Annotated in this window: 81 protein-coding genes (1 of these 81 running past the window's edge); 37 read left to right on the plus strand and 44 right to left on the minus strand. The window is 54.4% G+C overall.

Annotated elements, in window-relative coordinates:
* Positions 1–353: 353 nt before the first annotated feature.
* From FRY97_RS08445 to FRY97_RS08465, 5 genes are all read right to left on the minus strand, one after another.
* Positions 354–2,810, minus strand: coding sequence for an outer membrane beta-barrel family protein (locus FRY97_RS08445; RefSeq protein WP_147167014.1), 2,457 nt, complete (start codon positions 2,808–2,810; stop codon positions 354–356).
* A 157-nt stretch (positions 2,811–2,967) separates the two neighbouring features.
* A complete protein-coding gene (locus FRY97_RS08450; protein WP_147167015.1) occupies positions 2,968–4,242 on the minus strand; it encodes a sensor histidine kinase in 1,275 nt (424 codons plus the stop codon).
* Positions 4,239–4,916, minus strand: coding sequence for a response regulator transcription factor (locus tag FRY97_RS08455; RefSeq protein WP_147167016.1), 678 nt, complete (start codon positions 4,914–4,916; stop codon positions 4,239–4,241). Before FRY97_RS08455 ends, FRY97_RS08450 begins: the two co-directional genes overlap by 4 nt.
* Before the next feature lie 100 nt (positions 4,917–5,016).
* Positions 5,017–6,507: a PH domain-containing protein gene (locus tag FRY97_RS08460; protein ID WP_147167017.1), complete on the minus strand. Its 1,491-nt coding sequence runs from the start codon at positions 6,505–6,507 to the stop codon at positions 5,017–5,019.
* Positions 6,500–7,048 (minus strand): PH domain-containing protein, encoded by a 549-nt coding sequence (locus FRY97_RS08465; RefSeq protein WP_147167018.1) that lies wholly within the window; start codon positions 7,046–7,048, stop codon positions 6,500–6,502. The genes FRY97_RS08460 and FRY97_RS08465 overlap by 8 nt, the downstream gene beginning before the upstream one ends.
* 330 nt (positions 7,049–7,378) lie before the next feature.
* On the opposite strand from FRY97_RS08465, the gene FRY97_RS08470 reads away from it, so the two are divergent.
* Positions 7,379–8,821: a T9SS type A sorting domain-containing protein gene (locus tag FRY97_RS08470; protein ID WP_147167019.1), complete on the plus strand. Its 1,443-nt coding sequence runs from the start codon at positions 7,379–7,381 to the stop codon at positions 8,819–8,821.
* Between the two features lie 478 nt (positions 8,822–9,299).
* Here FRY97_RS08470 and FRY97_RS08475 read toward each other — a convergent pair whose 3' ends face one another.
* Positions 9,300–10,091 (minus strand): SDR family oxidoreductase, encoded by a 792-nt coding sequence (locus tag FRY97_RS08475; protein WP_147167020.1) that lies wholly within the window; start codon positions 10,089–10,091, stop codon positions 9,300–9,302.
* A gap of 117 nt (positions 10,092–10,208) precedes the next feature.
* Here FRY97_RS08475 and FRY97_RS08480 point away from each other — a divergent pair, with 117 nt between their 5' ends.
* Together FRY97_RS08480 and FRY97_RS08485 are read left to right on the plus strand one after the other, a co-directional pair.
* Positions 10,209–10,706: a SixA phosphatase family protein gene (locus tag FRY97_RS08480; protein WP_147167021.1), complete on the plus strand. Its 498-nt coding sequence runs from the start codon at positions 10,209–10,211 to the stop codon at positions 10,704–10,706.
* Positions 10,707–11,060: a DUF4296 domain-containing protein gene (locus FRY97_RS08485; protein WP_147167022.1), complete on the plus strand. Its 354-nt coding sequence runs from the start codon at positions 10,707–10,709 to the stop codon at positions 11,058–11,060.
* Between the two features lie 14 nt (positions 11,061–11,074).
* Here the strand turns inward: FRY97_RS08485 and FRY97_RS08490 are convergent, their stop codons facing one another.
* A complete protein-coding gene (locus tag FRY97_RS08490; protein ID WP_147167023.1) occupies positions 11,075–12,490 on the minus strand; it encodes an exonuclease domain-containing protein in 1,416 nt (471 codons plus the stop codon).
* 19 nt (positions 12,491–12,509) lie between these two features.
* On the opposite strand from FRY97_RS08490, the gene FRY97_RS08495 reads away from it, so the two are divergent.
* Genes FRY97_RS08495 through ruvB form a run of 4 tightly spaced genes read left to right on the plus strand, consistent with a single transcriptional unit; the run spans position 12,510 to position 19,737 of the window.
* Entirely contained in the window at positions 12,510–13,715 is a 1,206-nt protein-coding gene (locus tag FRY97_RS08495; protein WP_147167024.1) for an exo-beta-N-acetylmuramidase NamZ family protein, read from the plus strand.
* A gap of 53 nt (positions 13,716–13,768) precedes the next feature.
* Positions 13,769–14,989 (plus strand): exonuclease SbcCD subunit D C-terminal domain-containing protein, encoded by a 1,221-nt coding sequence (locus FRY97_RS08500; protein WP_147167025.1) that lies wholly within the window; start codon positions 13,769–13,771, stop codon positions 14,987–14,989.
* A 14-nt stretch (positions 14,990–15,003) separates the two neighbouring features.
* Positions 15,004–18,663: an AAA family ATPase gene (locus FRY97_RS08505; protein WP_147167026.1), complete on the plus strand. Its 3,660-nt coding sequence runs from the start codon at positions 15,004–15,006 to the stop codon at positions 18,661–18,663.
* A gap of 45 nt (positions 18,664–18,708) precedes the next feature.
* On the plus strand, positions 18,709–19,737 hold the full coding sequence (gene ruvB, locus FRY97_RS08510; RefSeq protein ID WP_147167027.1) for a Holliday junction branch migration DNA helicase RuvB: 1,029 nt from the start codon (positions 18,709–18,711) through the stop codon (positions 19,735–19,737).
* Between the two features lie 8 nt (positions 19,738–19,745).
* On the opposite strand, the gene FRY97_RS08515 is transcribed toward ruvB, so the two are convergent.
* From FRY97_RS08515 to FRY97_RS08540, 6 genes are all read right to left on the minus strand, one after another.
* Positions 19,746–21,140, minus strand: a complete 1,395-nt coding sequence (locus FRY97_RS08515) for an NmrA family NAD(P)-binding protein (protein WP_147167028.1) — start codon at positions 21,138–21,140, stop codon at positions 19,746–19,748.
* A gap of 37 nt (positions 21,141–21,177) precedes the next feature.
* Positions 21,178–21,666 (minus strand): 2-amino-4-hydroxy-6-hydroxymethyldihydropteridine diphosphokinase, encoded by a 489-nt coding sequence (gene folK / locus FRY97_RS08520; protein WP_147167029.1) that lies wholly within the window; start codon positions 21,664–21,666, stop codon positions 21,178–21,180.
* 2 nt (positions 21,667–21,668) lie between these two features.
* Complete coding sequence (locus FRY97_RS08525; protein WP_147167030.1) at positions 21,669–24,041, minus strand: TonB-dependent receptor; 2,373 nt, start codon at positions 24,039–24,041, stop codon at positions 21,669–21,671.
* Positions 24,042–24,195: 154 nt separating this feature from the next.
* Complete coding sequence (gene yidC / locus FRY97_RS08530) at positions 24,196–26,088, minus strand: membrane protein insertase YidC (RefSeq protein ID WP_147167031.1); 1,893 nt, start codon at positions 26,086–26,088, stop codon at positions 24,196–24,198.
* Positions 26,089–26,278: 190 nt separating this feature from the next.
* A complete protein-coding gene (locus FRY97_RS08535) occupies positions 26,279–27,502 on the minus strand; it encodes a pyridoxal phosphate-dependent aminotransferase (RefSeq protein WP_147167032.1) in 1,224 nt (407 codons plus the stop codon).
* Between the two features lie 141 nt (positions 27,503–27,643).
* Complete coding sequence (locus FRY97_RS08540) at positions 27,644–28,426, minus strand: hypothetical protein (protein WP_211356833.1); 783 nt, start codon at positions 28,424–28,426, stop codon at positions 27,644–27,646.
* A gap of 442 nt (positions 28,427–28,868) precedes the next feature.
* On the opposite strand from FRY97_RS08540, the gene ffh reads away from it, so the two are divergent.
* Positions 28,869–30,245 (plus strand): signal recognition particle protein, encoded by a 1,377-nt coding sequence (gene ffh, locus FRY97_RS08545; RefSeq protein ID WP_147167033.1) that lies wholly within the window; start codon positions 28,869–28,871, stop codon positions 30,243–30,245.
* A 261-nt stretch (positions 30,246–30,506) separates the two neighbouring features.
* Here ffh and FRY97_RS08550 read toward each other — a convergent pair whose 3' ends face one another.
* Positions 30,507–30,749 (minus strand): hypothetical protein, encoded by a 243-nt coding sequence (locus FRY97_RS08550; protein ID WP_147167034.1) that lies wholly within the window; start codon positions 30,747–30,749, stop codon positions 30,507–30,509.
* 509 nt (positions 30,750–31,258) lie between these two features.
* On the opposite strand from FRY97_RS08550, the gene purL reads away from it, so the two are divergent.
* A complete protein-coding gene (gene purL / locus FRY97_RS08555; protein ID WP_147167035.1) occupies positions 31,259–34,921 on the plus strand; it encodes a phosphoribosylformylglycinamidine synthase in 3,663 nt (1,220 codons plus the stop codon).
* A 196-nt stretch (positions 34,922–35,117) separates the two neighbouring features.
* Here purL and FRY97_RS08560 read toward each other — a convergent pair whose 3' ends face one another.
* The 3 genes from FRY97_RS08560 to FRY97_RS08565 form a co-directional block, all read right to left on the minus strand.
* Positions 35,118–35,537 (minus strand): RNA polymerase sigma factor, encoded by a 420-nt coding sequence (locus FRY97_RS08560; protein WP_262712231.1) that lies wholly within the window; start codon positions 35,535–35,537, stop codon positions 35,118–35,120.
* 6 nt (positions 35,538–35,543) lie between these two features.
* Positions 35,544–35,672 (minus strand): hypothetical protein, encoded by a 129-nt coding sequence (locus FRY97_RS23200; RefSeq protein ID WP_262712232.1) that lies wholly within the window; start codon positions 35,670–35,672, stop codon positions 35,544–35,546.
* Between the two features lie 731 nt (positions 35,673–36,403).
* On the minus strand, positions 36,404–36,646 hold the full coding sequence (locus tag FRY97_RS08565; protein WP_147167037.1) for a hypothetical protein: 243 nt from the start codon (positions 36,644–36,646) through the stop codon (positions 36,404–36,406).
* A 797-nt stretch (positions 36,647–37,443) separates the two neighbouring features.
* Between FRY97_RS08565 and FRY97_RS08570 the strand changes: the two genes are divergently transcribed.
* Positions 37,444–38,145, plus strand: coding sequence for a helix-turn-helix transcriptional regulator (locus tag FRY97_RS08570; protein ID WP_147167038.1), 702 nt, complete (start codon positions 37,444–37,446; stop codon positions 38,143–38,145).
* Between the two features lie 248 nt (positions 38,146–38,393).
* Positions 38,394–40,382: a sensor histidine kinase gene (locus FRY97_RS08575; protein ID WP_147167039.1), complete on the plus strand. Its 1,989-nt coding sequence runs from the start codon at positions 38,394–38,396 to the stop codon at positions 40,380–40,382.
* A gap of 883 nt (positions 40,383–41,265) precedes the next feature.
* On the opposite strand, the gene FRY97_RS23205 is transcribed toward FRY97_RS08575, so the two are convergent.
* From FRY97_RS23205 to folE, 3 genes are all read right to left on the minus strand, one after another.
* Positions 41,266–41,391, minus strand: a complete 126-nt coding sequence (locus tag FRY97_RS23205) for a hypothetical protein (protein ID WP_262712233.1) — start codon at positions 41,389–41,391, stop codon at positions 41,266–41,268.
* Between the two features lie 358 nt (positions 41,392–41,749).
* Positions 41,750–42,472, minus strand: coding sequence for an SDR family oxidoreductase (locus FRY97_RS08580; RefSeq protein ID WP_147167040.1), 723 nt, complete (start codon positions 42,470–42,472; stop codon positions 41,750–41,752).
* A 55-nt stretch (positions 42,473–42,527) separates the two neighbouring features.
* Complete coding sequence (folE, locus tag FRY97_RS08585; RefSeq protein WP_147167041.1) at positions 42,528–43,253, minus strand: GTP cyclohydrolase I FolE; 726 nt, start codon at positions 43,251–43,253, stop codon at positions 42,528–42,530.
* A 119-nt stretch (positions 43,254–43,372) separates the two neighbouring features.
* Between folE and FRY97_RS08590 the strand changes: the two genes are divergently transcribed.
* On the plus strand, positions 43,373–43,924 hold the full coding sequence (locus tag FRY97_RS08590) for a hypothetical protein (protein ID WP_147167042.1): 552 nt from the start codon (positions 43,373–43,375) through the stop codon (positions 43,922–43,924).
* A gap of 511 nt (positions 43,925–44,435) precedes the next feature.
* Positions 44,436–45,836, plus strand: a complete 1,401-nt coding sequence (lpdA, locus tag FRY97_RS08595) for a dihydrolipoyl dehydrogenase (RefSeq protein WP_147167043.1) — start codon at positions 44,436–44,438, stop codon at positions 45,834–45,836.
* Between the two features lie 217 nt (positions 45,837–46,053).
* Here lpdA and FRY97_RS08600 read toward each other — a convergent pair whose 3' ends face one another.
* The 4 genes from FRY97_RS08600 to FRY97_RS08615 form a co-directional block, all read right to left on the minus strand.
* Positions 46,054–47,349 (minus strand): hypothetical protein, encoded by a 1,296-nt coding sequence (locus FRY97_RS08600; RefSeq protein WP_147167044.1) that lies wholly within the window; start codon positions 47,347–47,349, stop codon positions 46,054–46,056.
* Positions 47,350–47,968: 619 nt separating this feature from the next.
* A complete protein-coding gene (locus FRY97_RS08605; RefSeq protein ID WP_147167045.1) occupies positions 47,969–50,089 on the minus strand; it encodes a matrixin family metalloprotease in 2,121 nt (706 codons plus the stop codon).
* Between the two features lie 294 nt (positions 50,090–50,383).
* Complete coding sequence (locus FRY97_RS08610) at positions 50,384–51,667, minus strand: HlyD family efflux transporter periplasmic adaptor subunit (protein ID WP_147167046.1); 1,284 nt, start codon at positions 51,665–51,667, stop codon at positions 50,384–50,386.
* A 120-nt stretch (positions 51,668–51,787) separates the two neighbouring features.
* The gene (locus FRY97_RS08615) at positions 51,788–53,977 is read right to left on the minus strand and encodes a peptidase domain-containing ABC transporter (RefSeq protein WP_147167047.1); all 2,190 of its coding nucleotides are present in this window, start codon (positions 53,975–53,977) and stop codon (positions 51,788–51,790) included.
* A 317-nt stretch (positions 53,978–54,294) separates the two neighbouring features.
* On the opposite strand from FRY97_RS08615, the gene FRY97_RS08620 reads away from it, so the two are divergent.
* Positions 54,295–55,269 (plus strand): glycosyltransferase, encoded by a 975-nt coding sequence (locus tag FRY97_RS08620; RefSeq protein WP_147167048.1) that lies wholly within the window; start codon positions 54,295–54,297, stop codon positions 55,267–55,269.
* A 32-nt stretch (positions 55,270–55,301) separates the two neighbouring features.
* Here the strand turns inward: FRY97_RS08620 and FRY97_RS08625 are convergent, their stop codons facing one another.
* Both FRY97_RS08625 and FRY97_RS08630 read right to left on the minus strand, forming a co-directional pair.
* The gene (locus FRY97_RS08625) at positions 55,302–56,135 is read right to left on the minus strand and encodes an alpha/beta hydrolase (protein ID WP_147167049.1); all 834 of its coding nucleotides are present in this window, start codon (positions 56,133–56,135) and stop codon (positions 55,302–55,304) included.
* Positions 56,136–56,144: 9 nt separating this feature from the next.
* Positions 56,145–56,648: a hypothetical protein gene (locus FRY97_RS08630; RefSeq protein WP_147167050.1), complete on the minus strand. Its 504-nt coding sequence runs from the start codon at positions 56,646–56,648 to the stop codon at positions 56,145–56,147.
* Between the two features lie 133 nt (positions 56,649–56,781).
* Between FRY97_RS08630 and fmt the strand changes: the two genes are divergently transcribed.
* Both fmt and ggt read left to right on the plus strand, forming a co-directional pair.
* Positions 56,782–57,699: a methionyl-tRNA formyltransferase gene (gene fmt / locus FRY97_RS08635; protein ID WP_246141633.1), complete on the plus strand. Its 918-nt coding sequence runs from the start codon at positions 56,782–56,784 to the stop codon at positions 57,697–57,699.
* Positions 57,700–57,953: 254 nt separating this feature from the next.
* Positions 57,954–59,654, plus strand: a complete 1,701-nt coding sequence (gene ggt, locus FRY97_RS08640) for a gamma-glutamyltransferase (RefSeq protein WP_147167051.1) — start codon at positions 57,954–57,956, stop codon at positions 59,652–59,654.
* Positions 59,655–60,050: 396 nt separating this feature from the next.
* Here ggt and FRY97_RS08645 read toward each other — a convergent pair whose 3' ends face one another.
* Together FRY97_RS08645 and FRY97_RS08650 are read right to left on the minus strand one after the other, a co-directional pair.
* Complete coding sequence (locus FRY97_RS08645) at positions 60,051–61,379, minus strand: lipopolysaccharide biosynthesis protein (RefSeq protein ID WP_147167052.1); 1,329 nt, start codon at positions 61,377–61,379, stop codon at positions 60,051–60,053.
* On the minus strand, positions 61,380–62,717 hold the full coding sequence (locus FRY97_RS08650) for a saccharopine dehydrogenase C-terminal domain-containing protein (RefSeq protein ID WP_147167053.1): 1,338 nt from the start codon (positions 62,715–62,717) through the stop codon (positions 61,380–61,382). It lies immediately after the preceding gene.
* A gap of 401 nt (positions 62,718–63,118) precedes the next feature.
* On the opposite strand from FRY97_RS08650, the gene FRY97_RS08655 reads away from it, so the two are divergent.
* Positions 63,119–63,601 carry a cytidine deaminase gene (locus tag FRY97_RS08655; protein WP_147167054.1) on the plus strand — a complete coding sequence of 161 codons (483 nt, stop codon included), beginning with the start codon at positions 63,119–63,121 and terminating at the stop codon, positions 63,599–63,601.
* Here the strand turns inward: FRY97_RS08655 and FRY97_RS08660 are convergent.
* Both FRY97_RS08660 and FRY97_RS08665 read right to left on the minus strand, forming a co-directional pair.
* A complete protein-coding gene (locus tag FRY97_RS08660) occupies positions 63,592–64,140 on the minus strand; it encodes an NUDIX hydrolase (protein WP_147167055.1) in 549 nt (182 codons plus the stop codon). The genes FRY97_RS08655 and FRY97_RS08660 overlap by 10 nt on opposite strands.
* Complete coding sequence (locus FRY97_RS08665) at positions 64,137–64,391, minus strand: hypothetical protein (protein ID WP_147167056.1); 255 nt, start codon at positions 64,389–64,391, stop codon at positions 64,137–64,139. Before FRY97_RS08665 ends, FRY97_RS08660 begins: the two co-directional genes overlap by 4 nt.
* 567 nt (positions 64,392–64,958) lie before the next feature.
* Between FRY97_RS08665 and FRY97_RS08670 the strand changes: the two genes are divergently transcribed.
* Positions 64,959–70,718, plus strand: a complete 5,760-nt coding sequence (locus tag FRY97_RS08670; protein ID WP_170254552.1) for a GEVED domain-containing protein — start codon at positions 64,959–64,961, stop codon at positions 70,716–70,718.
* A gap of 336 nt (positions 70,719–71,054) precedes the next feature.
* On the opposite strand, the gene hemH is transcribed toward FRY97_RS08670, so the two are convergent.
* Positions 71,055–72,083: a ferrochelatase gene (gene hemH, locus FRY97_RS08675; protein ID WP_147167058.1), complete on the minus strand. Its 1,029-nt coding sequence runs from the start codon at positions 72,081–72,083 to the stop codon at positions 71,055–71,057.
* A 251-nt stretch (positions 72,084–72,334) separates the two neighbouring features.
* Here hemH and surE point away from each other — a divergent pair, with 251 nt between their 5' ends.
* From surE to lpxB, 3 genes are read left to right on the plus strand one after another with little or no spacing between them, the layout of a single operon-like run.
* Positions 72,335–73,108, plus strand: a complete 774-nt coding sequence (gene surE, locus FRY97_RS08680) for a 5'/3'-nucleotidase SurE (RefSeq protein WP_147167059.1) — start codon at positions 72,335–72,337, stop codon at positions 73,106–73,108.
* A 6-nt stretch (positions 73,109–73,114) separates the two neighbouring features.
* Positions 73,115–73,414: a hypothetical protein gene (locus FRY97_RS08685; RefSeq protein WP_147167060.1), complete on the plus strand. Its 300-nt coding sequence runs from the start codon at positions 73,115–73,117 to the stop codon at positions 73,412–73,414.
* Positions 73,411–74,550: a lipid-A-disaccharide synthase gene (lpxB, locus tag FRY97_RS08690; protein ID WP_147167061.1), complete on the plus strand. Its 1,140-nt coding sequence runs from the start codon at positions 73,411–73,413 to the stop codon at positions 74,548–74,550. The genes FRY97_RS08685 and lpxB overlap by 4 nt, the downstream gene beginning before the upstream one ends.
* Here lpxB and selD read toward each other — a convergent pair.
* A complete protein-coding gene (gene selD, locus FRY97_RS08695; protein WP_211356834.1) occupies positions 74,547–75,581 on the minus strand; it encodes a selenide, water dikinase SelD in 1,035 nt (344 codons plus the stop codon). The genes lpxB and selD overlap by 4 nt on opposite strands.
* Positions 75,582–75,585: 4 nt before the next feature.
* Entirely contained in the window at positions 75,586–76,629 is a 1,044-nt protein-coding gene (gene mnmH / locus FRY97_RS08700) for a tRNA 2-selenouridine(34) synthase MnmH (protein WP_147167062.1), read from the minus strand.
* Positions 76,630–76,805: 176 nt separating this feature from the next.
* Here mnmH and bshC point away from each other — a divergent pair, with 176 nt between their 5' ends.
* Positions 76,806–78,419 carry a bacillithiol biosynthesis cysteine-adding enzyme BshC gene (gene bshC, locus FRY97_RS08705; protein WP_147167063.1) on the plus strand — a complete coding sequence of 538 codons (1,614 nt, stop codon included), beginning with the start codon at positions 76,806–76,808 and terminating at the stop codon, positions 78,417–78,419.
* Here the strand turns inward: bshC and FRY97_RS22315 are convergent.
* A complete protein-coding gene (locus FRY97_RS22315; RefSeq protein ID WP_170254553.1) occupies positions 78,416–78,556 on the minus strand; it encodes a hypothetical protein in 141 nt (46 codons plus the stop codon). The genes bshC and FRY97_RS22315 overlap by 4 nt on opposite strands.
* A 1,346-nt stretch (positions 78,557–79,902) precedes the next feature.
* On the opposite strand from FRY97_RS22315, the gene FRY97_RS08710 reads away from it, so the two are divergent.
* From FRY97_RS08710 to FRY97_RS08735, 6 genes are all read left to right on the plus strand, one after another.
* Positions 79,903–86,727, plus strand: a complete 6,825-nt coding sequence (locus tag FRY97_RS08710) for an SdrD B-like domain-containing protein (protein ID WP_147167064.1) — start codon at positions 79,903–79,905, stop codon at positions 86,725–86,727.
* Positions 86,728–87,065: 338 nt separating this feature from the next.
* Positions 87,066–89,207, plus strand: a complete 2,142-nt coding sequence (locus FRY97_RS08715) for a HEPN domain-containing protein (RefSeq protein WP_147167065.1) — start codon at positions 87,066–87,068, stop codon at positions 89,205–89,207.
* A gap of 3 nt (positions 89,208–89,210) precedes the next feature.
* Complete coding sequence (gene cobA / locus FRY97_RS08720; protein ID WP_147167066.1) at positions 89,211–89,981, plus strand: uroporphyrinogen-III C-methyltransferase; 771 nt, start codon at positions 89,211–89,213, stop codon at positions 89,979–89,981.
* Positions 89,981–90,586: a precorrin-2 dehydrogenase/sirohydrochlorin ferrochelatase family protein gene (locus FRY97_RS08725; protein ID WP_147167067.1), complete on the plus strand. Its 606-nt coding sequence runs from the start codon at positions 89,981–89,983 to the stop codon at positions 90,584–90,586. Before cobA ends, FRY97_RS08725 begins: the two co-directional genes overlap by 1 nt.
* Positions 90,587–90,600: 14 nt before the next feature.
* Positions 90,601–91,305: a phosphoadenylyl-sulfate reductase gene (locus FRY97_RS08730; RefSeq protein ID WP_147167068.1), complete on the plus strand. Its 705-nt coding sequence runs from the start codon at positions 90,601–90,603 to the stop codon at positions 91,303–91,305.
* Positions 91,306–91,399: 94 nt separating this feature from the next.
* A complete protein-coding gene (locus FRY97_RS08735; RefSeq protein WP_147167069.1) occupies positions 91,400–92,404 on the plus strand; it encodes an NAD(P)/FAD-dependent oxidoreductase in 1,005 nt (334 codons plus the stop codon).
* A 241-nt stretch (positions 92,405–92,645) separates the two neighbouring features.
* Here the strand turns inward: FRY97_RS08735 and FRY97_RS08740 are convergent, their stop codons facing one another.
* Entirely contained in the window at positions 92,646–93,662 is a 1,017-nt protein-coding gene (locus FRY97_RS08740) for a DUF4249 family protein (protein WP_147167070.1), read from the minus strand.
* A gap of 212 nt (positions 93,663–93,874) precedes the next feature.
* Between FRY97_RS08740 and panB the strand changes: the two genes are divergently transcribed.
* Together panB and mltG are read left to right on the plus strand one after the other, a co-directional pair.
* Positions 93,875–94,690, plus strand: coding sequence for a 3-methyl-2-oxobutanoate hydroxymethyltransferase (gene panB / locus FRY97_RS08745; protein ID WP_147167071.1), 816 nt, complete (start codon positions 93,875–93,877; stop codon positions 94,688–94,690).
* Between the two features lie 24 nt (positions 94,691–94,714).
* A complete protein-coding gene (gene mltG, locus FRY97_RS08750; protein WP_147167072.1) occupies positions 94,715–95,749 on the plus strand; it encodes an endolytic transglycosylase MltG in 1,035 nt (344 codons plus the stop codon).
* A 122-nt stretch (positions 95,750–95,871) separates the two neighbouring features.
* Here the strand turns inward: mltG and FRY97_RS08755 are convergent, their stop codons facing one another.
* Complete coding sequence (locus tag FRY97_RS08755; protein ID WP_147167073.1) at positions 95,872–96,945, minus strand: hypothetical protein; 1,074 nt, start codon at positions 96,943–96,945, stop codon at positions 95,872–95,874.
* A 174-nt stretch (positions 96,946–97,119) separates the two neighbouring features.
* On the opposite strand from FRY97_RS08755, the gene FRY97_RS08760 reads away from it, so the two are divergent.
* A complete protein-coding gene (locus FRY97_RS08760; protein ID WP_246141635.1) occupies positions 97,120–98,271 on the plus strand; it encodes an alkaline phosphatase in 1,152 nt (383 codons plus the stop codon).
* 94 nt (positions 98,272–98,365) lie between these two features.
* The gene (locus FRY97_RS08765; RefSeq protein ID WP_147167074.1) at positions 98,366–99,514 is read left to right on the plus strand and encodes an acyl-CoA dehydrogenase family protein; all 1,149 of its coding nucleotides are present in this window, start codon (positions 98,366–98,368) and stop codon (positions 99,512–99,514) included.
* A gap of 48 nt (positions 99,515–99,562) precedes the next feature.
* Here the strand turns inward: FRY97_RS08765 and FRY97_RS08770 are convergent, their stop codons facing one another.
* From FRY97_RS08770 to FRY97_RS08785, 4 genes are all read right to left on the minus strand, one after another.
* Complete coding sequence (locus FRY97_RS08770) at positions 99,563–100,321, minus strand: LytR/AlgR family response regulator transcription factor (protein WP_147167075.1); 759 nt, start codon at positions 100,319–100,321, stop codon at positions 99,563–99,565.
* Positions 100,318–101,400: a sensor histidine kinase gene (locus FRY97_RS08775; RefSeq protein ID WP_170254554.1), complete on the minus strand. Its 1,083-nt coding sequence runs from the start codon at positions 101,398–101,400 to the stop codon at positions 100,318–100,320. Before FRY97_RS08775 ends, FRY97_RS08770 begins: the two co-directional genes overlap by 4 nt.
* A 105-nt stretch (positions 101,401–101,505) precedes the next feature.
* The gene (locus FRY97_RS08780) at positions 101,506–102,165 is read right to left on the minus strand and encodes a hypothetical protein (RefSeq protein ID WP_147167077.1); all 660 of its coding nucleotides are present in this window, start codon (positions 102,163–102,165) and stop codon (positions 101,506–101,508) included.
* Positions 102,166–102,202: 37 nt separating this feature from the next.
* On the minus strand, positions 102,203–104,344 hold the full coding sequence (locus FRY97_RS08785) for a TonB-dependent receptor (protein WP_147167078.1): 2,142 nt from the start codon (positions 104,342–104,344) through the stop codon (positions 102,203–102,205).
* 415 nt (positions 104,345–104,759) lie between these two features.
* Here FRY97_RS08785 and FRY97_RS08790 point away from each other — a divergent pair, with 415 nt between their 5' ends.
* The 5 genes from FRY97_RS08790 (at position 104,760) to FRY97_RS08810 (ending at position 111,543) form a co-directional block, all read left to right on the plus strand.
* On the plus strand, positions 104,760–105,857 hold the full coding sequence (locus FRY97_RS08790; protein ID WP_147167079.1) for a sensor histidine kinase: 1,098 nt from the start codon (positions 104,760–104,762) through the stop codon (positions 105,855–105,857).
* A 4-nt stretch (positions 105,858–105,861) separates the two neighbouring features.
* Positions 105,862–106,638, plus strand: coding sequence for a LytR/AlgR family response regulator transcription factor (locus FRY97_RS08795; RefSeq protein ID WP_147167080.1), 777 nt, complete (start codon positions 105,862–105,864; stop codon positions 106,636–106,638).
* A 288-nt stretch (positions 106,639–106,926) separates the two neighbouring features.
* Positions 106,927–107,799, plus strand: a complete 873-nt coding sequence (locus tag FRY97_RS08800) for an FRG domain-containing protein (protein WP_147167081.1) — start codon at positions 106,927–106,929, stop codon at positions 107,797–107,799.
* 201 nt (positions 107,800–108,000) lie between these two features.
* Entirely contained in the window at positions 108,001–111,126 is a 3,126-nt protein-coding gene (locus FRY97_RS08805) for a WD40/YVTN/BNR-like repeat-containing protein (protein WP_147167082.1), read from the plus strand.
* Between the two features lie 168 nt (positions 111,127–111,294).
* The gene (locus tag FRY97_RS08810; protein WP_147167083.1) at positions 111,295–111,543 is read left to right on the plus strand and encodes a DNA-binding protein; all 249 of its coding nucleotides are present in this window, start codon (positions 111,295–111,297) and stop codon (positions 111,541–111,543) included.
* A 72-nt stretch (positions 111,544–111,615) separates the two neighbouring features.
* Here FRY97_RS08810 and FRY97_RS08815 read toward each other — a convergent pair whose 3' ends face one another.
* The 4 genes from FRY97_RS08815 to FRY97_RS08830 all read right to left on the minus strand — a co-directional run.
* Positions 111,616–112,110 carry a YciI family protein gene (locus FRY97_RS08815; RefSeq protein WP_147167084.1) on the minus strand — a complete coding sequence of 165 codons (495 nt, stop codon included), beginning with the start codon at positions 112,108–112,110 and terminating at the stop codon, positions 111,616–111,618.
* Positions 112,111–112,144: 34 nt separating this feature from the next.
* A complete protein-coding gene (locus FRY97_RS08820) occupies positions 112,145–112,576 on the minus strand; it encodes a hypothetical protein (protein ID WP_147167085.1) in 432 nt (143 codons plus the stop codon).
* Positions 112,577–112,666: 90 nt separating this feature from the next.
* Positions 112,667–114,322, minus strand: coding sequence for a glucose-6-phosphate isomerase (pgi, locus tag FRY97_RS08825; RefSeq protein ID WP_147167086.1), 1,656 nt, complete (start codon positions 114,320–114,322; stop codon positions 112,667–112,669).
* Between the two features lie 500 nt (positions 114,323–114,822).
* Positions 114,823–115,343, minus strand: partial view of an AAA family ATPase gene (locus FRY97_RS08830; RefSeq protein WP_147167087.1) — the final stretch only. 2,116 nt of this gene lie beyond the right edge of the window; only the last 521 of its 2,637 coding nucleotides appear in the window; its start codon lies off the right edge, out of view; it ends in the stop codon at positions 114,823–114,825.

Raw genomic sequence — 115,343 nt, forward strand, 5'->3', positions numbered from 1 at the left:
TGCCTTAAGCCATAAATCTCTGATACTTAAGTTGAAGTTGTTTTCCGGCTAATCAAGGCGAAGGTTCGCGACTTTAGCCCGAGCTAAAGTCGCGGTTCTTTAACGAGGAGTAGGCGGAAAAGAACGAAACTTGGGGTGGCAAGGATTTATGGCTTGAGGCACTAGCCTCCACGCTTAGGAAATACTTTGCCAGCAAGGCGCTACAGCCCAAACGAACCTCAATTTTTGACAACCAAATCGTTGTCCCCAGCTAGTACCATAAATAAAAACCGGGCGTCCTGGAATCCAGGCGCCCGGTGCATTAATAAAACTAAACCCCATCTGTTTAATTCTTGAAAGCTTCGGAAAGCAGGCTAGAATTCGCCCCCTCCCCCGCCATCGTAGCCGCCTTCACGGCCACCGCCACGGCGGTTTTTCTGTTGGTTGATCCGGTAGTTGAACGTGAGCAGCACCTGACGGGCACGCCACTGAAACTCCCCGTCGCTGTAAAAACCTTCATCTTCAAAGACAGTACGCCATTTCCGGGAATTGAGCAAGTCCCGGACAGATAGGGTGAGCGTACCCTTTTTCTCCAAGACGTCCTTGCTCATAGATAAATCAATGACATACAGAGACTTGGTTCGCCCTTGTGGTGTAACACGAGGGGCACGGTAATTCGCCCTGAGTTGCGTCTCCAGCTCTTTCCAAAGCGTGACCCGGGAAGTCAGGCGGGTGAACATGGTCACCGCGTCGGCGCTAAGGTCCCGCCCATTGGCATTGCCGCTGATGAGGGATCGGAAAAAGTTGAAGTTCCCGTCGAGGTCCCACCACTTAAATGGCGAGTAAGAGTAGGTAATGTCAATACCATAAGCATCCTCCGTCGCCAGGTTCTCAGGCTGGGTGAAAGTCACACCAGATTCATCAATCCGGCGGATGCGCTGTACCACCCCGTCGGTATGACGATAAAAAACGCCTGCCGTAAGAGAAGCACTGTCCCAATACTTCAGGTAGTTCGTTTCCACGGAGTGGGTAAACTCTGGATCAAGGTTCGGGTTTCCGGAATAAATGTTGCGCGCATCAGAGAAACTAAAGAAGGGGTTAAGGCTCCAGAAGTTCGGCCGGTTGATCCGGCGGCTGTAGCTAAGTTGGACGGAGTTTTGGCCTGCCATTTCGTATCCCAGGAAAACACTAGGGAAAAGGCTGAGGTAATCCCGAGGGTTCACCTCTTGAGTCTGTAACAGCTCCGTGGTCATATCGGTATATTCAGCCCGGAGCCCTGCTTGTAGGGAGACCGGCCCGAAATTGTTACCGATGCTTGAATAAGCGGCGTAAACACTTTCATTAAAAACAAAATCATTGGTAAAGGCTTCTACTGGCACCAAAACCCCATTCTCTAGTTCGCTTACGCTAAAGTTGGTTTCTATATCCCGGATGCCAGCCCTTAAGCCGGCTTCAAATTTACCTTCTTCCCCTATCGGCCGCACATAGTCAGACTGAAGAACGGTCTGTATGCGCTTTTCACGATTGTAAGCGTTCTGCTGAAGCCCGGGCAGCCCGGTCTCTATGAACTCTGGCGTGAAGTAAGCCTCACGGATTACGGACTCTTCAACCTCCGCATTATCCTGGTAGCGCGCATCTATGGTAAGGCGATGGTCTTTGCCAGGGAAATCCTTGCGGAAAGCAACCGTATATTCCAGGTTATCTTCTATCTCCCGCTCATCGTCCACCCGCGTGGTAATGCCTGTAGGCGTATCCAAGTTGAACAGATAGTCCCGATAGGTCAGTTCTGATGTATTGTTGCCATCTTCGGTACGGTAGGTCACGCTGCCGGTCAGAGAAGCCGACTCAGAGATGGCATAGTCCAGCCCTCCGCGCAGCGTATGGCCCCAGCCACCACGGCTGCGGTCGCGGGTCTGCTGTTGTATGAAGACCGTGTCCGGGCCTATACCATTGCGGTCATATACTTCTTGGTAAAGGTTGCCGCTGCCAGGGCTGTCCCGGTAAGAAAGGCCATAGTTGGCAAAGAAATTCCATTTATTGAGGCGGTAATTGCCATTGACAGCCAGGCCGTAATTGTCCGGGTAGCCAGCTGTGAGGTCTACTGCCCCGTTAAGGCCGTTGCGCTTCTCTTTCTTCAGGATGATATTGATGATGCCAGCCATGCCCTCCGCTTCGTAACGGGCAGAAGGGTTGGTGATGACTTCGATGCGGTCGATCAGATTGGCCGGTATTTGGCGGAGGCCGCTGTTGTCGCTCCCGCCGAGCAAGCCCGATGGGCGCCCATCGATAAGGATGCGGACACCACCGCTGCCCCTGAGGCTTACCGCCCCTTCTGCATCAACAGTAACAGAGGGGACGTTGTCCAGCACATCTGTGGCTGAGCCACCTAGGTTGGCCAGGTCTTTCCCTACGTTAAAAACCCTTTTATCGAGCGACATCTGCATGCGGCTCTTTTCAGCCCGCACCTCTACCTCCGCCAGAGTCTGTGCATCTGGCAACATCTCGATCTTGCCCAAATCCACACTCTGGCTCCCGGGCTTGAGCTCGAAAGGTGGCGTGGACAAACGCTGAAAAGAGATGTAATCTATGACCAGATAATACTTGCCGTTCTTCAGCTCTATGGTGAAGGTGCCATCAGGCTCTGTCACAGCCCCGGTAACCAAGCTGCTATCGGCGAATTGGTAGGCAGAAATGGTAGCATATTCTAAAGGGCTGCCAGTAGCAGCATCCAATACCTGCCCTTTCACCGTCCCCTTGTACTCAGCAGGATTTGATGCCAGGGCGAAAGCCACAATCGCAATAGAAAAAAAGGTAGTCAAATAGGTCTTCATGCAGTCAGGTTTGTGTTTCGTAAGTCATCTGGCTCAATAGCAAGCCAAAATATCAGCGCGCTTTACGAATCACGAGATGCTTTTTATTGTTTGCTGGGGCAAATATAGGGCCCGAATTTGTAGCCGCTTTGTAGCAATCTTGAAGCAATTTTGAAGTTTAAACATTTTTAGGGAATCCGATCCAGACTTCGTGCCAGCCTTCCTGATAGTTGTAGTCTACGGTCAGGTCGTTGGTCTGGCAAATCTCACGGACAATGGACAGCCCCAGGCCCAGTGAGCGCTCAGACTGCCTGCTCTTCTGAAACCGCTGGAACAGCTGCTCTGCCGGTACGCTGAGCGGCTGGCCAGTGTTGCGCACCCGCAGCCCCGCCTGATTGAGCACGACTTCAATCTCCCCACCTTTGATATTGTGCCGTATGGCATTGCTAATGACATTGGAGACCAGTATCTCAGCCAGAGAGAGATCAAGGCGCAGGTAGACCGCCTCGCCGGTTTCCTGTTTGAGGGACAACCCCTTAAAGCCCGCAAGATCCCGGAAGTTGTCCAAGCTACTGCGGACCACCTTCGAAAAATCGAGCGGTGCGCTCTCGCGGAACTCCTCATTCTCTATCTTGGTCAGCAGAAGCAGGGCATTATTGAGCTTAGAAAGCCGGCGCAGCGCTTGCTGCGCGCCGGAGATGAGCTCCAACTGCTCCTGGCCAAGGTCTTCAGATTCCTGCAGCAAGTCCAGCTTGCCCCTTGCAATCGAGAGAGGGGTCTGCATCTCGTGGGAGGCGTTTTCAGAAAATTCTTTCACTGATTTAAAATCCTGCCGCGCCCGTAGCGTCATAGCCTGTATGAAAGCGTTCAGCTGCCGGAACTCCCGGGTGGAAGTGCGCTGTGGCAGGTCAAGGGGGGACTCATCGCGGAGGCTGAACTGCTGAATGCTCCGCAGGATGCGGCGGAAGGGGCGCAATAGCCAGCGCGTGACCAAAAAACTGCTGACCAGCATGCTGAGCCCTAGGATAAGGAACAGCTGCCACATGATTTTCACCACCACATCGTATATGTCGTCCGACTCAATAAAGATATCCGTGATGCTGAATCGGTAATAGCCGTCGCCCACCTTTCGCACCGCATCCAATTTCCGGTAAGGCTCCATTTTCTCATCCAGGTAGGGGTGCAGCGCCAAGGTATCAGAAAATACAAAAAACGTATCAGGAGGAGGGGCAGCCGGAAGCTTTTGAATACCTACCCGCTCGCGCATGAGCAACTCCAATGGAAGCCCTTCGAGTATTTCTTCCTCTATCTCACGCATGTGCTCATAAAGCGCGAAGTCCGTCTCTTTGGTCACTTCACTCCGGACAATCTGATAGGTCAGCACACCGCCTGCGCCGAATACCAGCACCGAAAGCAGCAGATAGAACAAGGTGGTCTTGATAATCAGGTTCATCGGCTATTGAATTTGTACCCCAGCCCATAAATCGTTTTGATCTGATCCCCACAACTGCCCACAGCGAGCTTTTTCCGAAGATTTTTGATGTGCTGATAGACGAAATCGAAAGAGTCCAGCAGATCGGCATCATCCCCCCAAAGGTGCTCCGCAATCGCCTGCTTGGTCAGCACTCGGTTTTTATTGGAAATGAAAAACAGGAGCAGCTCATACTCTTTCACCGTTAGCTCCACCCCCCGCCCGTCTACGCTCACCTCCCGGGTATCGGTATCTACCGTAAGGCAATCGAAGGTGAGCTGCCGGTGCCCCTGAAACTTTCGCCTCCTATAAATCGCATTCAGCCGGGCGTTCAGCTCCGAAAGGTGAAAAGGTTTGGTCAGGTAATCGTCGGCCCCCAGCTCCAGCCCTTCCACCCGGTCTTCGATAGCATTTTTAGCAGAGATAATGAGCACGCCCGTCTCCGGGTTGATCTTTTTGAGCATGCGCAAAAGGTTCAGCCCGCTTCCATCGGGCAGCATCAGGTCCAACAAGACGATATCGTACGCAAAGGAGAGCAGGCGGTCTTGTGCCTCTGAAAAGGAAGACGCTGCCTCGCACACTACATCCCCCCGGTTGAGATAGGACTGAATATTGGCAAGCAGCTCTTTTTCGTCTTCTACAATTAATAGCTTCATATTGATTCAAAGGTCCAACTGTCCAGTTTGGGCCGGCAAACCCTTTGCCGAAAACCTGCCACAAAACTACAACCCGATTTTGAACCAATTTTGAAGCCGGTCACATCCAGGCTGTCTTGCTCCGCTCCGCCTGATAAAGCAGCACGTCTTGCACCTGCATGCCTATGGCCAAGGGGAGGAATGGCAATACTACCGCTCCGCCAGCCGTATGAACGATGAGGCTAGCAAGGCCCCTACTGCGTTGGAACCAGCTCTCCCTGAGCACGGCTGCCTGCACTTTGTACAACGGGAGCAGCTCATACGTATGGGCAAAAACGCCGTGCCGAACGTAAAGATAGCCGTCCGAAAGTTGCCACTTGAATTTTCGTTGGTAGGCATAAGCGTAAGCCAAGCCCAACACCCCAACCCCCGCACTGACAGCGCTCAGCATGGGCTGCCCTACCCCCAACCAGAGCCCGGCGGCAGCAGCCCCGCCTATCAACAGGCCATACCTGCCGTTGGCCCACCCCATTGCAGCATGCGCACGCCCGCTAAGGGCAGGCTCATGCTCAGCATCGGGGAAAACAGCAGCACATACTTCCCGTACATCTGTTGCCCGGCATCCCGGCACCCCTACATTCCTAGACAGCCCTGCCTCGCCCGGCGTTGCCTGGCTAAAGGTGAGCCGGAACAGCCCCAGCATCCGGCGGAGGGGGTTGTCGCGCCAAGCTAGTTTCTGTACTTTAGAGCGCTGCAGGTGTACCTCCTTCCGGTTCAGCAGCCCTTCTGTCAAAGACAGCCCCCGCTCGTTTTCCCAAAGCGCCAAGCCAAAATGACGGAGCACTACCTGGGCCACGGTCAAAACGACCGATAGCGCCAGCAATCCTACGCCAAGGGCAAGGAGCAACAGCAGGCCTGGCTCGTAAAATGGGGTCCCCTCCAATAAGGGGGCTATATCCTTCCAGCCCATTGCGCTGCTCAAGGTGAAGAAAAAGCCCGAGACCGTCCCTACGATAAGTACAGCGGTTGCGAGGTGGTTTTGGGTAAGCCCAACCAGGAACAAATCCTTAGTGCTGAGCTGCAGTATCCTATGCCCTTTTGGCTCGAGCGCTACTTCAACCCCTTCTGCACGCCGCCCAGGCTCCAGGATGCCATCCCTCATGGCCACCGCCACCTCCCGCTCCAATGCCTGTATAGAGACTTCCTGCCCCTTGCTGCCGGCAGTCTCAATCTCCAGGCTGACCACCCCCAATAGCTGATGTACAGGCCCTTGAGCAATGCGCACATTCTGTATGCGCTCAAACGGCAGCCGGGTCAGAGAGCGGTTGAGCACCCCCTGCCGGATGACCAGCGTGTGGCCGTCTTCGATATGGAAAAAATAGCGGAAATAGGCCAGAATTGAAAACAATAAAGAAACGCCGCCTGCCATCAGCACGGCAGCATTGGTCAGCAATTCTTGCTTAGACTGCTCATTGCCAGCTCGGAAAAGAAATACCAAGATGATCGGCCAAGCTCCTTTCAGCAAGCGCTTCACAAAATTCAGCACAAACAGGATAATAGCCGACCGGGGCTGACGGCGCGGCACATCAGGGATCAGTCCATGCTTATTCATCGGCTACTTTTTCTCCCAAAAACTCCCGCATACGGTAGGCTTGCTCAGCCTCAAGCCCGGGAATGACCAGGTCGCTGCTGCTCCCACCTGCCGTAAAAACAGCTAGGCGGGCCAGCCCAAATTGCCGGTCTATAACCCCCTGCAGCACCTCACTGTGCTGCATCCGGTTGAAGGGGATGGCCACCGTGCGCCGGTAGAGCAGGCCAGAACGGTAAAGCAGGTCGTGCTCCCGTACCGCATACCCCATCGCCCGGTGCCGGTACTTGAGGTAGGCCATAGTGGCCAGGGCCAATATCAACCATCCTGCAGAAACCCACAATATCAGCGTCAGCGGGATGGCAGGGCTCAACAGGGCGGCCACGGCAAAGGCGGCCAAAACCGATAGCCTGAACAGCCACATCCTGAGCACCAAGGCCTGCAGATAAGCACCCGACAGCGGCCGCCATTCCACCGTAGCTATAGCAGGCAGCTGCTCCGGCTGTATGCTCAGGTTCTGGAATACTTGCCCACTTGAAACGCCCTGTTCTTCCATGTTCTTCATTTTTGCTGACCCTACTTGAGGGCCCCCTCTGCCCCTATCGGCACAAACAAAATGACCTTTTTTCAAGCTTGCCCCTACATATTAGATGGGGCCTCCCCTTGCCTATCGGCGCGGGTCGCTATGCTCCGGGGCTCGCTATCCGCTCGGCCCTACCGGGCTTGCCACCCCTGCGCAGCGCTAGTCCGCCCACCTGATGCTCAAAACGGGCAATACCTTTTTAGGCTGCCCCTTTTCTATCTAAGGAAAAGTTAAATCTATCTAAGATTGTTCAGCTAGCCTGCCCGGTTTGGTAAATTACCCCTTATTTCCCACCAAAACCTAAAAAGGATTATGATGAAGTATGTATACGCGCTGATTTTGCTCGCTGGCCTATCTGTCTCTGCCCAAGCACAGGTGCAGCCCGGCGATTGGGCTACCCCCTTCACCCTAACTGACATCAACGGCAACGAACAACGGCTTTACGACTTCCTCTCGGAGGGCAAACCTGTGATCATGGTCATGTCCGCTGCTTGGTGTCTCCCCTGCTGGAACCTGCACAACAGCGGGGTCCTGGAGGAGATCTATGCCACCTACGGGCCTGATGGCACAGACGAGATTATGGTACTGTTCATTGAGGCAGACCCCAACACCAGCTTCGAACAGCTGACCGGGATGGAAGGCCCCTCTCAAGGCAACTGGGTGAGCGGCACGCCTTATCCTATCATCGATGTTCAAGACTTTGGGCTGCCCGCTGCTTATGGGCTGCAGGCGTATCCTACCGTAGCCATGATCTGCCCGGATATGCGCATCAAAATCCCGCAGATGTGGTCTGGCCTGAGCAATTGGACCGTCGAAAATGTACTGAACGAAGCCTTCAGCTGCAATAATGAGCCGCTTCCTAATGATGCTGCCATCCACGAATTCTCGTCCCGACCTACCCTTTGCGGCACGGCAGATGTAGCAGCCAAACTCTATAATTCAGGGGCATCTGTAGTCAACAGCGCTGAGGTCTCTTTGCTGCGCGAGGGGCAGGTATTAGCCACTACCACTTGGGCGGGCGAGCTGCCGACGGGTGCAGAAGCCCCTATCGTTTTTGAAGGGGTACCGCTTGCCCCTGGCTTTAACGCATTCCGCTTGGAGCTTTCCGGCATGGACGACGACCCCGGCAACAATTCCGTCAACCTCGGCATTTACAATGCTCCCAACACTACCTTGACGCTCAACTTCTACGCACAGGGCGATGAAGATGCGGCAGAAGATCAGACGCGATGGCTCATCATCAATGAGCTGCAGGATACCGTTGCTTCCGGCCTTATTGGCTTAGACTACCAGGAAACGAGCATCAGCCTTCCTGCCGAAGGCTGCTATGAGTTCGTAGTGGCGGACGACGGGGAAAACGGGCTGTCTGGCGGGGGGTTCATCCTCGCCACCGATCTCAATGGCAACCCAATCATGGATGCTAGCGATAATTTCGCTTCCGAAAGGCGGCAACGTTTTTTTGCCAGCACCGTCGTCAACACCCAACACTACGCCCGCTCAAATGCGGAGCTCGAACTTTTCCCCAACCCGGCAAGCCATGAAGTGCAGCTCAGGTTTGGCCTTCCCTCCGAAGGGGCCGCCCGGCTAAGCCTTTTTAATGCAAACGGGCAGGAAGTCTTTTCCCGGACTTATACAAAGCTGCCCTCCGGTACACAGCAGCTGTCTGCCCCATGCGGAGCCTTGCCTAACGGGTGGTATACTGCACGGCTGCAGACAACAGCAGGCACCCTCCACGGGCGCTTCATCAAGCAGTGACACAACAGCCAAGAGAACCAGCAGCCCTTCGGCTCTTGCTGAAGGGCTGCCCTCCTCTGCCCACGCTTGCGGGCATGAACCCAAATGCCACAGGCGTTTGTAGCCTGGCATTGGCCTAGCGCTGCGAAGGGGGGTACGCCCGACAGGGCCGAGCGAAGAGCGAGCCCCGTAGCATAGCGGCACCTGCCCTTGCGGCAGGGGCAGGCCCCCTCACATGGTGCAGGGGCAGGCCAAAAAACGACAATCTGGTTGGCGCCCATACTTGCAGCAAAGCTTCCATCCAACAAGCATGAATCATTGGCCCCTCAGGCCGGCTGTTAAGGGCGTGTTGGGATTTTGGCCTTCTAGTCGAAAACCGGAGTTTAGCCAAGGCCCGCTTTTGATGCAAAAAAGCGGGAAGGATTTTGGGGCGAAGTACGAGCGAAAAAGTGCCCCGCTGTCTAGCGGGATAGACCGATTACTAAAGTCCCAACACCCTCTAAGTCACCTTCATGCCGCGCACCACCCGTGAAAGGACCCAAGGAGCATAGCGCTTTAGGTAGATGCCTAAGATCTCCCGCTTGCCGATGTACACCTCTTCCTTTTTCTTGTAAATGGCCTTCAGCGCTTTTACAGCGAACTCCTCCGGCTGCAGCCCAGACTTAGAGTCATCAGACATTTGGTTGTTGGGGCTGCCATCCGCGGTCAGGGCATTGATGCTTACATTGGTGTGCACATAGCCGGGGCAGATGATAGTGACCTGTATGTTCTGTTCAGCCACTTCCGCCCTGAGGCAGTCAAAAAAACCATGCAGTGCATGCTTGGAAGCAGCATAGGCCGAACGGCGGGGCGTGCCGATCTTGCCCATAACACTGCTGATGGCGATGATATGGCCGTTCTTTTGCCGGATCATATAGGGCAGCACTGCTTTGGTCACCGCAACGGTCCCAATAAAGTTGACGTCCATGATCTTCCGGTCCACAGCAAGGGCCGTGTCTTTGACTAGTGCGCGCTGGGAGATCCCGGCGTTATTCACCAAGACGTTGATTTTCCCAAAGTGGTTGACGGCACGGGCAGCCAGCCCGGACATAGCGTCAAAGTCGGTCACATCCATAGGCAAGACCAGAGTGCGGGTATGCTTCGGGCAATTCTGCTGTACCCGGCTCAGCTCCTTCTCATTCCGAGCAGAAAGGATGAGGTCTGCCCCCTGCTCAGCAAAAGCATAGGCCATAGCCTCTCCTATGCCTGAAGAGGCCCCCGTTATCCAGATCACTTTATCTTTAAAGTTCATTCGTCGTTTTTAACCTTTGTTTTGCATTTTGTCCAGCAAATTTGGGGTAATTTCGGCAACAATAAAAATGCGCGGCCGATTTTGGATGCCGCGCTAAACACAAGGCTAGTACCCAATATGAAAACAGTATTTTTCGCCCGGCATGCCAAATCCAGCTGGGACCATGCCGAGCTTAGCGACTTTCAGCGCCCACTAAACAACAGGGGGCTAAGAGATGCCCCCTTCATGGGCAAACTGCTGCATGCCAAAGGGGCACAGCCAGACCTGATCATCTCGAGCCCGGCTGTGCGTGCCTTGACCACAGCCGAGTATTTTGCGAAAGCGCTGGGCATTGCGCCGAGCGAAATCCGCCAGGAAAAATCGGTTTACGAAGCTTTCCCGGAAGATATTATGGAGCTGATCCAGGCCCTTCCTGATACGCTCAGCACCATTTTCTTATTTGGGCACAACCCTTCCATGACTGCCCTGGCCAACCAATTCTCCCCGGGCTTCATCGCCAACATCCCAACCTGCGGTGTCTTCCAAGTCGATGCTGAAGTAGCCGAATGGGGGGCTTTCACCTCCGAAACCGGCCTGCTTACTGCTTATCATTACCCAAAACAATACTTTTCTTAGATGCACCCTATTCTCCGCTGCCTGCTCGCCTGCTGCTTGCTGCCCTTTCTTTTTGGCGCCTGCCAAAAGCCCCAATCCGCTGATGGCATCATCGTCCCAGAAGAAAAGCTCATTGCCACGCTTGCGGACATCCATATTGCAGAAGCTGCCCTGCAGACCTTGCGCGGCGGCACTAAGGACAGCATGGCCGCCCTTTATTACGAGCAGATCTATGAAATGCACCAAGTGGAAGCCCAAGAGGTAGAAGAATCCCTACAGGCGCTGCGCAAACAGCCCGAAAAAATGGATGCCCTTTATCAGAAAGTAATGGAAAAAATCGAAACGCTTGAAGCAGAGTCGAAATCCCAGCAATAGCCATAGACGGAGCCTCAGTCTATGGCTTCAGCTTTGCGGAGCTGTATTTTCTTCACCTGCTGTTTGGCCATATAACGCTGAATGAGGCGGGTCGTTTCTGGGTTTCCGGGGTAGGGCTTTATGCAATCCCGCAAAACTTGCTCCCCGCCCCCGATCACTTCTTCCTCCAGATAACCAAACCCTCTGTAGCTTCCGCCCTCTACCAAAACGACAGACCGTTCGCCGGGAGACCTGCCCTCGTCCAGCAACAAAAAGTCTTCTTCGAAAACGGTAGTGAGCACGTCTCTGGCCTTTGAGGCCCTTTCATTGTATGCCTCTGCTTCCTCTAGCCCAGCACAAGCGCCATGGCACTGCTTGATGTGGTAATTGAAGCAAGCGCCAGCACCGCCAGGCTGCAGCCGGCAAAGGCGGGCGCAGAGCTCAAACCGCTCTCTTACCCGCCCAAGGTGGTTGCGGGCATGGGCCAGCTTGGGGTATTCAGAAATGACCTGCAACTGCTTCCGGGCAGCGGCGGTGACCTGCGCGGCTTCAAAGCAGATATAGCCTGCCTCGTCCTCATAGGTATGTATGATATAAGGGAACTTGCGGACCCGCTGAGCCCGGTTGACAGGGGGCCGCAGCCGTTTGATCTCGTGGCTCTCCAGCAATAATGCGACCAGCTCGCTGCCGGTCAGTTCATAGCTGACATCGTGTACATGCCGCTGCAGCTTGCCTGCTTTTTCGGTCTTGTCCGCAAAATGCTCAGCAATCCGCTTTTTGATGTTGATGCTCTTGCCCACATAGAGGACCTCCCCTTTGGCATTATGCAAATAATACACCCCGCAAGCCTCCGGCAGGGCGTGCATTTTCTCCAGGTCAAAGCTCTTGGGCAAAAGCGACTCTTTTATCCCCAGGTTGATCATTTGATCGGCTTCCGCCTGATTTTCCTCCTGCCCCAATATCATCCCCAGTAATTCAGCGGTGGCCAGGGCATCGTCAAGGGCCCGGTGCCGGTCATTGACCGCTATGCCAAAGTGCTGTATCAGTTTACCTAGGCTGTAAGAAGGCAGGCCCGGGAAAGCTTTCCTGCTCAAACGCACTGTGCACAGGTTTTTACGGGAGTAGGTATACCCCAAACGGGCAAATTCAGCCCGCAAAAAGCTGTAATCGAAACGCACATTGTGCGCCACGAATACCGCACCCTCAGTCATTTCTACTATCTTTCGGGCTACCTCATAAAACTTTGGCGCGCCCTCGACCATCTCCTGTGTAATGCCCGTCAATTGGGTAATCCCATAAGGGACATAACACTCCGGGTCAATCAGGCTGCTGTAGGTATCAAGTATCCGCTGCCCGTCGTGGACCACAATCCCAACCTCAATGATGCGGTTGCGGTCGGCCCGGCCGCCGGTGGTCTCAAGGTCAACTATCGCGTAACGTTTCTGTTTCATTCTCTCAAAGTAAAACAATATGATTACAAAATCGAAGTCTTTGTTTGCTTTTTTATGGGCAGCCCTATTGGGCAGCTCGCCAAACCTGGGCGCACAGCAGGATACCGCGCCCGCCCTGCTCACTGGAGCAGAACAGCCGGCCCTCTACCTTCCCCTCTTGCAGGAAGCCGGGCCGGTCGCCCTTGTTGTCAATCAGACTTCTACCGTGGGCCACGCTCATCTCGTAGATACCCTCCTGGCTATGCAGGTTGACATCCAAACCATCTTTGCGCCCGAGCATGGTTTCAGAGGGGACGCGGACGCGGGCGAAAAAATTGCCGATGGAAAGGACCCCAAAACCGGCCTGCCCATTATCTCCCTCTATGGCAGCAATAAAAAACCCAAACCGGAACAGCTCCAAGGCTTGGGCATGGTTATTTTTGACATTCAGGACGTTGGCGCCCGCTTCTATACTTATATTTCTACCATGCACTATGTGATGGAAGCCTGTGCCGAGGCCGGCATCCCAGTTTTGGTACTCGACCGCCCCAACCCTAACGGGCATTTTGTAGACGGGCCGCTGCTTGACCCCAGCTTCCAGTCTTTTGTGGGTATGCACCCCGTGCCGGTCGTACACGGCATGACCATAGCAGAGTACGCACAAATGATCAACGGCGAGGGCTGGCTTGCAGGTGGGGCCACCTGCAAGCTCCATATTGTCCCCTGTGCTGGCTACACCCATCAAACGGCCTATGAGCTGCCGGTGCCCCCTAGCCCCAACCTGCCTAATGCCCGTTCTATCTACCTCTACCCTTCCCTTTGCTTCTTTGAAGGCACCAACGTCAGTGTTGGCCGGGGCACGCCCAATCAGTTTCAGGTCATTGGCCACCCCGATAGCCGGATTGGAGATTACCACTTCACTCCACAGCCCAGGTATGGCGCCCGCAGCCCGAAGCACAACGGAGCTTCCTGCCGGGGGTACTCCTTTGTGGAGGTGCCACCGGCTGAGATACGGGAAGAAGGGCAGCTCAACCTCAGCTACCTGATCGCTTTTTTTGAAGACTGGAAGGGCAGCCCGGAAAGCTTTTTCCTCAAAACGCTGTTTATTGACAAACTCGCCGGGAGCGACCTGCTGCGCAAACAAATCCTGGCGGGCATGTCAGCCAGGGAAATCCGTAAAACCTGGGCCCCGGGGCTTGAGCAATTCAAACCGGTCAGAAAAAAATACCTCCTGTACCCCGAATAGGCACAGCCTACAGCAATACTGCCATAAACGGTAACAACCAAGGCATCCGAAATATGAAAATCATACATACATCAGACTGGCACCTGGGGCAGAAATTCCTTTCTCATAGCCGGGAGGAAGAACATGAGGCCGCCCTGAATTGGCTGTTGGAGCTTGTGCAGTCCGAAGCCCCGGACGCCCTGCTCGTAGCCGGGGACATCTTCGATATTGGCAACCCGCCCAATAGTGCCCGGAAAAGCTATTACCGTTTTTTGCGCCAAATGATGGACACCCCCTGCCGGCATGTCATCATTACCGGAGGCAACCACGATTCTCCCGCTATGCTCAATGCGCCCCGTGAGCTATTGGCGGCTATGCAGGTGCATGTAGTAGGCAATGCAGGCGCTGACCCTGCAGAGGAGGTTATACCATTATACAATGCCCAAAAAGAGCTGGAAGCTGTCATTGCAGCCGTCCCTTTCTTACGCGACCGGGATATCAGCGAGGGCGTGAGCGGAGAAACCGGGCTGGACAGGATCGCCAAAATCAAGCAGGGCATCAGAGGGCATTACGAACGGGTCGCAGCGCATATCTCATCCCATTTCCCCGTAAACGAAGTACCGGTTATTGCCATGGGGCACCTGTATGCCTCTGGGGCAACAGCCTCTGGCAAACAAGACAACATCTACATCGGCAATACCGAGAACATTGACGCTACCCACTTCCCTGAAGTTTTTGACTATGTCGCCCTAGGGCATATCCACCGGGCACAGCGAGTAGGCCGCCTAGAGCATGTGCGCTACTCCGGCTCCCTCATCCCGCTAAGCTTTTCCGAAGTAAGGGACACCAAATCCGTCTGGGTCTTGGAATGGGAAGGGAAAAACTTCAATAGCAGAGCGGCAGAGCTCCCCGTCTTCCGACAGCTGCGCACCATAGCGGGCAGCCTGGAAGAAGTCAAAGCCAAAATAGAAGGGCTTGCACAAAAAGCTGCGGAAGCCCAGTTTCCACCCTGGGCAGATATCAGGGTGCACCTTGATGCCCTCCTGCCCGACCTCAATGAATCCCTTAGGGAATTCGCGAGCGGGCTGCCCCTCGAAATCCTAAAAATACAAGCCGTTTACCCCAACCGGAAAAACCTGCAGGAACAGCAATTGCCAATGCTCGAGGACCTTTCTCCCATTGAGGTGTTCCGCATGAAGTGCGAGCGTATGGGAGAAAGCCCTAAACAGATGGAGGAGCTCCTTGAGCAATTCCGGGAGCTGCAAGACTGGCACCGGGAATCAGAGCAGGCCTGAACAGACTATGCCCTATGAAAATCTTACAAATCAGCCTTCAGAATATCAACTCCTTGAGAGGGGCCACGCAAATCAACTTCGAGGAACCGCCCCTGCAAGGGGCTGGTCTGTTTGCCATAACCGGCGATACGGGCTCAGGCAAGACTACCCTGCTCGATGCACTGACCCTCGCCCTTTACGGGCAAGTGGCAAGAGGGACAGAGGCAGAGCAGCTCCTGTCCTATGGCACAGGCGATAGTTTTTGCGAGGTTTTGTTCGAAGCCAACGGGAAGCGGTACAAGAGCAGCTGGGCTGCCTGGCGGGCCAACCGGTCAGCTACTGGCAACCTGCAGCCGGTAAAAAGGGAGCTGAGCGTTTGGGAGCCCGAAGCACAAGCCTATCGGATACTCGCTGAGAAAATACGAGAAGTGGATGCGGCTTTGCCAGAAGTCACAGGGCTTAATTTTGAGCAGTTCTGCCGCTCTGTGATGCTCGCTCAGGGCGAGTTCGCTGCCTTCTTGAATGCCAAGCCGAGCAACCGGAGCGACCTGCTCGAGCTCATCACCGGTACCCAAATTTACTCTGACCTCTCCAAGGCGGCCTTCGAGCGCAGCAAACAGGAAAAACAGCAACTGGAAAATCTGAAGGAACAAGCCAGTCAAGTGCAGCTGCTTTCCACGGAAGCTTTCCAAGCTTTACAGGAAAAATTGGGCAACGCATCAGCTGAGCGCAGTGCCATAGCCGGCAAACTGAAACGCCTGCAAGAGCATAGTATCTGGCTTCAGCACCTCAACCGCCTGGCACTGCAGATCAGCTCTCTACAGGGCAAACTCGAAGAGCAGGAAGCAGCATTCCTAGCTTTCGCCCCCAGCCAAGAACAGCTCGACCTCCACCGGCAGGCCGCCCCGCTTCACCCCCTTATCACCAAATACCAGGAACAGTACCAGCAGCAACAAAACTTAAGGGAAAGGATAAAGGGCTACCGAGCGGCTATGCCCGGGCTGCAGGAAGGCGCCCAAAAAGCCGACAGCCAGCTGAGAGCGGCAGGCCAGGCGTTTAGCTCAGCTAAAGCAAAACTCCAGGAGGAAGCACCTAAGATAAAGGAAGCCAGCGTTTTAGATGTTACCATCAATGCATTGGGCAAGCAAATCCACCTCCAAAAGGCAAAACAGGAAAAAGGAGAAGCAGCACTCGCCCAGCTTGAGCAACAAGCTGCAGCGCTGAACGCCAGTATCCACAACAACCGGCAGTTAGCGGATGCTGCTCGCCAATGGCTCGATGCCCATCCGCAGTTCGCTGCCCTCCCCACCCTCTTGCCCAAGCTGAAAAGCCAGCGGGAAAACCTCAGGGACCGCTACCGGGGCAGACAGGATGCTCAAAAGGCCCTTGACAAGCTCAACCAACAAATCAAAACCACAGCAGCACAGTTGGAAACCGCCACTGCCAAACATCAGCAGCTGAAAAGGCAACAGGCAGAAGTCCGGTCGGCCCTGGAGGCTTTCTTCCCGGGCATTTCCTGGGAGCAGTCCCAACAAATCCTGCAACGACAGGAGCAAGCCAAGCATCAGCTTGAAAAAGAAGTCTTGCAGTATCATAAAATCATGGAACTGGCAGCCGAGTACAAAGAAAGTGTACAGGAACTGCACCATATAGAAGATGTACTGGCTTCCCTCCACGCCCAAGATGATGCCCTAAGCCTGCAAATTCAAAACCAGCTGGAAGTGCTTGATGAGCTGGACCAACATTACCGCTACAAAGAAACCATCTACCTTGACCAGCAGAAAGTAGCCAACTACGAAAAAGACCGCGCCAACTTGGCGGAGGGCGCACCCTGCCCGCTCTGCTTTTCTACCGACCACCCTTTCCGGCAAAGCCAGCCGGCCGCCTTCTTCGTCGACCGCGCCAAAAAGGAATGGGAAGACGCTGCTCAGCGGCTGCAAGCTGCCCGAGACGATATGCAGCAGCTCTACCAGGAGCACCGCGATATCGGGCGGGAGATACAAGCCATCTTGGGCGGAAAAGAGCAGGGCCAGGAAGGCAGCTTCCAGCAGGCCAACCGGCAATTGGGCAAACTGGAGGAGCAGCTCAAAGCCCTATGGGCACCGGACTTGCAGGGCGACTGGCTGGCGCCAGCCTATATCGGCAGCCGCCTGCAACAAGCCCAGGCAAAACTAGCGCAAACCCAAGGCAATGAGCAAAAGGTGCAACGCTTGTCAATGCAGCTGGCAGAGGCAGACAAACAGTACATCGAGACTTCCCACCAATTGGAGCACCTCCGCAGGCAGCTGGCCCAATATGAGGAAGAGCTGCCCACTGTGAAGCAGAAAATGGCGGATACCGTGCAGTATTACCAAGAGCTGGCCGGCGAGATAGCCGCTGCGCTTGCCCAACTTGGCTTCTCCTTCTCAGAACAGACTTTTAAAAACACCTTTGATGCCCTCAAGAAGTACGAAGCGGCTTGGGCCGAAAAGGAACTGCAGGCACGGGAAACGGAGCTGAAGCTTAAAGGCCAGGAAGGCGACCTTAAGGCTCTACAGCAGCAGCTCCTTGCTGCCCAGTCTTTGCGAAGCGAACAAGCGGCTCAGCTGAGCCAAGATCAGCAAGAGCTGGAAACCCTCACCGCCAAACGCCATAGCCTCATCGGCACTAAGGACGCCGACCGCTACCAGGAGCTATTGGAAGCTGGGTTGGAACAAGCAGAGACGGAGCGGGAAGCGGCACGGGAAAGCCTGCGCAAGGCCGAACAAGAGCTCAGTGCAGCAAGCTCCGCGCTAAAAGTGGCCGTTCAAGACTTGGAAGGGGCACAAAAACAATACCAGCAAACCGCCCAATCACTGAAAACAGCAGCAGAGCAGACCGGGTTCAAAGGGCCTGAAGAGGCCTTGGAGGCCCTCCTCCCACCTGACGAGCTCCAAGAGCTGGAGAGGACTGAGAAACAACTGCAGCAAGAACGGTACAATACCCAGGAAGCTTTAGGCAACGCGAGGCTAGAACTGGAACTCGAACAGAAAAAAGCCCTCACTCAAGAAAGCCTTCAGCAGATACAACAGCAGGCTGAAGACCTCATGCAAGCACAAAAAGAGCTCGATGTAGAACGCGGCGCATTGCTGCAACAAATCAAAACACAAGAAGCAGCCCGGGAGACTGCGGCCGCTTACCTGCGGCAGATCGAGCTGCAGCAGCAGGCCTGCAGGAGATGGGCGCGGCTCAACGACATCATCGGTTCGGCAGACGGCCAGAAGTTCCGGAAATTCGCTCAGAGCCTTACCCTTCAGCGGCTGGCCCAGCTGGCCAATCATCATCTGCAAGATCTTCACGGGCGCTACCTCGTACAGCTACAGGACGAAGACAACCTTGAGCTAGAAATCATTGATACCTACCAGGCTGACAACCGCCGGTCGGTCAAAACCCTGTCGGGAGGAGAAAGCTTCTTGGTCAGCCTGGCCCTTGCCCTGGGCCTGAGCGACTTGGCCGGCAGGAGGTCCCAAATTCAATCGCTCTTCATTGATGAAGGGTTCGGGACTTTGGACGAGAGCACCCTGGACACCGCCATCAGTACGCTTGAAAACCTACAAAGCAAGGGGAAGGCCATTGGCATCATCTCCCATGTGGGAGCCCTTAAAGAGCGCATTGGGGTACAGATACAGGTCCAAAAACTAGGCAATGGGTTCAGCCGCATCGAAGGCATGAATTAATGTATATTTGGCGCAGGGCAACGCCAGCCCACTAAATTCTGCAATATGTCAAACCCTCATCTTGACCCCAACGGGGAGCACCTTGGACCGGAAGAACAAAATGCGGAAGTGCAGCTGCGCCCGCAAGCCTTAGGCGACTTCAGTGGGCAGCCTAAAATTGTGGAGAACCTACAAATATTTATTCAGGCCGCCCTGCAACGGGGCGAAGCGCTTGACCACGTCCTCCTTCACGGCCCTCCGGGCCTTGGGAAAACAACCCTATCCCACATCATTGCCAATGAGCTCGGCGCAGAGCTCAAAATGACTTCCGGGCCTGTCTTGGAGAAACCCGGTGACCTGGCTGGCCTGCTGACCAACCTGGAGGAGGGCGATGTCTTATTCATAGACGAGATCCACCGGCTCAATACGGTCGTGGAAGAGTACCTCTACTCTGCTATGGAAGATTACCGCATAGATATTATGATCGACAGCGGGCCCAATGCGCGCAGTATTCAGATTGCCCTCAACCCTTTCACTTTAGTGGGGGCCACTACTCGTATGGGGCTGCTGACAGCACCGATGCGGGCTCGCTTTGGCATCAATTGCCACCTGGATTACTACGACGCCAAAACCCTCCGGCGCATCATCAAGCGCTCAGCCGGTATCCTGAACGTACCGATAACAGAAGATGGTGCCGTGGAGATCTCTAGGCGCAGCCGGGGCACTCCCCGTATCGCAAATGCCCTACTGAGGCGCATCCGGGATTTTGCACAGATCAAGGGCGATGGCACCATCAATCAGGACATCGCCAATTATGGGCTCTCGGCCCTAAATGTAGATGAAGGCGGGCTAGATGAGATGGACAATAAAATCCTGTCTACCATCATACACAAATTCAAGGGCGGCCCGGTCGGCATCACGACCATCGCCACAGCTGTTGGAGAAGAAGCGGGCACTATCGAGGAAGTACATGAGCCTTTCCTGATCATGGAGGGCTATATCCAACGGACTCCAAGAGGGCGGGAGGTGACAGAAAAAGCTTACAAGCATCTGGGCATTGTACCCCCGGGGCGGGCAGGCACCTTGTTTGAATAGGCAGGCCTTTATGCGCCGGCCTCCTTTTCCTTCCCAAGGCGGCCCAGGTATTTGCTGAAACGGTGCATGACCCAAAGGTGGGCAATCGCTTGTGTGCTCATGTACACATACCATGGCAGCGTGGGCACAAACTCATGTATGGCGGCCATCGTATAACGCCCGCTCAGTACAGTCCTGAACTCCAGCCAGCCATAATCCCTCCTTTTTACCAATTGCCCGCCCACGATGTAAAACAATTGCCGCCCGGCGTGGCTCCTCCCCCCGATCAGCTGAAGGTGCAACAGCTCAAACGGGCCGATGCGGAACACAGAAGTGTCCCCTCTTTGCTCTACCCGGATCAGATAGCGGAACAGGACGGGCAGCCAAGTCTGATAACGCCTAGCCACCCAAGCTGCAGTCCACCCCCCGGGGTTGGGGAGCCGCTGTACGCTCCTGACCGTATTGCGCTCATTTTCTCCTTCTCGGAAAACAGGAAGGGGCGGCACTTCCCCTTCCAGCCGCAACGCCTCGTCCATAGCCATGCTCACGGTCTGTTTTGGCGGCCATTGGCGCTGTAGCCAATTGGGCTGCCCAAGCAGGTCCTTCTCCAAGCTTTCCACCAACGGCAATGCCAGGTCGCGGTTGAGCCCGGCAAACCAGGCTATCCACAAACGGGAAAAGCCGGGCATCCCGGCTGGCACGCTGAACACCCAACGCCTACGGCCCATTTTCTTGGAAAGGAGGCGCAGCATATCTAAGTAAGTGGTACGCCCGGGGCCGCGGATATCAAAGGTTGAACCGTAAGCATCTGCATTGCCAAGCACATGGTGCAAGTAGGACAAAACATCCCTCCACCCTACCGGCTCCTGCAGAGAAGAGGCCCACTGTGGGCAAGCCATGACAGGCAGCCGTTCGACCAGCCTTTTTAGCGTCAGGAAAGTCGTCCCGCCCGGCCCGAGGATAAGGCCTGCCCGCAGTACGGTCAGCGGGGTACTGTATTGTGCAAGGGTCTGCTCTACCTCATGCCGGCTTTGCAAATGCCCCCGGCCGGAAGGCTGTCCTCCGTCAGGCTGCAGCCCGCTCAGAAAAACAATCTGCTGCAATTTTTTGGCCGCTGCTGCCCGGGCAAAGTTGTCTGCAAGCAGGATATCTGTATCGCGGAACGATCCCTGATTGAGCCTTGTGGACGGGCGCATGGAATGGACCAGGTAGAGGGCGAAGTCAGCTCCTTCCACTGCCCGTTCGGCCTCAGACAGAGAGTACAACTCTGCCTGCCGCCACTCGACACCCGATCCCCCCTGCTCGGGCCAAAGGGGCAAGCTTTTTCGCGTCAACGCAATAAAATGGTAGCGATCACGGAAAGTATGCATAAACCACCGGCCAAGGAATCCTGTGGCCCCGGCAATGACGACAGTTGGCTTCATGACAACCAAACGGTAAAGGTGGAGGAAGGTTCGTAAACTAAGCGCCAGCCCAAGGCTCGGCCGGTAAGCGGTCGGGGCATTGAGCAAACAAAGCTCGGATGGGCACCCCACGTTTAGGGTCTTCCCAATCAGGGGCAATGTCCATCATGGGGGCAAGCACAAAGTTGCGCTGATGCAAAAACGGATGGGGGAGCGTCAACTGCTCCGTCTCCATGACCAGCCTGCCGTAGTACAATAAGTCCAAGTCAATCAGCCGGCTGCCCCATTTCTGTACCCTCACCCTGCCCATTTTTTGCTCTATGCCAAGCAGCAGCTCGAGCAGCCCCAACGGAGGCCTCTCCGTGTAGGCTTCCAACGCCTGATTCAAGAAATCAGCCTGATCGGGCAAGCCCCAGGCGGCCGTTTCATAAACCCTGGAAGATTGGGCTATCACCACCCCTGATGCTTCCAGCAGCGCTGCTGCCCGGGCAAGGTTGGCAGCCCGGTCGCCAAGATTGGTGCCTGTATGAATGTAAACCTTAGGCATGCTTAATATTGCTTTTGCTGTTTTTCACGCCCACTGCTCCAGCTGAAATTCCAGGTAACGGCAGGGATGACCGGAAAGAGAGAAACCTGAAGCGCAGAAGCCGATGCGGTCCCGGCTGCGGGGTCTGACTCGAAGGCGTAATAAATGAAAAATGGGTTTTGGCGGCTGTAGGTGTTGTAAACCGAAAAATTCCAGCTCGAGCGGAAACGCTTCTGAGCATCAGGCTTAGGGGTGAAAGTAGCTGAAAGGTCAAGCCGGTGGTAATCCGGGAGGCGGGCGCTATTGCGGGCCCCGTATTGCTGCACCGGGAACTGATCGATAAAGTAGAGGCGCTCTACCGGGGTATAGGCATTGCCAGAGCCGAAGATGAAGGCCCCGCCCAGCTCCCATTTCGGGCTCAGCTGATAGTTGGCTACAATGGACAAATCGTGGCGGCGGTCGTACACCGCAGGGAAAGGGCGCCCTTGGTTGATCTCTGGGAAGGTGCGTTCTGTCCTAGACCAAGTGTAACCGACCCATCCGGTGAAATCACCTTGTTTTTTTTGTACGAACAACTCCATGCCGTAGGCTCTGCCTGTTCCAAAAACGAACTCCTCCTCCAGGTCATTCGCTACATTATCGACATAGTTTTCGCGGTAGTCGACCTGATTGTCCAGCCAACGGTAGTACCCTTCGATAGAAGCCTCCCAACTATTGCCGCCAAAGTTCCGGAAATACCCCAGCGCCAGCTGATCCCCTATCTGCGGGCGGATGAGCTCGCTGCTCGGCACCCATACATCGGCAGGCAAAGTGCTAGTGGAATTGCTCACCAAATGGAGGTACTGGTACGTCCGGGTGTAGCCTGTTTTCAAAGCAGAAGTGCTCCCCAGCTTTATATTGGCAGACAGCCTTGGCTCCAGCCCAAAGTAAGTGGCGACCTCCTCTCCGGGCCCGTACAACCGCCCATCGATTTTGGACACATAAGAACCTACCTGGGAAAAGGAAGACAGCCGAAGCCCGGCATTGACCTTTAGCCACGAGCTGACCTGCACCTCATCGAGCAGATAAGCTGCACTTTCATGCGCGTACCTGATCTTGGCGTTGTTAGAAAAGACAGCTTCCCCATTGGTAGCGGTTGCGAGGCTTGGCGTAAGCTGATGATAAGTATACACCAGGCCTGCTTTGAGCCGGTGCCCGCTTGCCGGGTAGTACTCCAAGTCTATTTTCCCATTCCAATCTTTCACGCCAGAATCTAGCCGGATGCGGAAGTCGCCCTGCCCACCGCGAAAGCCAAAATCATAGTCGTTGTAGACGGTCGTCACATTCATAAACAGCTTATCGCTAAAGAGGTGGTTCCAGCGTAGGGTAGCAGTGGCATTGCCATAGGGCAAGTCGAAGGCAAAGTCCCGCCCGTTGCTGCGGAAGTTGAGCACATCCCTGCCAAAATAGGCGCTAAAAAACAGGCGGTCTTTGTCGCTGAAACGGTAGTTGGCTTTAGCATTGATGTCGTAGAAATAATAGTTGGTGCCGGCAAAAGCAGTATTGTCCAAAAAAGGCTGGGCAAGGTCAAGGGCATAAGTACGGCGGGCAGAGAGCATAAACGCGCTTTTGCCCCGCTGAATTGGCCCCTCCAGGAGGATACGGGAAGCCACTAGCCCTATCCCCCCTTCTACTGCATAGTGCTGATCGTTGCCTTCCTTCATTTGAATGTCTACCACCGAGGACAAGCGCCCCCCGTAATTTGCAGGCATCCCGCCTTTGATAAGGGTAGTATTCCGGATGGCGTCAGCATTGAAGACAGAGAAGAACCCCAACAGATGGCCAGGATTGTAGACCAACGCCTCGTCCAGCAAGACCAGGTTTTGGTCGGGCCCGCCGCCACGCACATAAAAGCCTGCATTGCCTTCCCCTGCCGACAAGACGCCGGGCAGCAGCTGAATAGCCTTGAGCACGTCTACCTCCCCCATTAGGGCCGGCAGTTTTTTCACCTTGGCCATCTGCAGGCCAATAGTGCCCATCTCTGTGCTCCTCACATTTTCATCTTCTGCCCGGGCTTTTACCACAACTTCCTGCAAGGCGATGCCCGACTCCGCAAGCTGCACATTTAAGCGCAATGGAGCATCGAGGTTGACCTCAAAGACCTGAGGGTCGTAGCCCAGGTAGGTAAACTGTACTGTTTGCTGGCCTGCAGGAAGGTTGAGGGCATAGAAACCGTAGGTATTGGCTACGGTGCCCCGCCCAGCAGAATCACGGCTGGCCACTGCCGCCCCAATGAGGGCCTCTCCTGTACCGCCATCTGTAATATAGCCGCTGAGCGTAAACGTTTCCTGAGCGGCCAGCTGAAGCAAGAAAAAGGACAGGTACAGGGCCAGGGGCCAGCGCTTGAAATCGGTCATGCGTTCGGGTTGTTGTTCGTTTCCAAGACACAACAGCGAAGTCAGGCTTGGGTTGCAGCCGCGAGCCGTTCTTTGGCTAAGGCCAAAATAAAGCCGGGGCAGTTGCACATATCGTGCAGCTGCCCCGGACGACGCTGAAGCGGAGGGCAACCCTTTACTTCTTTTTGCCCTTGCCCTGCGCTTTTTGTTCCTGTATGCGCTGCTGCTCTTTGAGCGCATTCTCAAGCCGTTGCTGAAACCCGCCCTTCTTCTTGGGCTTGCTGCGGTAAGCTTCCAGCTCATTCTCGATTTTCGCATGATCGATAATGAAATTTTTGGTCACTATCGTCTGCGTGATGTTGATCAGGTTGCTGAACAGCAAATAAGCCGTAAGCCCAGCTGCGAAGCTGTTGAAAAAGCCCAGGAAGAGCAAGGGCATAAAGTACTGCATGTACTTCATAGCCGGGTTGGCGCTCATATCCATATGGCGGGTGTTGTAATAGGTGTAGATCAGGGTAGTCACCGCCCACAGCAGGGTGAACAGGCTGATGTGGGCACCAAAACCGAAGGGGATCTCAAATGGCAGCCGCCAAAAAATATCGTAGGAAGACAAGTCGGTCGCCCAAAGGAAGCTGGCCTGCCGGAACTCGATAGAAGCGGGGAAGAAACGGTAGAGGGCAAACCAAATGGGCATTTGCAGTACCATAGGCATACAACCGCCAAGGGGGTTGACGCCAAATTCACGGTACATCTTCATGGTCTCCATCTGCTGAGCCTGCTGGTCATCCTTAAATTTGTCTTTGAGCCCTTCCATGCGGGGCTTAAGAGCAGCCATCTTGCTCTGGGAGTACAGCATCTTGTAAGTAAGCGGATAAAGGGCCAACTTGACGATGAAAGTCAGCACTAAAATAACGATGCCCGCGCTGCCGATAAAACCAGAAAGGAAATCGAAGATGGGCCGGATGACCCATCGGTTGATCGTGCCAAAGATGCTCCAGCCAAAGGGGATGATGTTCTGCAGGCCATCGCCCATTGCGTACAGCCGGTCAAACTCATTAGGGCCAACGTACATGTGCATGGCAAAGGACTCGCTGCTGCCCCGATTGTAGGGCACCCCGATTTCAGAAACCAGCAGTTTAAGGTCTGCAGCTTCTTCGGGGAGCATGCGGGTTTCCACAGTAGCGCCCAAGAACCCTTCTTCTGCGATGAGGGTGCTGTTGAAGAACTGGTTGGCATTGGATATCCACTTGATCTGCTCATCGCCGAGCTCTTCTGTATCATCAGAAGTGCAAGAGCAGTAGTCGGGGTCTTCTCCTATGGGCTTGTAATAAACAGAAGAATAGCGCCGCTCGTAGGTCTCGTTGTGCTCCAGCTTATCCAGATAATTGACCCAGCTGAGCTGAATGACGTCTGTATTGGCAGCCAGCACGGAGTTCAGGTTTTCGAAGCGGACGTCGTAATCCACGTTGTAGGTGCCGTCTTCTATTTGGTAAGATTGTTCGAAGTAGCCACCGTTGGAAGCTTTGGCGCGGAGCACTACCTTTTGGGGGGCAGCCTCTGCAACTTCAAAGTAGAGGTCGCCTGTGCTCACTCCTCCGGAAGGGAGGTTGGCTATGGGCAGGAAGTAGTCAAATTTATTTTTCTCATCTTCCAGCAGATACAGGGGCACTTCTTCCTCTGTGCCATCCTCTTTGTACTCCAGCTTGAAGTGATTTTTCATCAGTGCCCCTTTGATGCGCCCTCCTTTTGTGGAAATGGAGAGTTTCATCAGGTCGTTCTCGAGGGTGACGGTCTCGCTCTTGCCTGCGGCTGCGGGAGCGAAGGGGCCGAAGCCAGCTTGCCGCTGTACGAGCTTGAGGGAATCATCAGCCCCGGTAGCCAGCTGTATTTCTTCCGGTGTGGTTTCTTCAATGCTAGCCAGGCTGTCGGCCCGCTGCTGAGCCTGTGCAATGGAATCCTGAAGCCTTTCCTGTTGCTCAATTTCTTCTGCCGTAGGCGCCAGGAACTGCTGCCAAGCGACTAGCAGGACAAAGATGAGCGTTAATCCAATAATGGTATTCCTATCCATTCGATGTGAATCTTTGCGCAGCAGCCATTTCACTTCAAACTGCTGGTATTCAAATATTTAAACTTTTGCTCTGCCCCGGCAAACTTCCGGGCATAAATTTGCAGGGCAAAGGTACAACTTTGGCTACGCAAACCGCAACGCACAAGCGGGTTTATTCGATAAAGGGTGGCGCAGCTACGGCCAAGCCTGCTCAACCAGCAGACAGGGCCTGCGCCTTATGTGTGGCCCCTTCGTATACCTGCAGGGCCTGCTCCAGGCAGTCCATCGCAGCGTTCAGGTCATTGGCATTCAGCACATAGGCGATGCGCACTTCGTCGACGCCCAGGCCGGGGGTAGCGTAGAAGCCTTCGCCGGGCGAAAGCATTACCGTAGCCCCCTTGTATTCGAAGGACTCGAGCAGCCACTTACAGAAATGCTCGGCGCTTTGGACCGGGAAACGTGCAAAACAGTAGAAGGCTCCTCCCGGCAGATAGCTCACCACACCGGGCATGGCTTGCAAACGCTCGTAGACTACCCGGCGGCGCAAGTCGTAAGCGGCCTGCACTTCCTGCATGTATTCAGGCTCCATATCGAGGGTGGCTTCCGCCAATATCTGGCCGAGCCCGGGAGGGCTGAGGCGCAGCTTGGCGTAGCGGGTGACGGTTTCCAAAACGGCTGTATTGCGGGTGGCCAGAGTGCCGATGCGTGCCCCGCAGGCGCTGTAGCGCTTGGATATAGAGTCGAACACCACCACATGGTCTTCTGCCCCATCGATGAGCAGGGAGCTGAAAAAGGCATTGCCGTCATAGCAGAACTCCCGGTAGACCTCATCAACAAAGAGGTAGAGGTCGTGCTTGATCGCCAGCTGCCCCAGGGCGCGCAAGTCTTCCTCAGCGTAGAAGCAGCCGGTCGGGTTATTAGGGTTGGTGATGAAGATGCCTTTGGTGCGGGGGTTGATACAGGCCTCGAAGGCCTCGATCTTGGGCAATGCGAAGCCGGTCTCGATCTGACAGGTAATGGGCTGAATCTTGATGTTCCCAATTTGAGCAAACCCGTTGTAGTTGGCATAAAAGGGCTCCGGCACAATCACTTCATCCCCTTCGTCGAGGCAGGCCAGCAATGCGAGCTGTATGGCTTCGGAGGCCCCTGTGGTCACAATCAGCTCATCGGGCGTGAGGCTGACGCCAAACCCCTGGTAATAGCCCACCAGTTTTTGGCGGTAAGACAGGTTGCCCACAGCTGGGCTGTACGCTAGTATCTCAGACTGGTCTGTCCGCACTTTTTCTAGGGCAGAGGCTGGGGTAGCAATATCCGGCTGCCCTATATTGAGGTGGTAGACGTGTTTGCCAGCGGCTTTGGCCTGGTCGGCAAATGGCACTAGCTTACGGAAAGGGGACATGGGGACGTGTTGGCCCCGTTGGGAAATGGTAGGCATAGCTACAGAATTCAGTTTGGTTGGGCTGCTGTGGCCCCACAGCAGCAATAGGGGCCAAAGATAGCCGATTTTTCAGGCCGCTGCCCTAGGGGCTGTGCCAAATTTATAGGTTTTTACAGCGCGTGAGGAGGGCGAGCCCTATCAGGGCAGCTGAAAGGCAGCCTGCGGCACCTCTTCCAAGACTTTGATCTCTGTAAGGCTGCGCTCGCCCCGGCCGCCGGACAGGAAGATGCTGCCCTGCTGCTCATAGCCGCTCCACGGGGTGATGAAAGCGGGGGCAGGGTCCTCGGCTGTGGGAAAGTAGGCCCATTGCACTACCCGTTTGGAGGTATCCGAAACCCAGACTTCATACTTGTTCTGAGGGGTATCGCCCACCTTTTCGAAGGTCAGCTGCAGCTTCTGCGCCGGCGCTCCGGCTTGTGTCGTATCTGCGCCCAAGTGTTTTAGGGTAACGCCGCTATCTTTGAGCTTGAAGGGCATGGCCAGCCAATAGGCATCGTTGATCCATATACTCTTGCCCTGTTGGAGGAGCGCCTGAAGGGAATCGGTGCTGCTGACCAGCTGCCCGCCCATCAGGGCTGCGCCTTTCGCGGGGCTATTGATGTTGAGCACGATGGCATTGGAGTCGGGCAGGAAGGTGATGCGCACATCGCCCGTGTATTTGTCCCACAGCAGGGAACGGCGGCCGAAGAAATTCCAGTGCAGGTACCGGGTCTCATCCCAGGCTTTCCGGCCGCCCATAGCAGCCATGACCTCGTCGGCCAGGGCGATGGCCGCGGGGTCTGAGCCTTGGGCATTGAAGCCCGGGGCTGCGGGGTTGGCGGTAGTTGTAGATGCAGGGGCCTGCCCTTCGGGCCGCTGCTGCTGGCAAGATACAGCGGCCATCAGTATGGGCAGTGCCCAAAGGAGGAAACGGTTTTTCATTCCGGAGTTTTGTACGGTTTTGGAAGATGAGGGTACAACAAACAGGGTGGCGGTGGGTTCACAGGCGGGCTTGCGTAAGCGATGCGGAGCAGTGGCCAGAGGCCAGCCCCGCTGTTGGAGCGGGGCCGAGCGGATAGCGAGCTGCGCAGCGTAGCGCCCCCGCCCTATGACCTGCCGGCTGAGCGGGGGTACGCCCAAAAAGCTGTCGCCTTGTGCTTTGCGCTAACCTTTGGGGGCTTGGTTTGTTAGTATGGTGCAATGGATTTTTGGAGGCTGGCGTTTTTTGCCGTCCTTTTTATTACTTTTGCGTGGTTGTAGAGGGCGGCAGTGCTGCCCTGTGCATAGAACTGGCAGGCCGAAACGGGCAGGATAGGGCCTTGATGACCTTTACTGTGCTGGCCTGTAGCATCCAAGTGTAAATAGAAAAAAACAGCGACCCGCTATGTTTGATAGCCTAAGCGAACGCCTGGAAGGGGCATTTAAGACACTGAAAGGAGAAAGCAAACTGACCGAGCTGAACATCGCGCAGTCGGTGAAGGAGATACGTCGTGCCCTGGTGGCTGCGGACGTGAACTACAAAATTGCCAAGGAGTTTACGGATACGGTGAAAGACAAAGCGCTGGGGCAGGAGAATGTCCTCAATGCGGTGAAGCCGGGGCAGCTGATGGTCAAGATTGTCAATGATGAACTGGTAGACCTCATGGGGGGCACGGTCACGGATATTGACATCAAAGGGAAACCGGCGGTGATCCTTATCGCGGGCTTGCAGGGTTCGGGCAAAACTACCTTTTCCGGCAAATTGGCCTACCACCTGAAGGGCAACCGGAGAAAGAGCCCCCTTTTGGTGGCTTGTGATGTTTACCGCCCGGCGGCCATCAATCAGCTGAGCGTCATTGGCGAGCAGATCAATGTGCCGGTGTACAAGGAGATGGACAACCAAAACCCGGTAGAGATAGCGCTCAAAGGCATCGCGCATGCGCAGGCGCACGGGCACGATGTGGTCATCGTGGATACTGCGGGCCGCTTGTCGATTGACGAGAAGATGATGGAGGAGATCTCCAATGTAAAGGAAGCCATTCAGCCCAATGAGACGCTGTTTGTGGTAGACGCTATGACGGGGCAGGATGCGGTGAACACGGCAAAATCCTTCAACGACCGTATTAATTATGACGGGGTGGTGCTCACGAAGCTGGATGGCGACACCCGGGGCGGGGCGGCCTTGTCGATCAAATACACAGTGGGCAAGCCCATCAAGTTTGTGAGCATGGGGGAAAAGATGGAGACCCTGGATGTTTTCCATCCCGACCGTATGGCGAGCCGGATTTTGGGCATGGGCGATATCATCTCTTTCGTGGAAAAGGCGGAGATGCAGTTCGACGAAGAGAAAGCCAAAAAGCTGGAGAAGAAAATCCGGAAGAACAAGTTTGACTTCAACGATTTCTTGGAGCAGATCGGGCAGATCAGGAAGATGGGCGACCTCAAGAGCTTGATCAATATGATACCGGGGATGAGCAAGATGACCAAGAACCTGGATATTGATGATAGTGCGTTCAATAAGGTGGAGGCCATTATATTTTCAATGACGCCACAGGAGCGCAATCATCCGGAGCTGATGAACCTGAGCCGTAAAAAGCGGATTGCAAAAGGCTGCGGGCATTCTATAGAGGAGGTCAACCTTTTCCTGAAGCAGTTTGATCAGATGCGCAAGATGATGCACAAGATGAGCAAGATGCCGGGCATGGGCACAGGGGCCCCTACGGGGGGCAGTGGCAAAAAACTGGGCGGCCTGGCAAAGCGCCGTGCCCGCCGCAAGCGTTAGGCTCAATGCTCACCTTCGCCGAAAAGCTCCACGCTTGAACAATCAAAGGGTGGAGCTTTTTCTATTTTGGGCTATACCAACCGGGCCCCACAGCTGTGCAGCTGCGGGGCCCGGTTGGTTGTGTTGGCGAGCGTAATGGCTTTTAAAGCTTGCCTAGAACGGTGCCGTTGTAAAAATCTAGGAATCCTGCCTGCTGTGCCATCATGGCCGGCAGGCCTGCACAAGCATGGATTGGCAACAAAGCGAGCCCCAAACGTGCATTTAGCCTGCCGGCAGCAGCCGCTTGCCTGCGTCGAAAAGCTGCTTGATGAGTTGTACGTCTGGCAGGATGAGCGTAGGCGACTCCACCTCTTCCTGGGCAGCAGCGGACTGTGATGCTTCGTCGTAGGACTGCGCAGCAGATGGCATGCCCGAGCTAGAAGCCACGTGCAGGTAGGTGTAAGCGAATAGACTGCAAGCTGCAACCAAAGTCATCAGGAAGGGTTTGGCGTGTGTTTTTTTCATAAGGACGGGTGTTCTGGTTCTTTACAAGTCACAAAAATAAGGCATTTTATGCCCAAAAGTAAGGCGGCATAGACGAACCCACCTTTTTTTCGGGCCAAAAGCTATTGAAATGACGGCTTGAGCGGCAGAAAGTTGCACCTTAACACTAAAATACCTGAAAATAAAATCTAATAGTTGGGCAGAACTGGCCAAGCCGAAAGGAGGGGCCTGCCCCTGCCCAATGGGCAGGGGCCGCTATGCTGCGGGGCTCGCTGCCCGCTCAGCCCTGTCGGGCTTGCCACCCCTTCGCAGCGCTAGGCCAATGCCAAGCTAAAGCCTAAAAGCATCAACGACTGCGGCATTTTGGTTTGCACCCGGCCCAAATGCGTCAGCACTGCTTGACCCGCCGTAAGCTCAGTGTGTTCCGTGACGAAATGCGCACAGCAGGAGGGGCCGCAACAACCTAAGAGAAAACCTTGGCTATTTAACCCGAAGAAACGACCTTTGCGCAAATGTTAAACCGCAAGCTGATGATCCACTTTTTTGGCACTCCCCAAAGTATTGTGTTTGCCGTACAGGCCAATTCCCCCCTGCCCGGGCAAGACATCCAAAAGCTCACTTGGCTGTTCGGCAATCAGCCGCTCATCGAGGAGGAGGCTTTGGGCGGCCATTTTATCGGCCCCCGGGCAGCTATGGTTTCCCCTTGGAGCACCAATGCCGTGGAGATTACCCAAAACATGGGCATTGCCGGCATAGCCCGCATAGAGCAGTATACCCCTTATTCGGATCAGATAGGCTTTGACCCCATGCTCAGCCAGCGTTTTGAAGGGCTCGGGCAGCAGCTTTTCAACATCGATATCAAGCCGGAGCCTGTACGGCCAATAGCAGATATTGCCGCCTACAATACCTCGGAGGGGCTGGCCCTGAGCGAGGAGGAGGTCAGCTACCTTGAGCAGGTAGCCCAGCGGATCGGGCGTGAGCTTACCGACTCGGAAGTCTTTGGCTTTTCGCAGATCAACAGCGAGCATTGCCGGCACAAAATATTCAACGGGCGTTTTGTCATTGACGGGGAAGAACAGCCGGGCTCTCTGTTTTCTATGATCCGGGAGACCTCCAAGGCCAACCCCAACAGTATTGTCTCTGCCTATAAGGATAACGTTGCATTCTTGAAAGGCCCAAGGCTGCAGCAGTTTGCCCCCGAGCAGCCCGACCGGCCCTCCAACTATGCCAAAAAGGAAGTGGACACAGTAGTTTCCTTAAAAGCAGAAACCCACAACTTCCCGACTACCGTAGAGCCCTTCAATGGGGCCGCTACTGGCAGCGGGGGCGAGATCCGCGACCGGATGGCGGGCGGTACAGGCTCCCTGCCCTTGGCAGGCACGGCGGTTTATATGACCGCCTATTCCCGCCTGTTAGCAAACCGCCCATGGGAACAGGCCATGCCGGAGCGCAAATGGCTCTATCAGTCGCCTATGGACATCCTCATCAAGGCCTCCAATGGCGCTTCAGATTTTGGCAACAAATTTGGGCAGCCGCTGATCGCCGGCTCCCTCCTCACTTTTGAGCACGAGGAGCATGCCCGTCAGCTCGGGTTCGACAAAGTCATCATGCTGGCTGGGGGCGTCGGCTCAGGCCGGCTTAGCCAAGCCCTCAAGCATACGCCCCAAAAAGGGGACAAGATTGTGCTTCTTGGTGGCGACAATTACCGTATCGGGATGGGCGGGGCCGCAGTCTCCTCTGCTGACACCGGTGCTTTCGACAGCGGCATTACCCTCAATGCCGTTCAGCGGTCCAACCCAGAAATGCAGAAACGGGTGGCCAATACCATCCGCAACCTCGTGGAGAGCGCTCATAACCCTATAGTGGCCATCCACGACCATGGTGCCGGCGGCCACCTCAACTGTTTCTCAGAGCTGGTGGAAGAAACCGGCGGCCGTATCGACTTGGATGCCTTGCCCGTAGGCGACCCTACCCTCTCTGCCAAGGAGATCCTCGGCAATGAATCTCAAGAGCGCATGGGGCTGATCGTCTCAGCAGCAGATTTGCCCCTGCTGCAAAGGATTGCCGAGCGCGAGCGCGCCCCAATGTACGTAGTAGGCGAAGTGACCGGCGATATGCGGTTCTCTGCCGTATCCGAGAAAACGGGCGAAAAGCCCCTCGACCTCGACTTGGCAGACCTCTTTGGCAGCTCCCCGGAAACCATTATGGAGGACAAGCCGGTGGCACTGCAATTCGAAGAGGTAACCTATGAGCCTGGCCAACTGCAAACCTACTTGGAGCAGGTGCTGCGCCTGGAGGCCGTCGCTTGCAAAGACTGGCTCACGAATAAGGTAGACCGCTGTGTGGGCGGCCTTGTGGCCAAACAACAGTGTGCTGGCCCTTTGCAACTGCCGCTGAACAACTGTGGCGTGATGGCGCTGGGGTTTGATACGCCCTACGGCGTAGCCACCTCTATCGGGCACGCGCCGGTCAGTGCGCTGATCGACCCCAAAGCCGGCTCTAGAAATGCGATAGCGGAAGCGCTGACCAATATCGTATGGGCGCCTTTGGAGGAAGGGCTCAAGTCGGTCTCCCTCTCTGCCAACTGGATGTGGCCTTGCCGCAATGAGGGCGAGGATGCTCGCTTATACGAGGCGGTAAAAGCCGTTTCTGACTTTTGCATCGCGCTTGGCATCAATGTGCCGACCGGGAAGGACTCCCTTTCCATGAAGCAGAAATACCCTGAGGGCGAGGTACTGGCGCCGGGCACGGTCATCATTTCCGGGGCTGGAGTATGCTCCGATATCAATAAGGTTGTTGAGCCCGTTTTCCAAAAAGGCGCAGGGCCGGTATATTACCTCAATTTTTCACAAGAGGCGTTCTCCCTTGGCGGCAGCTCTTTTGCCCAGGCCCGCAACAAAATCGGCACAAATGTGCCGGACATCAAAAGCGCACAGCAGCTTGCTGCTGCCTTCAATGCCTTGCAAGAGCTGATCAAAAAAGGTGGGGTGGCTGCTGGCCACGATATCGGGTCCGGAGGCTTGATCACCACCCTGCTGGAAATGTGCTTTGCCGATAACGGCCTTTCTGCACACCTCGACCTCTCCCCTCTTGGGGAGCCCGATAGCGTGAAAGTCTTGTTTGCTGAAAATGCTGGCGTGGTCATACAGCTGAAAGACGCCTCCTTCGCTGCTGACCTCGCACAATTCCCGATACCCTGCCACCTTATCGGGGAGGTTGGGGCAGGCAGTGCCCTCATCGTGGAGAACAACGGGGAGCGGCATGAATTCGATATCCCAAAACTTCGGGATATCTGGTATGAGACGTCCTGGCTGTTGGACCAAAAGCAGACCGCTGCCGGGCTGGCTGATGCCCGGTATGCCAACTATAAGGAGCAGCCACTGCAGTACCACTTCCCAGCCTCTTTCAGCGGCAAGCTGCCGCAGGCGGCTGGCTACAAGCCTAAAGCGGCCATACTAAGGGAAAAGGGGAGCAATTCTGAGCGCGAGCTCGCGCACGCCCTGTTCCTTGCCGGATTCGAAGTAAGGGATGTGCACATGACCGACCTGATGAGCGGCAAGGAGACGCTCGAGGACATTCAATTCCTGGGAGCAGTGGGCGGTTTTTCCAATTCAGATGTATTGGGCTCTGCCAAAGGCTGGGCGGGCGCATTCAAGTACAATGAGAAAGCCAAGGCTGCATTGGAAGGGTTCTTTGCCCGGGAAGACGTATTATCTATAGGCATTTGCAATGGCTGCCAGCTTTTCATGGAGCTGGGGCTCATTTACCCTGGCCACGCTCCCCACCCGTTGATGGGCTTCAACGATTCGCACAAGCACGAAAGCGGTTTCACTTCCGTAACGGTAGGCAAGAACAACTCCGTCATGCTGTCTGGCTTAGAAGGCAGCACACTGGGCGTTTGGATTTCACATGGAGAAGGGAAATTCAACTTAGGCCTGCCAGAGGACGCCTATCACATTGTAGCCAAATATGCCTACGAAGGCTACCCTGCCAACCCCAATGGCAGCAGTTATGCCACCGCCATGCTGGCCAGCCCGGATGGCCGCCACCTAGCTACTATGCCGCATATAGAGCGCTCCATTTTCCCCTGGAACTGGGCCCACTACCCTGCTCAGCGGCAGGATGAGGTATCGCCCTGGCTCCAAGCTTTCATCAATGCGCGGAAATGGCTGACGGATAAGGCTCAGGGGTGATCATGGCTGCACAAGGTGGCGTCAAGCATTTACAGCCGCTGACAGTATGCTTGGCTTGGCAGTGTTGGGCTGGTTTGTAAGGCCGGAAACTTCAGACGGGCGCAATGTTAAAGGTAAAGAGCGAAAAGCTGGTTGTGCCCACTATCCTTGCTTTAATTACATAGCACTGTGATACAAACCGGCAGTCAAAGCCAAGCTATGCTTTTTCCTTCAACAAGGACTGAGCCCTGTGTTTGGCACGGTGGATCCTCATTTTCACTGCCCCTTCTCTGATTTTCAAGTCGCTTGCAATCTCCTTTATCGTCAAATCTTCCCTGTATTTCATCAGTAAAATCTTAAAGTCTAGGGGAGCAAGTTTCTCTAGCCGGGACAACCCCTCAACAACTTTTCTTTCTATCTCAACAGCATCTGGCACGAACCCATCCCCTTGCTGGACAGAAAGCTGATGCAACAAGAGATGAGCGCTGGATTCCAAAGCTACATCCCGGTTACGCCTTTTTTGCCGCAAGATATCAATACAGTGATTCCTGGCAATCCGGAAAAGCCAGCCGGCCAAAGCATCCTTGTTCGTTAGGCTGTTAAAATTGATCATCACTTTTAAAAAAACATCCTGCACTGCGTCTCAGGAAAGCGCTTCCTGCTTTAGGAAGGTAAGGCAATACTTGAAGAGGGCATCATTGTAATCTTTATACAGATCGTCTACGATTTGTTTCTGCCTCGCCTCAATCCGCGCACCATCATTTGAAGCCATAAAAAAGATTGTTGCGTCTGTCCTTGTTATGACAACCCAAGTTTTTATTAAGAATAGTTGTTTTTTTTGGCAACCGCTACTGAGAAAGATTCGCTCAAAAAGCAGCTATCTGCCCAAATGAAAGGGCCAAAACTTAAGCCTACTTAACCAAAAGCTTTTACAGCCCCCAATGCCCCGGTTTACCCCTGCTGCGTGGAGCCTGCCCAGCCTGCTTCCCAGAATGGGGACTGCCCCCTCCGCAAGGATAGGGGCCTGCCCCTGCCCGCGGGCAGGTGCCGCTATGCTCCGGGGCTCGCTATCCGCTCGGCCCTATCGGGCGTCCCCCCCTTCGCAGCGCTAGGCCGGTGCTAACATACAACTAAGGAACATTCGGTACTTTGGCTTATACCCGAGCATCCTAAACATGCCCCCCAATCGAAGCCCCCCTTGTCTGACGACTGTAGTATACCATTCCACTATAGTATAAAAGCAAGAATTAAAAAGGTGGGGGCCTTTGCCCCCACAGAAACTCCTAAGTGACTCAGACACAAACTAAGTCTCCAAACATTAAGTATGAATGTTTCTACTTACTCAACTCAATTGTACTTCATTTGCTTTCCTTATAATCATCGCATCCATACCTTAGAAATACAACGCTCAAGCTGAGCAAAAAACGCGGTGTTAGCCGGAGCTTTGAACATAAGCAGCGCTCTCCTTGTGAACTCGTGGCAGGCCTGATATTTGGGGGAACATCACTCTTCCCCGCAACCAAGGTCTACAACTTCCATCTCCATGCCTGCCGAGGCTGTCAGTGCTGTAGGTTTATCTTCATCATTAGCGCCAAAGGCAAAATAAAGCAGGAGCGCAAAGGATGCCCAAATAATTCCAGCGCTGATACTCCTAAGCGCTGAAGTAAAACTTGATTTCATCAATGAAAATAGTTTGCGCCCCGAAGCGTAAGCCCAGGGCTTCAAGTGAATGATAAACCTGTTCATGGTCCTTGGTTTTTAGTCTGTTAGCGTAGTCCAAGAAGTGCCTGTTCATCATTCAAAGCAGGAGATGGGCTGTAAAAGCAAACTCTAGGCCAGAGCGGCCCGCGAGCAGGATGTGAAGCGCTTTACAGTTTCAGTAGCTTTGGGCTTGCTAGGAGGGGCGGAGACAACAAAGCACGTTGAACTATTTTGGCTTAGCCCCAAAACAGGCCTTCATCCCTTGCTGACTCCACAGCCGAACTAGATATTTTGCGTTGTTTATCTGTGGCAAATTTAACAGGAGCTACAGGGCATTGCAATTGCATGATTATGCCAAAATGCCCCCGACAAAGGCAATCCACTAAGATTAACTGTCTATAAAAACAACCGCATATTCATGCTAAATTGAAAAGGCTTGCTGTGTTTTTCTAGGCCTGCACCTGCCTCGGGTTTGACAATAAGGTTTTATATCCCTATGTTTGGACTAGAATTATAGCTAGTGCCTGCTAACTACATGTTATATGCCTTTTCAAACCAACACGTGTTACTCCTAGTACAAGCACCTGCGCTTCTAGCAAAAGCCGCTCAACACTAAGAGATGCTAGGTTAGCATCTCCAAAAGTTAAGCCTTGTGTAAGCCACCGGCCAACAAAAAGTTATTACCCACCTAAAAAGCTTCATTATCCTAAATAGGCGAGCCACGCCTTGCTGTGGCAGCTCTGCCTTTTTTTGCAAAACGAACCGTTTTCTAAACTTAAAACTAGCCATCTCCTCTACCCCCCCCCTCGATTTTTGGCTTGGTTTAAAACATTTGTATTGTTATGCTGAAGCTAGGGATAATCGATGATGACTTCAACCTCCTGCAAGATTTGAAAGCATTCCTTGAGTATTTTGATGAGCTGAAGTGCTTAGTAGCAGAATCCTGCATCTTTAATTTTTTAAACAAAAGCCTTGTTCCAATCGACCTCTTGCTGCTAGACATAGAGCTCGGCAACAATGAGAACGCCCTGGATTACGTAGACGCTATACATGAACGGTATGAGGAAAAAGGCTACGCCTCCCCCAAAATACTCATCCTGAGCGGGCATAAAGATCAGCACATCTATTCGCGCTCTATCACTCAAAAAGGGGTACAGGGCTTTTTCCAGAAAGGCAGCAATCCCGACCTATTGATCCGGGCTATACATATTGTTATGGCAGGGGGGTTCTTCCTTTCCAATGAGCCTGCATCTCAAATCAAAACCCTTCTGCAACAATCTGCCCCAGACAAACAGCACGCACGGGCAGACCAGCTGATAGCCCAACATGGGCTCAACGAACGCGAGGTAGAGGCCGCTAGGTGGCTGATACAAGGGCTCACCTACGAAGAGGTGGGCGAAAAGATGTTCTTGTCTGTCAACACCATACGCCACTATGTCAGGGTATTGTACAAAAAACTCAATGTAAACAACAAAACACAGCTCCGGAACAAACTTGAGCCCTTAAGGGCACCAAAGCAGTCTGCGGAAGCATACAATCCTTAGGCCACATCCGAAGCTTTTTCCTGTTGTCAATCAACGCTTTGCAGACTACGCCCCCTCACTAAATCCCCATTTAGCCCGCTAAACTCAAATGTAGTGGCTTCGCCATAAGCCTGTAGCCATATTGCCACAACAGCTAGGCACAAACCACTGATTTTCAAAACAAAACCGCTCCAAACAAGCGATTAAGCAGTCAAGTCCAATCCTCCTAAGCCATTTAACTTTTTTACTCGACCATACCACTGTGCACCATGAAAAAACGTTACCCGAAACTCCCCTTAAGAAGGGTTTGGAAAGGGGCCGTGCTATCTCTGCTATTCACAGCCAGCCTTCCCTTCGCCGCCCTCGCCTCCTACAGCTCCCATGCCCAATCCATTCTCGATTCTTTACATGGCATTCCAACGCCAGAGGCCCAGGCAGACTACCTGATCGGGAAAATCCTGACCAATGACCTCTATGACCTAGGCCTGCAAGTGCCTCTGCTGAATAAGCTAGAAGCTATCGCAATCGAGCATCAGCTAAAAGACAAACTTGTGACCGCCTATACCGCACGGGGCTATATCCTCACTTTAGTACCGGATTACTACAAAGCCATGTACTATTTCCGAAAAGCTTACAATATCACCTTACGCGAAAAAGGAAGAGAATGGGAGGTGCGGAAATTAAAAACAGCAATAAATATTGCAGGCATCTATGCTGAAATCGGAGACTACGATAAAACGGCAGAATATAATGCTCGCAACCTGGTTATTGCGGAAAAGCTCAAGGACTCTATGGTGCTTGCCGATGTTTATCAGACCATAGCATTGACCTCTATCAACCGTGTGCAAATCGACTCTTCTATCCTTTTTGCGCAAAAGGCAATTGCCCTCTATGAGCACCTCGGCATTACCACCAAAAAGCACATTTCAGAAACTACCCTCGCGGAAGCTTACGGCAAGTCTGGCCAGCTCAAAAAAACGATTGAGAGCAATCATCGGCTAGAAAACTTAATCTCAGAATATTCGTCCCCACCTAATTTGGAGATGTTGGCAACTATGCACGGCACCCTCGCTAAGAATTATCTTGCCATAGGGAAACCTGACCGTGCTTACCAAACCGCTAAGTCTGCCTTAACCCTGTTAAATGCTAATGATGATAAAATGTGGGATGCCTATCGGCTGACCATCTACGAATCTCTTAGTGAGGCGTTTCATCAACAAGGGCTGACAGACAGCGCCTACCACTATCTACGCCTTGCAACTGAGCTAAAAGAAGCCCTAATTGACGAAAAGCGTATACGGGAGATTGCTGCGGTTGAGAGCTCTTTCCTTATCCAGGAAAAAGAAACTACTATAAATGAACTGGCCGTCTCTAATGAAAAGAAACGCGCTGCCATTTTTAAACTGACAGCGGCTTTGGTATTGTTTTTCCTAATGACAGCAGGCATACTATGGCTCTATTCCAACCTCAGTAAAAAGAAGAACCAGCTCAGTCAGCTCAAAGAGCAATTGACCCAAACCAACCATAAACTTAAAACTGCCATTGCCCAACGGCAACAGTACATCAGTCTTATTGTACATGACATCAAGTCTCCGCTCTTCTCCGCTTATATCAATACTCAGATGCTGAACAGCCAAAACGCTCATAGGCAGGCCCTAAACTTAAGCCCTTTGCAAAAAGCGCTTGCAAGGATAGAGGCAGCCATTGCGAAAATCTTGGAAATAGAAAACACATCAAACACTGAATCCTTCCTCAATATCAAACCGTTCAACCTTACCCACATGCTGCTAGAAACGATAAACGCTTTTTCGCTAACTGCTGAGGCCAAAAACATCCAGCTCGCCTTTGCCCCTCCAGCATCAACAGTTGAAGTAGAATCAGACTACCATGTTCTCCAGCATGTCCTTGAAAATGTGATCTCCAATGCAATCAAATATTCACCCCACGGCAGCGTTGTCAGCGTAACCCTGAACAAAGTAAAAGGGGATACTCAAATCGCAATCCGCAATTCTGTTTCTCCCTCTCCCCTTCCTAACACCTCTCCCCAAGCTGCCTCCGAGCAACACTTTAATACGGGCTCTTGGGGCTTAGGCTTGAAGCTTAGCACCGCGCTCCTAAAAGAGATCGATGGTACAATGAGCATTAAAAACCGCTCTGCCAAAACCAAAGAATTCATCATTTCCATCCCCGACTCCCTTTCATACAAGCACCTAAAAATATCCGGCGGAGGCCATAGCCTGACTGCCTCCAAAGCGTAAGCTTTACTTGTAATACACCAAGCCAGTGCTTCGCTCCGCGTCTACTTCGTGGCATGAAAATTTGAAGATGCTGTTTTTTCACTCACAACCTGCCTGACAGGAGCTGCTGGGCGAACAGGGGCTAAATCAAGAAGTCGAGAGGGGCGCAAACCAGATTGTCTTTTTTGGGGGCCTGCCCCTGCCAGCGGGCAGGTGCCGCTATGCTCCGGGGCTCGCTATCCGCTCGGCCCTATCGGGCGTCCCCCCCTTCGCAGCGCTAGGCCGGTGCCAGGCTAAAGCCCGAAAAGCATAAACGCCTGCGGCAGTTTGGTTCACGCCCGATCAAAAAAACAACCGCTGCTGGGGCAATAGGAGCAAAAGTCCATCCCATTTCTCCAAATGCTTGATTTTGGCATGAATATGCAATTGTAGGGGCAGCTAAAGGGGTTTAAATTTATGGCAACACAATCAACCACATATGCATAAAAACAGCTTTTAATTCCATTTCATGTACATTCTGGCGGCAGGCATAAGCCCAAATCTTGGGCGGGCAGCGCAAGGCTAAACATGCGCTCCTCTGCCTCGCCGCGGTTCGGCCTAAAAGGGTCACGATTGTTCATAATTTGTTGTGAAGAAGAGGGCTTCCGAATTAGGATCCGCCAACAGTGCAAAAGCTATCGGCCCTTGGCTATCCCCCCAATGCCTTGACACCCTATTTTGCAAGGGCCTCTTCTCCAATATTCGCCCGAAAGGCTGTAGTCAAGACCAAATGCCAAATTGGCATCAAACGATAATGTTGAGGTAGTAGAAGCATACGATTATACCTTGATCTCTTCAAGGTGCTTCGCAATTCTGGAAGAGGGGTCTGCCCCTTTTCCTTTTTCTATAATAACTGCCTGCCAGCTTAGGTCTTCATCAGCCGTACCAATACGCCTTCCTGAGCTGGCACTGCCAGCTTACTTAAGCACCGCTTACGAGTGTAGTTTTGCCACTGCCCCGCCCCCTCTGTGCCATTCAGTACAATCAACAAATCAACGCTTTACAGACGGGCATGCTGCCACAACAGGCGGCTATAAATCCTTAGTTTTTATGGCCCTCCAAATGCTCCCTTCTTATTGGCCGACATGTTTAGGCCAAATATTGTACGAAAACAATCGGAGTGGTTTTATGCGCCCAAAAGCCCAAAGTCATTTTCCGTCTATAATTGAGCACAATGGGAAACCGGGCGCCGGGAAAATCAAATCTACTGCCCCTACCCTTGCACCGGCCTAGCGATGCGCAGGGGTGCAAAGCCCGATAGGGCCGAGCGGACAGCGAGCCCCGGAGCGTAGCGCCCCCTGCCGGTTGGCAGGGGGAGGGCCCATCCCACGGGGATGCTGCTCTTTTGGCTAAATGACTTGATGGTTGAAAGGCTGAATGACCATTTCGGATACCACTCCGGAGGTGGGCTGCTGGCAGAGGAACCAAACTGCCCGGCCAGCTTCTTGGGCAGAGATGAACTTATCGCGGTTGACCGGCATGTCGATGTCGTCCCAGAAGGCAGAGTCTACCCCTCCCAGATAAAGGTTGGTCAGCCGCACCTGTGTGCGCTTGAGCTCTTCGCGCAAAGACTTGACCATGCCGTTGAGCCCGTATTTGGAAGCGGCGTAGGCCGCGGCGGCGGCCATAGGGGCTTTGCCTAAGACTCCAGGTATATTGATGATCAGGCCTTTCTTGGCATCCTTCATCGGGGGCAGGAATGCCTGCATCACGATGAAGGCCCCTTTGAGGTTGATGTCGATCAAACGGGAGAAATCATCCAGCTCGATGTTTTCGAACTTTTTGAGATAGCCCACCCCTGCTGCATTGATCAGGATGTCTAGCTGCCCTAGCTCCTGATGCAGCTGATCGGCCACGGATTGTACAGAGGCGGCATCGGCCACATCCATCTGAAAGGTGTGATCGTGAGGCACTTTGCAGGCATCAGCCACTGCTTTGAGTTTGTCGGCATCCCTGCCTGCGAGGTAGAGCCTGGCTTTAGAGCCAGCAATGAGCTTGGCCGCTTCCGACCCTATGCCACCGGTGGCTCCTATAATCAGTACGCGTTTGTTGGCCAGCATTTCAACAGCCATAAACTTGTTATATTTTGAATGATGGAATGTGATGATGGGCAGGGGGCGGCCAGTACTATTTCAGCTCGCCCTTGATGGCTTGCAGGAATTCATTGCGGGTGTTCTCATTGAGGAACTTCCCGCCATATTCGGTCGTTACGGTGCTGCAGTGGGTGTGTTTGATGCCGCGCATCTCCACGCACATGTGGCTCGCATCGATGTATACGGCAATGTCTTCTGTGCGGAGCACTTTTTTGAGCTCATTGGCGATCTGTACAGTAAGGCGTTCCTGCACTTGCGGGCGGCGGGCATAATACTCTACGATGCGGTTGAGCTTGGACAGCCCGATGACCTGGCCGTTGGCGATGTAGGCCACATGGCATTTGCCCGTAATGGGCAGGAAGTGGTGCTCGCAGAAGGATTGTACCCGGATGCCCTTCTCTACCAGCATCTGCCGGTAGCCGAATTTGTTTTCGAAAAGGGAAATGGAAGGTTTAGCATCGGGGTGCAGCCCTCCAAATATCTCCTTGACGAACATTTTGGCTACCCGCCGGGGCGTGCCATTGAGGGAGTCATCGGTCAGGTCGAGCCCGAGGGTCTCCATGATGGCCCGGAAATGGCGGGAGATTTCCTCCATCTTTTCCTCATCCGACAAGTCGAATGCGTCTGGCCGCAGCGGGGTCTCGGCGGATGAGGCTGCGTGCGCATCGCCCATATCATGGATGTAAGCGTGGCCATTGGAGCGTGCGTGCCCGTTGACAACAGCGCCGTTGCCGTTGCCTTGGTATTTGGAATTAATCATAAAGGCGTTATATTTTTCAGGATTCGAATTTAAGGGCGAGGAGAGCACTGCGTAACTTAGCGGCGCCCTATCTTCGTACCTTGTGATAAACCGCTAGCCTAACGCAAAAAAGGAAATAATTGTTTAACCACCGTTCATGGAAACGATTGCGCCTGGGGTTGTGCTCCGGTTATTTGCTGCTGACCCTATCAGGAGTGCTGGGCTGCGTCAGCGACCCTCCTGCCAAAGATGCCTTTTCGGGCTGCCGCTATGCGGCTCCTGAGCCTGTTTTCAATGCCTCTGTGGCAGGGGTGAGCCGGCACTCCTTCACCCGCCAAAAAGCAGCCGCTACTGAATCCTTCCTGTTGAACCAATTCACGGAGGTAGAAATACAGCAGAGCGGCTGCGATCATATCCGGCAGGTCTTCATCTTCAGGTGGCCCGCTCCTCAGGGAGGGGCCGGGGAGATCGACTGGCCCGCTTTTGCTTCAGCCCACTTCGAAGGGCTGGGGCAGCTCGGGGCGCCTTACCTCAGCTATCTGGCTATGAGCGAGGCCATCAGCGAGCGCTCCGAAAACCTGAAGGCACCGGGCAGCACCGTTGCCCTGCAGCCTGGGCTACAGTTCAAATTGAGCGGAAAGCGCAAGGGCAGTCAGCTGGAACTGACAGCTGAGGTATGGGAAGCACCGTAGCCCTGCCAAGGCCCTAAAACAACAGAAAGACAAGCCTTTAGCCATACTGCTATTCTTAATACGAGTGCAGCCCCAGTATCGATTAACATAAAAAATCAATACCCAAAATACTGCTAATCACTAGTTTAACCAAAAAAATGACAACTGTAATCAAATCAGACGATTGACAAATTGTCAGCGATATTATTTGCGGAGGGCAGCCTATTCCAGTACTTTTGAAAAGCTTATTACAAAGGCGTAAAACGAACGGGGCAAAATTAAAGCCCCAATCCATAAAAGATAGTATCAGCAAGTTAGTACGGGCTCCGCTGCTTAGGTGCAGTGGAGTTCTTTTTTTATTGCCAGCCAATTCTCAGTATATTAGCGGCGCTAAATTCCGGGTGTGCGAGCACCCGCCCGCCCGATGCCTGCACCGGCATTCTGGCAACCATCATTAAGCACAATGCCTGCAAGGGGCTTTCCGTTTTCAGGAGCGAGCTGTTTGCGGCATTACAAAACCGGTAATTACCTTATGGATAAATTCGATCTTATTGTAGTTGGCAGCGGCCCTGGAGGTTATGTAGCTGCCATCCGCGCCTCTCAGCTGGGCATGAAGGTAGCCGTTGTAGAACGCGAATCTCTTGGCGGCATCTGCCTCAACTGGGGCTGCATCCCGACTAAAGCGCTGCTCAAGAGCGCTCAGGTGTTCGAATACATCAGCCATGCAGAAGACTACGGCATAAAAGTGGATAAAGCAGAGGCTGACTTCGAAGGCATGGTAAAGCGCAGCCGGGGCGTAGCAGACGGTATGAGCAAGGGCATCAACTTCCTTTTCCGCAAAAATAAAATTACGGTGCTGAACGGGCACGGCAAACTGGCACGGGGCAAGAAGGTGGAAGTGACGGACGACAAAGGCAACACCACTACTTACGCCGCTGAGCACATCATTATCGCTACCGGGGGCCGGGCCAAGGAGCTGCCTAATGTGCCCATCGATGGCAAGAAGGTCATCGAATACCGCAAAGCAATGACCCTCGACAAGCAGCCTAAGAAAATGATTGTGGTAGGCGCTGGCGCGATCGGCGTAGAGTTCGCTTACTTTTACAGCTCCATCGGCACAGAAGTGACCATCGTGGAATTCATGGAGCAGGGCCTCGTGCCCCGCGAGGATGCTGATGTCAGCAAAGAGCTGACCAAAATATACAAGAAAAAAGGCATCGAGGTCTTGGGCAATACCGCTGTCGAATCGGTTGACACCAAGGGCCGCGGATGCACCGTGGTCGTCAAAGACCGCAAGAGCGGCAAAACGCAGGAGCTGAAGTGCGATATCGTCCTTTCGGCAGCTGGCGTCACCCCCAACACGGAAAACATCGGGCTGGAAGCCCTCGGCATCCAAACCGACCGTGGCATCATCAAAGTAGATGAGTACTACCGGACCAACGTTGCCGGGGTCTATGCCATAGGCGATGTGGTGCCGGGCGCTGCACTGGCTCACGTTGCTAGCGCAGAGGGCATCATCTGTGTAGAAAAAATCGCAGGCGAAAACCCACAGCCCCTCGATTACAACAACATCCCTTCCTGTACCTACTGCTCTCCTGAGGTCGCTTCTGTAGGCATGACCGAACAGGCGGCTAAGGAAGCTGGCTATGAAGTAAAAGTTGGCAAATTCCCGTTCTCGGCTTCTGGCAAGGCTAGTGCCGCCGGTGCCAAAGAAGGGTTTGTCAAGGTGGTATTTGATGCCAAATACGGAGAATTCCTGGGTGCCCACATGGTCGGTGCCAACGTCACGGAAATGATCGCAGAGGTAGTTGCTGCCCGCAAACTGGAAACGACCGGGCACGAGATCATCAAGACGGTCCACCCCCACCCCACTATGAGCGAAGCTGTAATGGAAGCTGCTGCCGCTGCGTACGGGGAGGTCATCCACCTCTAGAAGCTTGCTTGGAGCTCGTTCCTATTGCAAACCAAGGCTTTATGAACATGGCTTTCTCTCTGGATTCTCAGAATGAAACCGCTCCAAACACGCGCTAAGCAGCCTTCTTGAGGCCAAAGCTTTTTTTAGAACAAAAGGGCTGTTGCCGATGGCAACAGCCCTTTTTCTCATGGCAGCAGGTTTAAAAACAGCGCTCAGGCCGTTGGCAGAAAGCCCTCTACCACATCAACTTCTGGCAGGCTGCCCCCTGCCCGTCCATTATCATCCGCAACAGATAAGTGCTGCGAGGCAGCCGGCCTGGGCTGAACGTCTGCTGCTGCAAGCCCGGTGCGGCATCCCAGCTCCACGATTGGAGCACCTGACCGGTCAGCGCGACCAACTGCACCTCGCGGGGCGCTGCGCCCGCTTCTCCGCGGAACTGCACCGTGAGTTGCCCATCGCCACTGCGCCAAGCTTTGAACACCTGCGGCAGCTGGCCTGAAAACCATAGCCGCCCTTCGGAGATGACCTCCCTGGCACCGTCGTAATCGGTCTGCAGGAGCCGGTAGTAGTTCCAGCCTGCCAAAGGAAGGTGGTCCAGATAGCTGTAATAATGGGCAGCCTGTGAAGTCCCTGCCCCATCGATTTGCCCTATGGGGTGATAATTGCGGCCGTCGCCCGAGCGCTCCACGGTGAAAAAGTCGTTGTCCTGTTCCGTTGCGGTAGACCAGGCGAGCAGGCTTTTGCTTTCCCCTTCCTTGCGCAGCACAAAAGAAGACAAGCGCACGGGGAGCGGGGGGGAGTTAGCTTGCTGGCCAATACCAATAGCACTGATGCCAGCCATCATAGTCCCGGTAAGGGTACTTCCGGCAGCAAGGCCCGTAGCCCCCGTAGTGCCTAGTGCTACCCATTGGCCGCCATCCCATCCTGCCAACCGTAAGTCGGTGGCCTCCGCAAAACCAGTCATATCCGGGATGCTCACCGTAATGGACAACCCTTCTCCTGTGCCAGACAAAGCCAGCCAATCCCATTGCCCGGCCGGGCTCACAGAAGCCAGACTGTCGCCTACTGCCAGAATGGAGTGCAAGGCGCCTCCGTCCGAAGGGTCGCCAACGCTAGAAGGATCGCCAGGCAGCCAGGCCACGGCATAAGCATCATTGGCATTTGTAGGCGCTGAGATCGACAGCTGCCGTAGCACAGTGCCATCGCCTACCGGAAAAGAAAAAGCCGTATTGCCGTACTTTTTCACGTAGCCGTCTACATGTGCTGCATCTGTCTGCCTCAAAGCTTCGGCACTGCCGAAGAAGCTCACGTACCCCTGTGGGGCCGAACGCTGTGTCTGTATCATGCCTGGCAGATCGCCATTGCTGCTATTTTCAAAATAGTGTGAAAGGCCCAAAATAGCCATTTCCTGTCCGCCGGAAATATAGACATTCCCTTGGCTGGCAGACTGTGCCCATACCGTTTGAGGCTTGAAGGCCAGTAGCCCAAAGAAGAGGCAAGCAGAAAACCAGATTAAGGAGCTGTTTTTCATTTGCATAATATTGTGATTAATTATTGATGAGCGATTCCATTTCCGCGCAATGCCAGGGCTCATCATACAGATTGTATTTTTTGCCTGCCATGCGTTAGGTTTGGGGCCTCCCCCTGCCTAAGGGCATGGGGCCGCTATGCTCCGGGGCTCGCTGTCCGCTCGGCCCTATCGGGCTTCCCACCCCTCCGCAGCGCTCGTCCGATAACATAATAAATCCGACAAAGCCTAGATGGTTGCGGCGCATTGGACAAAGCCCACGTCATGCCACACTGAGAGTGTGCTTTTGAACAAAACAACGTTCATTGTTTGAACTAAGAGCCTGCCCCTTAGTACTGCTAATCATCTCCCCAAGCGCGGCACGGCTCGAATCTCCAGCAAAGTTAATGCAAATTTAGTGGCATACAGTGGTTAATTTTCTAGTTAGTTATACCTTTTAGTACCGCAGGCTTAGCTGAGCTAGCGTTCAGTTCAGCCGCTTTCTACTTTTGCGCTACATGAACGAGCGGAATTTGGCGCTCGCTCAACCGATTGCCTGCCCATTTTCCAGCAGGGCCGACCGCCCCCCCCTTTGCCAAGCTCTAGCTGCCGAGCTTACAGGAATAGCCTGCCAAGCGCCCCCTTACCATATCAACTTCTGGCAGGCTGCCCCCTGCCCGTCCATTATCATCCGCAACAGATAAGTGCTGCGAGGCAGCCGGCCTGGGCTGAACGTCTGCTGCTGCAAGCCCGGTGCGGCATCCCAGCTCCACGATTGGAGCACCTGACCGGTCAGCGCGACCAACTGCACCTCGCGGGGCGCTGCGCCCGCTTCTCCGCGGAACTGCACCGTGAGCTGCCCATCGCCACTGCGCCAAGCTTTGAACACCTCCGGCAGCTGGCCTGAAAACCATAGCCGCCCTTCGGAGATGACCTCCCTGGCACCGTCGTAATCGGTCTGCAGGAGCCGGTAGTAGTTCCAGCCCGCCAAAGGAAGGTGGTCCAGATAGCTGTAATAATGGGCAGCCTGTGAAGTCCCTGCCCCATCGATTTGCCCTATGGGGTGATAATTGCGGCCGTCGCCCGAGCGCTCCACGGTGAAAAAGTCGTTGTCCTGTTCCGTTGCGGTAGACCAGGCGAGCAGGCTTTTGCTTTCCCCTTCCTTGCGCAGCACAAAAGAAGACAAGCGCACGGGGAGCGGGGGGGAGAAAGATTGCATAGGGCCCACACTGCCGCATTCAGCGGGGGCGGTACCTGCACTGAGCATGAAGTCGCCCCCCTCTTCCTCTGAAAAGGACAAGGTACGGATATCAGTGTTGGGGCTTAAGGCATGATGCATGACCGCCGTACCTGCATCAATAACGTGCCCCAGCCCAACTGCGTGGCCTAGCTCGTGCAGAGCGACCGTTTCAAAATCGGTCTGCCCGCCACTTGTGGCGCTCGGGCCATAATTCCAGTTGATGGCATCATTAAATGCAATGTCAAAATCTTCAATGTACCACCTTGCCACACTGCCGCCACACAAAAAGCCACTAAAAAAAGAATAGGTGATGGCCAGCGTCCCGGAAGGCAAGGTGCCCGAGAAGCTGATGACGTTGGTTTGGTCTCTATTCTGAGGTGCGACTGCTGTGGAGGCAGGGTCTCCAACTTGGAAATTGATGCCCCGTGCCTGCCAATTCAACAGTGCCCGCTCAAAAGCGGCGGTAGCGGCTGTATTTCCAAAAAAATCGCTGCTTGTGTTCGGGAGGTTCGTATTGTAGAGCAAGGTATAACCACCATTTCCATTGATATTGGCCAGCCGGGAATGAAACCTGGTTTCCGGAATGGAATTATTTAAATTAGAGTAGGTCGCTATACCAGAATAAAGGATAGTAATGGTGGTACTGCCGACCACGTTTTCAGCAGCGTCCCTTACAAAAAGCGTTCCGGTGCCGGCACCATCAGGGATCTTCAACCGGATCTCCGTATCTGTCCAGACGGGATAATCGCTTGCGACGGTCGAAAACACCTGATTCCCCCCCCCATTATCTGCATTCGCAAAAAGCACGGTGCCTGTTGTAGCCCCAAAGCCACTGCCAGTGATGATGAGCTCGTTGTCTGCCACTACCGTGCCGGCGATATAGCCGTTGGCAGGGTCGCCTGCAGGAGTCGTAAGGTCTGTAATGGCCATAACCTGCCGAGACGGCGCAGTCATCATTGGGCTGCCTGGGCGATAGCGGTTGCCCTTGGGGGTGGCCCATTCCCGGGGGGCATACTGACGCAGGGCGGTTATCAGCGCTGTTTCCGAATACAAAGCTTGCCCGCTCATATCGTAATAGCGCCCTGCAGCATTACGGCGCAGGACGCCCTGCACGCCTGCGTAGGGGCGCAGCTGCTGCAGCCCGGCGTAGGCTGGATCAGCCGTACGATAGTGCTCCCCTTCAGGGGCAGGCACTGCCATCAGCGCCAATTCCTCCCCTTCGCGAAGGGAAAAATTGGGGTAGGCTACCTCCATACGGTTGCCCAATATGCCGCCATCGGCAATCAGGCCAACTTTCCCGGGCACTGCCCCGGGGGCACTGCCACCCTTGATGGTCAGGATATAGAGGGTGTAAATGCGCTTGCCGCCTAGCTGATAGGTTACCTTGTGATCTACCCTGCCCAGCAAAAGGGCCTCTGCAGACCGGGCGCGGTCCTCGAGCGGAATGGGGGTGATGACAGCAAAAAGGAAAGTGGGAAACAAAATAGCATAAAAAAGGAATAGCAAAACCTTGGGTGTGTGCATAAGCCGGAATGTTTAGAATGATGGACAAAGGGTGTGGCCAATTGCAAATGCTACAATTGACAAGGCAGTAACGGTACGGCCTGACTGTGTAAAGCTTGGTTTGCTAAGCTAAAGTTATGGTATGAAGAAGTGCAGAAGAAGAATTTGCTTCTGCAGAAGGAAGGAGCTTAATTACGATCGTTAAAAATAGTGCTGTGTAATCCGCTAAACAACAATGCAAACTAGAAAAACGGGAGCTACAGGCCACCGTTGATTTACGGCTCCTGCCCTCCTCTCCGGCGGCAGCTGGGCAGGTCAGGATTGGCTTCGGAAGTGCTCAAATATCCGCTCTATGAGGCGCTTGTCTTGAAGGATAATGCGGGCCTCCCCTTTCATTTCCTGTGAGGCATCAATCTCCCGCCCAAACTCTGTGACCAGCCCTTTGGGGAAACTGACGGTTATGGAAACCTGATTATTGATAGGGACCTGGCTTTTGGAAGCCACCCGCCCGATGACCGCCCCAAACTCCAAGGATGGGTAACTAGAAAAACGGACGACGACCTCCTGCCCTTCCTCCACCGGGCTTGCAATGGCAACAGGGAGCCAGATCGTCCCTTTTGCCTTCTCCTGCTTATTGGGCACCACCACTCCGATCTCCCAGCCTTCCTCAACAAATTGCTGCTCTGTTATCTTTTCCAGGTACAAGGAGACGATGCCATCCACCGGGGCAGTGATGACGTACCTAAAGAACCAATCTTCCACCGCCCGCTGCAGTTCGGCGAAGCTTTCGCGTATGGAGACGCTCGCTTGTTTCTTCCCCTCGAGAGAGCCCGCTTTCACCCCGTCCATTTCGGCCCGGATGCGCTCCATCTCCAGCTCGCGGTTCTTGATGGAAGACTCAATGCTCTCCCGCATGCGCTTCAGTGCCAGCAGATCCTCCCGGGTTTTGGCCACCCGCCCCTGAGCCAAGAGGTTTTCCTGGCTAAGTCCTTCTTCCCGCTGCAAGCGGTTTTCCACCATCTCTACCTGACGGTCCAGGTTGTTGATGCGGCCCTTGTCCGATACGATGATCCTGCGGATCTTGCTCAGCTCACGGCTCAACTGATCCATGCTGAGCTTATCGTAAGGGTTGGACTCGTATTGCTGCAAGGTTTTTTGTTTCCGGTAGAAGTCGAACAGGGTTTCTTTCAAGCCGCCGAGCATCAGGCTTTCGGGCACTTGAAAGGCCAATAAGGCAGAATCAGAAGGCGTGCCAAGGGAGAGCATCGCGCTTTCCAGGCTGAGCACATCTTCAAAACGAGCATTGCTCTTGAGGACGACGATGATGTCATCGGCCTCTACCTCCGACTCATTTTCGACCAAGATAGAGGCTACCCTGCCACTGCTGTTCGTCACCAGCCGCTTGGGCGGGTCGGTGCTCGTGACAGAAATACCGGCCTCCACCATGACCGGGTACTCAATAAAGTAGCTGAGGTACCCCAATACCAAGATGACCAGAAAGGCAAGCAAGGTGCCATATTGCACCATCCAGCTTGGGGGCGTCCCCAAGACTTCCTGTACTTCTTCGCTTCTAATTTCGAGGTCTTCGTGCTCTTGCATGAGCTAATTTTAGTATCCGAAAAAAGGCTAGCGCAAATAGAACGAAACCACCTGCCCGCTTTTTGCCCTGAAGCGCCTGCTTAGGCAACACTTTCAGCTTCCAAGGCCAGGCTCCGACTGCTAACCGCCCAATTCCAACTGATTGCGGACCAACTGATAGTAGGCCCCACGCTGATAAGTCAGCTCTTCATGCGTGCCCTGTTCTACGATCTCGCCCCCTTCGAGCACAATGATATTGTCCGCGTTCATAACGGTGCTCAGCCGGTGGGCGACTATGACCACGGTACGCCCACGGAAATAATCTTCCAGGTTTTCCATGATCAACATTTCATTGTAAGCATCAAGTGCGGTGGTCGCCTCATCGAAGAAAATATACTCGGGGTCTTTGTACACCGCCCGTGCGATGAGCAGCCGCTGCCGCTGCCCTTGGCTGAGCCCCAAACCTTCCTGCCCGATCTTGGTGTTGTAACCTAGGGGCAAAGTCTCTATAAAATTCTGAATATTGGCCACTTTGACCGCATTGAGCAGCTTTTTCTTGTCGATCACCTCGTCGCCAAGGGCTATGTTCCTGGCGATAGAATCAAAGAAAATGTAACCGTCCTGCATCACCACCCCACACTTCGCCCGCCATAAACGATTGTTGATGTTGCCCAGGTTGATGTCGCCCAATCGGACTATCCCCTCTGAGGGCTTGTAGATATTCAAGAGCAGTTTGAGTATAGTGGTCTTGCCGCTGCCACTTGTGCCAACGATCGCGGTCGTCTGCCCTTTTGGGATATGCAGGTCTACATTGCGGAGGACAGTGGGGGAATGCGGGCCATTGTACTGAAAGCTGACCTGTTCCAGCGACAAGTCGCCAGATTCTGGCAGTATGGTAATTTCTTTGGCCAGGTGCTCCTCGTTATCCTGAATGTGGATTTCGTTCATCCGCTCCAAGCTGATTTTAGCTTCCTGCATGCTCCGCAGGAACTCGAACAGCTGATTGAGGGGGGCATTGAGCTGCCCGATGATGTACTGAACAGCCAGCAACATGCCCAATGACATGGTATTTTCGATTACAGCGCTGGCCACCACAAAAGTGATGAGCAGATTTTTGGTCTCACTGAAAAAAGCAGCACCCGTGCGCTGTACCTGCCCGATGCGCATAGCGCTTATCCCGGTCCGGAACAACCGGGCTTGTATGCGCTCCCAGGCCCATCGCTTCTGCCGTTCTGCATTGTGCAGCTTGATAGCCTGCATGCCATTGATGAGCTCTATCAAATTGCTCTGGTTCTCAGCAGACTGGTCAAAACGCTTATAATCCAGCTCCCGGCGCAGGTACTGGAAAAAGAAAATCCAGGAGACCTGAAAAATGGTGCCCACTAAAAAAATAAGGAACACAACCTTGTTCCAAGCTAAGAGCAGCCCGCCAAAGGCCAGGATATTGATAAAGGAGAACAGGGACATGAGGGTTGTGGAGGTCAAAAACCGCTGTACGCGCTCGTGGTCAGCGATGCGCTGCATCAGGTCACCTGTGATTTTGGAGTCAAAAAACCGGATGGGGAGCTTGGTCAGCTTGATCAAGAAGTCGGAAATGAGGCTGATGTTCACCCGGGCTGTAACGTGCAGCAATATCCAACTGCGGAACTGTTCTACCCCAAGCATAGTAGCAAAGAGGAAAAACTGTGACAACAGGATGAGTTTGATGAAATCCAGGTCGTAGTTCTCGATGCCAACATCCACCACAGAGCGGATGATGAAAGGGAAAGTCAGCTGTAGCAGGCTGCCGAGCAGTACCCCCACCAAAAGCTGAATGAGCAAAGACCGGTAACGTTTGAAATACGACCAGACATAGCCGAAGCCCGATTTATTGACGGCTTCCCCTTCCCGGGCAAAAAATTCAGGCGTAGGCTCTAGGAGCAGCAGTACACCGGCAGGCTCCCCTTCTTCAATATCACTGCCCCATTGCTCGATGAACTCTTCGCGTGTCAGCTTGAACTTCCCTGCGGCAGGGTCAGCGATCCAGACTTTGCGGTCCGTTACTTTATAAACGACTACGAAGTGCTCCTGACGCCAGTGCGCAATACAGGGTACAGGGATGTCTTTGGCAAGCCTTTCGTAATTGGTCTTGACGGCCAGGGACTGCAGCCCGATCTGCTCCGCTGCATCGCTAATGCCAAGCAGGGTCACTCCTTGCTTGCCCATATAGGTGAGCTCGCGCAAGTAATCCAAAGAGTAGTACCGCCCAAAATGACGAGAGACCATCTTAAGGCAAGTTGCCCCGCAGTCCATCGCATCATGTTGCTGGTAAAATGGAAATCTCCCCGCCATGTGTTTAGCCTCAAGTGGTACGCTGAGCAAGCCCTTTGTCCTTCAGGGATATGCCCGAGCGGTTGAAATTTAGTCTTTGTGCATGCACGCGCTCCTTTACAGGGTAAGGCGGCAGATTGGTTGTTCAGGAATGGTGCGTTTCATCTTTGCACCACAAATGTTATTTAAATTACCGTAATATAAGGGCTTCCCCTCAATTTATCTGGCATTATAGCTCAATATTTCTGCGAAACCCGCGCAATTTGCAACAAATGTAACTGGATAAGTGATAATTTTGCCCTTCCGGGCTCCTCCGCTCATCGATTGAACCCATTTTTATGGCCGCTAAGATGTACAATAGTTTTGTATCCGTAGTTTGTGTATTGCAGCACCCCTGGGAGCTCCGCTTGCTCCCGGAGTACCTCCGCAATGTCCATCAGGCCCTTTCCGAGGCCTTCTCGGATTATGAGGTCATTCTGGTAGACAATCAGAGCCACCACGGGCAGCAAACAGCTGAAGTAGTGGCAGAAGCCCCTGATGAGGTCAGGCACAACGTTTACCTACTGACCCTCTCCCGCCCTACCAACCGCAACCACGCCATACTGGCCGGGCTCGACCGCAGCAATGGCGACTACACCGTCATCTTTGAATTCGACTTCTACCATAAACCTGAGCTGATCCTGCAGCTCTTTGAGGCCTCACGCTCGGAAGGGACCGACATTGTTTACTTAAGGGCAAGGGCACGGCAGGCCGGGCTCTATTTCCGGCCGCTCTACCGGATTTTCTATGCCATACTCCGCCACTATTCGTCCCTCGAAGTAGACGGCCTGGCACATGATACCCGGATTATTTCCAGGCGGGCCCTCAACTCCCTGCTGCGCTTGCGGGAGAACCTCCGGTACATGAAGGCCATTTACTCTATCGTGGGGTACCGTACTTCTTGGATTGAAACGGAGGAGCCCCTTCATGGCCGGGACGCAGAGCCTTTCGGCGAGCGTTTCCGTACCTCCCTCATTGCTATTACGTCTTTCACCACCTTCTTAAGGTCTTTGCTGTTGTGGATTTTCTTGGGCAGCCTGGTCTTCCTGTTTGGCGTGACCGCCAACGCCCTAAAGGTCAAATTTACCGGCGTAGACCTATTTGGTAATGCTGGGGAGCCTTTTTCCGGTTGGACCTTCCTTGTGGTCCTCATTGCCATCTTTTTTGCGACCACCTGCCTCAACCTTTACATTATGTCTATTTACCTGTCCAACATTTACAATGAAATCAAGCAGCGCCCACTCTACATCATTGAATCCATACGAAGGTTTTAGTGCCTGCCGCACCAAGCAGGCATAGCTGGCGCTCATGCGGGCAGGCGCGCTTCCATCCATTGGAGGATATGCCCGAAGAGCTCCTCCTGCTGGGGTTCGTTGTGCATCTCGTGGTACAGCCCGGGGAAAGCCTTGAACTGCGTATCCCCCTTTAATTGGGAAGCAAGCTGCTCTGTGGCCTTAGGCGAAGTAATGCGGTCGTCAGCCCCGTGTAGCAACAGTAAAGGGGCAGGAAACCCACCGCGCTGCTGCAGGAGCCACTCCCCTTCCTCCATCATGCCGATGGCCACGCCTGCCGTCACCCGGTCGTGTACAAGGGGGTCTGCCCGGTAAGCGTCCACCACTGCTTTATCGTGCGACAAATCGCTGGCATCGAGCCCGTTGGGCTGTGAAAACCCCGGGTAAACCCTCCGCATCAGCCTGCCTAGTGCCAGCAGTAGGGCCGGGGGCTGAAAGGCAAGGCGGATCCAAGGGGAGGTAGCAATGATACCTGCTACCTCAGGCTTCCTGCGCAGTGCGTAGGACAGGACCAGCCCTCCGCCCTGACTGTGCCCGTACAAGAAAATCGGCAGGCCTGGATAGCGCGCAGCCACTTCCGTCAGCAATTGCGCAATCTCGTCCATCAGAAGCCCTACATCGGGGCTATGCCCTCTTTTTCCGCCAGAGGCTCCATGCCCTCGCCGGTCATAAGCTACTACGGATATCCCGCGCTTGTTGAACCACGCTGCCAAGTGCCCATACCTGCCGGCGTGCTCCCCAAGCCCGTGTGCCAGGGCGATGACTGCCCGGGGCGCTTCGGCGGCCCAACTGATGCCCTTGATCTCAATTTGGTCGGGTGTTAACCACTGAAAGTGCTTTGTATTCATAATTGCTGCTTATGGACGCCCCGCCCGGGCCCCGTTCTCGTATTTGATGACCTCCCCTTCCGGATAGGCCGCCTGAAGAAATTGTTTGAAAAATGACAGTGCGTCCGCTCGTTCGGCAAAACGGCCCAGTGTATAAGCCCATTCGCCCCCGGGCAGCTTCTCTTCCACGACTTGCCCGTGCTGTGCAAAAAGGGAGTGCCCGGCAGGCAGCTGCCGCCCGATGCGCAACACCTGTATCCGGTAGCCCGTGAAGCCATTGGGGAGGCCTTGGGCGCCAAAGGCAGTGCTATCCACCCGAACCGGCCTGACAGGAATGACCCTAGCCTTCGGAGGCTTCGGGGCGGCAGGCCGTGAAGGTGCTATCTCTTCCTCCTCCCCAAACCCCTGATCGCCAAGCGGCAGGGTGTCCAGATAAAGCAGGCGCATGGGTGCGCTGTGGGCAGTAGAGCCCGGCTGGAACAACAAGGGCGCACCTATTGTTAGAATGCCCAAGTACAAAACTATCTTGCTCATGATCCTCAATTTGCCAGGCTGAAAAATCGGATGTTCTGGCCCCCCATTTTTTCAAGTCCTGTTGTTTTCCGGTAACTTACCGGGCAATTTAAGGGATTAGGCGCAAAAACCACGAACAACCAACTTAGCTTTTATGAGTCTACGCATTGTATTTATGGGTACTCCAGATTTCGCAGTGCCTGCTTTGGACATCTTATTGCAAAACGGCTATGATATAGTGGGCGTAGTGACCGCCACGGACAAACTGGGGGGCAGAGGCAAAAAACAACTGCTGCAGCCGCCCGTGAAAAAGTATGCTCTAGAAAAAGGGCTGAAGGTGCTGCAGCCTTCCAACCTGAAAAGCCCTGATTTCATTGAGGCCCTCCGTGCCCTGAAAGCCGACCTGCAGGTCGTAGTCGCTTTCCGGATGCTGCCTGAAGCCGTTTGGGATATGCCGCCCAAGGGCACGTTCAACCTACATGGCTCCCTATTGCCCCGCTACCGGGGCGCAGCCCCTATCAACTGGGCCGTCATCAACGGGGATACAGAAACGGGCGTGACTACTTTTTTCATCAAGCATGAAATTGATACCGGCGATGTCCTTTTCCAAGCCCGCATGCCCATTGGGCCCGATGAAACTGCAGGCGAAGTGCACGACCGCATGATGCACCTCGGAGCCTCCCTTGTGCTCAAAACCGTAAAAGCTATAGAAACGGGCGATTATCAGTTGGCTAAACAGGATGGCGCACAGGCCACAATGGCCCCCAAAATTTTTAAAGCAACCTGCGAAATCGACTTTAGCCTTACCACGAAGGAAGTACATGATTTTGTGCGAGGGCTCAGCCCTTTCCCTGCTGCGTGGACTACTTTAGATGGCAAAACCCTTAAAGTCATGCGGGGCAGGCCGGAAGCCGCTGCGCATCAGCTTGCCCCAGGCACATTTGAGTCCGACAATCAGGCCTTCATCCGCATAGCCGCTAAAGATGGGTATTACTACCTCGATGAGCTTCAGCTGTCGGGGCGCAAGCGCATGAACGTCCGCGACTTTCTAAACGGTTACCAGTTCGGCTAACGGGCTGAACTTGGCTTTATAACTGCAGCATGTTGCTGGCCTAGCGCTGCGCAGGGGGGATACGCCCGCTAGGGCCGAGCGAAGAGCGAGCCCCGAAGCATAGCGGCACCTGCCTTACGGCAGGGGCAGGCCCCAAAGCCACTGGGTTAAATCGCTGCACAGACGAGGGCTTGCAGGGCAAAAAATCTGGGCTAGCCGCACTAGTGCCTCAAGCCATAAATCCTTGACACCTCAAGTTTAAATTTTGGACAAGTATGAAACGACAATGCATTTTTCTGCTCTTGTTTTTTTCCATTACCATGGCACCGCTGCAAGCTCAGGACCGGGTCACCGGCAGGGCTTTTGCCACGCGTTCGGAGGTCATTGCACAGAACGGGATGGCCTGTACTTCACACCCTTTGGCCACGCAAGTTGCGCTAGACATCCTCAAAGCTGGGGGCAGTGCGATCGATGCTGCTATCGCCGCCAACGCTACCCTCGGCCTGATGGAGCCCACGGGTTGTGGGGTTGGAGGAGACTTGTTCGCCATCGTTTGGGATGCCGGAAGCGGGCAGCTTTACGGGCTCAATGGCAGTGGGCGGTCGCCCAAGTCGCTCACCCTTGATTATTTCAAAAAGGAAGGGATGGATAAAATACCAGCCCTTGGCCCTTTGCCCGTCAGCGTGCCCGGCGCAGTTGATGGCTGGTTTGAGCTGCACGGGAAATTCGGGAAGCTGCCGATGAAGGAAGTGCTGCAGCCGGCCATAGCTTATGCAGAGCAGGGCTTCCCCGTAACGGAGCTGATCGCTTATTATTTGGGGCGCTCGGTACCCTACTATATACGTCAGGGCTTCCCCAATGTGGCAGAGACGTACACTATTGATGGGGCCAACCCGCCACAAAAAGGGGATATATTCAAAAACCCAGCGCTGGCCAATACCTACAAAGCCCTAGCTGCTGGCGGGCGGGACGCATTTTACAAGGGAGAAATTGCCCGGGTGATCGCTGATTTCATTCAGGAGCAGGGAGGCTTCCTTTCTTATGACGACCTGGCGGCACACCGGTCGGAGTGGGTAGAGCCGGTTTCGGTCAATTACCGGGGCTATGATGTATGGGAGCTTCCGCCGAATGGCCAGGGCATTGCCGCACTGCAGCTGCTCAACCTGCTCGAAGGGTATGACCTCAAAAGCATGGGCTTTGGCAGCCCGGAATACATCCACCACTTTGTGGAAGCGAAGAAAGTGGCCTTCGAGGACCGTGCACGGTACTACGCAGATATGGACTTCTACGACGTGCCGCTTGACACCCTGTTGTCAAAGGAGTATGCGGCAGCCCGCAGGGCGCTCATCAATCCCAACTACGCAGGCCGCTACAGCGCCGGGGAAATCAGTGCTGGCGAGACCATCTACCTGACCGTGGCCGATCAGTTTGGCAATATGATCTCCCTGATACAGAGCAACTACCGGGGCATGGGCTCTGGCATGGTGCCGCCCGGGCTTGGGTTTATGCTGCAAGACCGCGGAGAGCTGTTTTCCCTTCAGGAAGGGCAGGCTAACACCTATGAGCCGGGCAAACGCCCCTTCCATACCATCATCCCTGCTTTTGTGACCAAAGATGGCAAGCCGTTCCTAAGCTTCGGGGTGATGGGCGGCGACTTTCAGCCACAGGGGCATGCACAGATCATTATCAATATGATCGACTTTGGAATGAGCCTGCAGGAAGCCGGGGATGCACCGCGGATCGACCACAGCGGCGGTTCCTCGCCTACCGGGCAGACAGATGAAAGCCGGGGCGAAGTACACCTTGAGAGCGGCCTGCCTTATGAAACCATCAGGCAATTGATGAGGATGGGGCATCAAGTTGGCTTTGCCAATGGCATTTACGGTGGTTACCAGGCTATCCTGTACGATGCTGAAAAGAAAGTGTACTACGGTGCGTCCGAATCGAGGAAGGATGGGCACGCTGCGGGGTATTAATGGCTGGTTTGGGCACAAACCCAATTGCCGTTTTTGGGCCTGCACCTACGGAGGGGGCCTGCACCTGCCGCAAGGGTGGGCCCTGCCCAACGGCAGGTGCCGCTATGCTACGGGGCTCGCTGCCCGCTCGGCCCTAACGGGCTGTATACCCCTCCGCAGCGCTAGGCCGATGCCATCCTGGAGCTAAAAACCGTAACATTTGGGATGGTGCACGTTGGCTGCTTAGGTGTCACGGCATCTTAAAATGGAGCAGGCAGATACCACAGCCCGCCACCGTGTTTTGCTTTGCCTCGGTGCCTCTGTATGCAATTCGCCTCAGGGGCACCGAGCACACAGCTGTTCACCGTGCCCTGCGCAAGCCCGCTACCCCAAAAGCCGTGCCCCATATTGGCCTGATCAGCTGCCCAAGCAGGCTGTCACCGCGTAGGCACCTAACATGAGGGTAGTGTACACTGCAAAATGGCGCGTCGGAGTGTAAGCACGCCACGAAATGCCGAACCGGGCTTTCAGGTAAGCGCACATCAGCAGTTTATCTACGGTGTAGGCAGCGACAGTTGCCCAAGCTACCCCGGCCAGCCCCAGCCATTGCACCCACCAAAAACCTAAAAAAACGTTGAGCCCCAGCTCCAAAAACCCCAGCCAAAACACCGCCCGGTTGGCCCCTAATGCCATCAATACCGTACGCGGGAACAGCAGCCTGCTGACCAGCACCAATAGGAAGATATTGAACAAGGGCACGCTCTCGCGGAATTCCTCGCCGAACAGCAAAGGGAACCAGTGACCACTGCTCAATAACAGTGCAATGGAAAAGGGGAACAACAGATGGAACAAGCGGACAGCTCGAGATTTCATCGCTGCCAGCCCCTTGCCCAGGTCTTCAGATAAAAGCGGCAATACTGCTGTGCCAAACGCCCCGGCCAAAGCCAATGCCAGGGGCAGCTCTCTTGCCCCATAGCGGAAAACCGCGAACGTACGGGCGTCGCCTTCGTAGTGCCACCCTACCAGCCAGCTGTCGAATGAAAGGCTGAGGGCACCAATCAGTGCATAGCCCATAAGCGGGAAAGCATAGCTCAGCCACTTGCGGGCCAAACGCCCTTCAAAACAGGGCCAGCCGGCTTCCCTCGCAAGCACAACGCCCAGCATGGCCAGCTTGCAGCCCCCCGTCAGCACCAAAGCCACTGCCAAATGGCTAAGTGCGGGGGCGTACCAGCTCCCCCATGCTACCGCCAACAAATGCCCCGCCGCAAACAGCAGGCTCTGTCCCAACAGCATACGGCTGCGCCGAAATACCAAAAGCAGGTGCTCGAGCAGAAAGCCCGACAGGTTGAGACAGAGAGCAAGCAGGTACAAGCCCAAGCCGGGCACCTCCTTAGTTCCGGTAAAAAGGGGCAGCAGCTGGCCCTTGAAAGCCCAAAAAACGCCCGATACCGCAAAGGCACCGGCAAACAGCACCCCGCAGGCTGTCCAGGCCATCCGCTGTTGTGCAGAACGGCCCAGGCTTGGAAAGAAAGTGAGGAAGCCCTGAAGCGCGCCAGTCGCCCAAAAAGAAGTGAGCAGATAGCCCAGGAAAAGCCACTGCTCATAATGCCCAACCTGGGCAGGGCTGAACCAACTGTTGGCCAGCAGCAGAGCAGCAGCCAAGTGGGCGCCCTGCCTCGCTATCACCGCAGCCTGATACGCCCGCGCAGGGTCTAACGGGCCCAGCAGCTGGCTCAGCGCCTTCAATTACAATGCTCTTTCGTGGTCTTCAAAGACCACCCCGTAAGATTCAAGCTCCTCGAGGACCGGCTCGTATACCTCCGGGATGACGGGTATGTTGACCCCCTTAGATTTGATGCGGCCTTCCATGACCAGCTTGACAAAAATGCCCAGCGGCAAGCCCACCAATTTGGCCATAGCGGTATCCTGTGCGTCCTTGCCTTTCATGACCAGCGTGGATGTCAGTTCCTGCTGCCGGCCTTCCAGCTCGTACTCAAACTCGTGCTGCATGATGATCATATCACGGTCCCGCGCTTTGAGCTTCCACTTATCCAGCAGCAGCTGCTCTAGGATGAGGGCAGGGGTGGCGTTGTCCAAGCCTATCTTTTTCTTACGGAAAAGCCCCAGCCAATCCAGCTTTTTCATGACCTCGCCGTCCGAAGGCACATTGAGCAGGGCGGCGATGCGGTCTTTGACCGAACCGGAAGCATTTACAGGGTTTAGGTAGCCCTCCATGAACTCGTGGTAGGAAATGTCCCGGCTTTCCAAGATGGGGTAAGAGCCGTCGGTAAGGCCGATCTTGACCAGCGCATGCCAAGCCTCGCAAAACCCGCTGTGCCGGATAGTCCCCCTGAGGATATTGGGGATATCCGCCAGCCCATACACATCCCGGTAGAGGAGGGAATCGCGGTTGGCATAAGCTTCGTACTCGCCCATACCTGGGATTTCAATCTTCCGGTAGTCTTTGAACAAGCGGTTGTAGGGGATATACTTGTACTTCCCGTTTTCGAGGTATTGGGCGGTGCCCTGCCCGGCCAAGACAACATTGCGAGGGTTCCAAGTAAATTTATAGTGCCAGGGGTTGTCATCGCTTTCCGGAGCGATCAGGCCACCAGTATAGGACCGGAAAGCCGTGATTTTGCCGCCTTTTGCCTTGATGCTATTGATGTGGCGCATAGCCGACATGTGATCAATGCCGGGGTCAAGCCCCATCTCCCCCATGAAGATCAGCTCCCGGTCCCGAGCTTCGTCCCCCAAACGGTAAAGCTCTTGGGAAACATAGGAAGCGGTGATCAGGTGCTTTTTCAGTTTAATGCAATCGTGTGCCACCTCCAAGTGAAGGTGTGCCGGCAATAGAGAAACCACGACATCAGCCCTCCCGATCAGCTCTCTCCGGTCATTTACTTTATTGACATCCAGCCAGGCCGGCCGGCCATTCGGGCGGCCTTTCACGCGGGACTCTGCCAGCTGCGGGTCTGCATCTGCCACAGTGACGAACCAGCCTTTCTGCTCTGCCTGGCCCAATACATAATTGATGCAGGCGCCAGCTGAGCGGCCGGCACCGATAATGAGGATGTTATTCATGGTTGGTTTTTTCTGTATATTTCCTAATTTGCCCAGCTTTTATCATTCAGTTGCTGCCCGTTCCACCTCCTTTTCGAGAGAAAGCGGAAGCAACAGCTGAACAGCCCAAGCGGTAAACAGGCACTACCTCTGACCGCCGCAATATAAGGAGTTGTTGAAAGCTTTTAAACGCAGGAGGGCAAAAAGCAAAAGACTTAAAGCGTGTTGGGGTTTTGGCCTTCTAGCCGAGAACTAGCAATTTTTTGATTAAACGAGACCCGAAAACCGGAGTTTAGCCAAAGTTTCGGGGCGAAGCATAAGCGAAAAAGTGTCCCGCTGTCTAGCGGGACAGACTGATTACTAAAGCCCCAGCACGCTCTCTTAACCAAGCGGGCCCTGCCCTGCAAAATGAACCTGATAACATGGAAGAACGCCAGATCAAGACCAATTATCTGCTGTACAAGGGCTGGCAAGAAATGGATGCAGACGACCAAGAGCTCATACAGCATGCCCGCTTGGCACTAGAAAAAGCCTATGCGCCCTATTCAGACTTCTTCGTAGGGGCTGCCGCAAGGCTTTCAAATGGCGCGATCGTCTGCGGGGCCAACCAAGAAAACGCAGCCTACCCCATGTGCCTCTGCGCGGAACGGGTAGCGCTCGGCAATGCCACCATGCAGTACCCTCAAGCACAGATGCAAGCTATGGCCATTACCATCAAAAACCCTAAGCGGGTACTGAACCAGCCTGCGGCCCCCTGCGGCTCCTGTAGGCAGGCTTTGTGCGAGACAGAGTCCAGGCAACAATCGCCAGTGCGCCTCCTGCTTATGGGCATGGAGGGGCCCGTGATAGAGCTGGAAAGCGCCGCAAGTATCCTCCCCCTAGGTTTTCACGGGGGCTATTTCTGACCAGGCGGGAGCAATTGCCCAATGTGTACTTGTGCCTGCCCCTTTTTTTGGTCTTCGAAAAACCGCCTTAGGGAAAAGGTCGACGAAGTGAACGCAATCTCTTCCCAAGGGACATCTTCTTCCGCAAAAAGGCGGGCTTCAAGGCTCTCCTCCCCCACGCCAAACGCCCCGGGCCCTTTCAGGTCGCCCAAAAAATGGATGTATACCTGGTTGATATGGGGCAGGCTATATAAGGTGTGCAAACGGATGTTCGTGACACTTGCCTCAACTTCCTCCCGGACCTCCCGGCAGGCCCCCTCTTCGACAGTCTCTCCATTTTCCATATAACCACTAGGGACGTTCCAAAAGCCATACCTTGGGGCTATAGAACGCCTAGCCAACAAGACTTTGCCATCCCATAACGGAAGGCAGCCCGTGACGATCTTCGGGTTGGTATAATGCACGGTCCCGCAATGGCCACAAACATAGCGGGAGCGGTTGTCTCCCCGGGGCACCTCAAACGAGAGCGCTGCAGAACCGCATTGGCTGCAAAAATTCATACACGCTGCTTTTCCTCCTTTTCTATAGCCCGCTCGTACCGGGCCCGCTGCAGGACAGCATCCCCGAAAATACTGACCCCAGTATTCAGGGCCACCAGCGCAAGGGTGCCATAGGGTACCCAGCTTTGCCAAGGGGCGCCCGCAAATTTTACCATAGCCGATTCAGCTATAAGGCAGGCGCCAAAACCAATCAGTACAAGCCCCAAAGGGGCTCTCAACAGCCATTTACGGTAATACTGCTTTGCATTCATCTTTCCCTGGTTTGTTTTCATCCACTGTGCCGACATGCCCAACACTTGGGCAGCACTTAGGTTGCAATCTAGGAAATTCTCTAAAAAAGCTGCTCCGTACTGCAACCCTATCCTCCTAAAAACGTATTACATTTTAATTTTTCTTCTATATTTACTCCTAAGTTAGGCCTGTTGCCCCTTTGGCGGTGCAGCATGCGAAAACCATCCACCTGCCCGAAACGCGGCTTGCTTATTTTTCAAAGCGCAGGCTGCCAGGCACTTCCCAAAAGCTGATTGTCAAATTGCAAAACGGGTCGACCCTCCCGGATTGGCAACATGAGATAAGCTCCACACCACACGAACATCACACTAGGAACCTGAAAATCCGGCAAAGCTGATTGGCTATTGCCATGCTATGTTTAAAACCATAGCTGCTCAAACACAGAATAGACACAACAAACGAAGCATGTACCATCTGGCGCAAAGGCTATCCTGTAGCCGCTGCTAAGCCCTCCCCCTCCTTGTCCATGCCCGTCCAATGTGCACTGTTCTGCTTTGGATAAAACACACATGCAAAATATTGGATATATGAACCGATTGGTACAGTTTGCGCTATTGGCGCTATTGATGGCCCCGATATTGGCACAGGGGCAGGATGATGAATTTGGCTGCGGCACGACAACCACCCCGGAGGCCTTGTCCTTTATGACTGCTGCTCAGGAAGGCTATCTGACCTTTAGCGAAAGCTTTGTGCCGGGGGTTGGCGAAGTCGAAACCAAGCCCATACAAGTCCATCTGATCAACCGCTCTGATGGCACAGGCGGGCTTACCGAAGCTCAATTCGAGGCTGCGCTTACAGAGCTGAACGATTATTTCTCCAACGCCAACCTATTCTTCCAGCACTGTGGCCCAGTTAACGTGATCAACAGCGACACCTACTTCAATTTCGACACTTCAGAGGAAGCCGCCTTCTTCAGCCAGCACGGTGTCGCAAACGTCATCAACATCGTTATCCCGGGCGGCAACCTCACCGTCAACTTATCTGGCCAGCTTTGCGGCTATGCCTACCTCCCGCAGGGCGGGCGCGACCTGATCGCGGTAAAGCGCTCCTGCATGTTCAGCGGCAACACTTTCACCCACGAAATGGGGCATTACTTTGGGCTGTACCATACCCACGGCAAAAACAACTGCGGCTCACTGACCGATGAGCTAGTGGATGGCTCCAATTGTGCCAGTGCGGGGGACGATGTTTGCGATACCCCTGCCGACCCCGGCTTGCTGGGGATAGGCTGCACCGGCTATGTAGTCAACAGCAACTGCCAATATACCGGCAGCCTGACCGATTCTCAAGGGCAGGTTTTTCAGCCAGACCCCTCCAATATTATGTCTTATGCGCCGGGGTCGTGCCGCAATAGCCTAACTACCGGGCAGTATGCGCGCATGAACTACTTCGCTGCCAACGGGCGGGACAACCTCAATTGTTCTACCTCCCCTCCCCCGCCAGCCGGGGCCGGCGAAACCTGTGCAGAGGCTATTGAGCTGACCGCCTCCGGCACCTATACCGCCAACGGGCCGTCTTCAGGGAATGGCTGCCAGAATTGTTCCGGCGGGGCCAGCCAAGCCGACTGGTTCTACTTCGACGCCCCTGCCAATGGGACGCTCTCCATTTCCAGCTGCTTTGGCGGCGTCAATACCAGGCTTTGGGCGTATACAGGCTCCTGCGGGGCCCTCAACAGCTTAGCTTCCTCCGACGACGCTTGCGTCATCAGCCCCAATGGGGCCCCTGCTGCTGCCGAGCTCGCCTTCAACGTAAGTGCAGGCACCCGATACTACTTCGAATGGGACAACCGCTGGTCTACCGATGGCTTCGACTTTGAATTTTCTTATGTGACGCCCTGCACGCCCCCTGTCGGCGTCTCTACGGCTGCAGCAGGCTATTCGAGCATAGTCCAGCAGTGGGCCCCGATTGACGGCAACGTCATCTACAACGTTCGCCACCGGGCAGCTGGCGCGGTCAACTGGATCACCGAAACCGTGTACAACCCTCGCCACATTTTAGAAAACCTGATGCCATGCAGCACCTACGAATGGCAGGTCCAATCGGTCTGCAATGACCTGCCCGGCAACTGGAGCGCAACTTATACCCTGAACACACAGGGCTGCAATGACCCCTACTGCTATAGCTATGGCAACAGCACAACCGCTTGGATCTCCAACATCAGCCTGGCCGGCCTCAACTACCCTTCTGGTAACGAATACGGCTATGCCAACTTCACCAATCAGACGGCTACTGTCACTCAAGGGCAGAACTATGTTATCAGCCTAAATTCTGACGACATTCAGACCGTGCCGGTCTTCTGGCGCGTCTGGATTGACTTCAACAACGACAATGATTTCTCTGACGTGGGAGAGCTGGTTGTCACCACAACGACCAACAGCGGCAGCCTGGCCTCAGCTGCTGTAACCATTCCGCAGACTGCGAGCATTGGCACCGTCCGCATGCGGGCCAGTATGTCTTTAGACGGCTTCCCTACCGCCTGCCAGGCCGGCGGCAATATGGACGTAGAAGACTACAGCGTACAAATAGAAGGCATCAACTGTCCTGCACCGCCCACCCCCTCGGTACAGGAGGCAGGGGTGTCTTATGCCATAGCCGATTGGGGCGCCACAGCTCAGGCCGACGAATACCAATTGCGCTACCGGGAGGTGGGCAGTTTCAGCTGGATCGCCACTACCCTGCTGGGCAGCAATAGCACCACGCTTTACAATTTGCAGCCTTGCACCGATTATGAAGTACAGGCCCGTGCCAATTGCGGTGGCACATTCAGCAGTTTTTCTGGCAGTGCCACCTTCTCAACTACAGGCTGTGGGGCTGCCTATTGCTACGCTTACGGCAGCTCGGCCACTACATGGATTGACCGGATCGCATTAGGCAATATCGACAATGTATCTGGCAACAACTTCGGCTATGGCGACTTTACCGCCCAAACCACTACCGTTGTGCCGGGCGGCAGCTACCAGGCCTTCCTCAAGGCAGCCTCTACGCAAGGAGCCTCGAATGTGTTCTGGCGAATCTGGATCGACCGCAATCAAGACAACGACTTCAACGACGGTGGAGAGCTCATTTTTGAAGGCAGCGGCGGCAATAACAGCACCTTGAATGCGAGCCTTGCCATACCTGGCAACACCACCCCTGGCGCTACCCGCCTGCGCATCAGCATGAGCCCTACAAGTTATAGCCAGCCCTGCTCCGTCAATGGGGAAAGAGAGGTAGAAGATTACCAAGTCATTGTAGAAGACCCTTTATTTTTGACCGTTGCGCCTGCCTCCATAACGCTGCCCTTCGGCGGAGGCCAGGCGCAATTTTCCATCTCCGCAAATACTTCCTGGACGGTCATCGAGAATGCTGCATGGATGAACCTTGCCCCAGCAACAGGCAACGGCAGCGCCACAATAACGCTTTCTGCACAGCCCAATGCCAGCACGCAAAGCCGTCAGGTGGCCGTCATCGTCACCGGGGCAGGCGTTGCTGACCAGACTATCATGGTGATGCAGGAAGGGGCCCCGGCGGCCCTGTCCGTCAGCCCGCCCACACAGCAGGTGCCTGCAGCAGCCGGGCAGACTGCGCTGCAGGTCGCTTCAAATGTCACCTGGGCCGCCGCTTCCGATCAGGCTTGGGCTACCGTTGGGCAGGCTTCTGGCAGCGGCAACTTCAGCCTGCCCGTCAGCTATGCTGCCAACAGCAGCAGCAGTAGCCGAACGGCCGTCATCACATTGAGCAGCCCTGGGCTGCCTTCACAAACCGCAACCATTATCCAAGCGGCGGGCGCAGCTCCGCCCGTTCTTAACATCACCCCTGCCAATCAGCAGGTAAGCGCAGATGCGGGGCAGGCCAGCTACAACATCAGCTCCAATACCAGTTGGGAAGCGTCTACCGCCGACAGTTGGATCACCCTACAGCCCCTTTCCGGCAACGGCAATGGCACGCTCGCTGCGGCTTATACGGCCAACCCGGCCCCTACACCGCGCACTGGCAGCATTACCCTGACAGCCAATGGGCTGCCCCCGCAAACGGTAACGCTTGAACAGGCTGGCGATGTCGCCAATGAAGTGCTCGATGTAACTCCCAGCAGCCTTACCGTCAACTACCTGGCCAACTGCGTCACGTTTGATGTCATGAGCAACCTCGCATGGACGGTCAGCACCAACGCGCCTTGGATCAACAGCATTGCTCCTTCATCAGGGATGGGCAATGGCACGGTCACAGTCTGTTATGAAACCAACAGCACGGAGCAGCTCCGCACAGGCACACTCGAATTTACCGGGGGGAGCCTCTTGGCCATAGCCACTCTGAACCAAGCGCCAGAAAACCTAACCCCACCCTGGCCCATCAATACGTCCTCCAACAACACCCATACCGTAGTGGTGCCCGATACGCTCTACTCCAACATCAATGGCGCGCCTTTGCAGGGCTTCGACTGGATCGGCTTTTTCTATACGGACCTGAGCGGCACTCTGCGCTGTGCAGGCGCCGGCCGGTGGGACAGCAACGCCAATACCGCCATCACAGTCTATGGAGATGATACCTCTACCCCGGGGAAGGAAGGTTTTGACGAAGGGGAGCCTTTCACCCTTCGCGTATTCCGCAACATCGAGCAGGACACCCTGCTGGCGGAGGCTGCCTTTGCGCCCGTTGACGCAGTCATATCCCACGAGGGCCGTTTCAATATCGACGGGCTCAGCAAGCTGGACAGCCTGACTGCTTTCGCAGAAAACGAGCCGTGGTTTGTCAATCAGACAGGGGCCAACCACTCTGTTATCCTGCCTACTGGCTTGTTTAGCGACATAGATGGGGCGCTCTTGAACACCAACGACTGGATCGGCTTTTTCTTCGCTGATGGGGATACCCTGAAATGTGCCGGGCAAGGGCAATGGGACCCGCTCAACAATACCGTGGTGACCGTTTACGGAGACGATGCACAAACCCCGGAGAAGGACGGTTTTTCCGCCAACGAAATGTTCCAGGTCATGGTCTACCGGACCAATGAGCAGGAAGCTTACCCTGCTGCGGCAGAATATGCGCAGCCCGATGGCTTCCTCATCACCCATACCGACACCTTCGCCACGGATGGCATCAGCCTGATCGAAACCATTACGGTCACTTTGGACGTAACGCAGGACATCATCCTTAGGGAAAACTGGAACACCATTTCCAGTTATGTTATGCCAGAAGACCTTAGCTTGCCTTCAATATTCGCCCCGGTAAGCGATGACATCATCATTGTAAAAGACGAAGCAGGGAACTCCTTCATCCCAGCCTTCAACATCAATGACATCGGGCTGTTTGACAACCTTAAAGGCTACCAGGTGAAGATGACCCAAGAGCGGGTGCTTTCTGTAACTGGGAGCAGGGTGCCAGAAGATACGCCACTGCCTTTAGTGCCGGGCTGGCAAATCTCAGCCTACCTGCTCGGACAGCCTTCTCCCGCTGATGTACAATTGGGCGGGCTCTTCCCTAGCTTGGTCATTGCCAAAAACAGCGGAGGGGACACCTACATCCCGGTGCTTGCCATCAACGACATCGGCGAGCTAATGCCTGGGCAGGGCTACCACATCCGGATGGCCAGCCCGGATACCCTCCGGTATTCACCGGAAAATTTTGCGCCTGGCGTGGGCACAGCGAATTTAGGCACTGCCCCAGGCATTATTGAAGACAGGGCCTTGGCTGCCCCTCTTGGCCTCGGCCAAAAGAGCGGGCACAATGCCACCTTCGTTTTGCCCTCAGAAGTCGCTTCCCGTCATGCCTCCCCCGGCGACCGTATCGCGCTGCTTTCCGAATCTGGGGCACTGTGCGGCTCCAAAATCTACCGTGGAAGCCATTTGGCGCTGACAGCCTGGGGCGATGACCCCTCCACCACAGAGGCCATAGAGGGGCTCAAAGCAGGCGAAGAGATCACCCTTCAGGTATGGAAAGGCGAACAGCCCATTGGGCGGAGCTTCCGCATGGCTTTAAGAGATGGGAGCGGCACTGCTCACTATGAGACAGACGGCCTACAGGTTATCCGAAGCTTGGAAAGCAAGGGGGGAGCGGAAGAAGCACATACGGCTTTTTGTTATCCCAACCCCGTGCAGGACATTGCCAACCTTCAGTTTTACAGCGACATACCGGGCAACGCCCAAATTGCGCTTGTCAATCTGCAAGGCCAGGCTATACGCAGTTGGCAGCACGAATGTGCTAAAGGGTGGAACCCTGTACAGCTTTCGCTGCAAGCCCCTTCTGGGCTGTACCTTTTAAAGATAGACCTTCCTAACGGTGCTTCTCAATCACTGAAGCTCGTGGCCCGATAAACTGTACCTCTTGCCACTGCCGTTTCCCGGCAGTGGCACCCAATCAGGGGTTGTGGCAATCGCTGCAACCCTTTTTTTGTCTGGAAAGGGCCTTTCCGGCTGGGCGTAAACCTTAAGCTTTTCGGGCTTTAGCCTGGCATGGCCTAGCGCTGCGCAGGGGGGTACGCCCGATAGGGCCGAGCGGATAGCGAGCCCCGGAGCATAGCGGCACCTGCCCGCAGGCAGGGGCAGGCCCCTATCCTTGCGGAGGGGGCAAGCAAAAAACGATAACCTGGTTTGCGCCCCGAGGCTTTGGCTTCAACCCACTGCAACGGACAGCTCAGGCTATGCTCAAGATCAGGCATAAGCCTGTACCATATCCGCGACAATTTTTATCCATCGGGGATCATTGTTCAGGCTGGGGACGAGGTCGACATGCTCCCCCCCCATCTCTTCGAACTCCTCTTGGTACTCCGTCCCGATTTCAATGATGGTCTCCAGGCAATCCGCCACGAAAGCAGGGCTGAAGACCAGCAGCCGTTTGGCGCCCTGCTCTGCCAGCTCTTCGATGACTTTGATCGTGTAAGGCTGAGCCCAGGCTTCAGGCCCCAGCCGGCTTTGGAAGGCCGTAGTATACTGCTCCGTTTTCAGTTGCAGCTCAGCGGCAATGGCTTGAGTAGTGCCGTGGCACTGGGCAGAGTAGCAGAACTGATTGACCGAAGAGATCTGCTGGCAGCAGTTGTCTACTTTAGTGCAATGGCAGCCCGTGGGGTCCCCCTTGCGCAGCTGCCGCTGTGGCAGACCGTGGTACGAAAAGATGATGTGGTCGTAGCTGTCGAGGTCAAATTGCCGGGCATTATCTGCAAAAATACGGATCATGTCCGGGTGATTGTAATAAGAGTTGATCAGCTTGACATCTGGGATGATCTGCCGCCCGGCCAGCTCGCGCATAACAGCTTCGTGAACAGACCCTGTGGTGGCAGAAGCATACTGCGGGAACATAGGGAAAACGATGATCTCAGACACCTGTTGCTCCTCTAGGCGCTGCACCGCATGCCCGATGGAGGGGTTTTGGTAGCGCATAGCCAGCTCAACGATATAATCGTCCCCAAGGATTTCCTGAACGCCATCGCGTACGTCCTCACCATAAAATTTCAGCGGAGACCCTTTTTCTGTCCACAGCATTTTGTAGAGTTTAGAAGAGCTTCCGCTGCGGAAAGGTGCAATGATGCCCCGGACGAGGAGGTTGCGAGGGAGCCAAGGGTAATCGATCACTCTGGGGTCGAGGAGGAATTGTTTGAGATAACGGTATACTGCACCCCGGGTAGGGGCATCAGGAGTGCCGAGGTTGACGAGCAGGACGCCCTTTTTGCCGTGTCCGGACATGCTTTTGTTTTTTGTTTTTGCGGATGATTGAACCATGCCTCTGCTAAAATACTTTTCTTAAGGTGAAATAAGAAAAGACAACAGGCTGGCGGGGCCATGGTTTACCAGACCGGGATATTATGGCCATTTCGTGTATCTTTCACACCAAGAATCCTAATTGGCCAAATTAACGCTCCCCATAATTACCTACAGCCCGCCTGAGCTGCTACCTTTGAGCCACTGAAGCAAATACGACAACTCATTCATCGCCCATGAAAAGACCACTTATTCTCGTTACCAATGACGATGGCATTACCGCACCGGGCATACGGGCGCTGGTATCTGTAGCCCGCCAGATTGGCGAGGTTGTGGTAGTCGCCCCAGACTCCCCCCAATCCGGGATGGGGCACGCCATCACCATCAACAGCCCTATCCGCTTGCACCCCAACCACACCGCCTTGGAAGGGGTTGAGGCTTACGAATGCTCGGGCACGCCTGTCGACTGTGTAAAGCTGGCCAAGCATGTCATCCTCAAAGACCGGGTGCCGGATATCTGTTTATCTGGCATCAACCACGGGTCTAACGCCTCGATCAACATCATCTACTCGGGCACCCTGTCCGCAGCTATGGAGGCTTCGCTGGAAGGCATCCCTTCCATTGGCTTCTCCCTGTTGGATTATGCCTATGATGCCAACTTTGAGCACTGCCTTCCTTTCGTAAAACAGCTTACAGAATATGTGCTCGAGCATGGCCTCGCAGAAGGCAGCCTGCTCAACGTCAATATCCCTGCGGTGGAGCACAACGAGATCAACGGCATGAGGGTATGCCGGCAGGCTGATGCCCGCTGGGTGGAAGAATTTACAGAAGCAGAAGACCCCCGCGGCCAGAAGTATTACTGGCTGACCGGCAAGTTTGTGAACGAAGACCTGGGCGATGATACCGATATCTGGGCATTGGAGAACAACTACATTTCTGTAGTCCCTTCTATGCACGATTTGACTAACTACCAGGCCCTCAAAGTATTGAAGGGCATTGAAAAACTATAGCCCGATATGCGCAACCCAACTTTATTGACTGGCCTGCTCTACGGGCTTTTCCTGCCGATGGCTGGCTTTTCGCTGTTGTACTTTGGTTATGGAGCATTAGAACAAGCTGGCATTGTCAGTGAAATTGGTTTTTCCCCTTTTTTCCGGGAGCGGACCTCAGCCGTTGTGGCCATCTGCCTCAACCTGATCCCGCTTAACTTATTCATGAAGCGCCGTGCCACACCGGCCATGCGCGGCACCGTCTTGGCTACTGTTGTTTATGTGATTTTATGGGTCATTTATTTTGGCCGCTACATTTTAGCATGAAGTACTATATAATATCCGGAGAGGCCTCGGGCGACCTGCACGGCAGCAACCTGATGAAAGGGTTGAAAGCCCGAGACCCGGAAGCGGATTTCCGTTTTTGGGGCGGCGACCTGATGCAGCAACAGGGGGGCAGGCTGGTCAAGCACTACAAAGACCTCGCCTTTATGGGCTTTGTGGAAGTCCTCCTGAATATCTGGACGATACTGGGCAATATACGCTTTTGCAAAAAAGACATTACAGCCTACCAACCTGACGCGCTCATACTCATCGACTACCCAGGCTTCAACCTAAGGATCGCCAAGTGGGCAAAGGCTCGGGGCATAAAGGTGCTCTACTACATTTCCCCCCAGATCTGGGCCTGGCACAGCAGCAGGGTGCACGGCATCAAGGCTTCAGTCGACAAAATGTTCGTCATCCTGCCCTTCGAAGCGCCCTTCTATGAGCAATATGGCTTCCCGGTTGAATTTGTAGGCCACCCGCTGATGGATGTGGTACAGGAGGTTGCGCCGGAACCGGGCTTCCGTGCACGGCACAACCTGAGCAAAGCCCCTATCATCGCCTTGCTCCCGGGCAGCCGGAAGCAGGAAATAGACCGCCTTCTTTCCGTGATGCTGCAGGTGGTGCCGCTTTTCCCCGAGCACCAATTTGTTATTGCCGGGGCCCCTGCACAGCACGCCATAGCCTATTGGCAAATTTTAGAAAAAGTATACCTAAGGCCCGGCGACCGGGAGCGGGTCAAGTTCATCAACAACCAGACTTACCTCCTTTTGCAAGAAGCAGAAGCCGCATTGGTGACAAGCGGTACAGCTACCCTCGAAACCGCCCTTTTTGAAGTGCCTCAGGTGGTCTGCTATAAAGGCAGCCCCCTTTCTTATTTCATTGCCCGGCAGTTGGTCAATGTCAAGTATATTTCCTTGGTCAACCTCATTATGGACCGTGAAATCGTTAAAGAGCTGATACAGGACGAATGCTGGCCCGAGCGTATTGCAGAAGAACTGCAGAAGCTGCTTCAGCCGGAGGAACGGGAGCGGATAGCTGCAGATTACAAACTGCTCAAGGAAAAAGTGGGCAGCCCGGGCGCTTCTCTCCGGGCCGCAGGGAAAATGTACGAATACCTTACGGGGCAGAGCGCTTAAGCCACCTGCACCACATACTGCCCTTGAGGGCCAATCTGCCCGATTGGGGATAATTGGAGCCCTTGTGCTGCCGCTTCGGAGCGGAAAGCAGCTTCTTCAGCCGGGGCCACAGCCAGGAGGAGCCCTCCACTCGTCTGCGGGTCGCACAACAGGAAGCGCTGCTCATCGGGCAAAGGCGCAACCTTATGCCCATAGCTGGCCCAGTTGCGGTGGGTGCCCCCGGGTATGCAATTCTCGGAAAGATAATGCGCCAGGGCGGCTCCGTCAATGAGGGGCACCGCTTCGAAATGAACCGTGGCACTACAGGCGCTAGCTTCGCACATCTCTGTTAAATGCCCGAGCAGCCCAAAACCGGTGACGTCAGTCATCGCGTGCACATAAGACAATTGGCCAAAATGCTGCCCTACTTTGTTCAACTGCACCATGCTGTCCCTAGCAAGTGTAGCATGCTCCGGCAACAACTTTTTCTTTTTTTGGGCAGTGCTCAGCACCCCCACCCCTAGCGGCTTGGTCAGGAACAACAAGTCGCCTGCTTTGGCGCCGCCGTTCTTTTTGACCTGCTCAACGCTGACACGGCCCGTCACGGCCAGCCCAAAGATGGGCTCCGGGCTGTCGATGCTGTGCCCGCCCGCCAAAGGGATGCCAGCATCAGCACAAGCCTGCCGCCCACCTTCTATGACCTGATTCGCCACCGCTGCCGGGATTTTGTCGATCGGCCACCCCAATATGGCAATGGCCATCAACGGCTGTCCGCCCATCGCATAAATATCGCTGATAGCGTTCACTGCAGCAATACGCCCAAAATCCAGGGGGTCGTCCACTATAGGCATAAAAAAATCAGTAGTGCTGACCACAGCCGTGCCATCGCCCAGATCGAATACCGCTGCATCGTCCCGTTCTGCATTGCCTACCAACAAGCCCGGGAAAGGAGCCTGAGGAGCAGCCTGCGACAAAATGGCATCTAATACTTGAGGGGAAATTTTGCAGCCACATCCTGCGCCGTGGCTGTATTCTGTTAACTTGTACTCCATAATGCTATATTGGATAGTTTTGCTCTTCCCTGGCCAGGGCAATGAGCTGATCTGCTATGCCTTTTGCATGGCCTGACGCCGGCACAACAGGGATAATACGGGTATGTTTTTGCCGCTCTCTGGCATAATACGCATAAGCTTTATCGTAATACCGCAGCGCAATGGCCGCGGCCTGCCTATAATCTTTGGCGTTCAGGGCTTCAAGTGCAGCTTTGAGGTTCTGCCCGCCCAAGCGTTTTTTGATTTTCATGAACGCGGCTTCCAGCTCCTTTGCAGGGAAAGCAGCATAAAGCCCCACCAGCCGGTCGAGGCGGTCCGGCAAGGGCACCCTGAGGTCGAACAGCGGTGCTTTTTCCATCCGGCTGCAAAGGCTTGCCGGCAAGTAGACCCGGCCGATCGCCTTGCTCTCGTTCTCCACCCAAGTCCAGCGGGCAGGGTCCAGCTCGCTGAGGCGGGCGAAAAGGAGGTTTTCAAAATGGGTGACGGAAGGCTGATCAGGCTCCCCAAAAGCGCCAAAGGCAGAGCCTTTGTGATTGGCCAGCCCCTCTAGGTCGAGCGTCTGCTCACCTGCGGCATCAAGCTCGTACAAGACTTCCGTTTTCCCCGAACCGGTTGGGCCCCCTATGACCATCAAAGGGCCAGAGAAAGCTTCGATCCCCTGCTGCACAAAAGCCCGGTACGCTTTGTAGCCGCCACGGATGACCGCCACCTGCAGCCCTGCTTGTGCCAGGAGCCAGCCCACGCTGCTGCTGCGCTGCCCGCCCCGCCAACAGTGGACCATGATGCCCCCATTCCGGGCCAGTGCTTTGCCCTGCTCTGCCAAATAGCGCATTTTGGGCCCCGTAAACTCCAGCCCCTGCAAAAAGGCTTCCTCCGGGCCTTTTTGTTTGTAAAGGGTGCCAACTGCCGCGCGCTCCTCATTGGTAAAAAGGGGAAGATTGCTTGCGCCAGGTATGTGCCCCTCCTTGAACTCAGCTGGCGTGCGCACATCAATAATGGGAAATCTGCTGTTCAGGGCTTGTGCTATCTCTACGTATCTAACTGACATAACCTAATTATCGTTTGGGCGGCGGTTTTACCCTGCAAAGCGCCAAAATAGCGAAAAACTCTGTCCAGTTGTCAACTATCCGGCTATTTACACGCTTAGAAAGATGTTGTACCATTAAACCTGATGAGCAGCGGTGCCCGCTGCCCCCACAGGCTCAAAAAAATACCGTACCGCGAATGAGCCAAACCAAACCAGCGCTAAACCAACGGATCATCCCTTTCGGCAAAGTACCGCAGCTCTCTGCCCGCGATGTGGCATACGCTACAGCAGACCGGCGGCTCGCACCGTTTTACAAATACCCCGTCAGCCTGGCAGCATTTGAAGCTGTAATGAGGGACAAGTCAAAGGAAACAACCAACCGGAAAGTGCTGGTGGAGGTTTTGCAAGAGCAGTACGAAGGGCTTGCACCCAGTGCGGCGACAAAAAACCACATTCAAGCCCTTGCCCAAACGGGCACCTTCACGGTCACTACCGCACATCAGCCCAGCCTTTTCACCGGCCCGCTTTACTATATTTACAAAATCGCTTCCACCATCAACCTGGCCCGTCAGCTTGCGGCGGCCTACCCGGAAAACCACTTTGTGCCGGTGTTCATCTTAGGGGGCGAAGATCATGATTTCCAAGAGATCAATCACCTACAGCTCTTTGGCAATACCATCTCTTGGCAACAGGAAAAAGGGGGCTCGGTCGGGCAGCTACCCCTCCACGGGCTGCAGCAAGCGCTCACAGCAGTAGAGGAGGTGCTCGGTGGCTCCCCTAAGGCGGAAGAACTGAAGGGCATGCTCCATAATGCCCTGTCCGGCAAGTCCCGGTATATCGAGGTGGCCCGCCATCTTACCCACCAGCTTTTTGACACCTATGGCCTGGTTATCCTAGACCCCAGCCACCCCAAGCTCAAGAGAGAGCTGGCCCCTTACATAAAGGAGGAAATCTTCAACCAGCCTTCCAAAGCCCTCGTTGAGGCCGCCGTGCGCGGCTTGGAGGCCGCCGGCTTTTCCGAACAGGCTTACCCCAGGGAAATCAACTTCTTCTACCTGGGCGATGGGTTCCGGGAGCGGATTGTGGAGGCAGATGGGCATTACGTTGTGCTCAACCAGGATATCAAATGGGGAAAGGAAGCGCTTGAGCAGGAAATCGAGCGCCACCCGGAACGGTTCAGCCCCAACGTGGTCATGCGCCCAGTCTATCAAGAACTGATATTGCCCAACCTTGCCTATATCGGAGGCGGAGGAGAACTGGCTTACTGGCTGGAGCGCAAAGCACAATTTGAGCATTTCGGCATCAACTTCCCCATGCTGGTCCGCCGCAATTCGGTCCTGTTCATCGATAATGGGACTGCAAAACGGATTGGGAAAATAGGGCTTCAGGCTGAGGACTTGTTCGGGGATATAGAGCAGCTCATCAAAGATTATGTCAAAGCCCACACTGAAAATGAGCTTAGCCTTTCTGAGGAAAAAGAAGCCCTGCAAGCCTTGTTCAAGGCCGTTGAAGCTAAAGCAGAGGACGTCGACCCTACCCTGGTCAAGGCGGCAGCTGCTGAGGGGGCCAGGCAGCTGAATAGCCTTGCCCAGCTAGAAGGCAAGCTCATGAGGGCTGAAAAACAGCGGCATGATACTGCTATCAATCAGATGCGGACATTGAAAGACAAGCTTTTCCCTGGCAACGGGCTACAGGAGCGCAGCGATAACTTCATGATGTTCTACCTGAAATACGGCAGGGGCTTCTTCGAAGCCCTGATCGATCAGCTAGACCCCTTTCAGGAGGGGTTCCTTGTGCTGGAGGATGCCTAAAAAAGGCCGGTTGCAATACCAAACGGGCGGTTGGAGCTTACTTCAACCGCCCGTTTGGCTTTTGTGTCAAGTATTTTCTCTAAAAAATGCCCTTTTTTCTCGCCTAAAGAAAAGACTTTTGCCTTGAAATACCCCACAATAACAGCTTAAACTATCAACAAGTCAAACACTTTATCTTATTATTTTTTTCACAAATCATTTTTTTTGTCTTTGTTCTTGGATAGTATTATTGAGATGTTTGTAATGTCAAACGAAGTTATTGCTGGCAAGAGAGCTGGCAAAGACGAAATTTGGGATAAAAATTTGGGATTTTTTGCCACATATAGCAAGTCGGGTCCTGGGAAAACCTGACTTGCTATACGGCAAAACCAAAAGCCCTCAAAGTGACTTTCACACCCTCCGGGGTTTTGATATAAAATTTAAACTCTTTACCAGCTTCACAGCTGGTTTTCGTACATGTTCATGGGATTATGAATGATAAGTCGTATCACTTTTTGTGATGCGACTTATTTTTTTGCCCAAAACCCTCCAAAGGTAGCACAATATTGTGGCCCGGCAAACCGGCCCGCTCAAACCTCTAGACTTGACGAGGGGCCTGCACCTGCTCGCTGGCAGGTGCCGCTATGCTCCGGGGCTCGCTGCCCGCTCGGCCCTATCGGGCGTTCCCCCCTGCGCAGCGCTAGGCCGATTCCAGCCTGAAGCCGATAGGCATAAAAGCGAGCTACATTTTAGTTTACGCCCACTTGATGCGTCGGGCCAGTGCAGTGGAGAAAATGAGCTGTTTCCAACCAACTGACGGCTTTTTCAAGGGCTTAGCCTAAAAAAAGCTACTGAAAAAGGCCATTGTAGCCCTTTCACGCCCCCCGGCAAATTCAAGCCTTGTAGGCTGCTCCACCGGTGAACAGGCAAAGGGCTGAGATGGCCCGGCGCGCCAAGCCTACTTTTTTTTAAAGTTTTGGGGGGCAAATGAAACCCCGCTCCTGCTCTTCCGTTAAAGTTGGTGGGGAGGCGCAAATAACTACATCAATACACTGCGCGTGCCTAGGGGATTTAGCAAAGATAAAAAGCCTCCCCTGTTGGAAAATAGGAGCATTCTTTGTTTCTTTGGACCGTAAAGCACGTAGCTACCCCTACCTTGCCATCCCCTTTCCTGACAACTACGAAAACAGTTGCAGTGTACAAACAGCAAAGCTGCTAAAAGCAGGCCTACTGTCGTTGCATTGTGGCTAAGTATGATATCCCTTTATAGTCAGGTTTCCAGGAAAATAAAACAACTATCAAAAATATTCTTGGGCTGTCCAGTGCCCTGCTATTTTGCAATCAAAGCAGATGAGCAGTTTGCTGCAGCTTGGAATGTGTATCTTAGCTTTACCCGGAACAACTGTAAGCCCCATTGCTATGGTGTTCACAGTTGTCCTGTTCAATCGGGAACTGCTCAGCGAGTAGTGCCAACTTCATTTTCTGCTAACAAATTCATAATCCGATGAAACAACCTTTACCTGTTCAGCCTTTACCGAACTACGCGTGGCGCAAGCCTACGTGGGCAGGCACCTTGCTGGCTTGCTGCCTGCTGCTCGGCGCTTACAGCACCGCCAACGCACAATTTTCTGTTGGGTTCGATGTGACAGAGCCCCGCTGTTTCGCACAGCCTACCGGCAGCGTCACTGCCCTGCCCGCAGGTGGCACTGCCCCTTATTCCTACCTGTGGAGCAACGGGCAAACGGGCCCGACGATTGCAAACATCACAGCCGGATCTTACAGCGTCACCGTGACGGATGCCAGCAGCAACAGCGTTGTCGAAAGCGTGACCGTCACCCAGCCTACCATTGTTAATGTCACCCTTACCGCTACACAATGCGAACTGCCTATAGTCATTACGGCAGTCGGTAGCGGCGGCATACCCGGCTATACCTACAACTGGAACGATGGGCAGAACGGTGCAGAAATCAGCGTCCCTGGCGCTGGCACTTTCTGTGTCACTATGACGGATGAGAACCTCTGCGGGGCCGTACAGTGCATCGATGTCGCATTTACCCCCCTCAATGTCCTGGTGGACGCCAACGACATCTCCTGCCCTGACGAAGAGGACGGCAGCGTTTCCGCCATAGTGACAAGCGGTACACCGCCCTACAATTTTCAGTGGAGCAACGGCGCCACGACACAAACGGTGACGAACCTTGCCCCTGGCACTTACACCGTTACCGTTACTGATGGAGGCGGCTGTACTGATACAGCTACCGGGACAGTAGACAGCCCTCCGCCTATCATTGCCAATATTGACAGCAACGGCCCCACCTGCGTGGGCGAAGGCGATGGCAGCGCAACGGTTTTCGCCACAGGCGGCACCCCGCCCTTTAGTTATCTATGGAACACCGGAGCTACCGGGCCCGCCCTATCTGGCTTGACTGCCGGCACCTACACGGTGACCGTTTCCGACATCAATGGCTGTATCGCGGTAGAGAGCACTACGCTGACGCCCATCTCCAGCCTAAACGCCTCCTTGCTCGTCAATGATGAGTCTTGCCCCGATGCCAACGACGGCACTATGACCGCATTCCCGGTCAACGGGGTACAGCCCTTCTCTTACCTTTGGAGCAACGGACAGACGACCCAAACTATCACCAACCTTGCGCCTGGCGCCTACACGGTTACAGTAACCGACGGCGTGGGCTGTACAGATACAGAAACCGGAACGGTCAACCCGGCTGCCGACTTCGACATCGCGGTCACCGGCAGCGATGTCACCATTTGCGACGGCACCAACGGGTCCGCAATGGTCAATATTATTGCAGGGGAAGGCCCCTTCACCTTTGCGTGGAGCAACGGCGGCACCACACAAATGATCGCCAACCTCAGCGGCGGCACCTACACCGTAACGGTGACGGATGCCAATCAATGTACCGAAGAGGGCAGCGTGCTCATCAATACCCCGCCAGATCTTACCGCTTCCATCACGACATCCGAATCTGCAGTCTGCCTAGGAGAAGCCACTGCCACTGCTACAGCTAACGCAACGGGCGGCACGCCCCCCTTTTCTTACCTTTGGAGCACAGGGGAAACAACACAACAGATCACAGGCCTGGGCGCGGGGACTTATACGGTGACGATTACAGACGCGGCCTTGTGCAGCGATGTCGCATCCACGGTTATTGAAGATGCGCCTGAGCTTTTCGTAACGGTCAGTGGGGACGAATCCGTTTGCGCGCCTGAAACGCTTGGGTTTGCAGCAGCTTCCCCATCTGGAGGCACTCCGCCTTACAACTATTTGTGGAGCAATGGGGAGACAACCCCCTCCATTGCAGGTTTGCCAGAAGGCGAATACAGCGTGACGGTAACCGACGCCCTGGGCTGTTTTGCAACAGGTAGCATTACCATAGATATTGTAGACGACCTAGCCGTAAACGGCACCCGCCAAAGCCCTGATTGCTTTGGGGAAAATACTGGCGCAATTTCCACTGCCCCAACAGGCGGCACTTCCCCCTACTCTTACCAATGGAGCAACGGGGAAACAACTCCTGCCATCCAAAACCTCGCAGCAGGGATCTATACAGTGACCGTGACCGATGCGAACGGATGCGCTGTTGCTCAAACTTTCCTTTTGCCACAGCCTCCTGAATTTACGGCAGCGGCCACGGGCAGTGATTTTGTCTGCCCCGGCGAGTCCAATGGCACAGCAATGGTCATGGCTACAGGCGGCACGCCACCTTATGCTTACCTTTGGAGCAATGGGGAGACCACTCAGATGGTGTCTGGCCTGGCTGCAGGCACGTATACGGTGACGGTGACCGATGACAACGACTGTGAAGCCATCGCTGAAGTCACGCTCGAATCCGCAGAGGGCATTCTGGTCAATATTGATGCCCCTGAGGTCGTCTGTGGCGCAGAAAACACAGGCAATGCAACAGTCACTGCTTCTGGAGGTGTGCCACCTTATACCTTCGAATGGTCAACAGGCGAATCGGATACGAGCATCGAGAACCTGCCTGAGGGCACCTACAGCGTGACAGTGACCGACGCCAATGGCTGCTCCACAGTAGAAGAAGTCTTCATCGAAGTTGTTGAAGATTTTGCGATCTCTATTGTAGCTCGCGACATCCTCTGCAATGGCGACAGCACAGGTACTATTCTGGTCACAGCTACCGGAGGTACAATGCCCTATACTTTCTCTTGGTCTACTGGGCTGATGGAAACCGGCGTAACTCAATCTGAGATCATTGCCCTTCCTGCAGGTATGTATATGATAACCGTGACAGACTCTAATGACTGTATCCTGAGCGAGACCATCAACCTAATGGAGGCAGACCCCATTGTGTTGGATATTGCTGTGACAGACCCGACCTGTGCGGGCGAGGCCGATGGGCAGGCCGTCATCAACTTTTCTGGCGGCAACGTTAGCCCCCCTGCGGTGCCTTATATGGTAGATATCAACGGGGTATCTTACGAAGTAGGCCCTTCAGGCACGCTGACCCTCGATGGGCTTCAAGGCCCGGATACGCTTATCATCCAAACGACTGACGGCAACTTCTGCCAAGTGCTGGACACGGCTATCATTGGCCAGCCCTCCCCTATTGACATTACGCTGTCCCCACAATCCCCACCTTGCAACGGCGACCCTCTGGGCAGCGTGCAAAGTGCTGTCGATGGAGGCACCCCGCCCTATACTTACCTTTGGAGCAACGGTGCCATGACGCCCAGCCTAATGGGCATCAGCGCCGGGAACTATAGCGTGACCGTAACCGATGCGAACGATTGCACTGCTGTTGACAGCGTGATGGTCGTGGAGCCTGAGCTCCTTTCCATCGAGCTTGAAAAACGGGATGTTTTCTGTGATGAAGTCAATACCGGCTATATCGTTGCTACACCTGCAGGAGGCACATCGCCTTACAGCTACGAGTGGAGCAACGGAGCGACAACCGACTCTATCGGAGGGCTTGCACCTGGCCAATACACCGTCACCGTACTCGATGCCAATGAATGTATGATGATGGCCAGCATTACCATCCAAAGTTTCCCTGAGCTCGAGCTTACCCCTATTGCTACAGCGCCAAGCTGTTTTGACGATGCCAACGGCGCAGCAACGGTAGTAGTGAATGGGGGCACCCCTCCATTTACCTTCGAGTGGAGTAATGGCAGTACCGATTCTCTTCAGCTTGGCTTGCCAGACGGGGTGTATACGGTCACCGTCACAGATGCCGTAGGGTGTACAGGCACAGAGGCCATTGCCGTCAGCCAACCTGATGAGCTTATTGCACTGATAGAAGCAGACAGCGTAACCGACGTCAGCTGTTTCGGCTTTATGGACGGGGCAGCAGCGGTCACCGTCAGCGGTGGCACCCCTCCTTATACCTACTTGTGGAGCAACGGTGCTGAGACGCCTGGTATTTCTGGTGTGGAAGCTGGCACCTACACCGTATCCGTGACGGATATCAACGACTGTACTGCTCAGGCGGAAGTTACCATAGGGCAGCCCGGCGAGTTTGTTGTGGCGCTTGATGCTGCTACCGCCGCTACCTGTGAAGATGAGGCCAATGGCGCAATCACAAGCATGGTAACTGGCGGCACTCCGCCCTATGACTACCTCTGGAGCAATGGCGCAACCACTCCAGATATCAGCATGCTCGCTGCAGGCACTTATACCCTTACGGTTACGGACGCTAATGATTGCTTCGTAGCAGCCTTTGTGGATATTGCTGAATTCGACAGCCCTACCTGTACGGTTGAGATAGGACAGGAAGTCACTATGGCCGACAACGGCGCACTGAATGTAGTGGTAAACGGCGGTACTGCCCCATTTGACTTCCTCTGGAGCAATGGCGAAACAACCCCTATCATCACCGGGCTCACACCGGGCACTTACTCGGTTACGGTGACCGATGCCAATGGCTGTACCACCACCTGCGAAGCAACCCTCGACGGTTTTGTGGCAATCGGCAATTACGTATGGGAAGACCTTGACCGCGATGGGCAGCAGGATGGCAATGAGCCGCCTTTCCCCGGTGTTGAAGTGCAACTGAAAGATGCAGGCAACAACGTCATCGCTACAGATACCACAGATGAAAATGGCAACTACCTCTTTATGGAGCTGCCTGCCGGTACTTACTCCGTGGCTTTTGTCCTGCCTGACAGTTTCCGGTTCACCTTCCCCAATATGGGGGATGATGTGCTGGACAGCGATGCCAATCCCAATATGGGCGGCATGACACAGCAGGTCACCCTGATGAACGGAGAAATCGACACCACGCTTGATGCAGGCATCTATTTGCTCCCCTACGATGATATCGAAGACCCTTGTATCTGCCTGAACAACTCCACCACAGATGAGAACGGGCAGTTCTTGGAAATCCTGACTATTTACTCCTATCCGAACGAAAACTGGACCATCGTTGAGCAGGACGGGATGTTCGATATCAACAGCCCGGAGCCTCCGGCACCGCCTATACCGGTATCACCTGGCACCGTCATCCCCGAAAGCGCTACGCCCGGGGCCTACACCTTCTCTTTCAAACTGGTGGATGCAACCCCTTATGTCATCTTTTCGGTGACCAATGGCTTTGACACCCTCACTATCGACAATGTCTGCTTCTACCCTGATATCAACCTGCAGGAGCTTCCTCCCGAAGAGCTTTGCATCTTCGACGAGCCTTTTGTCCCCCAAGCCGACCCAAGCATCCCCGGCACACTGACCTTCTACATCAATGGTATACCCGTGGATGTGATAGACCCGGCAGCTTTAGGCGCAGGCCAATATCAGTTTACGGCGGAGCTTGTTCCAGATGATCCCGTTGAGTGTACCACCACCATCATTACCGATTTCGCCGTTGTAGGAGACTGTGGCTCTACCCTGGGCGATTTTGTATGGCTGGACGAAAACCGGAATGGCATACAAGACCCCAACGAGGATGGCATAGCAGGCGTAATGGTCATTCTGCAAGTGCCAGGCGAGAGTGACCCGATCAATATCGACACCACTTTTACCGATGCCAATGGGCTGTACAGCTTCACCGTTGCCCCGGGCGATTACAAATTGCAGTTCATGCAGCCTTCCGGGCTTGTCTTCACCGAGCCCAATGCTGGAGCTGATGATGCCATCGATAGCGATGTGGACCCCGATATGGGGATGACCGGCATTTATAATATCGAGACGGAAGAAGATGACCTCACTATTGATGCTGGCCTGTATACCAAGTGCGACAACATCACCGATCCCGGGCTCATTGGGCCCAATCAGTTCCTCTGCGGGCCAGGCAATGACCCCGAGCCGATCGTGAACATAGAATCGCCTTCCGGCGGAAGCGGCGAAATTGAGTACTTGTGGATGCGCAGCACCATCGCCGGGCCGTTCAACCTGCAGACTTGGCAAATCATACCTGGCGCTACTGGCGATTCTTACGATCCCGGGCCATTATCTGAAACGACCTTCTTTGCCCGCTGTGCCCGTAGGGAGTGCTGTGTCATTTACCTGGAAAGCAACATCGTAGAAATCGAGGTAGGCAATGTGGCTGTAGCCGATATTGCCGGGCCAGACTTCCTGTGTGTAGATGAGCCGACAACCTTCTTTGCGGCTCAGGCCGGCCCAGGTGCCATCATCGAATGGACATTCGGCCTCGGGCTGACCCCTTCATCCGCTACAGGCCCCACGGCTGAGGTGACTGCCATCTCTCACGGCAACTTTGACATTACCCTCGAAGTGACCGAAAACGGCTGTACCTCTACTCAGACGCAACGCATCACGGCCACTACAAGCCCTATCTACTGCGGGCTGCCTATGCCGCTCAATGTCGAAGTGACCAACGAGGAGCAGGGAGAGGTACTGATCAGTTGGATTGTCGACGAAAACCTCGTTGGCCACAACTTTATCGTGCAGCACTCCCGAGATGGTGAAACCTTTAGCGAGATCGGGCAAGTAGATGAACCCACTGCTTTCTTGGGCAGCATGGGCTACTACGAGTTTGAGCATGAAGCGCCCAAACGGGGGTGCAACCTCTATCGGGTGATCATCATCAATCCAGAAGGGGAAATTTTCTACTCTGAAATCGGAGAGGCCATCCTGGCCAATGACTCCAAGATCGCCCTCCTCTACCCTAACCCTACTGAGGATGTAGCAACCTTGGAAATCTTGGAAAGTTTCGGCGAGGATATTCAGATTGAGCTGCTCAGCGCGACCGGCAATCTGATCTTCTCCCGCAACCTCGAGGTGGATGCCAAAATGATTCAAATTGATACCGATGGCCTGCCTGCAGGCACCTACTTCCTGAAGGTGCGCTATGCCAAAGCTGGCCTCAAAGTGCTGAAGCTCGTCAAACGCTAACCGCACAGTAAAATAGCAGAAAATGTGATTTAAAGGAGCGGCTCCGATTTTCGGAGCCGCTTTTTTGTTTTACACAACCCATTAATAATTAAACAGATAGCAACAAAAAATCTTTTTTATACTAATTTCCTATCGAATTAATATGGTTTTTAATTTTCTCTCCTTATACTTGTGGTAACAAAACAAAGATCTATGCCTATGACAGCCTGCACCCGATACTGCTGTTGTTGCCGATAACCGTGCGAAAGGCTTAGCTGCCTTTGCCCCACAAGCCCTCCCCAATCAAGACTGCATTTCACAAACCGGCACCGCCATTGCGCGGTGGCAATCCCGAGCTCATGTCACAACCCAAAGTAAAAGCTACCGAAGATGCCAAAGACATTGCGGAGCTGCAGCGCCGTATAGCCGATTTCAAAGCCGGCAAAGAAGATGAAGAGCGCTTCAAACTTTACCGCCTGACCAGAGGCGTTTACGGACAACGGCAGTTCGGCGTTCAGATGTTCCGCACAAAAATCCCTTATGGCAAAATCACCTGCAGCCAACTTGAACGCCTAGCTGATATTTCCGAACAGTATACCAATGGCAACCTTCATTTGACCACCCGCCAGAATGTACAGCTGCATTTTGTAAAGCTCTCCGATTCCCCTGCCATTTGGTCGGCGCTCTCAGAAGCAGGCCTTACCGCACGTGAAGCCTGTGGGAACACCGTGCGCAACATCACCGCTTCTGCTGTTGCGGGCATCGACCCGGAGGAGCATTTCGATGTAGCCCCGTATGTACAAGCAGTTTTTGAATACTTCCTCCGCAACCCCATCTGCCAAGAGATGGGGCGCAAAATCAAACCAGCTTTTTCCAGCAGCGACAAGGACTCTGCTTTCACCTATTTCCATGATTTTGGCTTCATCCCCCGCCTAAAAAAAGAGCACGGGGCTTTAGTCCGGGGCTTCAAAGTAGTCGTTGGAGGTGGGCTAGGCGCAGTAGGGGCTATTGCCCAGACCGCTTATGACTTCCTGCCTGCAGACCAGATCATCCCGTTCATGGAAGCCAGTATACGCGTTTTTGACCGCTATGGCGAAAGGGAAAAGCGCCAGAAAGCACGCATGAAGTTTCTGGTCCGGCAGCTTGGGCTGGAAGCCTTCTTACAGCTTGTAGAAGAAGAAATGCCGGGCATCGCCAACCGGGCAGTGCCCATCCGCCCTCCGGAAGAAGAGCTGCCGGCCCTTCCCCCCATAGTGGAAGAGGCCCAACTGCCCGAAACCCATCGGGCAGGCTATGAGCGTTGGAAAGCCCTTAATACCTTCCCTCAGAAGCAGGCAGGCTTTTTTGGTGTTTACATCCGCGTGCCGAGGGGGGATATACACGCAAAGATAGCACGGCCTTTGGCTGAAGTAGTGCGTAGGTTCGCCGCCGATGATATCCGGATTACGGTACAACAAGGGCTACTTTTACGCTTTGTCCGCCCGGAGGCCCTTTCAGCGCTATACCTCGAGCTATGCCAATTGGGGCTCCACCTGCCCGGAGCACAGTCTATCGGGGATATCACGGCCTGCCCTGGGACAGATACCTGTGCGCTGGGCGTGACCAATAGCACTGGCTTGGCGGCCGTGCTGGAGCAGCTGCTCGAAGAAGCGTACCCCCATCTGATGGCAGACAGCGATATCCGCATAAAGATAAGCGGCTGCATGAATTCTTGCGGACAACATATGGCCGCTCAGATCGGCTTCCACGGCAGCTCCATTAAGGTGCCCCCCAGGGTTGTCCCTGCTATGCAAGTCGTCCTCGGCGGCGGGGTGAGCCCCGAAGGGGAAGGCTTCATCGCTCAAAAAGTGATCAAACTCCCTACCCGCCGAATACCAGCTGCACTCCGGCTGTTGCTCGACGATTTTGAAGCCCACGGCGAAGCCCAGCAATTGTTCAACGCCTATGTTCTACAGCAGGGCAAACGGTATTTTTACGACCTGCTCAAGCCCCTGGCTGACACCGCAACGCTTGAAGATGATGCTTTCATCGACTGGGGCCAGGATACCGCTTATCAGCAGGAGATTGGCGTTGGGGAATGTGCTGGCGCGACCTTGGATGTGGTGGGCACGATACTTGCCGAGTCGGCCGAAAAGCTCAAACTTGCTAAGGAAGCGCTGCAAGCCGAAGCGTGGGGCGATGCCATTTACCAGGCCTACACCAGCATGATCATTGGAGCAAAAGCCCTGCTGCTGGCAGAGGACATACGCTGCAACACCCACAAGGGGATACTTGATGACTTCCAACAACACTATATCGCAACCGAAAGGCTCTCCTTCACCAGCGATTTCAAAGCTTATGTCCTGCAGATGAAAACTACCCCGCCCTCCAAAGGTTTTGCCCTGCAATATCTTGCACAGGCCCAGGCCTTCTCGGCATTAGCCCAGGCTGTACGAAGGCAGCAGCTCGAGGAAACCGGTGGGGAAGAGAAACTCGTTATCGACAATTACTACAAAGCCTAACCCATGAAGCACCAACCACACCTCACCTTGGTCGGGGCTGGCCCGGGAGACCCTGATCTGCTGACCCTGAAAGGCGCTAAAGCGCTCCGGCAAGCCAACGTAGTCTTGTACGATGCCCTGATCGACCCCAGACTGCTGCACCATGCCCCGCCCCAAGCCCTAAAAGTGTACGTAGGCAAACGGGCGGGGCAACACCGGGCAACGCAAGGGGAGATCAACCAACTTATCGTGCAATACGCAAAAAGCCACGGGCATGTTGTCCGCTTAAAAGGGGGCGACCCCTTCGTTTTTGGCCGGGGGCAGGAAGAGGCAGCTTTCGCCCGCAGCAAAGGCATAACGGTGGATATTGTGCCAGGCATCTCCAGTTGCATTGCCGTGCCGGAGCTGCAACAGGTGCCGCCTACCCGAAGGGGGTATAGCGAAAGCTTTTGGGTCATTACTGGCACGACGCGCGAGGGCGAGCTCTCTGCAGACCTTGCCTTAGCGGCAAAAAGCACTGCAACGGTCATCGTCTTGATGGGCATGAAAAAAGCTGAGCAGATTGCAGCCCTTTTCGAACGGGCGGGCAAAAGCGCCCTGCCGGCTATGGCCATTTCCAAAGGCTCCACCCTTGCAGAGCAAAGGGCCATCGGTACGGTGGCTACCTTGCCTAAGCTCATTGAAGCCAGGCAGCTCCCATGCCCGGGCCTGCTCGTCTTTGGGGAGGTGGTCCGCCTTCACCCCGAATGGGACTATGAAGCCATTTCCACTGCCCAACTTAAAGAACGTGCCTGATGGAACGCAATACCCTATATCCTGTCTTTTTGAAGCTCGACCGCCTTCGGATGCTCATTGTCGGTGCCGGTGAGGTCGGCTGCGAAAAACTGACCTTTTTGCTGAAAAGCAGCCCGGACGCCCACATCACTGTAGTCGCAAAGGAAGTGCTCCCACCGGTCAGCAGGCTGCTGCAAGAATACCCCTGCGCAGATGTCGCCATCTGTCAAAAGACATTCGCCCCAGAAGACGTCCGAGGCTTTGACCTTGTCATTGCCGCTACCAATTTCCGCGCGCTCAACCAAGAGGTCAGGGCAGCAGCCAAAGCCGCCGGTGCCCTCGTCAATGTGGCCGACACGCCTGCCCTGTGCGATTTCTACCTAGGCAGTATTGTCACCAGAGGGCACCTCAAAGTCGCCATTTCAACCAATGGTCAATCGCCGACCTTTGCCAAGCGTTTCCGGCAATGGCTAGAACAGGTGCTCCCGGAGGATACCCACCTGCTGCTGCAAAACCTGAAAGCGTACCGGGATGCCCTTTCGGGCGACTTTGAGGCCAAGGTCCGTGAGCTCAACGAGCTGACAGAAAGCCTGGTCCGGCCACCTTCAAAATCAACAAAAAGATGACAAGCTACCGCCATATGACTGCAATATCCACCGAAGCTAGTGCCGAACAGCTCAACAAGCTGTTTACCCCTTTGACGTTTGAAGAGCGCATGCGGCTGTTCAACCGCCTTTTCAAAGATGAAGAGGTACTCTATACCTCTTCCTTTGGCACCCGATCGGTCATGCTGCTCCACCTGATTTCCCGCTACCGCCCCCAGCAGAAGGTTTATTTCATCAATACTACGTACCACTTCCAGGAAACCCTGGAATACCGGGATCAGCTCGCGAAGGAGTTCGGGCTTGACGTTGCCGACCTCCTGCCCGATGCAGTACAGAACATGATCACCAGAGAAGAGAAATGGTGGCAGTCCAACCCTGATGTTTGCTGCACCGTCAACAAAGTCCTTCCCCTAGAGCCCATAAAAGCCCGGCATAAAGTATGGATTACCGGGCTGATGAGCTATCAGACCAATTACCGGGCAGGGCTTTCGGTTTTCGAAATGCAAGACGGCATCTTGAAATTCAACCCGCTGATCGATATAGACGAGGGGGAATGGTTTTATTACACCAGCTGGCATCAGCTGCCCAGGCACCCGTTGGAAGCGCAAGGGTATGGCTCGGTAGGCTGTGAGCACTGTACTGCAAAAGGGGCTGGCCGGGCGGGCCGATGGAAAGGCCGGGCCAAGACGGAATGTGGGCTGCACCCTGGGCAACCTGCCAGTCAGCAACAAGAAGCCTGAGCCCGCATGTCAGTTCATTGCAAGAACGGAGCCCTGTTTAAACTCTATCTCTCCTAATCCTGTTGTTTGATTCGAACAACGATAATTCTCGTACATGATCAAAACGGATATTTTAATCATCGGAGCTGGCCCGGTAGGGCTGTTCACAGTTTTTGAGGCAGGATTGGTCCAGCTCCGCTGCCATCTGGTGGATGCACTCCCGCAGCCGGGCGGGCAGCTGTCCGAAATTTATCCCAAAAAGCCTATCTACGACATTCCGGGCTATCCCAGCATCCTTGCGCAGGAGCTCGTGGACAACCTCATGGAGCAGATCGCACCGTTCAAGCCTGGCTTCACCCTTGGAGAGCGGGCAGAATCTATAGCGCGCCTGGAAGATGGCAGCTTCTTGCTGACGACCAGCCGCGGTACTGAGATCAACGCTCCGGTTATCGCCATAGCGGGCGGCCTGGGCTGTTTTGAGCCCCGCAAACCGCCCATCAGCAACTTATCCCAGTTTGAAGATAAAGGTGTTGATTATATCATCCGGGACCCGGAGGCCTACCGCAACAAACGGGTAGTCGTGGCTGGCGGTGGCGACAGTGCACTGGATTGGACCATCTATCTGGCTGACGTGGCGGAAGAGGTCACCCTCATCCACAGGAGAAAGGAGTTCAGGGCAGCCCCCGATAGTGTAGAAAAGGCTTTCCAGCTGGCCGAAAGCGGGCGTATCCGCCTGCTCACTGACTCTCAAGCCATCGGGCTAAAAGGCAATGGAAAGCTTACCGATGTGGTCATCAAGCACAAAACAGAAGGCGAGCTGGTGCAAGCCACGGACCATTTCATCCCGCTATTTGGGCTGTCGCCTAAATTGGGGCCTATAGCAGATTGGGGGCTCAATATCAGCAAGAATGCTATAGAAGTAGATACTCTTGACTACAGCACCAATGTGCCCGGCATTTATGCCATTGGCGATATCAACACCTATGAGGGCAAGCTGAAGCTCATCCTCTGCGGCTTCCACGAAGCGACCCTCATGGTGCAATCTGCGTATAAGCGGATCAACCCGGAAAAGAAGCTCAGCTTCAAGTATACCACGGTGAACGGGGTCAATGGCTTCTAAGCTGCCCTAGCTTGAGATGGACGTAAAAAGCGCCCGTTGTCTCTTACCCTGAGAGATAGCGGGCGCTTTTGCTTTGCCTGAAATGCGTGTGCTGCAGGGCCATTTGCGCTGGGATTGGGCTAGCGATGCGCAGGGGTGGCAAGCCCGATAGGGCCGAGCGGACAGCGAGCCCCGGAGCGTAGCGCCCCCTGCCGGTAGACGGCTGGGGGAGCCCCCGCAATAGACAGCAGCCTTCGCTCAGCTATCGGAAATTCAGGCTACGGGTAAAAATCCCATTGACGAGGGAATCGCGAGCCTCTCCCGTAATGCGGAAGCCGATGCGCTTCAGTTGGTAACGAGAGGTGAACACGCCAAGCCCGCCATCAAGGTTGGTATAAGTCGGGATGCTCTGTGCACTTGTGATGCCGGTATTGGCCTGTGCGACCCGGACAAAGTCTAGCAGCTCCTGCCCGGAGCCCGTGATATAGAGGTCCATATTATCGAAGATGCGGATTTCGCCTTGGCTTGGCGGGAGGGCACCTCCAAGGAAGGCATAGAAGGATTGCCCCTGGATATCGATTTTTAAGCGCTCTGCGTCTGCATCTGTCCGCTCTACTTCTTTAGCGACCACCCATTCCAGCGTTTTTTTGGTAAACTGAGTGGGGTTCTCCGGAGTGGACTCCCTGTAGTTGATGACAAAACGCACATCGAAAATCTGTGCCTCCAGGCCCGGCCTCCAGGCTACTGCCCTCAGCTGCGGGTAGCGCCATTGAGAGATCTGGTTGGAGGGGGAAGAGCTGACTGAGTCAATTTCATTGAGCACGATAGTCTGAGCAGTAACCGGCGGCAGGTTGTCGCCACGGTCGATGCGCAGGGCGACTTCATCCCCTCCGGACAGTACGGCCTGCCCTGCGGGGAGTTTGTAAAGGATGTTGGGATCGTTGGCGAAGGCGCCCTCTTGCTTAGGATAGCCTTCTTGGTTGCCATCGACGCGCTCTAAGACGTAGGAGTCGCCGGTTGTGCTGTTTTCAAGCGAAACGGTGATATCGCCTGGCCCATAGTAAATAGAATCAGCAATCTGAGCAATCTGGACCGCATCCCCTCCCGGCTCGAGGAAAGCTTTCTGGACCCGGACGTAATGCGCAGTATCCTGTACAGAAAGGAAAGCGTAGACTACGGGAATGTCTTTCCATTCCGATTCGAGCGCGACCTCTGTAGAACAGGAGGCTAACGCGATTGCTGCCAGAAAAGAGAAGCTAAGTTTTTTGGTCAAAGTCATGTATAAAAAATCGTACGGTGGTTTGGATGGAATACCGCCCTAGGCCGGAGGCTTGAAGCGAAGCACCGCAAAGGTAAACCTTTTCCCAGCACTTCACCAACACAACAAGGCAGGCGGCATTGACGTTTGCCGGACGTAAAGCAAGTTGCCTGGCAGCTTTCAGAAGTGCCTGCACGCGCTGAAAGTTTTATATTGTGCCCAAAATAAAGCCAATGTCTGTCAATAAAGAAGTAAAACGAATGACCACGCATGTCATTCAGGCGATGAAAGAGCAGGGTGAGAAAATCACGATGCTGACCGCCTATGATTTTTCGATGGCACGCATTCTCGACGAAGCGGGCATTGATGTCCTGCTGGTTGGAGATTCGGCCTCCAATGTCATGGCCGGGCATGAGACCACTCTTCCGATCACCCTCGATCAGATGATCTACCATGCATCCTCGGTAGTCAGGGCCGTAGGGCGCGCCCTGGTCGTTGTAGACCTCCCCTTTGGCTCCTATCAGGGCAACTCCAGGATTGCGCTGGAGTCTACCATCCGGATCATGAAAGAATCTGGTGCGCATGCGGTCAAGCTGGAAGGAGGGGCTGAGATACAAGAATCCATCAAGCGGATTTTATCGGCTGGCGTCCCGGTCATGGGCCACCTAGGGCTTACGCCTCAGTCCATCTACAAATTCGGCACGTACACCGTGCGCGCACGCGAAGAAGCAGAAGCGGCTAAGCTGCTGGAAGATGCCCGCCTGCTGCAAGAGCTTGGGTGCTTTGCCATCGTTCTGGAAAAAATCCCTGCCAAGCTGGCCAAGCAGGTCGCACAGTCCGTTGACATTCCGGTTATCGGTATCGGCGCAGGGCCTGATGTGGATGGCCAGGTGCTGGTAAGCCATGACCTTTTGGGGATCACCAAAGATTTCCAGCCGCGGTTTCTGAGGCGTTACCTAGACCTGTTCGAAGAGATCAAAGGCGCGGCAGAGCAATACGCCAAGGATGTGCGCACTGGCAGCTTCCCCAACGAGAAAGAACAATATTAAATTTGACGTGACCAATGTGCCTCTATGAAACGAAAGATCCTATCGCTCGCAGCCATCTTCGCAGTGCTCGGGCTGGGCGCTGCCTTCTGGGCTTACCGCACTTTCATCGCTGGCCCGGCCATACCCAAAGGGCTGGCGGATTACACGGTGGAGATACCTGCCCAAAGCTCTTTTGAAGACGTCGTAGGCTTGCTGCTGGAGCAAAAGCTCCTCGAAGACGAAGCGGCTTTCCGACTGCTCGCAGAGCAGATGAATTATAAAAAAGACCCTATGCGGAGCGGGCGCTACGAGCTGCAGCCCGGCTGGAACATGCTACAGGCTATCCGGCACCTTAGAGGCGGGGCGCAAAAGCCGGTGCAGGTGGTGTTGTCTACCGCCCGCTTGGCTGAAGAAGTGGCCGGCAGGGCAGCAGCCTACCTCGAAGCAGACTCTTTGGCTTTTGCCTATGCCATGCAAAACCCTGCCCTGCTGCAGGAGCTCGGTTTTACCCCCGAGACCCTCATGAGCCTTTTCATACCTAACACCTATGAGCTGTACTGGAATACTTCCCCAAAAGGCTTTTTGGAGCGTATGAAGATGGAGCACGATAAATTTTGGGGAAGAGAGGGCCGGCTGCAAGCTGCACAGGCGCTCGGGCTGTCAACGGCGGAAGTGTATACCCTGGCCTCAATCGTAGAGCGGGAGACCCTCGTCAAAGCAGAAAAACCACGGATGGCCGGGGTATACCTCAACCGTCTGCGGATTGGCATGCCGCTGCAGGCAGACCCGACAGCGGTTTTTGCACGGCGGGATTTTTCTGCTAGCAGGGTGACCGACTACCATACGAAGTTTGACGACCCCTACAATACGTATATGTACCCGGGGCTGCCGCCGGGGCCGATTTCGATGGCATCTATCTCCAGCATTGATGCAGTGCTAAAGGCCGAAAAACACAACTTCCTTTATTTCTGTGCTAAGGGGGACGGCAGTGGGCTGCACGCTTTTGCCAGTTCCCTTGCCGCGCATAACCGCAATGCGGCCATTTACCGTCAGAACCTCCGTGCCCGTGGCCTGAGGTAGGCTGATGCCAAAATACAAGAAGGCGGAGGCCGCCTAGCGGTTCCGCCCTCTCCTTAACTTGTGGGGCTTTTTCGGTGTGCAATAGCTTCGATCGGCCATAAGGCCGAGCTCCAAACCTGCTCTTACCTCAGGCTGTTCTGCACGCTATCTTTTACAGCTTGTGCCCTGAGCTCATGCTGTACCGGAGAGCTGCTCAAAATGGCTTCTGCCTCCTCGTAAAAGGTATCGAGGTACTGTAAAACTTCCTCCCGGCCCTGCCTGCTGAGGAGTTTAAAGCCATTGACGATGGCCTGCATGGCAGCGCGCTTGTTACGGAACTCCTCTAATGTGCCCGCTAAAATAGCGGCGTCAACTTTTTCTCCAAGGAAAACCCGCTGCTTGACCGATACCAGGCCGTAGTCTGAATTGGGCAGGGCGTAAGAAGGGGCAACAAGCCCTGAAAAATCGAAGTCGTAAGGGACGGGGATGACGCCAGAGCCGATATAAGGCGTGACCATCTTTACGTTCCGCATCATCGGGGTGCTATAATCTGCATTGCCTATCATATATTGGAATACCGCCATGCGGTTTTCATCAGCGAGGGAGAGCCCCTCTTTGGGCACATTCAGGCACTCTTCGCACTCTTTGCCGCCGGCGCGGTGGGCCATTTCGTCCGTATCTTCCAGGATAAAACCATAGCGTTTGATCCTGCTGATTCGGTTTTTAGTGTCGATATACGTTATCTTTACCAATTGTGCGCGGTAGCTTTTGGGCGTCAATTCGTTGTAAAGGCGGTATGCAAGGTATTCTTTGGCTACATTCTCCTTGGAAACGAACTTGTCGTCAAGGCAATGCGTGACAAGCTTCAGCTTGTCGTATTCCGCGATATAGCCGCTTGAAAGCAGGCGGTCTTTGGAGAAGTTCAGCTTCACAGGAGGGAAATCGCAGACACTGCGGCGGAACTTGCCGCGCGGCTTGACTTTGATCTCGTGCACTTCCAATGTGCCGGAAGCATTCTCAAAAGAGAACACTGCTTTCTGATAATCTTCTGTCTTGCGGTTATCGATCAGCGAGGCTAAGTCTGTCTCTATAGACACCTCAAGGGCTTCGGCACTGAACGACAAGCCATCAAAGATAGTCCTGTCTGCCTGTTGTGCTGCAGATACCGTGCTCAGGCTGAACAGTGCCAAAAGAGCGATAAGGAACCTGATATTCATAGCAGTCATTGAGTTTTATTCTAAAACGAGTTTGTGTTCTTTTTCAACGCTGCAAAGCTAAGTTAGTTCCAAATTAAATTCCACGAAACCCTCATTAATTATCTGTTAACAGAATTTAGTTTTTAAAACAACTACTTACTAAAGAACAATTCTGTCAAAAGACACGATTAGGCTATGTCAAAGCTCTACAATTCCTACTGGCAAAATTTAAATTTCAGGGCCTTTTTAGCCTATTCCGCTTTGGTGCTCCTTATGGGCAGCTGCACCCCCGCTAAGGAGGCACAGGTGAGCGGAAAAAAAGCCCGGAACATCATATTTATGGTCGGCGACGGTATGGGGCTGTCACAGATCTCTGCGGCGTTTTATGCCAATAGCCAAAAACTTGCCCTACAGCAATTCCCGCACGTTGGTTTTCACAAAACCCCTTCCTCGAACGATTTGATCACTGACTCTGCAGCGGGGGCAACGGCTTTCTCCTGCGGGGTAAAAACCTACAACGGCGCCATAGGGCTCACTGCGGATAGTACAGCCTGCACCACCATATTGGAAATGGCCAGGGATGAGGGCTTTGCCACAGGCCTGATCGCAACGTCTACCATTGTGCACGCCACCCCTGCCGCATTTGCGGCGCATCAGCCCATAAGGGTATTCCACGATCAGATTGCAGCAGACTTGGCCGGTTCTGGCGTAGACCTGCTCATCGGAGGGGGCAAACGGTATTTTGACCGGCGGGAAGCCGACGACCGGAATTTGCTGGAGGAGATGCGGAAAAACGGCTACTTCATTGCCACCTACCTCGATTTTGAACTGGCAGACCTCGTCCCCTCCCCTGCTTCCAAGTTTGCCTATTTTGCTGCTGACAAGCACCCGCTGACCAAAGAAGCGGGGCGGGAGTACCTGCCGGCTGCGGTCAGGACAGGGGCTGCGTTCTTGCGGAGCCGAAGCAAAAAGGGCTTCTTCCTCTTGGTAGAAGGCTCTCAGATTGACTGGGGCGGGCATGCCAACGATGGCAACCTGATTGTCAATGAGACCCTGGATTTTGACGATGCGGTCAGGATAGCCCTCAATTTTGCTCGCCGCGACGGGGAGACGCTGGTCATTGTCACCGCTGATCACGAGTCGGGCGGATTGGCCCTCGCACGGTCCGGTTCGCCCCAAGAGCTGGAGCATCAGTTCACCACCAATGGGCATACCGCGGCTATGGTGCCGGTCTTCGCTTTTGGGCCCTCTGCCGAACTCTTCGACGGCATTTATGAAAACACAGAAATTTTTTATAAAATGCAGCTTGCTCTAGGCCTTAGCAGCAGCCCCGCCCCTGAGCCCTAAACCTTTTCTGCTCCTCAGTTTTTATATATTGGCGAAAGCCCAACTACCACTGCTCGACTTATCAACTAACCAAATATCTCAAATCGTTACCTGTATGAGTGTTGAAACATTAAATAACCTGCAGCTCATTAAAGAGACTGCCCGTGACTTTGCGGAGAACTACATCCGGCCGCATGTCATGGAATGGGACGAAGCCCAAGAATTCCCCGTAGATCTGTTCCGGCAGATGGGGCAGTACGGATTCCTCGGCGTTTTGGTGCCCGAAAAATACAATGGTGCCGGGCTTGGCTACCAAGAGTACATTACTGTCATTGAAGAGATCGGCAAGGTCTGCGGCTCCATTGGCTTGTCTGTAGCTGCACACAACTCGCTGTGCACCAATCATATTTTGATGTTTGGCAATGAAGAGCAGAAGCTCAAATACCTTCCCAAGCTGGCCACCGGCGAGTTCATCGGCGCATGGGGCCTGACGGAGCCCAATACCGGGAGCGACGCCGGCCGCATGAAGACCGTGGCTGAAGAAGATGGCGATTATTACGTCCTGAACGGGGCTAAAAACTTTATCACCCACGGCAAATCCGGAGATGTAGCAGTGGTCATTGCACGGACAGGAGAGCTGCTCGACAGCCACGGCATGACCGCCTTCATCATCGAACGGGGCACGCCGGGCTTTTCCGCTGGCAAGAAAGAGAACAAACTTGGGATGCGGGCCAGCGAAACCGCCGAGCTCATCTTCAACGATTGCCGGGTACACAAAAGCCAGGTACTGGGCGAAGTGGGCGATGGCTTTATACAGTCCATGAAAATTTTGGATGGCGGCCGGATATCCATTGCGGCCCTTTCGCTTGCTATCGCAAAAGGGGCTTACGAGGCTGCTGTGCAGTACGCTAAGGAGCGCGAGCAGTTCGGCAAGCCGATCGCTTCCTTCCAGGCTATCAGCTTTAAGCTTGCCGACATGGCCACCAAAATACAGGCGGCAGAGCTGCTTACCCGGAAATCGGGCCACTTGAAAGACAAAGGGGAGAAAGTGACCCGCATCTCGTCCATGGCCAAATACTACGCTTCAGAAGCTGCCGTTTGGGTGGCCAACGAGGCCGTGCAGGTATTTGGCGGCTATGGCTACATCAAGGACTTCCCCGTTGAGAAGTACTACAGGGATGCCAAATTGTGCACCATAGGCGAAGGGACTTCGGAAATCCAGAAGCTCGTCATCTCGCGGGAAATCATGAAGGAAGGCGCTTGACTCTGCTAAAGCACTGCCCAAGGCCATAAGGCCTTGGGCAGTTTGCCCTTATCCGCCCATCCACATTTTAAAGGAAGCCACCCTTTCCCGGCTGACGACCAGCTCCTCCCCGTTGGCAAGTTCTACTTTGAGCCGAGCCCCGGAATAAACTGTAGCCTTCCTGACCGCTTCAGCATGTACGATATACTGCCTATTGGCCCTAAAGAAGTCTGTGGGGTCTAACATCTCTTCCAGCTGCTCCAGCGTAAAATCCAAAGCAAACTTCCGCCCCCCCTCGGCCAAGGCCAGCCAAGTGGTTTTGTGAGCAGTAAAAAAACAGGCTACCTCTGAAGCGCGCACCGAAAAGAGGTGGGGGCCTGTCTTGACGACGAACCGCTGCCGGTAGCCTCTGCCCACAGGGTTAAGTGCCTGTATCAGCTGGCTAACGTCAGGGGCGCCTGCCCTCATTGACCGTTTTAGCTGCTCATATTTTACGAATGCCTGCCGTACATCCTCCAAGTTGAATGGCTTGAGCAGATAATCTATGCTGTTGACCTTGAAGGCCTGCATCAGGTATTGGTCGAAAGCAGTAGCAAAAATGACCGGGCAAGGCACATCAGCCTGTTGGAATATGTCAAAACTGGCACCGTCAGCGAGCTGAATATCGAAAAAAGCCAGGTCGATAGCCTCTCCTTTGTGGAGCCACTCCACTGCGCCTTCCACGGTATCCGCGATAGCGGCAATACGCGCGCCAGGGTGGGCCTCGCAAATCAAATCAGCAAGGCGCTCTGCTGCCAGCTCTTCGTCTTCTGCTATCAGTACCCTCATAACGCCCCATCTTTTGCAAGGGCAGCAACTGGCTTCAGCTCCAATATTGGGACGCGGGCCCAGAAAAACCCGCCCTCGGTTTTGATGTCCAGCTGTTGGCCAGCCAGGAAAGCATACCTGCGCTGAAGGTTGGGCAAGCCAGCCCCTACCCTGTCCTGCCGGTTGGTTTTCAACTGCAGGGTATTCTTTACGATAAGGCTGCCCCCTTCGCGCGAAATGAGGATAGCAAGCGGTTTGCCCTTGGCTGCCACATTGTGCTTGACTGCGTTCTCCACCAGCATCTGCAGGGCCAGGGGGACAATAGCCTCATCTACTTGTGCCGCCACTTCAAGGCGGGTATCAATAGCCTCCCCAAACCTAATGCGGAGCAGAAAAAGGTAAGCCTGTAGCATGCCGAGCTCTTCCTCAAGGGGCACCAGCTCCTGCCCGCTAGTGTCCAGCACATAACGGTATACCTGCGAAAGCTGACGGATGAACTGGGCTGAAAGGTCCGCGTCTTTGTATACCAAAGCGGACAAGACATTGAAGCTATTGAACAGAAAATGAGGGTTAACCTGATTTTTCAAGGCTTCGTACTCAGCAGCCAGGGCAGCCCGTTTATTGGCTTCTGCCTCCACCTCTGCATTTTTCCAAGCAATGAAAAAGCCCCGCCCGTGCAGAAAAAAAGAAACCAAAAGGGTGATGCCCGAAATAGAAATAAAAAACGGCCAGCCTACCCCCCCTATCGCTTCTGAAGGGCGCTGCCCCCAGATCGGATAAGCGTAAGCCAACACAATAAGCAGGGCAATGCCCAGGGAGTATGCCAAGGTCAGCAGCAAGCTGATGGCCAGCCGCTTCACCGGAGTTTCCAACCAAGGCATTTCCCGCTCCAGCAAATGGAACAACTTCCCGTTGCCCCAGCCTATAGCCACCCAGATGGTGCCGTTCAGCGCCCAGCCTTTGAGGAATGCGCCCCATTCGCCTTCCAGCAGCAGCCCAGAGCTGAACGCTAAAGTGACCGCCCCGCCGCCGGCTGCAAACTGTAGCAGCAGGCTTTTGGCCTCTCCCCAATTGAATGTGCTCTTGACTTTTGACATCATTGCCTGGTTATTGGAAAACATTTGAAAGGCTAAGCCTGGGCAGGAAGGTGCGCTCTCACCCCCACAATGCCTCCCTGCTCATCAGGCTTAAATATACAAAATACCTTATTCCGTGGCCTGCTTGGCCTGCTGCAGCAGCTCTTGGTTGAAGAAAGCGCCCCAAACTGGGCCATACTCGCCAGTTTTTTTGCCAGCGTCAAACCTGGCTGCCGCCTTCTCCAGATAAGGCAGCGCCGCTTCGGCACCGCCCCCGAAAAAAGAGGGCGTGTAGAAAAGGTGCATCCCCATAAGATGGTAAGCACGCGGGTTCTCATCATTGAGCTCAATGGCCTTGGCATAAGCTGCCGAAGCTTTAGGGCTGTACTTGGCCCCGTTCACCATAGGCGCCTTCCATATCCTGCCCGTGTAAACGTACCCCTGCAAGGCTACGATCTCAGACTCCTGCGGGGCAAGGGCCAATGCTCGGTCTAAGGCTGCTTGGGCTTTGTCCAAATGCGCGGATAAGGCACCGCCTTCCTTTTCTTCCATGGCCTCGCCTGCCAGCATCATATGGCAGTAGGCCAAATGGTAGGCAGGCTGCCAACGCTGAGGCTCTGCCTCGCTGATCCGCTCGAACAAGGCGGCCGCAGGGCCGAAGTCTCGGGTCCGCTCTGCCTCTTCCAACAGGGCAAGCCCCTTGGCCATACCGTTCTCAAATTGGCCATCCTGGCCGTAAGTTGCCCAGGCAAGAAGCAGGTTCATCGCTAAGAAAATCATCGTCTTCATGGTTGTTCTTTTTTTTGAGAAAAAGTGGTGTAGAAAATCAATTGCTGAAGTAACGCCCTTCCCCTATGGAGAGGAAAAGCCCGGCGAAAAAGAAACGGGGGGCTGCAGGCCGCAAGGCCACCGGCTGGTAGAGCCCATCCGGGCCAGGCTCGGTGTCAAACCGCTCGCCGAAGGCCTGCCGGAAACCCGGTACATTGGTGACAGATAGGTACACAATTGCAAATTGCCCAAAAAGCTCCGTCAGGTAACTGGCATTAAAACTCAAATCCTGGTACAATGGGGTCTGTTTGTCCATAAACTCAGGAGTGTTGGGGTCATCGTAAGGCCTGGGGCTGCTCAGGGTATAGGTGAGCCCTATACTGGTCTGCCAATCCCGGACCCAATGCTTGTAAACCACTGAGGCATTGTGGCGGGAAGCAAAGCTAGGGGTGAAAGGCCCAGGAAACCCCAAATACTCCCTTTCGGTATCTAGAAAGGAGTAGGACACCCAGAAATCGCCGTTGCTGATGCTGGCCTGGTCCCGGTAAAAGAAATCCAGCCCCCGGGCAAAGCCCCGCCCGCTATTGTCCACCATCCAAGGCTGCCCCTCTGGGAAACGGGCCAGGCTGCGGTAGTCTTTCACATACCCTTCCACTCGTAGCGAGCGGCCCAAGCGCTGGTACTGGTAGCCCAAAATATAGTGAGAAGCGGACTCGGCCCCCAGGTTTGGCCGGTAGCGCAGCCATTCCTCTGCAGGCGTCTGATGGAAAATCCCCCAGGCCATCGACCACTGCCCGTGTGCTCCTGCTTTGTAGCCTAGAGATACCCGGGGCGCGGCATTGAATTGGCCGGAAAGGGCGCTGTACTCAGCCCGGGCACCGGCGCGCAGTGCCCAATTGCTGCCGAGCTGCCCTTCCGCTTCCACGAAACTGCTGCTCAAGTGCCCGGGCAGCACGGTCCTGAGCGGTTCGCCCACTGAGCTCACATAGTGCTCTTCCCATTGGCTGAAGTACCAGGAACCGCCAAAACGGAGGGCCCAGCTGTTGTTGAAATACCGGGTGGCAACGGTCCGCGCCTGAAAGGTCCGCTCCTGCCGATCAAGGGCAAAGCCATTGCCTACTTTTTCCCGGTCGTAGCCCATAGCCAAGCCGCTTTCCCATGCCCAGTTTTCTCCGGGCAGGAGCTTCAGCGTAGTTTGGGCAAAAGCATTGTCATTGTCCAGGGATAGCGGTGGCTGCTGCCCCCCGTACCGGACAGCCAAGCCTGACCGCTGTGCAGTGGCCTGCGCCTTGAGCATGCCATTTGCGGGGAGGGCCCGCTGATACCCTAGCTGCAAGCTGCCTGCCTGCACCGCCCTTTCCCACTCCAAAAACTGAGGGGCCAGCTGAGTGTAAGGCCCCATGTGGGTATAATCTGCATTGGCCGAAAACGATTGATTGCCCCAGCGCTCGGTATGCCCCGCACCTACCCCTAAGCTAGTGAGAGAAAGGCTGGTCACTGACGCCTCCGGCAGGTCTTTCGTTTCGAGGGACAGCGCAGAGGACAGCCCCTGCCCAAAGGCAGCTGAATACCCCCCGGTGCTAAAAGAAGTGCCTTTGAACAAAAAGGGCGAGAAACGCCCTCTGGCCGGCACATCCGGCACCGAGCTGGTGTAGGGCCGGGGCACCCGCATTCCATCTACGTAAGCCTGCACCTCCCTTGCGTCCCCGCCACGGACGAACAGGCGGCCGTCTTCGGGGTTAGCCTGAGTGCCCGGCAGGGTATTCAAAGCAGCTGCAATGTCTGCATTGGCCCCGGCAGTCAAAGCGATATCAATGGGCCGCAACAGTACAGACTGCTGCTCATCGCTGGCGATGAATGCCCCGGCTGTGATAGTGGCCGCTTGCAGCTCGGTAACCGAAGCGCTCAGCGTAATCTTTAAGGTGTCCCCATTTTCTATGCCCTTCAGCGATATGTCCTGAGGCTCATAACCAAGGTAAGTGACCCTGAGGGCCAGGCTGTCAGCCAAAGCCATTTCCAGCTGGAACCAACCGTCTGTACCGGAAACGCTGCCGTCATAAGTGCCTGGGAGGAATACATTAGCGCCTATAGCCGGGGAGCCATCGTCTAGCCTTACTTGGCCGGTCAGCACCTGTTGTGCTGCTGAAGTGCCTGTCAGGGCGAAGGCCGATAGAAGGAGGAAAGGCTTAAGGAAGCTCATGCGCTGTTTTTTTCGACAATATGCAGCAAAGGCCCGCCGGTGCGCAAAAAAAGCCGACTGGGCTGTGCCATGATGCAAATGAACTGTGAAATGCAGGGGCTGAGCTGTACCCTGCTGGGGCGCAAACCAGATTGTCGTTTTTTTGCCTGCCCCCTCCGCAAGGATAGGGGCCTGCCCCTGCCGTTAGGGCAGGTGCCGCTATGCTGCGGGGCTCGCTGTCCGCTCGGCCCCTCGCCCTACAGGCGTCGGGTCTGGCCTTCAGCCACCCCTTCGCAGCGCTAGGCCAATGCCAGGCTAGTGCCTTAAGCACAAACGCCTGCAATATTTTGGTTCACGCCCCCTGCTTTTCGCCCCATAAAAAACCCTCTGCCACAATTCCCTCCCGATTCCGAGGCTGATGCCTTATTTTTAGAGCATGCAAATCCGCCATCAACCCATACCGTACGGTTATGCCATCTTGAGCGGCATAGGCCTAGGGCTGCTGTTCAGCCTCCGGGATTACCTTTTTATTCATTATCTGCGCGAAAACTATACCTTCGAATGGCCCAGGCTATGGCTGCACTTGGCCAACTACGTGACCTGGGGCTTGATCTTCCCTTTGGTCAACCACCTGATTTACCGGGTGCAAAACCAAGAAAGCCGATTGTGGCTGCCTGCCCGTATCCTTTTTGTTGGGCTTGGGCTGTCGGTGCTGCACGAAGCCATCTCCAACGTTATGTTCTTTGGAGGGCTGCACTTAGGCGGAAAGGAGCAGATCAGTGCAGACACCTTAAGGCATATCATCAAGGCATTGCCCGCAGCCTTAGTCTCCAGGATGATAGAATTCGGCATCCTATACCTTATCTATTCTGCCTTCGCTTTTCAGCGCAAGCTGAGGAACCAACGGGTAGCCATGGCGCAAATGGAAACACAGCTGACCGGGGCTCAGCTGAGCGCATTGCGGCTGCAGCTACAGCCACACTTTCTGTTCAACACCCTCAACACCATCTCCTCTCTAATGGAGTTTGACAAAAAGCAGGCCCAGCAGATGGTCTCCCGCCTGGGGCACTTGCTGCGCTCTGTGCTCGACCAGAATAAGACCAACCGGATCCCCTTGCGGGAAGAGCTTGAATTTTCGCGCAACTACCTCAGCATAGAGCAAATCCGGTTTCAGGACCGCCTCAAGGTGGTGGTACAGGCACCCACTGATGTACTCGATGCCCAAGTGCCCAGCCTGATTTTGCAGCCCTTGGTAGAAAATGCCATCAAACATGGCTTTGCCAATCAAAGTGGAGATGGGCAGATCACGGTACAATGCCGCTTGCTTGAGGACGGGAAGGTGGAAGTAAAGGTGAGCGACGACGGGCAAGGCAGCAGCCGGCCCGCCAAAGAACTGCTCAATAGCGGCATAGGGCTGCAAAACGTCAGGGACCGGCTGGAGCTGATCTATAAATCCGCAGCCAGCCTGAGCATTGATACCGCAAAAGGGGACGGCTTCACGGCCACTGTAGTTTTGCCATACCAACATTCCTAAGGCTATGAAAAAGATAAGAACGCTGATTGTGGACGACGAGCCCCTCGCCAGGGCCAGGATTGCCCGCTTGCTGAGCACCTACCCCTTCATCCATATCCTCGGCGAGTGCAAAAACGGGAAGGAAGCCCTGCAAAGCATCAAAAATTTCCAGCCGGACTTGGTTTTCCTAGACATACAAATGCCCGACTTCAATGGGTTCGACCTGCTCAGCCACCCTGACCTCCAACAATTGCCTTTCATTATCTTTGTCACTGCCTACAATCAGTATGCCCTAAAGGCCTTTGACGTAAAAGCGGTAGACTACCTGTTGAAACCCTACGATAACGAGCGGTTTGAGCAGGCCCTGCTGCATGCGCAGGAGCAAATCAACCAAAAAGAAGAAGCTGCCCTTCACCAAAAAATGGTACAATTGCTTGACCAACACCGCAAACAGCAGGAAGAAAAGCTATTTTATATCGAGATCCGGGAAAAAGGCCGGAACATCTCTGTCTGCACCACAGATATCTCCTACTTCGAAGCAGATGGCAACTACCTCGTGGTCCATACCCCTGAGAAAAAACACCTCATACGCCAAACCCTACAGGCACTGTCAGAAGAGCTCCCTAGCGGGCAGTTCCTGCGCATCCACCGTTCCCTGCTCGTCAATGCCAACTTCATTGCAGATGTCATCTACGAGGGCAACAATCAGTACACCATCGTCCTGAACAGTGGGCTAAGGCTCGCCTCGAGCCGTTCTTTCCGGGATGAGATACACCGATACCTGGACGAAAAGGGCAACTGAAACCATTCACCACAAAATACTCCGTTCAGCACAAGCTGCTTTACTTCCCGTGTGGGTTCCCTTACCTTTAAGGTATCATTACAAATCACCCGATTCAAACGCGGCCCGATTGAGGACTGCAAGACAGCACTCAATCAGGCTGCTTTTTTTAAAAGCAGATCCGCGCCCGGGGGCGCATAAAATATAACATGATGATGTGGCAATGGCAGCCTTGTCCCTCGCGGGCAGGGCTGTCTTTTTTATGCTTTGCGGTAGGTGCCATAACCAAAATACCCTTACCTTTAAGGCATGCACCATCAGCAAGGAGAAACCATAGAAATTCAAACATGGGCGGAGCTGCAAGAGGTACTCTACCGCGACTCTTGGAACGATCAGCTGCAGCGCTTCCGTTCTGGTTATGTGTACCGGGGGCTGGAGGATAAAAGCTACGAGCTGACCTCTACCCTCAACCGCCTCGGGGAATCCCACCTCGAAAAGCACTTGCTGCGCAATTTCCGCAAATATTCCCACAAACAAATCCGTTCGGAATACAACTCCATCTGGAATTGGCTGGCGCTGGCCCAGCACCACGGCCTGCCCACCCGCCTGCTGGATTGGACCTACTCGCCTTACGTAGCCCTGCATTTTACTACGGCAGACTTCAACCGCTACGATGAAGATGGGATGATCTGGGCTGTCAATTATGTAGACACACAGGCCCACCTCCCTGATCAGCTGTCTCTGATCATCGAAGAAGAAGGCTCTCATATCTTTACTGCCGAAATGCTGGAGCGTGCAGTGGACAGCCTCACCGGCCTCAGCCATCTGAAGAAGGATGACTTCGCCATTTTCTTTGAGCCCCCTTCCATCGATGACCGCATCGTCAATCAGTATGCCGTCTTCTCTATGATGTCGAACCCGAACCGGCTGCTGAGCGACTGGCTCAGGAACCGGCAAGTCCGCTACTTCAAAATCATTATCCCCAGCCACCTGAAATGGGAAATCCGCGATAAGCTCGATCAGTCCAACATCAATGAGCGGGTGCTCTTCCCCGGGCTCGACGGGCTGGCCACCTGGCTCAAGCGCCATTATCGGGATGTTAGGCTGGAGCAAGGCCAAAAGCGGGATGAGCCCCAAGGCTCGCCCCCGGCCTCCCCTGCCCCGCCGAGCCAAAGCAGCTGACCCAACACCTTTGCTTTTTTACAATATTTTATATTTCTCTACAGCTTCACTGCGACATTTATTATCTTCAAACCCAAGAAGGCCTTTCTATGCGCTGCCTTTAAACCCTTGAACCACAATCACCCCTTCTGACTTTCAGCGCAAGGCCATTGCATTACCAACTATAAGCCCCTTCCGGGCTTAAACCAACTTTTATCGACTATGCTTAAGCAAAAACTGTTGCGCTGGCCAGCCCTCTGCTTTGTGCTGGCCTGTACCCTCGCCCAGCTTGGGGCACAACCCACTACCGATTACCCTCACACCTTGTATGAAGCTGTCGAATGGCGCAATATCGGGCCATTCCGCGGTGGCCGCAGCTGTGCGGTCGCAGGGGTGCCCGGGCAGCCCAACCTGTATTATTTCGGTTCCACCGGTGGTGGGGTATGGAAAACAAAAGACGGGGGGCAGAGCTGGGAAAACCTATCTGACGGGTTCTTCGGCGGCTCCATAGGCGCAATTGAGGTGAGCACCTACGACCCCAACGTGATTTATGTAGGCGGAGGAGAAAAAACCGTGCGGGGCAACGTGTCCTACGGGTATGGCGTCTGGAAAAGCCTAGACGGCGGCAAGTCCTGGGAGCCCAAAGGGCTTGAATCCTCCCGGCACATCGGCCGTATCCGCATTCATCCCAAAAACCCGGATATTGCTTATGCCGCGGTTATGGGCGACCTCTACAAAAGCACTCCGGAGCGGGGCGTTTACCGGACCAAAGATGGGGGCGACACCTGGGAGCAGGTATTGTTTGCCAATGAAGATGCCGGGGCGGTTGACCTCCTCCTCGACCCCAACAACCCCAGGGTTATTTATGCTTCCACTTGGCGGATACGGCGCACGCCCTACAGCCTTGAGAGCGGGGGCGAAGGCTCAGCTCTCTGGCGCAGCACCGACGGGGGCGATACCTGGGAAGACCTCTCTGGGAAAGAGGGTTTCCCCAAAGGGCCTTTAGGCATCATCGGAGTGGCCGTCTCTCCGGCCAACTCAGAGCGGGTATGGGCTATCGTAGAAGCGGAAGAAGGCGGAGTTGTCCGCTCAGATGATGGGGGCGACACCTGGTCCCGTATCAATGACAGCCGGGCGCTCCGGCAGCGGGCATGGTACTACAGCCGGATTTATGCAGACCCTCAAGACGAGGAAGTCGTCTATGTGCTCAATGTGCAGTACCACAAATCCAAAGACGGGGGGCGCACCTTCAAGCCTTATATGTCGCAGCACAGCGACCACCACGACCTTTGGATCGCGCCTGAAGACCCCGCCCGCATGATCATTGGTGATGACGGGGGCGCACAGATCACTTTTGACGGGGGCGAAAACTGGAGCACTTACCACAATCAGCCTACGGCACAGTTTTACCGGCTGACAACGGACAACGCATTCCCTTACCGTATCTACGCAGCACAGCAAGACAATTCTACTATACGTATACGCCATCGCTCTGAGGGGCGGGAGATCGGGGAATCCGACTGGGAATCTACCGCAGGAGGAGAGAGCGCCCACATCGCTGTAGACCCCACCAATAACGACGTGGTCTTTGGCGGCAGCTATGGAGGCTTCCTGACCATGAAAAACCATCAGACCGGCGAAGAGCGAGCAGTCAATGTCTGGCCAGATAACCCCATGGGCTACGGGGCAGAAGGTATGAAATACCGCTTTCAGTGGAATTTCCCGATCTTCTTCTCCCCTAACGACCCCAAAAAGCTCTATGCAGCCTCCAACCACCTCCACATGAGCACCAACGGCGGAGAAAGCTGGGAGCTCATCAGCCCGGACCTTACCCGGAATGACCCCGGCAAGCTGGGGCCTTCTGGCGGGCCTATTACCAAAGACAATACCGGGGTAGAATACTATTGTACTGTTTTTGCGGCAGCGGAATCGCCCAGCGAGCCAGGCCTTATCTGGGCCGGTTCTGACGATGGCTTGGTCCACTTGACCCGCAATGGCGGCAAGGACTGGGAAAACGTCACCCCAGCCTCTATGCCCGAGTGGATGATGATCAACAGCATAGACCCCGACCCCTTCCGCAAAGGGGCAGCCTTTATTGCCGGCACCCGCTACAAACTCGGCGATTATGCCCCCTACCTCTACCACGTAACGGACTACGGGAAATCTTGGCGGCTGATCACTAAAGGGATTGGCGAAGAGCACTTCACACGTGTTGTACGTGCCGACCCCAAACGGGAGGGGCTGCTCTATGCAGGTACAGAAAGCGGCATGTACCTCTCTTTTGACAACGGCGACTCCTGGGCTTCTTTCCAACAGAACCTCCCCGTAGTGCCTATTACAGACTTGCACATCAAAGACGACAACCTGATCGCTGCAACACAGGGCCGCAGCATTTGGATTATCGATGACCTCACGCCTCTGCATCAGCTCAGCGCACAGCACAAAACAAATGTGCCCCATCTCTTCGAACCACGCCCAGCTTACCGGATGGATGGCGGGCAGCGGAAAAAACCTAAAAATGCTGGCACCAACCACCCCGGTGGCCTCATGGCTTACTTTTTTATCCCCGAAAGCCAGATCCACGACAGTGCTCATATCGCCCTGCGGTTCTTGGAAGCAGACGGGACGCTTATCCGGGCTTTCAGCACACAGGCCAAAGAAAAAGAAGGCCAGCTGGAGGTAAAGGCAGGCAGCAATCAGTTCGTTTGGGACCTCTACTACCCCAAAGCCAAAGACTTCAAAGGGATGATCCTTTGGTGGGCAGGGCTATCTGGGCCTAAAGCTGTACCGGGGGCATACCGGGCTGAGCTCATCGTCGGAACGGATACCCTGCAACAGCCATTTTCGGTGTTGAAAGACCCGCGTACCTCTGCTACCCTTCAGGACATGCAAGCTCAGTTCGATTTCATTACAGCTGTAAACGATAAAGTCTCCGAAGCCCATCAAGCGATTATGGACATCCGCTCCATCCGCGGGCAGCTGGGGCATTTTACTAAAAACTGGAAAGGGCAGGCAGACAAGGCCGCACTCTTAGAACAAGCCAATGCCATCGACAGTGTAATGACCGCTGTGGAAAAAGCCCTCTACCAAACCCGGAACGAGAGCCGGCAAGACCCGCTGAACTATCCCATTCAGCTGACCAACAAGCTGGCCCATCTGAACTCCCTTTTGGGCATAGGGGATTTTGCCCCTACGCAGCAGGATGAAGCCGTTCGCAAGGAGCTGACCGCCAAAATTGATGCACAGCTCGAACGCTTTTACGCTTTGAAAGAGACGGAGATCCCCGAGTTCAACGCTACTGTGAAAGCGCAAGCCGTGGACGCTATCTTCTTGCCGGAAACCAAATAAACAGTTAGCATAATCGAAAAACACCCGCCTTTATCTCTTGTAAACCAAAAAAAACAGAATAAAGGCGGGCATTTCCTCCAAAAACTATTGATTCGCAAAAGGAAACCCCTTAAATTAAGTGGTATGCTTTGAGTGCAATTATTGATTTTCTAACTAAATCGTACAGCTATGCATATCACCTATGATGAACTGAGGAGCATCAAACATCAGTTGCCGACTGGCAGCATCAAAAAAATTGCGGACGATCTGGGATTGGAAGAACAGACCGTCCGCAATTATTTTGGCGCGAAGAAGTTTGAGAACGGGAAAATCGTAGATGCCCACCTTCAGCCTGGGCCGAACGGAGGGATTGTCGACTTACAGGATACCCGCATCCTGCAGGCAGCCCAGCGCCTGATCGGCCGGCCAACAGCTTGATCGCAGCCTAGCACAAACAGCGCCCGGTGAAGAGGTTTCGTCTTCATCGGGCATTTATTTTTTACCCGTCCTCTAAAAAGAAGTTTCAGCAATGCGCGCATGCCAGCCGTTGACCTTCATCACTGCGGCCGAGCCATACCAAGGTTTGAGCTCCATGCGCAAGGAGCCCGCCTGAATAGCAGGGTCCGTCTGTGTAAGCGCCTCGGCTTCTTCGACAGTAGCAACGTCAAAGATGTAAATCCCGCGCAGGTCTCCACCGTCCATAAATGGGCCAGCCAAAACCAGCTGCCCTTCCTTTGCCATACGCTGGATATTTTCCAGGTGGGCCCGCTGCAATTCAGCCGCCTCCAATGAATCCAAGCTGCGGTTCTCACCCCGGTACAGAAAAGCCATTACATAAGATTTCATGCCATAGGGGTCTGCCCCAAGCTCAGCAGCCAACAGGCTGTCATACCCCTCAACGGCTGTCTGAGGAGCTGATGCTTCGGGCACAGAAGGGGAATAACAGGCAGGAAAACCAAGAAGCCCAAAAGCCAGTACCCCCAAATAGATCAAGTTGTATCGCATGGCATTATTTTTATCGGAGCGCTGATGCCCCAGGCTAATAACTGTAGTCTATCACTTCCTCCCAGCCTTCAAGCCGGAGGAGCGCCTGCCCCTCTTCCCCCGAATGCAGCACCCCCAAGTCGAACTGCAAGGTATCAGATACAAGAGCTTCGCAAAGGTCGTTGTCCTCTAGGCTAAGCCGGAGGAAACGGGTTGGCGGCTCGGTGTAAGCGGCCACTTCATTGACCAAAAGCTGGGTGGAAACCGTTCCACAACCTCCCCCATAACGGTAGACGACCTCAAGGCACTGCCCCTCCACCCGGGCAAGGGTTATAAAGTGGGGGTCATTGGGGAAGTTCTGGAACCCTTCTTCCCCTACAACTAAAGCTGGGCGGCACGCTGTAGCTTCACAACCGCACCCATCTTTGGTACAGGAAGGGAGGCCAATGCTGAGCAGGGCCATAAACAAAATAAGCGGTTTGTACATAACAGTCGGTATTGGTGTCGAAAATCCTTTCTCATACAGACTGCAGCAGCGGCCCTCGCGGTTGGGTTGCCCCAAAACAAAGGCCGCGCCCTATCCTTTTCTCATCTGCTTAAAAGCGTTGATCAGCCCATTGGTGGAGGCATCGTGGTTGTCCACTATTTCATCCCCATCCAGCTCTGGGAGGATTTTATTGGCCAACTGTTTGCCGAGCTCTACCCCCCACTGATCGAAGCTGAATATATTCCAGATGACGCCCTGCACGAATATTTTGTGCTCGTACATTGCGATCAAACTACCTAAGCTGCGGGGGGTGACCTGACGGACCAAGATAGAGTTCGTAGGACGGTTGCCCTCGAAGACCTTGAAGGGGAGCAGCTTGGCAATCTCCGCCTCGCTCTTGCCTGCTTGTTGGAGCTCGCCCTTCACCTCTTCCGGTGTTTTCCCCATCATCAAAGCCTCGGTCTGCGCAAAGAAATTGGAGAGCAGCTTGGCATGATGGCTGCCCAGAGGGTTGTGGGAAATGGCCGGGGCGATGAAATCGCAGGGGATAAGCTTGGTGCCCTGATGGATCAGCTGGTAAAAGGCATGCTGCCCATTGGTGCCCGGCTCGCCCCAGATGATAGGGCCAGTCTGATAACGTACGGGGTGGCCATCACGGCCCACAGACTTGCCATTGCTCTCCATATTGCCCTGCTGGAAATAGGCAGGGAAACGGTGAAGGTACTGATCATAAGGCAGGATAGCCTCTGACTCTGCCCCAAAAAAGTTGTTGTACCAAATCCCGATCAGGCCCAACAGGACCGGAAGGTTGTGCTCCAGCTCCGTTTCACGGAAGTGAAGATCCATAGCATGGAAACCTTCCAGCAACTGACGGAAATTGGCAAAGCCAATGGTACAGGCGATTGGCAGGCCAATGGCCGAAGTGAGGCTGTAACGCCCCCCTACCCAATCCCAAAAGCCGAACATGTTTTCAGGAGCGATGCCAAAGGCGGCTACGCCTTCGCTGTTGGTGGACAAGGCCACAAAGTGCTTTGCAACCTCTGATTCAGCTTTGGCATGAGACAGGAACCACTCCCGGGCAGAGCGGGCGTTCGTCATGGTCTCCTGAGTCGTGAAAGTTTTAGAAGCAATGATGAACAAAGTCTCTTCCGGGTCGCACTGCTGAAGTGTTTCTGCCAGGTGGGTGCCGTCCACATTGGAAACAAAGTGGACGTTCATGCCCGGTTGCCAATATGGGCGCAGGGCCTCAGTGACCATGACCGGCCCCAAATCGGAGCCCCCAATGCCTATATTGACAAGGGTGCGGACCGGTTTGCCAGTATACCCTTTCCAGGCTCCAGAAACCACCTGATCTGAAAAGTGCTCCATGCGCCTCAACACCTCATTGACTGCGGGCATGACATCTTCCCCATCCACCATGACTGGCAGGTTGGTCCGGTTGCGCAAGGCTGTATGCAGCACCGCCCGGCCTTCGGTCTCGTTGATGGGCTGGCCGCTGAACATGGCCTCGATGGCAGGCTCCAGCCCGCATTCACGGGCAAGGTCAAGCAGCAAGCTAATGGTCTGTGAAGTGATGCGGTTTTTGGAGTAGTCTACCAGAATATCCTCAAAACGAATGGAAAAGTCCTCAAAACGGCGGGGGTCTTCCCTGAAGAGGTCCTTGATGTGTACCGCCTTAACGGATTCAAAATGAGCCGATAACGCTTTCCAGGCTTGAGTCTGATCGGGGTGCTTTCTCTCGAGCATAAAATTGGGGTGAGGTTAATAATATCTGGTACTTGGCGCGGGCAAAGCGAAGGTAATGCGAATTTGGGAATCCCCCTTGCACCCGCAGCTAATCTTTGGGGCGAGCCCAAACCATATTGCCATTTCTTTGGGGCCTACCCCTGCCAGAAAGCAGGGGTCGCTATGCTGCGGGGCTCGCTATCCGCTCGGCCCTATCGGGCTTAGAGCTGTTCAGATTTTGTTTTTGGAGCGAACGCAGCCAAATTTTGCCCTGATCGAGGCGTTTTGTATTCAAGAATGGGACAAAGGGCCCCATTCTTGAATACAATAGCCTAGCTACGTGACCGAAAAACAACGAAGAGCAGGACAAAAGTTGGCAAGAGTAGCCCGAAGGGTAAAATCCGAACAGCTCTTAAACCCCTCCGCAGCGCTAGTCCGGCTCCACCCTAAAGCCGATAAGGCCAAACGCTTGGGGCGCTTTGATTTGCCCCCCTTAGGGCAGTACAGGGGCCAACTCTGCTTTATTGTTCCCGCTGCCGGAAGCCAATCCCCTTCTTACTGAATACGAAACTGCTTTTGTCCAGTTTGAAAGCCTGCACATCAGCCAGGGTCAGCAGATTGAGGGGGGTGCCAGAGCGTTCCCCCGGAGTAAGCGCTGCCAACCTGAGGTTGTGGTTTTTGATGGCTTCATTGACCACGGTGCGCACGGTGCGGGCGTTGCCGAAGTACTTGTCCCGGTAGTCATAAAGGAAGGCCAGGTAGCCGCGCAGGTGCTCTTCAGCCTGTGGCTCTGCCACAATGTGGTTTTCTGCTAGCATTTGCATGGCAATGCGGTGGAGCTCCCGCGGGCTGTAATCTTCAAACTTCAGGACTTTGTCAAAACGGGAGTTCAGGCCAGGGTTCGCCTTGAGGAAGGCCTCCATATTTTCAGGGTAGCCGGCGACAAAAACAAAAAAGCGGCCACGGAAATCCTCCATGCGCTTGAGCAGGGTCTGCACGGCTTCGTCGCCGAAATCATTGGAGCCCTGCGCTTGCGTAAGGG

The organism is Phaeodactylibacter luteus (assembly GCF_007993045.1).
Classification (GTDB): Bacteria; Bacteroidota; Bacteroidia; order Chitinophagales; family Saprospiraceae; genus Phaeodactylibacter; species Phaeodactylibacter luteus.

What these genes read in the sequence shown, in the direction of transcription:
- FRY97_RS08445 (WP_147167014.1), bottom strand. Translation starts at nt 2,810, where the DNA reads ATGAAGACCTATTTGACTACCTTTTTTTCTATTGCGATTGTGGCTTTC.
- FRY97_RS08450 (WP_147167015.1), bottom strand. Translation starts at nt 4,242, where the DNA reads ATGAACCTGATTATCAAGACCACCTTGTTCTATCTGCTGCTTTCGGTG.
- FRY97_RS08455 (WP_147167016.1), bottom strand. Translation starts at nt 4,916, where the DNA reads ATGAAGCTATTAATTGTAGAAGACGAAAAAGAGCTGCTTGCCAATATT.
- FRY97_RS08460 (WP_147167017.1), bottom strand. Translation starts at nt 6,507, where the DNA reads ATGAATAAGCATGGACTGATCCCTGATGTGCCGCGCCGTCAGCCCCGG.
- FRY97_RS08465 (WP_147167018.1), bottom strand. Translation starts at nt 7,048, where the DNA reads ATGAAGAACATGGAAGAACAGGGCGTTTCAAGTGGGCAAGTATTCCAG.
- FRY97_RS08470 (WP_147167019.1), top strand. Translation starts at nt 7,379, where the DNA reads ATGATGAAGTATGTATACGCGCTGATTTTGCTCGCTGGCCTATCTGTC.
- FRY97_RS08475 (WP_147167020.1), bottom strand. Translation starts at nt 10,091, where the DNA reads ATGAACTTTAAAGATAAAGTGATCTGGATAACGGGGGCCTCTTCAGGC.
- FRY97_RS08480 (WP_147167021.1), top strand. Translation starts at nt 10,209, where the DNA reads ATGAAAACAGTATTTTTCGCCCGGCATGCCAAATCCAGCTGGGACCAT.
- FRY97_RS08485 (WP_147167022.1), top strand. Translation starts at nt 10,707, where the DNA reads ATGCACCCTATTCTCCGCTGCCTGCTCGCCTGCTGCTTGCTGCCCTTT.
- FRY97_RS08490 (WP_147167023.1), bottom strand. Translation starts at nt 12,490, where the DNA reads ATGAAACAGAAACGTTACGCGATAGTTGACCTTGAGACCACCGGCGGC.
- FRY97_RS08495 (WP_147167024.1), top strand. Translation starts at nt 12,510, where the DNA reads ATGATTACAAAATCGAAGTCTTTGTTTGCTTTTTTATGGGCAGCCCTA.
- FRY97_RS08500 (WP_147167025.1), top strand. Translation starts at nt 13,769, where the DNA reads ATGAAAATCATACATACATCAGACTGGCACCTGGGGCAGAAATTCCTT.
- FRY97_RS08505 (WP_147167026.1), top strand. Translation starts at nt 15,004, where the DNA reads ATGAAAATCTTACAAATCAGCCTTCAGAATATCAACTCCTTGAGAGGG.
- ruvB (WP_147167027.1), top strand. Translation starts at nt 18,709, where the DNA reads ATGTCAAACCCTCATCTTGACCCCAACGGGGAGCACCTTGGACCGGAA.
- FRY97_RS08515 (WP_147167028.1), bottom strand. Translation starts at nt 21,140, where the DNA reads ATGAAGCCAACTGTCGTCATTGCCGGGGCCACAGGATTCCTTGGCCGG.
- folK (WP_147167029.1), bottom strand. Translation starts at nt 21,666, where the DNA reads ATGCCTAAGGTTTACATTCATACAGGCACCAATCTTGGCGACCGGGCT.
- FRY97_RS08525 (WP_147167030.1), bottom strand. Translation starts at nt 24,041, where the DNA reads ATGACCGATTTCAAGCGCTGGCCCCTGGCCCTGTACCTGTCCTTTTTC.
- yidC (WP_147167031.1), bottom strand. Translation starts at nt 26,088, where the DNA reads ATGGATAGGAATACCATTATTGGATTAACGCTCATCTTTGTCCTGCTA.
- FRY97_RS08535 (WP_147167032.1), bottom strand. Translation starts at nt 27,502, where the DNA reads ATGCCTACCATTTCCCAACGGGGCCAACACGTCCCCATGTCCCCTTTC.
- FRY97_RS08540 (WP_211356833.1), bottom strand. Translation starts at nt 28,426, where the DNA reads ATGAAAAACCGTTTCCTCCTTTGGGCACTGCCCATACTGATGGCCGCT.
- ffh (WP_147167033.1), top strand. Translation starts at nt 28,869, where the DNA reads ATGTTTGATAGCCTAAGCGAACGCCTGGAAGGGGCATTTAAGACACTG.
- FRY97_RS08550 (WP_147167034.1), bottom strand. Translation starts at nt 30,749, where the DNA reads ATGAAAAAAACACACGCCAAACCCTTCCTGATGACTTTGGTTGCAGCT.
- purL (WP_147167035.1), top strand. Translation starts at nt 31,259, where the DNA reads ATGATCCACTTTTTTGGCACTCCCCAAAGTATTGTGTTTGCCGTACAG.
- FRY97_RS23200 (WP_262712232.1), bottom strand. Translation starts at nt 35,672, where the DNA reads ATGGCTTCAAATGATGGTGCGCGGATTGAGGCGAGGCAGAAACAAATC.
- FRY97_RS08565 (WP_147167037.1), bottom strand. Translation starts at nt 36,646, where the DNA reads ATGAACAGGTTTATCATTCACTTGAAGCCCTGGGCTTACGCTTCGGGG.
- FRY97_RS08570 (WP_147167038.1), top strand. Translation starts at nt 37,444, where the DNA reads ATGCTGAAGCTAGGGATAATCGATGATGACTTCAACCTCCTGCAAGAT.
- FRY97_RS08575 (WP_147167039.1), top strand. Translation starts at nt 38,394, where the DNA reads ATGAAAAAACGTTACCCGAAACTCCCCTTAAGAAGGGTTTGGAAAGGG.
- FRY97_RS08580 (WP_147167040.1), bottom strand. Translation starts at nt 42,472, where the DNA reads ATGGCTGTTGAAATGCTGGCCAACAAACGCGTACTGATTATAGGAGCC.
- folE (WP_147167041.1), bottom strand. Translation starts at nt 43,253, where the DNA reads ATGATTAATTCCAAATACCAAGGCAACGGCAACGGCGCTGTTGTCAAC.
- lpdA (WP_147167043.1), top strand. Translation starts at nt 44,436, where the DNA reads ATGGATAAATTCGATCTTATTGTAGTTGGCAGCGGCCCTGGAGGTTAT.
- FRY97_RS08600 (WP_147167044.1), bottom strand. Translation starts at nt 47,349, where the DNA reads ATGAAAAACAGCTCCTTAATCTGGTTTTCTGCTTGCCTCTTCTTTGGG.
- FRY97_RS08605 (WP_147167045.1), bottom strand. Translation starts at nt 50,089, where the DNA reads ATGCACACACCCAAGGTTTTGCTATTCCTTTTTTATGCTATTTTGTTT.
- FRY97_RS08610 (WP_147167046.1), bottom strand. Translation starts at nt 51,667, where the DNA reads ATGCAAGAGCACGAAGACCTCGAAATTAGAAGCGAAGAAGTACAGGAA.
- FRY97_RS08615 (WP_147167047.1), bottom strand. Translation starts at nt 53,977, where the DNA reads ATGGCGGGGAGATTTCCATTTTACCAGCAACATGATGCGATGGACTGC.
- FRY97_RS08620 (WP_147167048.1), top strand. Translation starts at nt 54,295, where the DNA reads ATGGCCGCTAAGATGTACAATAGTTTTGTATCCGTAGTTTGTGTATTG.
- FRY97_RS08625 (WP_147167049.1), bottom strand. Translation starts at nt 56,135, where the DNA reads ATGAATACAAAGCACTTTCAGTGGTTAACACCCGACCAAATTGAGATC.
- FRY97_RS08630 (WP_147167050.1), bottom strand. Translation starts at nt 56,648, where the DNA reads ATGAGCAAGATAGTTTTGTACTTGGGCATTCTAACAATAGGTGCGCCC.
- fmt (WP_246141633.1), top strand. Translation starts at nt 56,782, where the DNA reads ATGAGTCTACGCATTGTATTTATGGGTACTCCAGATTTCGCAGTGCCT.
- ggt (WP_147167051.1), top strand. Translation starts at nt 57,954, where the DNA reads ATGAAACGACAATGCATTTTTCTGCTCTTGTTTTTTTCCATTACCATG.
- FRY97_RS08650 (WP_147167053.1), bottom strand. Translation starts at nt 62,717, where the DNA reads ATGAATAACATCCTCATTATCGGTGCCGGCCGCTCAGCTGGCGCCTGC.
- FRY97_RS08655 (WP_147167054.1), top strand. Translation starts at nt 63,119, where the DNA reads ATGGAAGAACGCCAGATCAAGACCAATTATCTGCTGTACAAGGGCTGG.
- FRY97_RS08660 (WP_147167055.1), bottom strand. Translation starts at nt 64,140, where the DNA reads ATGAATTTTTGCAGCCAATGCGGTTCTGCAGCGCTCTCGTTTGAGGTG.
- FRY97_RS08665 (WP_147167056.1), bottom strand. Translation starts at nt 64,391, where the DNA reads ATGAATGCAAAGCAGTATTACCGTAAATGGCTGTTGAGAGCCCCTTTG.
- FRY97_RS08670 (WP_170254552.1), top strand. Translation starts at nt 64,959, where the DNA reads ATGAACCGATTGGTACAGTTTGCGCTATTGGCGCTATTGATGGCCCCG.
- hemH (WP_147167058.1), bottom strand. Translation starts at nt 72,083, where the DNA reads ATGTCCGGACACGGCAAAAAGGGCGTCCTGCTCGTCAACCTCGGCACT.
- surE (WP_147167059.1), top strand. Translation starts at nt 72,335, where the DNA reads ATGAAAAGACCACTTATTCTCGTTACCAATGACGATGGCATTACCGCA.
- FRY97_RS08685 (WP_147167060.1), top strand. Translation starts at nt 73,115, where the DNA reads ATGCGCAACCCAACTTTATTGACTGGCCTGCTCTACGGGCTTTTCCTG.
- lpxB (WP_147167061.1), top strand. Translation starts at nt 73,411, where the DNA reads ATGAAGTACTATATAATATCCGGAGAGGCCTCGGGCGACCTGCACGGC.
- selD (WP_211356834.1), bottom strand. Translation starts at nt 75,581, where the DNA reads ATGGAGTACAAGTTAACAGAATACAGCCACGGCGCAGGATGTGGCTGC.
- mnmH (WP_147167062.1), bottom strand. Translation starts at nt 76,629, where the DNA reads ATGTCAGTTAGATACGTAGAGATAGCACAAGCCCTGAACAGCAGATTT.
- bshC (WP_147167063.1), top strand. Translation starts at nt 76,806, where the DNA reads ATGAGCCAAACCAAACCAGCGCTAAACCAACGGATCATCCCTTTCGGC.
- FRY97_RS08710 (WP_147167064.1), top strand. Translation starts at nt 79,903, where the DNA reads ATGAAACAACCTTTACCTGTTCAGCCTTTACCGAACTACGCGTGGCGC.
- FRY97_RS08715 (WP_147167065.1), top strand. Translation starts at nt 87,066, where the DNA reads ATGTCACAACCCAAAGTAAAAGCTACCGAAGATGCCAAAGACATTGCG.
- cobA (WP_147167066.1), top strand. Translation starts at nt 89,211, where the DNA reads ATGAAGCACCAACCACACCTCACCTTGGTCGGGGCTGGCCCGGGAGAC.
- FRY97_RS08725 (WP_147167067.1), top strand. Translation starts at nt 89,981, where the DNA reads ATGGAACGCAATACCCTATATCCTGTCTTTTTGAAGCTCGACCGCCTT.
- FRY97_RS08730 (WP_147167068.1), top strand. Translation starts at nt 90,601, where the DNA reads ATGACTGCAATATCCACCGAAGCTAGTGCCGAACAGCTCAACAAGCTG.
- FRY97_RS08735 (WP_147167069.1), top strand. Translation starts at nt 91,400, where the DNA reads ATGATCAAAACGGATATTTTAATCATCGGAGCTGGCCCGGTAGGGCTG.
- FRY97_RS08740 (WP_147167070.1), bottom strand. Translation starts at nt 93,662, where the DNA reads ATGACTTTGACCAAAAAACTTAGCTTCTCTTTTCTGGCAGCAATCGCG.
- panB (WP_147167071.1), top strand. Translation starts at nt 93,875, where the DNA reads ATGTCTGTCAATAAAGAAGTAAAACGAATGACCACGCATGTCATTCAG.
- mltG (WP_147167072.1), top strand. Translation starts at nt 94,715, where the DNA reads ATGAAACGAAAGATCCTATCGCTCGCAGCCATCTTCGCAGTGCTCGGG.
- FRY97_RS08755 (WP_147167073.1), bottom strand. Translation starts at nt 96,945, where the DNA reads ATGAATATCAGGTTCCTTATCGCTCTTTTGGCACTGTTCAGCCTGAGC.
- FRY97_RS08760 (WP_246141635.1), top strand. Translation starts at nt 97,120, where the DNA reads ATGTCAAAGCTCTACAATTCCTACTGGCAAAATTTAAATTTCAGGGCC.
- FRY97_RS08765 (WP_147167074.1), top strand. Translation starts at nt 98,366, where the DNA reads ATGAGTGTTGAAACATTAAATAACCTGCAGCTCATTAAAGAGACTGCC.
- FRY97_RS08770 (WP_147167075.1), bottom strand. Translation starts at nt 100,321, where the DNA reads ATGAGGGTACTGATAGCAGAAGACGAAGAGCTGGCAGCAGAGCGCCTT.
- FRY97_RS08775 (WP_170254554.1), bottom strand. Translation starts at nt 101,400, where the DNA reads ATGATGTCAAAAGTCAAGAGCACATTCAATTGGGGAGAGGCCAAAAGC.
- FRY97_RS08780 (WP_147167077.1), bottom strand. Translation starts at nt 102,165, where the DNA reads ATGAAGACGATGATTTTCTTAGCGATGAACCTGCTTCTTGCCTGGGCA.
- FRY97_RS08785 (WP_147167078.1), bottom strand. Translation starts at nt 104,344, where the DNA reads ATGAGCTTCCTTAAGCCTTTCCTCCTTCTATCGGCCTTCGCCCTGACA.
- FRY97_RS08790 (WP_147167079.1), top strand. Translation starts at nt 104,760, where the DNA reads ATGCAAATCCGCCATCAACCCATACCGTACGGTTATGCCATCTTGAGC.
- FRY97_RS08795 (WP_147167080.1), top strand. Translation starts at nt 105,862, where the DNA reads ATGAAAAAGATAAGAACGCTGATTGTGGACGACGAGCCCCTCGCCAGG.
- FRY97_RS08800 (WP_147167081.1), top strand. Translation starts at nt 106,927, where the DNA reads ATGCACCATCAGCAAGGAGAAACCATAGAAATTCAAACATGGGCGGAG.
- FRY97_RS08805 (WP_147167082.1), top strand. Translation starts at nt 108,001, where the DNA reads ATGCTTAAGCAAAAACTGTTGCGCTGGCCAGCCCTCTGCTTTGTGCTG.
- FRY97_RS08810 (WP_147167083.1), top strand. Translation starts at nt 111,295, where the DNA reads ATGCATATCACCTATGATGAACTGAGGAGCATCAAACATCAGTTGCCG.
- FRY97_RS08815 (WP_147167084.1), bottom strand. Translation starts at nt 112,110, where the DNA reads ATGCGATACAACTTGATCTATTTGGGGGTACTGGCTTTTGGGCTTCTT.
- FRY97_RS08820 (WP_147167085.1), bottom strand. Translation starts at nt 112,576, where the DNA reads ATGTACAAACCGCTTATTTTGTTTATGGCCCTGCTCAGCATTGGCCTC.
- pgi (WP_147167086.1), bottom strand. Translation starts at nt 114,322, where the DNA reads ATGCTCGAGAGAAAGCACCCCGATCAGACTCAAGCCTGGAAAGCGTTA.